The organism is Bacillus sp. AFS017336 (genome assembly GCF_002555445.1).
Classification (GTDB): Bacteria; Bacillota; Bacilli; order Bacillales; family Bacillaceae_G; genus Gottfriedia.
The window spans coordinates 279,184-394,526 of record NZ_NUCO01000021.1 but is presented as its reverse complement, the minus strand read 5'-3'; the positions used below and the strand labels follow the sequence as shown (position 1 = coordinate 394,526).

At 34.0% G+C, this 115,343-nt stretch carries 102 protein-coding genes and 2 pseudogenes (2 of these 104 only partly in view); 8 read left to right on the top strand and 96 right to left on the bottom strand.

Going from position 1 to position 115,343, the window contains the following annotated elements:
* Positions 1-399 carry the 3' end of a multicopper oxidase family protein gene (locus CN601_RS13695; RefSeq protein ID WP_098171350.1) on the top strand. The gene continues 1,134 nt to the left of window position 1, outside the view, so 399 of the gene's 1,533 nt are visible here — the last part of the coding sequence; its start codon lies beyond the left edge, outside the window; the stop codon is at positions 397-399.
* Positions 400-459: 60 nt separating this feature from the next.
* Here the strand turns inward: CN601_RS13695 and dapA are convergent, their stop codons facing one another.
* The 7 genes and pseudogenes from dapA to CN601_RS13670 form a co-directional block, all read right to left on the bottom strand.
* Entirely contained in the window at positions 460-1,353 is an 894-nt protein-coding gene (gene dapA, locus CN601_RS13690; RefSeq protein WP_098171330.1) for a 4-hydroxy-tetrahydrodipicolinate synthase, read from the bottom strand.
* A gap of 20 nt (positions 1,354-1,373) precedes the next feature.
* Positions 1,374-2,603, bottom strand: a complete 1,230-nt coding sequence (gene dapG, locus CN601_RS13685) for an aspartate kinase (protein WP_098171329.1) — start codon at positions 2,601-2,603, stop codon at positions 1,374-1,376.
* Positions 2,604-2,628: 25 nt separating this feature from the next.
* Entirely contained in the window at positions 2,629-3,672 is a 1,044-nt protein-coding gene (gene asd / locus CN601_RS13680) for an aspartate-semialdehyde dehydrogenase (RefSeq protein WP_098171328.1), read from the bottom strand.
* 183 nt (positions 3,673-3,855) lie between these two features.
* Positions 3,856-4,038 (bottom strand): annotated as a pseudogene (gene spoVFB, locus CN601_RS26960) (dipicolinate synthase subunit B); the annotation flags it as partial.
* Between the two features lie 144 nt (positions 4,039-4,182).
* Positions 4,183-4,716, bottom strand: a complete 534-nt coding sequence (locus CN601_RS13675; protein ID WP_098117461.1) for a hypothetical protein — start codon at positions 4,714-4,716, stop codon at positions 4,183-4,185.
* Positions 4,717-5,312: 596 nt separating this feature from the next.
* A complete protein-coding gene (locus CN601_RS26955) occupies positions 5,313-5,471 on the bottom strand; it encodes a hypothetical protein (protein ID WP_179865551.1) in 159 nt (52 codons plus the stop codon).
* Positions 5,472-5,709: 238 nt separating this feature from the next.
* On the bottom strand, positions 5,710-5,886 hold the full coding sequence (locus tag CN601_RS13670; RefSeq protein ID WP_098171327.1) for a cell division protein FtsZ: 177 nt from the start codon (positions 5,884-5,886) through the stop codon (positions 5,710-5,712).
* Positions 5,887-6,015: 129 nt separating this feature from the next.
* Here CN601_RS13670 and CN601_RS13665 point away from each other — a divergent pair, with 129 nt between their 5' ends.
* Positions 6,016-7,512 (top strand): recombinase family protein, encoded by a 1,497-nt coding sequence (locus CN601_RS13665; RefSeq protein ID WP_098171326.1) that lies wholly within the window; start codon positions 6,016-6,018, stop codon positions 7,510-7,512.
* Between the two features lie 30 nt (positions 7,513-7,542).
* Here CN601_RS13665 and dpaB read toward each other — a convergent pair.
* The 57 genes and pseudogenes from dpaB to CN601_RS13375 form a co-directional block, all read right to left on the bottom strand.
* A pseudogene (gene dpaB / locus CN601_RS13660) lies at positions 7,543-7,968 on the bottom strand (dipicolinate synthase subunit B); the annotation flags it as partial.
* The gene (dpaA, locus tag CN601_RS13655; protein WP_098117466.1) at positions 7,968-8,867 is read right to left on the bottom strand and encodes a dipicolinic acid synthetase subunit A; all 900 of its coding nucleotides are present in this window, start codon (positions 8,865-8,867) and stop codon (positions 7,968-7,970) included. The gene dpaA and the pseudogene dpaB, both read right to left, overlap by 1 nt.
* A gap of 216 nt (positions 8,868-9,083) precedes the next feature.
* The gene (locus CN601_RS13650; RefSeq protein ID WP_098171325.1) at positions 9,084-10,325 is read right to left on the bottom strand and encodes a M16 family metallopeptidase; all 1,242 of its coding nucleotides are present in this window, start codon (positions 10,323-10,325) and stop codon (positions 9,084-9,086) included.
* A 99-nt stretch (positions 10,326-10,424) separates the two neighbouring features.
* Positions 10,425-11,405 carry a polysaccharide deacetylase family protein gene (locus CN601_RS13645; RefSeq protein ID WP_098171324.1) on the bottom strand — a complete coding sequence of 327 codons (981 nt, stop codon included), beginning with the start codon at positions 11,403-11,405 and terminating at the stop codon, positions 10,425-10,427.
* A gap of 286 nt (positions 11,406-11,691) precedes the next feature.
* Positions 11,692-13,806 (bottom strand): polyribonucleotide nucleotidyltransferase, encoded by a 2,115-nt coding sequence (gene pnp / locus CN601_RS13640; RefSeq protein ID WP_098117469.1) that lies wholly within the window; start codon positions 13,804-13,806, stop codon positions 11,692-11,694.
* A gap of 231 nt (positions 13,807-14,037) precedes the next feature.
* A complete protein-coding gene (rpsO, locus tag CN601_RS13635) occupies positions 14,038-14,307 on the bottom strand; it encodes a 30S ribosomal protein S15 (RefSeq protein WP_025568545.1) in 270 nt (89 codons plus the stop codon).
* A 135-nt stretch (positions 14,308-14,442) separates the two neighbouring features.
* Positions 14,443-15,387, bottom strand: coding sequence for a bifunctional riboflavin kinase/FAD synthetase (gene ribF, locus CN601_RS13630; RefSeq protein WP_098171323.1), 945 nt, complete (start codon positions 15,385-15,387; stop codon positions 14,443-14,445).
* A 72-nt stretch (positions 15,388-15,459) separates the two neighbouring features.
* Positions 15,460-16,371 (bottom strand): tRNA pseudouridine(55) synthase TruB, encoded by a 912-nt coding sequence (gene truB / locus CN601_RS13625; RefSeq protein WP_098117471.1) that lies wholly within the window; start codon positions 16,369-16,371, stop codon positions 15,460-15,462.
* Between the two features lie 71 nt (positions 16,372-16,442).
* Positions 16,443-16,790: a 30S ribosome-binding factor RbfA gene (gene rbfA, locus CN601_RS13620; RefSeq protein WP_025568543.1), complete on the bottom strand. Its 348-nt coding sequence runs from the start codon at positions 16,788-16,790 to the stop codon at positions 16,443-16,445.
* Positions 16,791-16,976: 186 nt separating this feature from the next.
* Positions 16,977-19,151: a translation initiation factor IF-2 gene (gene infB, locus CN601_RS13615; protein ID WP_098117472.1), complete on the bottom strand. Its 2,175-nt coding sequence runs from the start codon at positions 19,149-19,151 to the stop codon at positions 16,977-16,979.
* Positions 19,152-19,174: 23 nt separating this feature from the next.
* A complete protein-coding gene (locus tag CN601_RS13610; protein WP_098117473.1) occupies positions 19,175-19,474 on the bottom strand; it encodes a YlxQ family RNA-binding protein in 300 nt (99 codons plus the stop codon).
* Positions 19,471-19,740, bottom strand: a complete 270-nt coding sequence (gene rnpM, locus CN601_RS13605; RefSeq protein WP_098117474.1) for an RNase P modulator RnpM — start codon at positions 19,738-19,740, stop codon at positions 19,471-19,473. The genes CN601_RS13610 and rnpM overlap by 4 nt, the downstream gene beginning before the upstream one ends.
* Positions 19,741-19,748: 8 nt before the next feature.
* Complete coding sequence (gene nusA / locus CN601_RS13600; protein WP_098117475.1) at positions 19,749-20,873, bottom strand: transcription termination factor NusA; 1,125 nt, start codon at positions 20,871-20,873, stop codon at positions 19,749-19,751.
* A 16-nt stretch (positions 20,874-20,889) separates the two neighbouring features.
* Entirely contained in the window at positions 20,890-21,363 is a 474-nt protein-coding gene (rimP, locus tag CN601_RS13595) for a ribosome maturation factor RimP (protein ID WP_098117476.1), read from the bottom strand.
* A 233-nt stretch (positions 21,364-21,596) separates the two neighbouring features.
* Positions 21,597-25,904, bottom strand: a complete 4,308-nt coding sequence (locus CN601_RS13590; protein ID WP_098117477.1) for a PolC-type DNA polymerase III — start codon at positions 25,902-25,904, stop codon at positions 21,597-21,599.
* A gap of 161 nt (positions 25,905-26,065) precedes the next feature.
* Positions 26,066-27,763 carry a proline--tRNA ligase gene (locus CN601_RS13585; protein ID WP_098171322.1) on the bottom strand — a complete coding sequence of 566 codons (1,698 nt, stop codon included), beginning with the start codon at positions 27,761-27,763 and terminating at the stop codon, positions 26,066-26,068.
* A gap of 155 nt (positions 27,764-27,918) precedes the next feature.
* Positions 27,919-29,175 (bottom strand): RIP metalloprotease RseP, encoded by a 1,257-nt coding sequence (rseP, locus tag CN601_RS13580; protein WP_098171321.1) that lies wholly within the window; start codon positions 29,173-29,175, stop codon positions 27,919-27,921.
* Positions 29,176-29,188: 13 nt separating this feature from the next.
* Positions 29,189-30,340, bottom strand: a complete 1,152-nt coding sequence (gene dxr, locus CN601_RS13575; RefSeq protein ID WP_098171320.1) for a 1-deoxy-D-xylulose-5-phosphate reductoisomerase — start codon at positions 30,338-30,340, stop codon at positions 29,189-29,191.
* Positions 30,341-30,373: 33 nt separating this feature from the next.
* Complete coding sequence (locus CN601_RS13570; protein ID WP_098117481.1) at positions 30,374-31,162, bottom strand: phosphatidate cytidylyltransferase; 789 nt, start codon at positions 31,160-31,162, stop codon at positions 30,374-30,376.
* 17 nt (positions 31,163-31,179) lie between these two features.
* Positions 31,180-31,959 (bottom strand): undecaprenyl pyrophosphate synthase, encoded by a 780-nt coding sequence (locus CN601_RS13565; RefSeq protein WP_098117482.1) that lies wholly within the window; start codon positions 31,957-31,959, stop codon positions 31,180-31,182.
* A 188-nt stretch (positions 31,960-32,147) separates the two neighbouring features.
* On the bottom strand, positions 32,148-32,705 hold the full coding sequence (frr, locus tag CN601_RS13560) for a ribosome recycling factor (RefSeq protein WP_098117483.1): 558 nt from the start codon (positions 32,703-32,705) through the stop codon (positions 32,148-32,150).
* A gap of 2 nt (positions 32,706-32,707) precedes the next feature.
* Positions 32,708-33,430, bottom strand: a complete 723-nt coding sequence (gene pyrH, locus CN601_RS13555; protein ID WP_098117484.1) for a UMP kinase — start codon at positions 33,428-33,430, stop codon at positions 32,708-32,710.
* A gap of 91 nt (positions 33,431-33,521) precedes the next feature.
* On the bottom strand, positions 33,522-34,406 hold the full coding sequence (tsf, locus tag CN601_RS13550) for a translation elongation factor Ts (RefSeq protein ID WP_098117485.1): 885 nt from the start codon (positions 34,404-34,406) through the stop codon (positions 33,522-33,524).
* Positions 34,407-34,533: 127 nt separating this feature from the next.
* On the bottom strand, positions 34,534-35,232 hold the full coding sequence (gene rpsB, locus CN601_RS13545) for a 30S ribosomal protein S2 (RefSeq protein WP_056470859.1): 699 nt from the start codon (positions 35,230-35,232) through the stop codon (positions 34,534-34,536).
* 599 nt (positions 35,233-35,831) lie between these two features.
* Entirely contained in the window at positions 35,832-36,596 is a 765-nt protein-coding gene (locus CN601_RS13540) for a FliA/WhiG family RNA polymerase sigma factor (protein ID WP_098171319.1), read from the bottom strand.
* A 1,037-nt stretch (positions 36,597-37,633) separates the two neighbouring features.
* On the bottom strand, positions 37,634-38,413 hold the full coding sequence (gene codY, locus CN601_RS13535) for a GTP-sensing pleiotropic transcriptional regulator CodY (protein WP_098117487.1): 780 nt from the start codon (positions 38,411-38,413) through the stop codon (positions 37,634-37,636).
* Positions 38,414-38,447: 34 nt separating this feature from the next.
* A complete protein-coding gene (hslU, locus tag CN601_RS13530) occupies positions 38,448-39,839 on the bottom strand; it encodes an ATP-dependent protease ATPase subunit HslU (protein WP_098117488.1) in 1,392 nt (463 codons plus the stop codon).
* A gap of 11 nt (positions 39,840-39,850) precedes the next feature.
* Positions 39,851-40,396, bottom strand: a complete 546-nt coding sequence (gene hslV, locus CN601_RS13525; RefSeq protein ID WP_098117489.1) for an ATP-dependent protease subunit HslV — start codon at positions 40,394-40,396, stop codon at positions 39,851-39,853.
* Between the two features lie 47 nt (positions 40,397-40,443).
* Positions 40,444-41,343, bottom strand: coding sequence for a tyrosine recombinase XerC (gene xerC / locus CN601_RS13520; RefSeq protein ID WP_098171318.1), 900 nt, complete (start codon positions 41,341-41,343; stop codon positions 40,444-40,446).
* A gap of 64 nt (positions 41,344-41,407) precedes the next feature.
* On the bottom strand, positions 41,408-42,712 hold the full coding sequence (trmFO, locus tag CN601_RS13515; protein ID WP_098117491.1) for an FADH(2)-oxidizing methylenetetrahydrofolate--tRNA-(uracil(54)-C(5))-methyltransferase TrmFO: 1,305 nt from the start codon (positions 42,710-42,712) through the stop codon (positions 41,408-41,410).
* Positions 42,713-42,835: 123 nt separating this feature from the next.
* Positions 42,836-44,911 carry a type I DNA topoisomerase gene (topA, locus tag CN601_RS13510; RefSeq protein ID WP_098171317.1) on the bottom strand — a complete coding sequence of 692 codons (2,076 nt, stop codon included), beginning with the start codon at positions 44,909-44,911 and terminating at the stop codon, positions 42,836-42,838.
* A 239-nt stretch (positions 44,912-45,150) separates the two neighbouring features.
* On the bottom strand, positions 45,151-46,035 hold the full coding sequence (dprA, locus tag CN601_RS13505; RefSeq protein ID WP_098117493.1) for a DNA-processing protein DprA: 885 nt from the start codon (positions 46,033-46,035) through the stop codon (positions 45,151-45,153).
* 58 nt (positions 46,036-46,093) lie between these two features.
* Positions 46,094-47,008: a succinate--CoA ligase subunit alpha gene (gene sucD, locus CN601_RS13500; RefSeq protein WP_098117494.1), complete on the bottom strand. Its 915-nt coding sequence runs from the start codon at positions 47,006-47,008 to the stop codon at positions 46,094-46,096.
* A gap of 16 nt (positions 47,009-47,024) precedes the next feature.
* Positions 47,025-48,185, bottom strand: coding sequence for an ADP-forming succinate--CoA ligase subunit beta (gene sucC / locus CN601_RS13495; protein WP_098117495.1), 1,161 nt, complete (start codon positions 48,183-48,185; stop codon positions 47,025-47,027).
* Between the two features lie 1,419 nt (positions 48,186-49,604).
* Entirely contained in the window at positions 49,605-50,381 is a 777-nt protein-coding gene (locus CN601_RS13485; RefSeq protein WP_098117496.1) for a ribonuclease HII, read from the bottom strand.
* A gap of 57 nt (positions 50,382-50,438) precedes the next feature.
* Positions 50,439-51,338, bottom strand: coding sequence for a ribosome biogenesis GTPase YlqF (gene ylqF / locus CN601_RS13480; protein ID WP_098171315.1), 900 nt, complete (start codon positions 51,336-51,338; stop codon positions 50,439-50,441).
* 46 nt (positions 51,339-51,384) lie between these two features.
* Positions 51,385-51,939 (bottom strand): signal peptidase I, encoded by a 555-nt coding sequence (gene lepB, locus CN601_RS13475; protein ID WP_098117498.1) that lies wholly within the window; start codon positions 51,937-51,939, stop codon positions 51,385-51,387.
* A gap of 156 nt (positions 51,940-52,095) precedes the next feature.
* The gene (gene rplS / locus CN601_RS13470; protein WP_025569026.1) at positions 52,096-52,440 is read right to left on the bottom strand and encodes a 50S ribosomal protein L19; all 345 of its coding nucleotides are present in this window, start codon (positions 52,438-52,440) and stop codon (positions 52,096-52,098) included.
* A gap of 129 nt (positions 52,441-52,569) precedes the next feature.
* Complete coding sequence (gene trmD, locus CN601_RS13465; RefSeq protein WP_098171349.1) at positions 52,570-53,316, bottom strand: tRNA (guanosine(37)-N1)-methyltransferase TrmD; 747 nt, start codon at positions 53,314-53,316, stop codon at positions 52,570-52,572.
* Positions 53,316-53,831, bottom strand: coding sequence for a ribosome maturation factor RimM (gene rimM / locus CN601_RS13460; protein WP_098171314.1), 516 nt, complete (start codon positions 53,829-53,831; stop codon positions 53,316-53,318). Before rimM ends, trmD begins: the two co-directional genes overlap by 1 nt.
* 117 nt (positions 53,832-53,948) lie before the next feature.
* Positions 53,949-54,176 carry a KH domain-containing protein gene (locus CN601_RS13455; RefSeq protein WP_098171348.1) on the bottom strand — a complete coding sequence of 76 codons (228 nt, stop codon included), beginning with the start codon at positions 54,174-54,176 and terminating at the stop codon, positions 53,949-53,951.
* Between the two features lie 14 nt (positions 54,177-54,190).
* Entirely contained in the window at positions 54,191-54,463 is a 273-nt protein-coding gene (gene rpsP / locus CN601_RS13450; protein ID WP_025569022.1) for a 30S ribosomal protein S16, read from the bottom strand.
* A gap of 135 nt (positions 54,464-54,598) precedes the next feature.
* Positions 54,599-55,942: a signal recognition particle protein gene (ffh, locus tag CN601_RS13445; RefSeq protein WP_098117500.1), complete on the bottom strand. Its 1,344-nt coding sequence runs from the start codon at positions 55,940-55,942 to the stop codon at positions 54,599-54,601.
* 16 nt (positions 55,943-55,958) lie between these two features.
* Positions 55,959-56,291, bottom strand: a complete 333-nt coding sequence (locus CN601_RS13440; RefSeq protein ID WP_098117769.1) for a putative DNA-binding protein — start codon at positions 56,289-56,291, stop codon at positions 55,959-55,961.
* Between the two features lie 182 nt (positions 56,292-56,473).
* Positions 56,474-57,469 carry a signal recognition particle-docking protein FtsY gene (gene ftsY, locus CN601_RS13435; protein WP_098117501.1) on the bottom strand — a complete coding sequence of 332 codons (996 nt, stop codon included), beginning with the start codon at positions 57,467-57,469 and terminating at the stop codon, positions 56,474-56,476.
* A gap of 14 nt (positions 57,470-57,483) precedes the next feature.
* Entirely contained in the window at positions 57,484-61,056 is a 3,573-nt protein-coding gene (smc, locus tag CN601_RS13430) for a chromosome segregation protein SMC (RefSeq protein ID WP_098171313.1), read from the bottom strand.
* Between the two features lie 240 nt (positions 61,057-61,296).
* Positions 61,297-62,040, bottom strand: a complete 744-nt coding sequence (gene rnc / locus CN601_RS13425) for a ribonuclease III (RefSeq protein ID WP_098171312.1) — start codon at positions 62,038-62,040, stop codon at positions 61,297-61,299.
* A 95-nt stretch (positions 62,041-62,135) separates the two neighbouring features.
* The gene (acpP, locus tag CN601_RS13420) at positions 62,136-62,369 is read right to left on the bottom strand and encodes an acyl carrier protein (protein ID WP_025568936.1); all 234 of its coding nucleotides are present in this window, start codon (positions 62,367-62,369) and stop codon (positions 62,136-62,138) included.
* 67 nt (positions 62,370-62,436) lie between these two features.
* A complete protein-coding gene (fabG, locus tag CN601_RS13415) occupies positions 62,437-63,180 on the bottom strand; it encodes a 3-oxoacyl-[acyl-carrier-protein] reductase (protein ID WP_098117506.1) in 744 nt (247 codons plus the stop codon).
* On the bottom strand, positions 63,174-64,124 hold the full coding sequence (fabD, locus tag CN601_RS13410; protein ID WP_098171311.1) for an ACP S-malonyltransferase: 951 nt from the start codon (positions 64,122-64,124) through the stop codon (positions 63,174-63,176). The genes fabG and fabD overlap by 7 nt, the downstream gene beginning before the upstream one ends.
* 13 nt (positions 64,125-64,137) lie before the next feature.
* Positions 64,138-65,133 carry a phosphate acyltransferase PlsX gene (plsX, locus tag CN601_RS13405; RefSeq protein WP_098117509.1) on the bottom strand — a complete coding sequence of 332 codons (996 nt, stop codon included), beginning with the start codon at positions 65,131-65,133 and terminating at the stop codon, positions 64,138-64,140.
* Between the two features lie 13 nt (positions 65,134-65,146).
* Positions 65,147-65,713: a transcription factor FapR gene (gene fapR / locus CN601_RS13400; RefSeq protein WP_098117511.1), complete on the bottom strand. Its 567-nt coding sequence runs from the start codon at positions 65,711-65,713 to the stop codon at positions 65,147-65,149.
* 103 nt (positions 65,714-65,816) lie between these two features.
* On the bottom strand, positions 65,817-67,865 hold the full coding sequence (recG, locus tag CN601_RS13395; RefSeq protein ID WP_098171310.1) for an ATP-dependent DNA helicase RecG: 2,049 nt from the start codon (positions 67,863-67,865) through the stop codon (positions 65,817-65,819).
* Positions 67,865-68,746 (bottom strand): L-serine ammonia-lyase, iron-sulfur-dependent, subunit alpha, encoded by an 882-nt coding sequence (gene sdaAA, locus CN601_RS13390; protein WP_098117515.1) that lies wholly within the window; start codon positions 68,744-68,746, stop codon positions 67,865-67,867. The genes recG and sdaAA overlap by 1 nt, the downstream gene beginning before the upstream one ends.
* A 16-nt stretch (positions 68,747-68,762) precedes the next feature.
* Complete coding sequence (gene sdaAB, locus CN601_RS13385) at positions 68,763-69,425, bottom strand: L-serine ammonia-lyase, iron-sulfur-dependent subunit beta (protein ID WP_098117517.1); 663 nt, start codon at positions 69,423-69,425, stop codon at positions 68,763-68,765.
* A gap of 298 nt (positions 69,426-69,723) precedes the next feature.
* Positions 69,724-71,412: a DAK2 domain-containing protein gene (locus CN601_RS13380; RefSeq protein WP_098171309.1), complete on the bottom strand. Its 1,689-nt coding sequence runs from the start codon at positions 71,410-71,412 to the stop codon at positions 69,724-69,726.
* A gap of 22 nt (positions 71,413-71,434) precedes the next feature.
* Complete coding sequence (locus CN601_RS13375) at positions 71,435-71,797, bottom strand: Asp23/Gls24 family envelope stress response protein (protein WP_088069388.1); 363 nt, start codon at positions 71,795-71,797, stop codon at positions 71,435-71,437.
* A 338-nt stretch (positions 71,798-72,135) separates the two neighbouring features.
* On the opposite strand from CN601_RS13375, the gene rpmB reads away from it, so the two are divergent.
* Positions 72,136-72,324 carry a 50S ribosomal protein L28 gene (gene rpmB, locus CN601_RS13370; RefSeq protein WP_025568947.1) on the top strand — a complete coding sequence of 63 codons (189 nt, stop codon included), beginning with the start codon at positions 72,136-72,138 and terminating at the stop codon, positions 72,322-72,324.
* 91 nt (positions 72,325-72,415) lie between these two features.
* On the opposite strand, the gene spoVM is transcribed toward rpmB, so the two are convergent.
* The 16 genes from spoVM to CN601_RS13290 form a co-directional block, all read right to left on the bottom strand.
* Positions 72,416-72,499, bottom strand: coding sequence for a stage V sporulation protein SpoVM (spoVM, locus tag CN601_RS13365; RefSeq protein ID WP_098117521.1), 84 nt, complete (start codon positions 72,497-72,499; stop codon positions 72,416-72,418).
* 95 nt (positions 72,500-72,594) lie between these two features.
* The gene (locus CN601_RS13360) at positions 72,595-73,236 is read right to left on the bottom strand and encodes a thiamine diphosphokinase (protein WP_179865550.1); all 642 of its coding nucleotides are present in this window, start codon (positions 73,234-73,236) and stop codon (positions 72,595-72,597) included.
* Between the two features lie 73 nt (positions 73,237-73,309).
* The gene (rpe, locus tag CN601_RS13355; RefSeq protein WP_098117525.1) at positions 73,310-73,954 is read right to left on the bottom strand and encodes a ribulose-phosphate 3-epimerase; all 645 of its coding nucleotides are present in this window, start codon (positions 73,952-73,954) and stop codon (positions 73,310-73,312) included.
* Positions 73,955-73,956: 2 nt separating this feature from the next.
* Positions 73,957-74,838, bottom strand: a complete 882-nt coding sequence (gene rsgA / locus CN601_RS13350; protein ID WP_098171307.1) for a ribosome small subunit-dependent GTPase A — start codon at positions 74,836-74,838, stop codon at positions 73,957-73,959.
* A gap of 20 nt (positions 74,839-74,858) precedes the next feature.
* Positions 74,859-76,844, bottom strand: coding sequence for a Stk1 family PASTA domain-containing Ser/Thr kinase (gene pknB / locus CN601_RS13345; RefSeq protein WP_098117770.1), 1,986 nt, complete (start codon positions 76,842-76,844; stop codon positions 74,859-74,861).
* Positions 76,845-76,852: 8 nt separating this feature from the next.
* On the bottom strand, positions 76,853-77,605 hold the full coding sequence (locus tag CN601_RS13340) for a Stp1/IreP family PP2C-type Ser/Thr phosphatase (protein WP_098171306.1): 753 nt from the start codon (positions 77,603-77,605) through the stop codon (positions 76,853-76,855).
* Positions 77,606-77,609: 4 nt separating this feature from the next.
* Positions 77,610-78,701, bottom strand: coding sequence for a dual-specificity RNA methyltransferase RlmN (rlmN, locus tag CN601_RS13335; RefSeq protein ID WP_172445262.1), 1,092 nt, complete (start codon positions 78,699-78,701; stop codon positions 77,610-77,612).
* 2 nt (positions 78,702-78,703) lie between these two features.
* Positions 78,704-80,050: a 16S rRNA (cytosine(967)-C(5))-methyltransferase RsmB gene (gene rsmB, locus CN601_RS13330; protein WP_098171305.1), complete on the bottom strand. Its 1,347-nt coding sequence runs from the start codon at positions 80,048-80,050 to the stop codon at positions 78,704-78,706.
* A gap of 1 nt (position 80,051) precedes the next feature.
* Positions 80,052-80,996 (bottom strand): methionyl-tRNA formyltransferase, encoded by a 945-nt coding sequence (gene fmt / locus CN601_RS13325; RefSeq protein ID WP_098171304.1) that lies wholly within the window; start codon positions 80,994-80,996, stop codon positions 80,052-80,054.
* Positions 80,997-81,004: 8 nt separating this feature from the next.
* On the bottom strand, positions 81,005-81,478 hold the full coding sequence (gene def, locus CN601_RS13320) for a peptide deformylase (protein WP_098117537.1): 474 nt from the start codon (positions 81,476-81,478) through the stop codon (positions 81,005-81,007).
* A 610-nt stretch (positions 81,479-82,088) separates the two neighbouring features.
* Entirely contained in the window at positions 82,089-84,488 is a 2,400-nt protein-coding gene (priA, locus tag CN601_RS13315) for a primosomal protein N' (protein ID WP_098171303.1), read from the bottom strand.
* Positions 84,485-85,690, bottom strand: coding sequence for a bifunctional phosphopantothenoylcysteine decarboxylase/phosphopantothenate--cysteine ligase CoaBC (gene coaBC / locus CN601_RS13310; RefSeq protein WP_098171302.1), 1,206 nt, complete (start codon positions 85,688-85,690; stop codon positions 84,485-84,487). Before coaBC ends, priA begins: the two co-directional genes overlap by 4 nt.
* 374 nt (positions 85,691-86,064) lie before the next feature.
* A complete protein-coding gene (rpoZ, locus tag CN601_RS13305) occupies positions 86,065-86,277 on the bottom strand; it encodes a DNA-directed RNA polymerase subunit omega (RefSeq protein ID WP_098117543.1) in 213 nt (70 codons plus the stop codon).
* Between the two features lie 3 nt (positions 86,278-86,280).
* Positions 86,281-86,898, bottom strand: coding sequence for a guanylate kinase (gene gmk, locus CN601_RS13300; protein ID WP_098117545.1), 618 nt, complete (start codon positions 86,896-86,898; stop codon positions 86,281-86,283).
* A 151-nt stretch (positions 86,899-87,049) separates the two neighbouring features.
* The gene (locus CN601_RS13295) at positions 87,050-87,919 is read right to left on the bottom strand and encodes a YicC/YloC family endoribonuclease (protein WP_098171301.1); all 870 of its coding nucleotides are present in this window, start codon (positions 87,917-87,919) and stop codon (positions 87,050-87,052) included.
* 147 nt (positions 87,920-88,066) lie between these two features.
* Entirely contained in the window at positions 88,067-90,736 is a 2,670-nt protein-coding gene (locus tag CN601_RS13290) for a calcium-translocating P-type ATPase, SERCA-type (protein ID WP_098171300.1), read from the bottom strand.
* A 438-nt stretch (positions 90,737-91,174) separates the two neighbouring features.
* Here CN601_RS13290 and CN601_RS13285 point away from each other — a divergent pair, with 438 nt between their 5' ends.
* Both CN601_RS13285 and CN601_RS13280 read left to right on the top strand, forming a co-directional pair.
* Complete coding sequence (locus CN601_RS13285; protein WP_098171299.1) at positions 91,175-92,875, top strand: Rqc2 family fibronectin-binding protein; 1,701 nt, start codon at positions 91,175-91,177, stop codon at positions 92,873-92,875.
* Positions 92,876-93,603: 728 nt separating this feature from the next.
* Entirely contained in the window at positions 93,604-93,819 is a 216-nt protein-coding gene (locus CN601_RS13280; RefSeq protein WP_098171298.1) for a hypothetical protein, read from the top strand.
* 21 nt (positions 93,820-93,840) lie between these two features.
* Here CN601_RS13280 and CN601_RS13275 read toward each other — a convergent pair whose 3' ends face one another.
* Positions 93,841-94,035: a hypothetical protein gene (locus CN601_RS13275; protein ID WP_098171297.1), complete on the bottom strand. Its 195-nt coding sequence runs from the start codon at positions 94,033-94,035 to the stop codon at positions 93,841-93,843.
* A gap of 122 nt (positions 94,036-94,157) precedes the next feature.
* A complete protein-coding gene (murI, locus tag CN601_RS13270) occupies positions 94,158-94,931 on the bottom strand; it encodes a glutamate racemase (protein ID WP_098117556.1) in 774 nt (257 codons plus the stop codon).
* Between the two features lie 316 nt (positions 94,932-95,247).
* Between murI and CN601_RS13265 the strand changes: the two genes are divergently transcribed.
* Positions 95,248-95,877, top strand: coding sequence for an NUDIX hydrolase (locus CN601_RS13265; protein ID WP_098117558.1), 630 nt, complete (start codon positions 95,248-95,250; stop codon positions 95,875-95,877).
* 170 nt (positions 95,878-96,047) lie between these two features.
* Here the strand turns inward: CN601_RS13265 and CN601_RS13260 are convergent, their stop codons facing one another.
* The 4 genes from CN601_RS13260 to CN601_RS13245 form a co-directional block, all read right to left on the bottom strand.
* Entirely contained in the window at positions 96,048-97,820 is a 1,773-nt protein-coding gene (locus CN601_RS13260; protein ID WP_098171296.1) for an ABC transporter ATP-binding protein, read from the bottom strand.
* Positions 97,817-99,556 (bottom strand): ABC transporter ATP-binding protein, encoded by a 1,740-nt coding sequence (locus tag CN601_RS13255; RefSeq protein ID WP_098171295.1) that lies wholly within the window; start codon positions 99,554-99,556, stop codon positions 97,817-97,819. The genes CN601_RS13260 and CN601_RS13255 overlap by 4 nt, the downstream gene beginning before the upstream one ends.
* Before the next feature lie 284 nt (positions 99,557-99,840).
* Positions 99,841-100,386: a DUF1572 family protein gene (locus tag CN601_RS13250; RefSeq protein ID WP_098171294.1), complete on the bottom strand. Its 546-nt coding sequence runs from the start codon at positions 100,384-100,386 to the stop codon at positions 99,841-99,843.
* A 42-nt stretch (positions 100,387-100,428) separates the two neighbouring features.
* Complete coding sequence (locus tag CN601_RS13245) at positions 100,429-101,211, bottom strand: class I SAM-dependent methyltransferase (RefSeq protein WP_098171293.1); 783 nt, start codon at positions 101,209-101,211, stop codon at positions 100,429-100,431.
* Between the two features lie 379 nt (positions 101,212-101,590).
* Between CN601_RS13245 and CN601_RS13240 the strand changes: the two genes are divergently transcribed.
* Together CN601_RS13240 and CN601_RS13235 are read left to right on the top strand one after the other, a co-directional pair.
* Complete coding sequence (locus tag CN601_RS13240; RefSeq protein WP_098117573.1) at positions 101,591-101,953, top strand: Clp protease ClpB; 363 nt, start codon at positions 101,591-101,593, stop codon at positions 101,951-101,953.
* Positions 101,954-102,221: 268 nt separating this feature from the next.
* Positions 102,222-102,701 (top strand): PaaI family thioesterase, encoded by a 480-nt coding sequence (locus tag CN601_RS13235; RefSeq protein WP_098171292.1) that lies wholly within the window; start codon positions 102,222-102,224, stop codon positions 102,699-102,701.
* 221 nt (positions 102,702-102,922) lie between these two features.
* On the opposite strand, the gene CN601_RS13230 is transcribed toward CN601_RS13235, so the two are convergent.
* The 10 genes from CN601_RS13230 to CN601_RS13185 all read right to left on the bottom strand — a co-directional run.
* Positions 102,923-103,759, bottom strand: a complete 837-nt coding sequence (locus CN601_RS13230) for a protein-glutamine gamma-glutamyltransferase (RefSeq protein ID WP_098171291.1) — start codon at positions 103,757-103,759, stop codon at positions 102,923-102,925.
* Between the two features lie 798 nt (positions 103,760-104,557).
* Entirely contained in the window at positions 104,558-105,196 is a 639-nt protein-coding gene (pyrE, locus tag CN601_RS13225) for an orotate phosphoribosyltransferase (RefSeq protein WP_098117581.1), read from the bottom strand.
* Positions 105,193-105,906: an orotidine-5'-phosphate decarboxylase gene (gene pyrF, locus CN601_RS13220; RefSeq protein ID WP_098171290.1), complete on the bottom strand. Its 714-nt coding sequence runs from the start codon at positions 105,904-105,906 to the stop codon at positions 105,193-105,195. The genes pyrE and pyrF overlap by 4 nt, the downstream gene beginning before the upstream one ends.
* Positions 105,878-106,819, bottom strand: coding sequence for a dihydroorotate dehydrogenase (locus CN601_RS13215; protein WP_098171289.1), 942 nt, complete (start codon positions 106,817-106,819; stop codon positions 105,878-105,880). The genes pyrF and CN601_RS13215 overlap by 29 nt, the downstream gene beginning before the upstream one ends.
* The gene (locus CN601_RS13210) at positions 106,816-107,586 is read right to left on the bottom strand and encodes a dihydroorotate dehydrogenase electron transfer subunit (protein ID WP_098171288.1); all 771 of its coding nucleotides are present in this window, start codon (positions 107,584-107,586) and stop codon (positions 106,816-106,818) included. The genes CN601_RS13215 and CN601_RS13210 overlap by 4 nt, the downstream gene beginning before the upstream one ends.
* Entirely contained in the window at positions 107,583-110,795 is a 3,213-nt protein-coding gene (carB, locus tag CN601_RS13205) for a carbamoyl-phosphate synthase large subunit (RefSeq protein ID WP_098171287.1), read from the bottom strand. The genes CN601_RS13210 and carB overlap by 4 nt, the downstream gene beginning before the upstream one ends.
* A complete protein-coding gene (locus CN601_RS13200; protein WP_098117591.1) occupies positions 110,780-111,880 on the bottom strand; it encodes a carbamoyl phosphate synthase small subunit in 1,101 nt (366 codons plus the stop codon). Before CN601_RS13200 ends, carB begins: the two co-directional genes overlap by 16 nt.
* Positions 111,877-113,163 carry a dihydroorotase gene (locus CN601_RS13195; RefSeq protein WP_098171286.1) on the bottom strand — a complete coding sequence of 429 codons (1,287 nt, stop codon included), beginning with the start codon at positions 113,161-113,163 and terminating at the stop codon, positions 111,877-111,879. Before CN601_RS13195 ends, CN601_RS13200 begins: the two co-directional genes overlap by 4 nt.
* Positions 113,147-114,058: an aspartate carbamoyltransferase catalytic subunit gene (locus CN601_RS13190; RefSeq protein WP_098171285.1), complete on the bottom strand. Its 912-nt coding sequence runs from the start codon at positions 114,056-114,058 to the stop codon at positions 113,147-113,149. Before CN601_RS13190 ends, CN601_RS13195 begins: the two co-directional genes overlap by 17 nt.
* Positions 114,059-114,140: 82 nt before the next feature.
* On the bottom strand, positions 114,141-115,343 hold the 3' portion of the coding sequence (locus CN601_RS13185) for a solute carrier family 23 protein (protein ID WP_142317350.1). The gene runs 102 nt beyond the window's last position; only the last 1,203 of its 1,305 coding nucleotides appear in the window; the start codon falls outside the window, past its right edge; the stop codon is at positions 114,141-114,143.

The following is a 115,343-nucleotide window of genomic DNA, read 5'->3' as shown; positions in this document are numbered from 1 at the left end:
GATCAATACGGACGAGAAATTATGTTATTGGATAACAAACACTGGGATGCGCCGATTTCTGAAAACCCGAAGTTAGGCTCGACCGAAATATGGTATTTAATTAACTTAACGCCTGATGCTCATCCAATCCATCTTCACTTAATTGATTTCCAAATAGTAGACCGAAGAAATTTTGATGTAGAAAAATATAAGAAAGAAAGGATCATTCATTACACAGGACCAGCTATCCCACCAAAACCACAAGAAAATGGATTGAAGGACACTGTTCAGTCTAATCCAAACCAAGTAACTAGAATCATAATGAAGTTTGGACCTTTCACAGGATTATATGTTTGGCACTGTCATATGTTAGAGCATGAGGACTATGAAATGATGAGGCCATATATTGTTATTCAATAGTGACACAACAAAAAACCACTTACGTCCATCCAAATAATTGGATTGTAAGTGGTTTTAGTATTAATTATTTTGTAATGCTTCGTCTAATTTGTTAATTAGATTACTTAATGTTGCTCGCTCAGCTTCTGAAAGTGGTACAAGTGGTAAACGAACTCCACCAACATCTAAACCTTTCATTTGTAAAGCTGTTTTAATTGGACTTGGGCTTGGAGCCATGAAGAATCCATCAAATAATGGCAATAGCTTACGGTGTAAGAATTGTGCTTTAGCCATATCTCCTGTGAAGAAGCTTTCAGCTAATTGCTGCATTTCATTTCCTAATACGTGAGATGCTACTGAAACAGTTCCTTTTGAACCAATTGCAAATGCTGGTAACGTTAAACCGTCATCGCCACAATATAATTCAAAATCTTCAGGAGTACGATCAATAATTTCTGTCATGATACTTAAGTTACCAGTCGCATCTTTAATTGCAACTACGTTTTCGATTTCTGCCAGTCTTACAACTGTGTCTACAGAAAGGCTAGCTACTGTTCTTCCTGGTACATTATATAACATTACAGGTAGTTCAGTACTTTCTGCTGCAGCTTTAAAATGTTGATATAGACCTTCTTGGTTTGGCTTATTGTAATAAGGTACAACAACCATGATTGCGTCTACCCCTAAAGCTGAAACCTTTTTAGTTAATTCTACTGTTTCACGTGTATTATTACTTCCAGTACCCGCTACTACTGGTACTCTACCATTTGCAGCTGAGACAACGTGACTTATTAACGCTAATTTCTCTTCAGTCGTTAAAGTTGGTGATTCGCCAGTTGTACCGCATACTACGATTGAATCAGTCCCATTTTCTATTAAGTAGTTCACAAGCTTTGTTGTTTTTGCGAAATCAATGTTACCTTTTGAATCAAAAGGAGTAACCATTGCTGTTGAAATTTTACCAAATCTACTCATTGTTCCACTCCGATCAAATATTAATCCACTTTAACTGAACTAAGTTCAAATGCATCATGAAGTGCCGTAACCGCTTCGACCATATCTTCATTTTTTACAAGTACCCAAATTGTCGTATGGCTGTCTGCTGATTGTAAAATTTGAATTCCTCTTTCAGCAAGTGCTGTTACAATTTTTGAAGTTACTCCAGGTACTCCAGCAATTGCAGCTCCAACGATTGATACTTTCGCGCAACCTACAGTGTATGAAGGCTCATAGCCAATTCCTTTTAGTACATCAATTGCTTTTGTAGAAACCTCATCACTCACTGTGTATACAACACCATTTGGAGAAATATTAATAAAGTCTACACTTATTCCTTTATTCGCCATCGCTTTAAATACTTGAGAATGTAAATCAAATGTATGTTCCTTTGATGTTACTCTTATTTGAGTAACATTAGGTACATGTGCGATTCCTGTAATTAATCGATCATGAATACCTTCACCAATGATTCGCTGTGTTGGATTCGATGTTACTAGTGTACCTAAACTAGTTGAATACGTTGAACGAATTCGAATAGGTACTTTTCCTTGCATTGCAATTTCGACAGCTCGAGGATGAATTACTTTTGCTCCTTGATATGCCATATTACAAATTTCTGCATACGTAACAACAGATAATGGTCTAGCTTCTTTTACAATTCTTGGGTCGGCTGTCATTACGCCTTCAACATCGGTAAAAATTTCGATTGTTTCTGCGCCTACTGCAACACCAAGAGCAGAAGCAGATGTATCACTTCCACCTCTACCTAAAGTCGTGGTATCACCATTAGATGTTGATCCTTGGAAACCTGCCACTACTACTACATCGTAGTTTTCTAATTCTTTCAATAATCGGCCACACTTCATATCTAGAATTTTCGCATTACCAAATTCATCATTTGTTCTGAAGCCAGCCGATGCTCCTGTCATTGCCATTGCGTGAATACCATTTTCATTTAATAAATTTGAAAAGACAATTGATGAAATTGTTTCTCCGCATGACATTAATAAATCAAGTTCTCGTTGAGTAACTTTACTTTTTTTGGCACCAACTAAATTTAATAGTGTATCCGTTGCATAAGGCTCACCTTTTCGTCCCATCGCAGATACAACTACTACTAGTTTATAACCATTTTCTAACGCTTTTTTTATATGCTTAAGTGCGTGCTTTCTACCATTTTCATCACGTACTGAAGTCCCACCAAATTTTTGGACTAATATTTTCATTCTTGCACCTCTCTAGCAGTTTTCACTAAATGATGCTTAACTCAATTAATCTTTCAGCAATTTGCACTGAATTCCAAGCAGCACCTTTTAATAGATTATCTGATACAATCCATAAATGGAATCCTAATGGATTATCTAAGTCTTTACGTATACGTCCTACAAATACTTCATTACTTCCAATACTGTAAAATGGCATTGGATATAGTTGTTGTTCTGGATCATCTTGTAAAACGATTCCAGGTGCATCACTTAATAGTGATTTTAATTCTTCTACTGATACTGCTTTATCAACTTCAATATATACTGACTCTGAATGACCAGAAATTACAGGTAGTCTTACGCATGTTGCACTAATTTGTAATTCAGGTAAATGCATGATTTTTTTAGTTTCATTTATCATTTTCATTTCTTCATAAGTATATCCATTTTCAGTAAATACGTCGATTTGTGGAATTGCATTAAAAGCAATTTGATAATGTTTTTCACCACTTTTTACCGGTAATACTGATGGAGTAGCTTCTTCGCCATTTAAGAAAGCTTGAGCTTGATCCTTTAACGCTTCAATCGCTGTAACTCCAGCACCTGAAACAGCTTGGTAAGTAGAAACTACTACTTTATTTAAACCAATTGTTTGACGAATTGGCTCAAGTGCAACAACCATTTGAATTGTTGAACAGTTAGGGTTTGCAATAATACCTTTATGATTAAATAAATCTTTGTCATTTACTTCAGGTACAACTAATGGCACATCTTCAGCCATTCTAAAAGCACTAGTGTTATCTACTACAACTGCTCCTCTTTTTACTGCTTCTGGCGCTAGTTCTTTCGATACAGATCCCCCAGCACTAAATAGAGCAATATCTACACCTTCGAATGCTTCAGGAGTAGCTTCTTGTACGATAACTTCTTGCCCATTGAATGATAACTTTGTTCCTGCAGAACGTTTTGATGATAAGTATTTAATTTCTTTAATTGGAAAATTTCTATTTTCTAATGTTGCAATCATTTGTTGTCCAACTGCACCAGTCGCACCTACGACAGCTACTACATAACTTTGTTTATTCCCCACTTTTTTTGCACCATCCCTGTTTTCACTTTTATTAAATAGTTTACGTCAAATGAAGTTGATATTCAAAGGTTTTCGCTTGAATAATTCTTTTCATAGTAACGAGTATGTATCCTAATGACACATACTCAATTTTCTTCATTCTAACATAGAAAAAATAATTCAGTATTATTTTTTCTAAAATAATTATTGTAGGTCACGATATTTTTCAACTAGAACTGGTTGAAGTTGTTTTCCTTCTATAGAAGATTTAACTGTATCAAGTAACGCTTCCATTCTTGCTACTAATGAATTGGGTTTTTTTACTGGATCGTCTTGCCCAAAGGGAATAAAATATATATTTTTTGTACTCATTAAACGCATTAAATTATGGCTTAGAGGATAATACCTATTTAATCAGTTTATCGTTTTTTATGGGACATATAAATTGACTTAAAAGGAAGTATCATAAAGGATTTAATTGGGGGCTGAAACAAGAAAGCAGTTAAAAATTATGAATAATACAATTTCATCCTATTGATTATTGTTAACATAATAGTAGGTGTATATATAATCCAATTGTTTTTTAATGCATGTATTATAAAATGTTTGTTTGTAATCATTATAGAGTACTCTTAAAAAGCTATCTCTGATCGATTTAATTGTTAAATTATGAAACCTCAAATAACATTCAGTCCAAAAAAACATATTATTTGAAAAAGTTTCATCGTCAATTTCAAAGAATGATCGTACAGCTTTCACTCCCATATTTCCTAACAATACGGAAACATCCTCCACGTCAACATTTGCATCGAGTTCAAAAATGATAATCTGAGAATCACTTCTATGATGTTTTTGTGTACTACTTACTGAATATCCTATTAATTCACCATTTGTTAGATTTAAGGCAACGACCGCCTTGGCATAATCTAATGTCCAATTTTTATAGGCTAGCTCCAACACATCTCTAATTCTGACATTTGAAATCAAATGCTCAGCATGTTTTTGTTCAATCAGTTTTTCCACTTTATTTAGTTGTTTTTTGAATTGATATTCGATAATAACCAACATTCCTCTCTATGATGAATATTTAGACTCACTATCACCATAAATACGTTCGTTTTGTAAAAAAAATGACAGATTTTTGAATAATCTGTCCTAGACTGTTCGCCAAACGCTCGCTTCTTTCGTAATTGGTCTATCTTCGGTGCTCATTTTTCCTGTAACAAACTAGCAATACTATTCAACTACTTGTATCGTCATATTAATGTCATGGCCTTTATTATATCTTCAGAAAAAATGATTGCATATTTAGTTTTTTACCGTTGTAAAAGGATAAAAAATATATTCTAATAAGGACCATTTTTCTGGGGGCATCGTATCTAAAGGTTTGTTAAATTTAAGAGGCCGTCCAAAAATCGTAACTGACACATTAGCGATCTAGGCTGTCCTGTTCTAAAGGAAAATGGGAGGGTATCTAAGTGGTGTTTATCAATAAGAGTTGATTATACGAGCTCCATTTATGGATATTTAATGAGATTGCTTGATTTTTTTAGTTGGATTATGAAAATGAGAGCAAAATTTGTTCGTTTTTCATTCTTTACTTTCACTTTTGAACCATTAGAAAGCTCAGATCACCCTTACTGGTATGGGTAATATCTTGTTTATTCTCTGATTCTAGGTAATTTATTTGCAGTTTTGCTATTTTTATTTGCAGTTTGATTAATTTTTATTGCAGTTTTACTAATTTTATTTGCACTCCAACCTTTATTTGCAGGCTCACATTCTTTATTTGCACTCTTCACGGTTTTATTTGCAGTCAATCATTCCTTATTTGCACTCTTCACGGTTTTATTTGCACTTCGACCTTTATTTCCAGACTCTGGATTCTTATTTGCAGACTCTCTTTCCTTAATTGTACCCTTCACGGTTTTATTTGCACTCCAACCTTTATCGGCAGGCTCTGATCCCTTATTAGCACTTACATTTAACTTTTTTTAAAATTTCCTATAAACATAAAAAAGAGGATATCCCTATCACACTTTCGGGACACCCTCTAGATTAATAATCTTCCTTATTCTCCAACTCTTGTTTAATAATTTTCCAGCCAATTAGGTGGATTTCTTCGAGGATTTTTATTTTATTTTCTTCCGATACATCAATAGGTGCAATGATATTAACTTTTGTTTTTCCAAATTGATAGGTAGCAGTAAATTCTGTTTGTTTGCTCAGTATCACCACCCCCGTAATTTATTATATGATTCGTTTTGATACGGACTAACCAATCTTTTATAAAGGTTATGAGAGCTTCGCAAATTAATTAATTCCTTAATTAGACATATACATAGTCTAAGAGGTGAAAAATAAATGGAACGTGTTGCTTTGTACTTACGGAAAAGTCGTGCGGATCTTGATGCTGAAGCCCGTGGTGAAGGTGAAACTTTATCAAAACATAAAGAACAGCTTTTAAAATTCGCACAAGATAGTCAGTTAAATATAATTTGTATTCGGCAGGAAATTGCTTCTGGTGAATCACTTGTTTATCGGCCGGAAATGCTTAAGCTCTTACAGGAGGTCGAGGAATTTAAATATGATGGTGTACTTGTAATGGATATGGATCGGCTTGGACGCGGTAATATGAAGGAACAAGGAATAATATTAGAAACCTTTAAATCTTCAAAAACAAAAATTATTACGCCTAGAAAGACTTATGATCTCCATGATGAATTCGATGAAGAATATAGTGAATTTGAAGCTTTTATGGCTCGAAAAGAGTTGAAAATTATTACTCGTAGACTTCAACGTGGTCGTATTTTATCGGTTCAAAGAGGCAATTACATCGGAACTTTTGCTCCTTATGGCTATGATTTATATGAAACAAAAGAATTTCGCTCTTTAAGTATTAATCTTGAACAGGCAAAAGTAGTAAAAAGTATTTTCGAATGGTATACAAAAGAATTGATTGGTGCAACTGAGATTGCGAACCGTTTAAATCAAATGAATATACCTTCTTTTTCGGGTAAGAAGTGGAGCTATCATTCTATTCTTGAAATGATAAAAAATCCTACTTACATTGGTAAAGTAACCTGGAATAAAAAAAATGGCAAAGGTGTAAGAAAGCCTAAATCTGAGTGGCTTATAGTTGATGGAAAACATGATGCAATTATCGATAACGAAGTATTTAATTCGGCGCAAGAAATTTTAAGTAGTCGTTATCATGCTCCTTATAATAGTAAGTTAAGCAATCAGCTAGCTGGATTAATTTTTTGTAGTAAATGTAGTTCAAAATTACAGCAGCGCTATCCGAAAGGAAAACCTAGACAAATTGTTTGTACAAATAACCGCTGTAATACTCGGTCCTCATATACTCATTTAGTTGAAGAGAGGATATTACAAGGTTTAGAAATTTGGTTAAAAGAATATAAATTAAGTTTTAAAAATCTTTCAGAGATCAACGACTTTGAAGTTATTAATTTAAAAAAACAAGCACTTAAGCAAATCGAAAATGATTTAAAGGAAGTTGAAAAACAAAAAAATAACTTATTTAATTTTTTAGAACGAGGGGTTTATGATGAATCCATTTATATTGAACGCTCTGAGATACTCTCTAATCGTTTTAAAGAGCTCTCAAATAGTAAGACCTTAATAGTAGAAGAATTGTCAAAATATCAACAAAGAGAACAGTTTAAAGAGCAAGTGATTCCAACAGTTGAAAACGTGCTAGATTTATATTTCAAAACAACTGATATAGAGCTTAAAAATCGTCTACTAAAATCAATCCTAATTAAGGTTGAATATCAAAAAGAACCACATCAAAAATTAGATGATTTTAGTATTATTCTTTATCCGAAGCTACCAAAATAATTTTGGTGTTTGGTATTATCATCTAAGTCACATTAAATTAGTTCCATTTAAACCTAAAGCATCATTTGTAGAAATACCTAGAACAACAGGTTTTCCATTTCTCAAAGTAGCTTTAGCTGCCATTAATACAGGGCTATCAGTTTGAGCATTAGCAAACTTACTCATTGAATTACCCGTTAAAGGTGCAATGACCATACAATCTAGTTGTACTTTTGGTCCAAATGGTTCTGCTCCTACAATTGAATCAACTGTTTTACGCCCTGTTATTTCTTCAATTTTTTTGATCCAGTCTTCTCCTACACCAAATCTAGTTGTTGTACTTTTAACTGTAAATGTAACTACAGGATATACGTCAGCTCCATCATCGACTAATTTTTGAATTTGGGGTACGACCTCTTCATAAGTACAATGAGAACCTGTAATTCCGAATCCTATTTTCTTACCTTTTAAACTCATTACGATTGCTCCTTCCTTTTCTCTAAATCTTCTTTTAATAGCTGTGTTAGTACGTTTGCGATTATTTGCCCTGCTGTTTTAGGAGCAACGATTCCTGGTAAACCTGGTGCTAATAATGCTTTAATACCTCTTTTTTCAGCATAACGAAAATCTGTTCCTCCAGGTTTTGAAGCTAAATCAATAATTAGCGCATGTGGCTGTAATTTTGAAATGACCCCTGCAGTGACAATTAAAGTAGGAACTGTATTAATAACAATATCAACATCCTTTAAGGCTTCTTCAATGTTCTTGAATTCAAATGCTTCTAAGCCCATTTCAACGATTCTTGCAATATGTTCAGATTTACGAGCGCCTACTTTTACTTTAGCACCTAAATTATGAAAGGTCCTTCCGACACTCATTCCTGTGCGACCTAAACCTAATACGGCTACTTTTGAATTATGAATCGTGTATTCAGTGTGTTGAATTACCATCATAATTGTTCCTTCAACAGTTGGAATACTATTATAAATTGCTACATCATCACGTTCAAATAATTTTACTAATTTTCGATTTGAAGCTGCAACTATACTATCTAAGTAAGAGTTACTTATTCCGGAGTAAATCGTACAATGAGCTGGAGTACTATCTAATATTTCTTTCGTCAACACAACTTTTTCATTTGAAAAAATTGTATCAACAACTCCTTCAATATTCGTACCTGGTACTGGTAGAAGAATTGCATCTAGATCTTCAAAATTAGCATCTGCCATTAATTCTTTTGATGCACTTGTAAAACCACTATCTAATTGTTCGAAACCTATTAATGTTACTTTTGCGTCTAACTCTGTTAACTTCCGAATAACTTCTAACTGTCTGGCGTCCCCGCCAATAACAGCAATGTGCAAGCCAGTTAACATGCAGCATTCACCTTCTTTACTTCACTATGGTAAATGGAAATTAATAATTTGTAAGCAGGACTACCGCCTAACATCTTTCTCCTAAATATCTTATGAATCTTCCTTTGCATTGGTGAAGATTCTTTCTAAAATTAAGGCCCAGTAATCAAAAAGTATTTAACAGAAAAAATAAAAGAAGGTCCTTAATCATTGTTAAGGACCCTCTCATTCATCGTCTTAATGTTTTAAATTAGATGGAATTACCCCATCTGGACTAACTAATGCAACTGCATAATCGTCTGTAAAGACAAAGTTTGCAATATCATTTACATTTTCAATCGTAACATCATCAATTAATTTGATTATTTCATCTAATGAACGATGATGACCAATCATTAATTCATTTTTACCATTACGACTCATTCTGCTATTTGTACTTTCTAAGCCTAACATTAAATTACCTTTTAATTGTTCTTTACAATTAATTAATTCTTTTTCTGATATGCCATCTGCTTTTAAAATTTTTAAAGTTTCTTGGATTGTTTCAAATAATTGGTTTACTTGGCTTTTACCAGTACCACCATATATTGCCACCATACCACTGTCTTGATATGCAGAATGATATGAGAAAACTGAGTAAGCAAGTCCTTTTTGTTCACGAACATCTTGGAATAATCGACTACTCATACTACCGCCAAGAATATTATTTAAGGCGATTAATGGATATAAATCCTTATGTCCTAGTTCAAGACCTCTATATCCGATACAAAGATGTGCTTGTTCTGTTTCTTTTTTACGAGAAATTTCTCCATAATGAATTGTAGGAATCCCAAAGCTAACGTCTTTCTTTTTCCCTTCATAATTTCCAAATAAATCTTCAACTCGTTTAATAAAAGATTCATCAATATTACCAGCAATCGAAATAACGACTTGATCTGGTGTATAAAAATCATTCATATATTGGCGTAGTGTATCGCCATTAAAAGTTTTTAAAGTTTCTTCAGTACCTAATATTGGATACCCTAGTGGATTAGTTTCATACATAACCTTGCTTAGTAAGTCATGTACTAAGTCATCTGGTGTATCATCATACATTTTAATTTCTTCGAGTACTACATTTTTTTCTTTTTCTAATTCACCCTCGTCAAAAGTTGAATTAAAGAACATATCCCCTAGTACTTCTAATGCGTAATCTGCATGTGTATCTAAAACTTTAGCGTAATAACAAGTATATTCTTTTGAAGTAAAAGCATTTACTTGTCCACCAATTGAATCAAAACTTTCCGCAATTTCTTTAGCATTGCGCGTTTTAGTACCTTTAAAGAACATATGCTCTAGAAAATGCGAAACGCCATTTAATTCTTTTGTTTCATTGTATGAACCAGTTTTAATCCATACACCTAGTGCAACGGAACGAACCGTTGAAATATTTTCAATAACTACTCTTACTCCATTTTTACAAGTATGTCGTACAATCATGTAATGCCTCCTATGTATACACCATCTATTTACAATTGTAATAAGATTGAAAAATTTAACTATATTTTACAATCATCTTAACAAAGCTGAATTCAATTGTCATTTGTTTTCAACTTTTTTAATTGTATCGAACCGTTTTTCATCTAATAAAGTTGAGATATTTACAACTTTCCTTCCTGATGCCTCAATTCTTGTAATCAATTCATCAAGCGCATCAGCTGTCGGTTTGGTTGGATGCATAAGAACGATCGTACCATTTTCTGCTTTCTTCATGACACGATTAATAATGACCTCTCTTGGTGGCTTTTGCCAATCAATCGTATCTGCTGTCCACATAATTGTTTTTAACCCTAAACTTGAAGCAATTTTTACCACTTCATCACGATAGCTACCGCTTGGAGGAGCAAACCATTCAACTTTATGATCGGTTGTAGCTAAAATTACAGAATTTGTTTCCACTATTTCATTTCTTATTTGTTGACTGCCTAATCTTGCCATATCAGGATGTGTATACGAATGATTACCAACCTCTTGGTCCGCAGCAGTAATTAATTGAGCAACAGTTGGGTTATTTTTTACCCATCTACCTTCTAGAAAGAAAGTTGCTTTTGCATTGTGCTTCTTTAACACTTCCAACATTCTTGGAATGTATTCATTTCCCCAAGCCACATTAATCGTAAACGCTACCATTGGTTTTTCCGGATTACCTTTATACACTGGTGATGGAGGTAAATCTTTTAAGTGAATTTTAGGAGAAACTTCTTTAAAAACTAACTTACTCTTATCGAATTTGCCTTTTGCCTTCATTTTCCTATACGATGCATCTACATCAACCGCTAATCCGTTATACCCGGGAATGGCCTTCCAAACCGAATCCAAATAAGCATCTTTAGGAGGTTTTTCATATGATGGTGCGTTTGTTTTAATTTCAGCTAGTAAATCATTTGTTTTTGCTGTTACTAGTGACGATTTTGCATTTAAGTTCCTTACGTAATGATTAGTGTAATGATTTCTAACTACTAGAGTTGCTAGAAATAATGCCACAACTAATGCTAAGACTTTTAACCTACCTCTACTCATTTCCTAAACGCCCTCCTACTAGAAGGAATATGTTATTTTTGAATAAAATAGAACAAGCTCCCTACAAAATTATGTACTTATATGGTAATTTCTAGTTCTACTTTTTTATTGTAACCAAAAAAAAATATGAAACACAAAAAAATGCAGGAAAAAATAGGAAATGCGGAATTAAGAAAGGAAGAGTCTAGAAAGAGAGGGTAAAACAAAAAAATTAAAAAAAACAACAGGTTCACCTTAAGTGCCTGTTGTTCTTTATTGGTAAGGAACGCTAAACGCCTTCCTCTTTTTAGTTTTGTTCAGCTTTTTCTTTTTGCTCTTTTAATACTGCTTTGCGAGATAAGTTAACTCGGCCTTGTTTGTCGATTTCAGTTACTTTTACAAGGATTTCGTCCCCAAGTGAAAGTACATCTTCAACTTTTGCAATACGTTCTTCTGCTATTTCAGAAATGTGTACTAAGCCGTCTTTACCTGCAAAAATTTCAACGAATGCGCCGAATTTTTCAATTCGTTTAACTTTACCCATGTATAGTTGACCTACTTCTACTTCACGAACAAGGTCTTCAATAATTTGTTTTGCACGATCGTTCATAGGTTGGTCTACAGATGAGATAAATACAGTACCATCTTGTTCAATGTCAATTTTCACGCCAGTTTCTTCAATAATTTTATTGATTTGTTTTCCACCTGGTCCGATAACATCTTTAATTTTATCTGGATTAATTGTCATCATTAAGATTTTTGGAGCAAACTCAGATAATGCTGTTCTTGGTTCACTAATTGTTGCCAACATTGAATCAAGGATTTGCATACGTCCAATTTTCGCTTGTTCTAAAGCTTCTTTTAAAATTTGTTCTGATAATCCATCGATCTTAATGTCCATTTGAAGTGCAGTAACACCTTTTGCAGTACCTGCAACTTTAAAGTCCATATCTCCTAAGTGATCTTCCATACCTTGAATATCTGTAAGTACAGAATAATGTTCACCAGATTTAATTAATCCCATTGCAATACCTGCAACTGGCGCTTTAATTGGTACACCTGCATCCATCATTGCTAATGTACTTGCACAAATACTAGCTTGTGAAGTTGATCCATTTGATTCAAGAACTTCTGAAACAAGACGGATTGTGTATGGGAAGTCTTTTTGGTCCGGAATACTTGGCTCAAGAGCTCTTTCACCTAGTGCTCCGTGACCAATTTCACGACGACCTGGTCCACGAATTGGTCCTGTTTCCCCAACGCTAAATTGTGGGAAATTATAATGGTGCATAAATCGTTTTGATTCTTCTATACCTAATCCATCAAGGATTTGTACGTCACCTAGAGCACCAAGTGTACAAATACTTAACGCTTGAGTTTGTCCACGAGTGAATAAACCAGAACCATGCGTACGTGGTAGTAAACCAACTTGTGATGATAATGGACGGATTTCATCTAATTTTCTTCCATCTGGACGTACTTTTTCAACTGTAATTAATCGGCGAACTTCTTCTTTTACAAGCATTGAAAGAATTTCTTTAACATGTCCAATTGTTTCGTCGTCCGCTTCATTTTCTTCAAACTGAAGAACAACGCGTTCTTTTACTACATTGATCGCATCTTCACGAGCATGTTTTTCATGAACTTGGATTGCTGCGTTTAATTCTTCTTCACAAATTTCACGAATTTGTTTTTCTAAATCCGCATTAATTTCATGAAGTTTAATTTCCAATTTTTCTTTACCAATTTGAGCTACTATATCTTCTTGGAAAGCAATTAATTTTTTAATTTCTTCATGACCAAACATGATTGCTTCAAGCATTACTTCTTCTGGTACTTCGTCAGCTCCAGCTTCAACCATGTTAATTGCATCTTTTGTTCCAGCTACGGTTAAATTAATGTCACTGTTTTCAGCTTGTTCAACAGTTGGATTAATAATAAATTCGCCGTTTATACGACCGACTACTACTCCAGCAATTGGTCCATTAAAAGGAATGTCAGATACGCATAGAGCTAATGAACTACCAAACATAGCAGCCATTTCTGATGAGCAGTCTTGATCTACACTCATAACCATACTGATTACTTGTACTTCATTACGGAATCCATCTGCGAATAATGGTCGAATTGGACGGTCAATTAATCGACTCGCTAAAATTGCTTTTTCACTTGGTCTACCTTCACGTTTAATAAATCCACCAGGAATTTTACCTACTGCATATAAACGCTCTTCATAGTTTACTGTTAATGGGAAAAAGCTAACTTTTTTAGGTTCTTTTGATGCAGTTGCTGATGATAATACGACAGTATCTTCGTATCTTACTAAAACTGCTCCATTTGCTTGCTTAGCTAATTGTCCTACTTCAACTGTAAGAGTTTTACCAGCAAGCTCCGTGGAAAAAACGTGCTTTTGTTGTTCCATATGGTATAAATACCCCTCTCTAATTTACAATTCAATGTTTAGATTAAATTATGTAAAAAATCGTATATTCTCTATTATCTCCTATGTTTAGTAAAGAAATCAACTAACGAGAAAAAGAGATTAAATATTTATAAATTTAACATCGAATGAACACTTAATTTAAGTCGATATGTATAAGAAAAAGCGGGAAGAATCCCGCTTTTTCTAAAAGTATCAAATTAATACTCGAAATTAACGACGTAAACCTAATTTGTTAATTAATTCACGGTAACGAGTAATGTCTTTGTTACGTAAGTAGTTAAGTAAGTTACGACGCTTACCAACCATTTTTAATAAACCACGACGAGAGTGGTGATCTTTTTTGTGAGTACGTAAGTGCCCATTTAAAGAGTTAATGTTTTCAGTTAAAACTGCAATTTGAACTTCTGGAGAACCAGTATCGTTTGCATGAGTTTTGTAAGTGCTGATAATTTCGTTTTTACGTTCTTGAGTTAATGCCATGTTAATTCACCTCATAATATTATTGTTGAACACCTATCACCTAGCAGTCGTCGGTGAATCGAACAGCCAAGCAACGGTTTTTCAAATACTTTATTAAGTTTACATTGTTTTAACTATAAAAGCAAGTCTTGTAAATTAGTTATTTCGAAAATAACTTTTTACAGTTTCTCGATCTTTTTGTAATTGATCAATCAGTTCATTTATTCCATTAAATTTCTTTTCATCACGGATTCTTGTGTACCAGAATAATTCTACTTCATTTCCATAAATATCATCGCTAAAATCAAATATATTTACTTCAATTGTTTGTTTTTGGAATTCATGATAAAAAGTTGGTTTGTATCCTATATTACACATACCTTCATACAGTTGTCCGTTAACGATACATTTTACTGCATAAACACCAACTGAAGGTAATGCATACGGTATTGAAACAGAAATATTAGCTGTTGGAAATCCAATTGTTCTACCACGTTTGTCCCCGTCTACAACTATTCCCTTTATTTGATACTGTCTACCAAGTAAATGAGTAGCATCTTCCATTTCACCGGCTTTTATTGCTTCTCTAATGCGAGTCGAACTAACTTTTTCTTCATCTAAAACAAATTTCGTTACGGTTGATTGAGTAAATTCACCTCGAGAATGGAATGGTAATGATTCCATATTCCCTTTACCATATTTTCCAAATGAAAAATCAAATCCAGCTACAACATGTTTTGCATTTAAAGAAATAATATATTGATCGACAAATTCTTGTGGTTGGAGATTTGCAAATTCCTCTGAAAATTCAACTACAAATAATTGGTCTACACAAAGTTTCTCCATCCACTTCACTTTTAGTGCCAAAGGCGTCAAATAAGAAATCGCATCATCACGATTTCCAAGTATAGCAGATGGATGAGGATCAAATGTCATTACTGATAATAATAATCCTTTTTCATCCGCAATCTCTTTGGCTGTTTTTATGACTTGTTGATGACCTATATGTACTCCATCAAAAAAGCCAAGTGCTAAGACCGTTTCTTTACAATCTTCTTTTGTTATTGAATGAGGATGGGTGATTTTTATTACTTTTGTCATTTATATCACCTTTTCTATAATCAAGTCTCTTTTCCCATTATAGAACAATGATTAAAATTTATATAGTTTTTTCTATTGGTTATGAAATACTCTTGTTGGTTTAATGACTTGATTATTTTTAGGATTTGGAGTATACATTGCAATAATTTTGTTATTTTCGTTATAGACTGCAATATATTCTTCTTCTTTACAATTCATTGTGTTAGGAAAAAATCCACCATTAAATACTCTTACTTCTTCTTCGGCAGTCACATTTAAACGAGGATACTCATTTAGTGCTTGCTCCATCGTTAGCATCACACGATCAAGAGTTGCTGCTTCAGTAGCTTCTTCTAGTTCCTCTAATGTTACACAATCATCTATTGTAAATGCACCAGCTTTTGTTCTAGTTAAATAAGACATATGTGCAGGATACCCTAACAGTTCACCCATTTGAACAGCTAACGTCCTAATATATGTACCTTTACTACAGAACACTTCAAATTTAAATGAAATTGTATCTCCTTCAAATACTTCTCGATTATCAAGTAACATCATTTCAAAAATCGTAATCGTTCTAGTTGGACGTTCAACTTCGATTCCTGCTCGCGCATATTCATATAACTTTTTACCATTTACTTTAACTGCTGAATACATTGGAGGTGTTTGCTGAATATCACCTGTTAATTGATTTAAAACAGTTAAAATTTCTTCACGAGTAATAACTCGATCAACATTCTTTTGCTCAACTATTTCACCATGTGCATCCTCAGTTGTTGTAGAAAAACCTAAAGTAATTTCACCAATATATTTTTTACGATCATCAGTTAAATATGGTATCAGCTTTGTTGCTTCACCAATACATATTGGCAAAACACCTGTTACTTCGGGATCAAGTGTACCTGTATGACCAACCTTTTTTGTCTTTAAAATTTTTCTAATTTTAAAGACACAGTCATGTGAGGTAAGACCTGCTGGTTTATTCAGTGCGATTACGCCATTCATCTTATCACCTATAATTTATTTTTTGCATGATGAAAAATGGATAGACGAATCACTCGCCTATCCATTCATTATCAGTTATTTTCTTTATTAATTTGAGTTAGCAATGTTTCAATTCGATTACCATAATCGACTGACTCATCAAATTCAAAAATTAATTCTGGAGTCTTACGTAAACGAATACGTTGACCAATTTCAGAACGAATAAATCCTTTTGCTTTCGCTAAACCAATTAATGTATTCTGACGTTGTTCATCGTCACCTAATACTGAAATATAGACTTTAGCTTGTTGAAGGTCACCAGTTACTTGAACGTCAGTAACTGTTACGAAGCCGATTCTTGGATCTTTAATTTTTCTACCAATAATTTCACCAAGCTCTTTCTTCATTTGTTCCCCAACTCGATGTGCTCTTACTTTCATACTTTCACCTCTATCTTACAAAGCAAAACATTTCGTGCTTTCATACGATTAGTTTAACTAATTGTATAAATAATTATTTATGTTGCTTACCTAATCATTTGTGACCGGTTCACTTTTTCTTACATATAGCGACTTGCCCCTCTAATTAGCTTACTACGGGGGCAATGTGAGTCGCTTCATTTTTCGTTATTTACGTTTAATTTCTTCCATTACATAAGCTTCGATTACGTCGCCTTCTTTAATATCATTGTATTTCTCGATTGTAATACCACATTCGTAGTTTGTAGCTACTTCTTTAACGTCATCTTTGAAACGTTTTAAAGTATCTAATTGACCTTCAAATACAACAATACCGTCACGAATTAAGCGAACACCGCTATCACGAGTGATTTTACCATCAGTTACATAACATCCAGCAATTGTTCCAACTTTTGATACTTTGAATACTTGGCGTACTTCCGCTTGACCAATTACTTTTTCTTCAAATTCAGGGTCTAGCATACCTTTCATCGCAGATTCAATTTCTTCGATTGCTTTGTAAATAATACGGTGTAATCGAATATCAACATTTTCTAAATCAGCAGTACGTTTTGCATTTACATCAGGACGTACATTGAAACCAATAATGATTGCATTAGATGCTGAAGCTAAGATTACATCAGACTCAGTAATTGCACCTGCGCCAGTATGGATAATTTTAACTTTTACGCCTTCAACTTCAATTTTTTGTAATGAACCTGCCATCGCTTCAACAGAACCTTGAACGTCTGCTTTTACAATTAAGTTGATTTCTTTTACATTACCTTCTTGAATTTGAGCAAATAAATCTTCAAGAGATAATTTTGAGCTTTCGCTACGTTGTTGAAGAACTGCTTTTGAAGCACGAGCTTCACCAACTTGACGTGCACGTTTCTCATCTGCAAATACCATAAAGCGGTCGCCAGCTTGAGGAACTTCATTTAAACCAGTAATTTCCACTGGAGTTGATGGGCCAGCTTCTTTAATTCGACGACCTAAGTCATTTACCATCGCACGAACACGACCAAATGAAGTACCAACTACAATTGGATCTCCTACTTTTAATGTACCATTTTGAACTAATAATGTTGCAACTGAACCTTTACCTTTATCTAATTCAGCTTCAATTACAGTTCCTAGTGCTTTACGAGTAGGATTTGCTTTATATTCTTCTACTTCACTAACTAAAAGAATCATTTCAAGTAACTGATCTACACCCTCACCATTTAATGCTGAAATTGGAACAAAGATTGTGTCTCCACCCCATGCCTCTGATACAATACCGTGTTCAGTTAATTCCTGCATTACACGATCTGGGTTTGCAGCTTCTTTATCCATTTTATTCACAGCGATGATAATAGGTACTTCTGCTGCTTTAGCGTGGTTGATTGCTTCTACTGTTTGAGGCATAACACCGTCATCAGCTGCTACAACGATAATTGTAATATCAGTAACTTGTGCTCCACGTGCACGCATTGTAGTAAATGCGGCGTGACCAGGAGTATCTAGGAATGTAATTTTCTTTCCTTCGATGTCAACTTGGTAAGCACCGATATGTTGAGTGATACCACCTGCTTCTCCAGCAGTTACTTTTGATTTACGAATATAGTCAAGTAAAGTTGTTTTACCATGGTCAACGTGACCCATAATTGTTACAACTGGTGGACGTTCTTCTAAAGAAGCTTCATCATCAGCTTCATCAATAAAGCCTTCGAATTCTGTTTCATCAACAATTACTTCTTCTTCTACTTCAACACCATAGTCACTTGCTAATAATTCTATTGTGTCTTTATCAAGGTCTTGGTTAATTGTTGCCATAATACCAAGCATGAATAATTTTTTAATTAATTCTGATGGTTCTTTACCTAATTTTTTTGCAAGCTCAGATACTTTTAAAGAACCTGAGAAAATTATTTTATTTGATGTATTATCGGTCGAGTTATTTTTATGATTCATATTTTGAATGCCTTTCTTTATCCCTGTCGTTTGTCGATCTTCATTTTGACTGCTTTGCTTTTGGCTATCAGTCTTTTTCTTTTTATTACTGTTCTTTTTTGACTTTACTTCCGTTTCTTCTAGTTGATAATCTTCTTTGAAATCAAGCTCTTCACTAACTTCTACATTAAATGCAGGAATTACCTTAAAAGAAGGTTTAGCTTTTTGGGGTTGTTTTATCTCAACAGTTTTAGGTTGAAAACTCACATTTAACTTTTCAACAATATCTTCTGCAATTGTGGCCATATGATTCTTTACTTCGATTTTTAAATCCTTGAGTCTTTCAATAATTTCCTTACTTGAAACATTTTGCTTTTTAGCATACTCATAAATTCTAATTTTCGTCATACGTTCACCCCCAGATTAGTCCATTAATTTAATAATGTCTGAAGTTTTGTTGCAAATCCTTGATCAGTAATTGCAACGACCACGCGAGCATCTTTCCCAATTGCGTGCCCTAATTCATATCGATTTTCAACATAGCAAAGCGGTGTATTGTAATAAGTTGTTTTGTCTTTTATTTTCTTCGCGGTTAAATCGGAAGCATCCTTTGACAAAATCACTAGCTTTGCTCTTTTTTGCTGGACCTCTTTTACAACTAACTCCTCGCCTGAAACCACTTTTCGAGCTCTAGCTGCAAGTCCTAATAATGACAATCCTTTATCTATCATGTAGGATCCTTTTCAATAAAAGCAATAAGTTCATCATATAAGCTAGTATCAATTTTAGCGTTTAATTGCTGTTCTAAAGTATTTTTTTGTTGAGCTAGTTTCACAACTTCAACAGATTTTGTTAAGTACGCGCCACGACCCGATTTTTTACCACTTGGATCAATTGACACTTCTCCTTCTTTAGAACGCACAATTCTTATTAATTCTTTTTTTGGTTTCATTTCTTGTGTTACAACACACTTACGTAATGGGATTTTTCGATTCATGAGTTTACTCACTCCTCATTAAAGTCGTCAGCGTAAGCTTCAAAACCATCATTAGAAACTGTTACTTCTTGTGCTGGTGATGTATAGTCAATCCCAATTTTATCTGCATCTGACTGTGATTTAATATCAATTTTCCATCCAGTTAAACGCGCAGCTAATCTTGCATTTTGACCTCTTTTTCCAATTGCAAGAGACAATTGGTGATCCGGCACAACTACAGTAGTTGCTTTATCATCTTCATTAACTAAAACTCTAATGACTTGTGATGGACTTAATGCATTTGCTACAAATTCTACTGGATCTGAAGACCAACGTACGATGTCAATCTTTTCACCTTTTAATTCATTCACGATTGATTGAACACGTTGCCCTTTTTGACCTACACAAGCACCCACTGGATCTAAATCTGGATTTGATGTATAGACTGAAATTTTAGAGCGGTCTCCAGCTTCCCGAGCTACAGAACGGATTTCTACAACTCCATCATATATTTCAGGTACTTCAGTTTCAAATAAACGTTTTAGTAATCCAGGGTGTGTACGTGATACAAAAATTTGTGGTCCTTTAGACGTTTTTTCAACTTTTGTAACAAATACTTTAATGCGGTCATGGATTTTGTATTTCTCAGTTGGAATTTGTTCTGTTACAGGAAGCACTGCTTCTATTTTACCTAAGTTAACATAGATTGCTCGAGAGTCGATACGTTGTACTGTACCTGTCATCATATCTTCTTGACGATCAATGTATTCAGAGTAAATTACACCGCGTTCTGCTTCACGAACTCTTTGTGTTACTACTTGTTTAGCAGTAGTTGCAGCAACTCGTCCAAAGTCTTTTGGAGTCACTTCTAACTCAATGACATCTCCAACCATAAAGTTTGGATTATGCGTTTGAGCTTCTTCAACAGTAATTTCTAAACGAGTATCAAACACATTGCTTACAACTTCTTTTCTTGCAAATACACGAATTGAACCATTATGTAGGTTAAAATCAACTCGAACATTTTGTGCTTGATTAAAATTACGTTTATAAGCAGAAATTAAAGCCGCTTCAATCGCTTCAATTACCACATCTTTGCTAATTCCTTTTTCTCTTTCAATTATTTCTAATGCTGTTAATAACTCCGAACTCATTAAAAGTACCCCCTACTTAGAAAAACGTAACAGCAAGTCTTGCACTTGCGATTTTTGGTGTTGGAATTGTAATCATTTTTTTTCTCGTTTTAATCGTTAATTCTAACTGAACTTCCTCTGACGTATAGGATATTAATTTTCCTTCGAATTTCTTTTCGTCAAGGATTGGCTCGTAAGTTTTGATGAAAACTTGTTTTCCAATCGCTTTGATAAAGTCCTGTTCTTTTTTTAATGGACGCTCAGCACCTGGTGATGAAACATCTAAGAAGTAAAGATTTTCAATTGGATCTTTTTCATCTAATACTTCACTAAGTTTTTCACTTACTCCGGCACATTGTTCCAAATCAATTCCATTCTCACTATCTATAAATACTCGAAGGAACCAGTCTTTTCCTTCTTTTACGTATTCTACATCAACTAATTCTAATCCTAGTTGTTCAATTATTGGTTGCGCTAATTCCGTTACAACCTCTGTGACCTTCTTACTCAAGAAGTATCCTCCTTCCAAACATAACAAGATGAAAATTCCCTGCTATTTAGCAGGGAAATTATCTTTAGTATTTCCAATTTACACAATAATCGTAACCTAAAATTAAGGTAAAAATCATCGGTAAAAGATGAATTGGGTAATAAGAAAGAGCAGGTTCCCCTGCTCTCCAAAAAAAATCCCGTGCTAAATCACATCTGTATTTACTATACCATAATTCCCAAGTTTTGCAAACTTTAAAAGCCATCGAATAGTGATAATTGATTTTGATCTGGTAAATTTTGTAAACATCCTTGTTTATCTAGATATTCTAATACTGTTTTAGAAATTTTACTTCTTTGTTGTAAATCTTCTTTTGAAAGGAATTCACCGTCTTCTCTTGATGATACAATATTTTTAGCAGCATTCGTCCCTAATCCCGGTATCGAATTGAATGGAGGTAATAACTTATTACCATTTACTAAAAATTCATCGGCACTTGATCGATATAAATCCATTTTTTCAAATGAAAAGCCTCTTTCACACATTTCTAACGCTAACTCAAGTACAGTCATTAAACTTCTTTCTTTAACTGATGCATCTAATCCCTTTATGGCAATTTCTTCAATTTTTACTTTGATCGTACTTGGACCTGCGATCATTGCTTCAATATCAAAATCTTCTGCACGTACTGTAAAATAAGCAGCATAATAAAGAATTGGATGATGTACTTTGAAATAAGCAATTCGTACTGCCATCAAAACGTATGCAGCAGCATGCGCTTTCGGGAACATGTACTTAATTTTTTTACAAGAATCAATATACCATGCAGGAACTTTATTATTTCTCATTTCCTCTTCCCACTCTGGTGGTACACCTTTACCTTTACGAACAGATTCCATTATTTTAAATGCTAATGATGGATCTAATCCTTGATAAATTAAATAAACCATAATGTCATCACGACAACCAATTACTTCAGATAGAGAGCATGTTCCGCTGTTTATTAACTCAGACGCATTTCCTAACCATACATCGGTACCATGTGATAAACCTGATATTTGAACTAGTTCAGAAAATGTAGATGGCTTCGTATCTTCTAACATTTGACGAACGAATTTTGTTCCAAATTCAGGAATTCCATAAGTACCTGTTTTACAGCCAATCTGTTCTTCTGAAACACCTAATGGCTCAGGTCCCGCAAATATTTTCATTACTTCAGGATCATCAGTAGGAATTGTTTTTGGATCAATTCCACTTAAGTCTTGAAGCATACGGATAACGGTTGGATCATCGTGTCCAAGAATATCAAGTTTTAATAAATTATCATGGATTGAGTGGAAATCAAAATGAGTCGTTTTCCATTCAGACTTTACATCATCTGCTGGGAACTGAATTGGAGAAAAATCATAAATGTCCATATAATCTGGTACAACGATAATCCCCCCTGGATGTTGACCAGTTGTTCTTTTAACACCCGTACATCCCATCGCTAAGCGATCGTATTCAGCCCCTCGTAAAGTCAGATTATGATCATTTGCATAGCCTCTTACATAACCGTAAGCTGTCTTATCTGCTACGGTACCAATTGTACCAGCACGATACACGTAGTCCTCACCAAATAGTACTTTTGTGTAGTTGTGAGCAGTTGGTTGATATTCACCGCTGAAATTCAAGTCGATATCAGGAACCTTATCCCCTTTAAATCCAAGGAAGGTTTCGAAAGGAATATCATGTCCATCTTTTTTAAATGCTGTTCCACATTCTGGACAATCTTTATTAGGTAAATCAAATCCCGATCCTACAGATCCATCATTGAAGAACTCTGAGAGTTTACAATTTGGACAGACATAATGTGGTGGAAGTGGATTTACTTCCGTTATTTCTGTCATCGTTGCAACTAGTGATGATCCTACAGATCCCCTTGAACCTACTAAGTAGCCATCATCTAATGATTTTTTTACAAGTTTATGTGAAATCAAGTAAATTACGGCGAATCCATGCCCAATGATACTTTTCAATTCTTTTTCAAGACGCGCTTCTACAATTTCAGGTAATTGTTCCCCATAAATCGACCTTGCCATTTGATAGCTCATATCACGAACTTCATCTTCAGCGCCTTCAATTTTTGGAGTATATAAGTCATCTTTAATTGGTTTAATATCTTCAATTAAACTAGAAATTTTTTGAGTATTTGTAACAACAATCTCTTTTGCTTTTTCTTCTCCTAAAAATGCGAAAGAAGCTAACATTTCATCAGTTGTTCTAAAATGAACATCTGGTAAGCGATGTCGATTTAATGGATTTGCTCCGCCTTGAGAACCAACTAAGATTTTGCGATAAATCTGGTCTTCTTTTTGTAAATGATGTACGTTACCAGTACCAACAACAATTTTTTCTACTTTTTCGGCCATTTTCACTAGCTTTGAGATTACTTCTCTTAAATGTTGTTCATTTCGAACAATTTCTAATTCTATTAAATGTAATAATGTTTCTGGTGGCAATACTTCGATATAATCATAAAACTCCATTAGCTTTTCTGCTTCTTCAGGAGATTTTTGAACACTTGCCTCAAAAACTTCACCTTTATCACAAGCAGATCCAACTAGTATTCCTTCACGATGTTTTACTAATAATGATCTAGGTACCCTTGCAACTCGATGATGATAATGAAGATGGGAATATGAAACAATTTTAAACAAGTTTTTTAGACCTATCTCATTCGTTGCAAGTAAAGTCGCATGTGATGGTCTTGCTCTTTTATACGCATCGCCTTTCCCCATATTATTATTTAGCTCGTCATGATAATTCATATCCTGCTCTGCTGCATCTTTAAGCATCTTTAGAAGCAAGAAACCAGTTGCTTCAGCATCATAAATCGCTCTATGATGTTGTGTTAAGTTAATATCGAATTTTTTACATAGTGTATTTAAGCGGAAGTTTTTAAAATCTGGATACAAGTTTCTAGCTAACTCAAGCGTATCAATTACACCGTTATTCGTAATACCAATATCAAACTTTTTAAAGCCCATTTGAATAAAGCCCATGTCAAATGATGCATTATGTGCGACAAGTATATCGTCACCCATCCACTCTTTAAATTCCCGAAGAATAACGTCTACATTTGGAGCATCTTTAACCATTTCGTCTGTAATTCCGGTTAATTCGATTGTAGTTGCGCTTAAAGGGTGATGTGGATTTGCGAATCGTTCAAATCGATCAATAATTTCACCTTTATGAATCTTAACAGCAGCTAATTCGATAATCGTATCGTAAACCGCTGATAGTCCAGTTGTCTCTACGTCAAATACAACATAGGTTGCTTCCTCTAATGAGACATGAGATGGATTATATGCTGTTGGAACACCATCATTTACTAGATTTATTTCAACACCATATAATATTTTCACACCAAGTTTTTTACCTGTTCCAAATGCTTCTGGGAAGGACTGTACAACTGCATGATCCGTGATCGCAATCGCCTCATGTCCAAACTTACTTGCTTGCTTAACTAAGTCTCCTGCTGAAACTACAGAATCCATTTGGCTCATATGAGTGTGTGCATGTAACTCGATTCTGCGCTCACCTTCTGGGGCCTTATCCTTCCGTTCTTCAGGAGTAATCTCATTAATATCATTTGCCATCATCACTAAATCACGTACAAATGTATCATTTTGTACTGATCCTCTAACTTTTAACCACATACCCTTTTTGATTCTATTTAACATCGGGATATCTTCTTTGTCTCTAGAGAACATTTTCACTAGTATTGAGCTAGTGTAATCTGTCATTTTAAACGTAATTAAGACCCTGCCACTTTTAAGTTCACGTACTTCTGAATCAAATACATAACCTTGGACTACAACACGTTTTTCTTCTTCAATGATTGATGAGATTGTATTAATTTCTGTTTCCTTAATATAATAACCGACAACTAGAGGACCTTGTGGTTCATCTCCCTCAGCCTCTTCTGCCTCTCTCTTATCTAATTCAACAAGTACTTCCATCGCTCTTTTGCGATCTTCCTCAGCCTTTTTCTCAAGAAACTCGGCTTTTTCTTCTACATTTTCAAGTATCGTATTCTCAAAAAATAATTTTGGAAAACCTACTTTTTGGTATAAGTCTTGAAGCTGAGGTACATATCTACTTGTAAATGTATTTTCTTCAATTAGACTATTTAAATTAATCGTTACTTTATTATTTTCAACTGAAGGTATTGCTCCTTCTATATGTTGTAAAATTGGAGATTTTGATTCAACTGATTGAATCATAAATGACCAATAATCGATTACTTTTTGTTCTTCAATAGTTAAGTTATCTGTTTTAATAACTACTGAAACATCTGCTATATGTTTAAACGTCCTTAATAAACTTGTAACAAAAACTTGAAACGTTGCAAAAGGTAAAACATTTTCTATTTTAAAAGTAAACTGCCATTTTTTTTCAGTTTTATTTACTTCAAGATTTACGATTTCTCCGTTTTTAAAATACAGTTCTCGCATTTCTTGAGGAAATTGAAGTTGATCTAATAATAGCTGAAAACGTTCCTCTCGAGTTTGTCCCATTCTTTCACCAACCTTTTAAAAAATTGCAATGAAAAATGCAATACATTTTTGAAATTATAAAAGTCTAGATTTTGACTAAAAATTGAAAGTACCTCTCAAAAAAGAGGTACTTTCATTATTTGTGTGCTCGTCACCCTTTAAGAGGTCGACCCACTTTTATTTTATTTTAACATATTTATTTCATTCACAAGGTTAGAAATTTCTACTTCTTTACTAACTTGTCCATCTCTAGTTTTTAATTCTACAATTCCTTCTGCAGCTTTCTTACCAACTACTACACGAACAGGAATACCGAAAAGATCTGCATCTGCGAACTTAACGCCTACGCGTTCATTTCGATCATCTAGTAATACATCTTGTCCAATTTCTTTTAATGTTTTATAGATATCATCCGCTAGAGTAACTTGCTCTTCATTCTTTGTATTTACAGTAATAACATGTACATCGAATGGTGCTAGATTTTTAGGCCATACAATACCTTTTTCATCATTATATTGCTCTACAATTGCAGCTAATGTACGAGATACACCGATTCCGTAGCATCCCATAATAATTGGATTTGATTTACCATTTTCATCAAGGAATGTTGCATTCATCGATTCAGAGTATTTTGTACCAAGCTTGAATACATGTCCTACTTCGATTCCTTTAGCAAATGAGATTGTACCATTACCGTCTGGTGATAGGTCACCTTCTTGAATAAATCTTAAATCTACAAAGTCTTTAACATTATAGTCGCGATTTACAGTAACATTAATGTAGTGGTAACCTTCTTCATTTGCTCCACAGCAACCATTTACAATTCCTTTAATTGCTTGATCAGCTAAAACTAATAAATCAGATTTCACGCCGATAGGACCTAATGATCCGATTTCACAGTTCATTAGCTCTTTTACTTCTTCTTTAGAAGCAAGCTCTACCGAATGTGCACCTAAATAATTTTTCAATTTAATATCGTTGATTTCGTGATCACCACGAGCAAGAACTAAAACAAAATTTTCGTCTGCTTTAAAAATAATTGATTTAATACTTTTTTCAATCGGTAAATTTAAGAATTCAATAACTTCATCGATTGTTTTTTGATTTGGCGTTTCTACTTTTTGAACTTCTTCTAGCGGCTCGTCTGATGGTTCATAATTTGTAATAATTGGAGCCATTTCAATATTTGCTGCATAGTTAGATTCATTCGAAAACGCAATCGTATCTTCACCGATGTCAGATAACACCATAAACTCATGTGTATCTTTACCACCCATTGCACCTGAATCTGCTACAACCGCTCTGAAATTCAGACCACAGCGAGTAAATACATTACTATAAGCAGTAAATAGTCGATCATACACTTCATCTAAACTCTCTTGAGTCGCATGGAATGAATAAGCATCTTTCATTAAGAACTCACGACCACGTAGTAATCCAAATCGAGGACGTTTTTCATCTCGGAATTTAGATTGAACTTGATAAAGTGTAATCGGTAACTTTTTATACGATTTTAATTCATCGCGAATAATTGAAGTAACAACTTCTTCATGAGTTGCACCTAGAGCAAATCCTCTACCATGACGATCTCTTAATCGCATTAATTCTGGACCGAAATTTTCCCAACGACCTGATTCTTCCCATAATTCTTGTGCTTGCATTGATGGCATTAACATTTCCATCGCACCCGCATTGTTCATTTCTTCTCGAACGATATTCGCTACTTTTTGAAGAACTTTATTCCCAAGTGGTAAAAAACTATATATACCAGATGCATTCTGTCTAATAAAGCCTGCTCTTAATAATAACTGATGGCTTTTAATATCTGCATCTGATGGTACTTCGCGAAGGGTTGGACTATATACGATACTTTGTTTCAAAAGGATTCACCTCATATTTTTTCTTTTATTCTCAAATTCTTTTTTTACTAATAATGATAAGAATCCGCTCCCACTAAAAAAACGGGCTCACTAAGTCCGTTTTTTTAGCAAGTAAGACGCGATTCTCATTACACGTTTAAATTAAACAGAGCTTCTTATAAGAATAATCTTTTAATATCGTTCCAAGTTACGATAATCATTAATAACATTAATAACGCAAAACCGATAAAGTGAACAACACCTTCTTTTTGGCGATCAATCGGTCTTCCTCTTAATGCTTCAATAGCAAAAAATGTCAGTCTACCACCATCAAGAGCTGGTAGTGGTAATAAATTCATAATACCAAGGTTGATACTTAAGAATGCTGCCCATTTCATTAAATAGAATATACCTGAATGTGCAGCTTGATCTGTCACTTGATAAATACCAACAGGACCAGAAAGATTATTAATAGAGAATTGACCAGTAACTAAATGGCCAACTGCTAAAACTATTTCTTTTGTCCAACCATACGTTTCAGTTATTCCGTATTTAATCGAAGAAAAAACATTTTTCTCAACTGGCGCATATACACCAATTAAGCCATTTACTTTATGATCAATTTCTTCTGATTTTGGCGTAACTGGAAGCGAAATCGTTTTGTTATCGCGTTTAACTTTAAATAATAATTCTTTTCCCGGGCTTTCTCTTACAACCTTAACTACTTCTGCCCATTTCGAAACTGAATGATTATCAATTGATAAAACTGCATCTCCTTCTTTTAGACCAGCCGTTTGCGCTGCACCTTTTGGAAGTAGCTTACCGATTTTTGCATCGTTAACAGGTGTTCCTTGAAGTAAACCTAGTAAGATGAAAATGACTAAAGCTAAAATAAAGTTCATCATCGGACCAGCAAAAATTGCAATCGCTCTTTTACCAACAGATTTACTATTAAATTGTCTGTTATACGGTGCAATTTGATGACCTTGTCCTTCACTATAAACGAACGCTTTTTCATTTACATTGAATTTAGAAACTTCTTCAGAACCTTCTTCTATTCCAATAATTTCAAGCTTATGCTCTAAATCAATCGAATCTACTTCAACAAAACGAAGGTCTTGGAAACGATCAAATTGATCAACAACAAGCTTTGTTACTTCATTATTTGCATTAAATTGTAATCCGATATGTGAGCCAGGCTTAACTTGTACCATTTCCGGATCTTCTCCAGCATATCGAACATAGCCACCAAGTGGTAATAATCTTATTGTATATGTAGTTTCATTTCGATAAAACGAGAAAACCTTTGGACCAAATCCAATTGCAAATTCTCTACATAATATACCAGCACGTTTTGCAAAATATAGATGACCTAGTTCATGAAAAAATACAAGTGCGCCAAAAATTACGATAAACGCGATTACTGTATTCATGTAATTACCACCCTTACTTTATTAGTGATGAAACGAATTGTCTTGTTTGATCATCAATGCTACGAATTTCTTCCAATGAAGGATTACTTATTACATTGTGTTTTTCAAGAGCATTTTCTATAAAATTCTCAATTTGTAAGAATGATATTTTCCCTTGAAGAAAAGCAGCTACTGCTTCTTCATTTGCCGCATTTAACACTGTTGGTAAACTACCACCTATTTTTCCAGCATGATAAGCAAAATCCAAACATTTAAACCTGTTAAAATCCATTTTTTCAAAATGAAGTGTCCCAAATTTAATTAAATCTAATGGTTTGTGATTTGCTACTGGTTTTCTTTCAGGATAGTTTAGTGCATATGCGATAGGGACTCTCATATCAGGTGTTCCTAATTGTGCCATTACACTACCGTCTTTAAATTCAATCATAGAGTGAATAACACTTTCTCTATGTAATACTACATCAATTTGTTCATATGGCATATTAAATAACCAATGCGCTTCAATGACTTCTAAACCTTTATTCATCATTGTAGCTGAGTCAATCGTAATTTTAGCACCCATTGACCAATTTGGATGATTTAGGGCATCTTCAATAGTAACATCTTTTAATTGATCTCTTGTCTTGTCTCTAAAACTACCACCGGAAGCTGTGATAATTAATTTATGTATTTCATTTGGGTTTTCACCATTTAAACATTGGAAGATCGCTGAATGCTCACTATCAACTGGTAAGATTGAAACACCATATTTTGCTGCTTCTGCCATTACAATATGACCAGCCGTTACTAAAGTCTCTTTATTCGCTAGAGCGATTGTTTTACCACTTTGGATTGCATTCATTGTAGGCACTAAGCCAACACTTCCAACGACTGCATTTACTAGAATTGTACTGTCTTCGTGGACTGCAACTTCGATTAGACCTTCTTCGCCATATAAAATTTTCGTCTTAGAAGGGATATCTAGCCCCGCTAGTCTTCTTGCTTCTTCTTTACTTGCAACTGAAACTAGTTTTGGATTAAATTCTAAAATTATCTTATATAATTCGTCAATATTTCTACCGGCAGAACATGCGACTAATTCAAAATCATTCGATTGATTTCTAATTATATCAAGTGTTTGAATACCGATTGAACCAGTTGCTCCGAGTAAGCTGATTTTCTTCATTCTCATATGTCTCCTTAAATACAAAAACTAATACTATAACGTAAATAATAAATAGACGATTGGCAATGTGAAAATGATACTATCAAATCTGTCTAAAATTCCACCATGACCAGGTAACAGGTTTCCTGAGTCCTTTACACCGTAATGTCTTTTATATGCAGATTGAACAAGATCACCTAATTGACCAAAAATAGATACTAAAACGGCTATTAGTACTAAATATAGTATATTATGATTTAAAGTTAACATAATCGATAAAATTACTGCAACAACTATGGCACAAATAATTCCACCTATTGAACCTTCAATCGTTTTATTTGGACTAATATCTGGCCAAAGTTTTGTTTTACCCATTGCTTTACCAATAAAATATGCACCCGAATCAGTTGCCCATATAACGAATAATGGGAAGAAAAAGTAAGCAATCCCCATATTTCTCATTTCGTACATATAGTGAAAACCAAAGCCTACATATAAACTACTTAATACTATGAAAGAAGCATCTTCAAAAGTAAATGTATTCTTTGTAATTACCGTATATGATAAAAGTAAGAGGATTAATACAATAGAAATTTCAGTTTTACCAATTTGATCTGGAAATACCTTATTTGACAGTTCATTAGGTATGATAGAAACCAATGTTAAAATTAATCCTAGTACCGTTTGTGCACTAGATAAATTAAACTTTTTCATTTTTATTAATTCAAAATAGCCGATTGTGCCTAAAGCAAATACAAGTATCCCAAACGGCCATTTACCAAATATTACTAATCCTAAAAATAATGCTCCAGCTATAACTCCTGTTATAATACGCTGTTTCAAATTCGTTCACCGCTTTCTTAAATACCACCATATCTTCTTGCACGATTTTGATATTCTTTCACTGCTTCAATTAAAGATTCTTCAGTGAAATCTGGCCATAATACATCAGTAAAATATAGTTCAGAATAAGCAATTTGCCAAAGCATAAAATTACTAATTCTTAATTCCCCACTAGTTCTAATTAACAAATCTGGATCTTTAAAATCACTTGTCATTAAATACGAATTAAACAATTCATCATTAATTTCTTCTTTATTTATTTTATTATCCGATACATCTGAAGAAATCTTTTTAACTGCATTTATTATTTCATCTCTAGATCCATAATTTAGGGCAAAGTTTAATACCATGCCTGTATTATTCTTTGTTTCCTCAACGGCCTTTAATATTGCTTCGGTTGTATAGCTTGGTAATTGCTCTTTATTTCCAGTTAGTCTTACTTGTACATTTTCCTCGATTAATTCAGGTAAAAATGTACCTAGAAATTCTTGTGGCAACTTCATTAAGAATTCTACTTCAGTTTTTGGTCTTTTCCAGTTTTCAGTTGAAAAAGCATATAGAGTTAAAGTCTTAATTCCTAAATTACTTGCAGTTCTTGCGATTTTTCGAACTACTTTCATTCCTTCGTAGTGACCCTTTACTCTTGGTAAACTTCTCTTTTGTGCCCATCTACCATTACCATCCATTATTATAGCAACATGCTCAGGAATTACTCCATCGACCCCATTTAATTGCGAACTTGGAGGTACATTTTTCTCTACCTTATTTCTTTTAAAAAAAGAAATTAATTTAAACATCTTTAATCCTCCGTTTAAGTATATCTAATTAAAGCATTGAGTAAAAAAACCCCCTTAAACAGAGGGTCTTTTTACTCAAAGCGCTTAGTTTATTTAATTATAATGCAATAATGAAATTATGTAATACCATAAAATGAAAAATTCATTATTTTTCTAAGCGCTAGTAAGATATACCTTGCAATGCAGTATTAAACTTCCATTATCTCTTTTTCTTTATCTTTTGAGATTCCATCGATTTTTTCGATATGTGAATCTGTTTGTTTTTGAATGTCTTCTACAAGACCACGTAATTCATCTTCAGTAATATCGCCATTTTTTTCTGCTTTCTTTAAATCATCATTTGCATCACGGCGAATGTTACGAACTGCAACTTTAGCATCTTCTGCTAATTTCTTTACACTTTTAACTAAATCGCGGCGACGCTCTTCAGTTAATGGTGGGAATGTTATTCTGATTACATTCCCGTCATTTGAAGGGTTTAAACCTAAGTCAGCTTTTTGAATTGCTTTATCCATATCGTTAATTACAGTTTTATCATAAGGAGTAATTAATAATAATCTTGCCTCTGGCACTGAAATATTTGCCATTTGGTTAAGTGGTGTTGGAGCACCATAGTATTCAACTAAAACTCTATCTAAAATAGCTGGATTTGCACGACCAGCACGAACAGTCGCTAATTCTCTTGTGTAAGCTGAAACAGCTTTAGTCATTTTTTCTTTTGCTAAAGAGATGATTTGATTAGACATTTTTATTTCCCCCTTACGATTGTTCCAATATTTTCGCCAAGAACGGCACGTTTAATATTACCTTCTTCCATAATTGAGAATACAATTAGTGGAATGTCATTGTCCATACATAATGAAGATGCTGTTGAATCCATTACACCTAAACCTTCTTTTAATACGTCTAAGTATGTTAGTGTTTCGTATTTTACAGCAGTTTTATCGATTGATGGGTCAGCAGTGTACACTCCATCAACATTATTTTTTGCCATTAAAATAACATCTGCTTCGATTTCAGCAGCACGTAATGCAGCAGTAGTATCAGTTGAGAAATAAGGATTTCCTGTACCAGCAGCAAAAATGACAACACGTTTTTTCTCTAAATGACGAATTGCTTTACGACGGATATATGGCTCTGCAACTTGACGCATTTCAATTGATGATTGTACACGAGATTGTACACCAAGTGTTTCAAGACTATCTTGAAGTGCTAACGAGTTCATTACTGTACCTAACATACCCATGTAGTCTGCAGTAGCACGGTCCATGCCCATTTCGCTACCTGTTTTACCGCGCCAAATATTACCAGCACCAACAACAACTGCAACTTCAACATCTAGTTCTGCGATTTCTTTAACTTGCTCAGCAATTGATTTAATAACTGATGGATTAATTCCAAATCCTTGTCCACCAGCTAATGCTTCTCCACTAAGTTTTAATACTACGCGATTATACTTTGCTTTACTCATAATACCCTCCATTTAAGTACCTCTATGTATTTACGTTCTTTAAAAAATAGGGAACACATAGTGTCCCCTATTTTCATTCATAGTAACTAAATTAGTTACCTTTAACTTGATTCATTACTTCTTCAGCAAAGTTATCTTCACGTTTTTCTAAGCCTTCTCCAACTTCATAACGAACGAAAGATGTAACAGTTCCGTTAGCAGCTTTAACGAATTGACCTACTTTAACGTCTGGGTTTTTAACGAAAGATTGATCTAATAAGCAGATTTCTTCGAAGTATTTACCAATACGTCCTTCTACCATTTTAGCAACGATGTTTTCTGGTTTACCTTCGTTTAATGCTTGTTGAGTTAAAATTCCACGCTCATGCTCAACTTCTTCTTGAGAAACAGCATCACGAGAGATATATTTAGGGTTGATTGCAGCGATATGCATAGAAACGTCTTTAGCAACGTCTTCTTTAGTAGTTCCTTCTACAACTGAAAGAACACCGATACGTCCACCACTGTGTAAGTATGCACCAAATGCGTCAGCATCTGTTTTAGAAACTAGTTCAAAACGACGTAAAGAGATTTTCTCTCCGATTTTAGCGATTGAATGGTTGATGAAAGTTTCAACAGTTTCACCGTTTTCCATTGTTTGAGTTAAAGCTTCTTCAACTGTTGCAGGTTTGTTAGCAACAATGTGTTTAGCTAAAATAGAACCTAATTCTTTGAAACCTTCGTTTTTAGCAACGAAATCAGTTTCAGAGTTTACTTCGATTAGTACTGCATCGTTTCCAGAAACTTCAACGAAAGTTAAACCTTCAGCAGCGATACGGTCACCTTTTTTAGCAGCTTTTGCGATCCCTTTTTCACGAAGGTAGTCGATTGCTTTTTCCATGTTACCTTCAGTTTCAGTTAATGCTTTTTTACAATCCATCATACCAGCGCCAGTTTTTTCACGTAATTCTTTTACCATTTGTGCAGTGATTGCCATAGTATTCATCTCCTATATGTAAGCTTATTTTATTTAATCGTTTTATAAGGTAAACATTTTTTGATTATTTTAACCTTAAAAAAAGGTGATAAAAGGCTAAACCCTCTTATCACCTTTCAATTTCTCATTAAGCAGTTGTTTCTTCGCCTTGTTTCGCTTCAAGAATCGCATCTGCCATTTTTGATGTAAGAAGTTTTACAGCTCTAATAGCATCGTCGTTTGCTGGGATAACGTGATCGATTTCATCTGGATCACAGTTAGTGTCAACAATACCGATGATAGGAATGTTTAACTTACGAGCTTCAGCAACAGCGATACGCTCTTTACGAGGATCAACAACGAATAATGCATCAGGAAGTTGCTTCATGTCTTTGATTCCGCCTAGGAATTTTTCAAGACGTTCTAATTCTTTTTTAAGTTGAATAACTTCTTTCTTAGGTAACACTTCAAAAGTGCCATCTTCTTGCATTCTTTCGATATCTTTTAAACGTTTAACACGTTTTTGGATTGTTTGGAAGTTTGTTAATGTTCCACCTAACCAACGTTGGTTGATGAAGTACATTCCAGAACGAATTGCTTCGTCTTTAATAGCTTCTTGAGCTTGTTTTTTAGTACCAACGAAAAGGATGTTTCCACCTTCAGCAGCGATACCTTTCATTACGTTGTAACATTCTTCAACCTTTTTAACTGTTTTTTGTAGGTCGATGATGTAGATACCGTTACGCTCAGTGAAGATGTAACGTTTCATTTTTGGGTTCCAACGGCGAGTTTGGTGACCGAAGTGAACACCAGCTTCTAATAATTGCTTCATAGAAATTACTGACATTATATTTCCTCCTAATGGTTCTTTTTCCTCCGCTCGCGTCATCTTCTCCTATCACTCCCATACTGGGTAGCACCAATAAGAAAATCGGCAAGCGTGTGTATTAACACCATGGACTACTATATCATATGAAGAATTATTTATCAAGAGAAAACGAGAAATTATTGTCGAAGTTTCTACTCTCTTATTTTTGAGTTGATTAAAATTTTACGTTTCTTGACTAATTTCAAGTATAGAAAAGCCCAAGATTTTCTACAAATTATTTAATTGCTTCTATTAAAATAAATTTTTCTTTGTCACTTGAATTATTTTTTGATTGAATAAAATAACGATCAATCAAAATAGTGCAACCAACCCAATGAATGACATATTTATTTGATTCTAAAAGCAATATTATCAGTATAGGAATTTTTTGTTAATTTATTCAAAATTTATCTTCTATATTTTTTTCTTCAAAGAAAAAGCAAGAAACTTTGTCTGCTTCTCGCAAAATAGTAAAGATTACATTCTTTCATTAAAGCAAAATAATTAAATAACAATATAATAATGCCAACTACTTATTAAGAAAAAATTTAATCCATATGAAATTAAATTGAATAATACTAGTTATTACTAAAAAAATCCCTAAGTTTAAAAATTGCTTTTGCATGGATTTGAGAAACTCTAGATGTAGACAAGCTAATAATTGACCCTATTTCGGTAAATGTTAATTCTTCATGATAAAACAAGCTAATAACTATTTGTTCTTTCTCATTTAATTCAGCAACAATTGTCTCGGCTAACTGTTTAATTTGTTCGTCCTTCAGTACTTCCTCTTCTGGTGTTAATGTTTCGTTATTTCTAATCGTCTGGATAAAATTTACTTGTCCATCTCCATCATCTTTTATTTGGTCATCAAATGATAACATATTTGAAAAAAATACATCATTAATGACATTTACAACTTCTTTTGAGGAAAATCCAGTATATTGTGCAATTTCTTCTGGGGTGACTTTACGCTGAAGCGTTGGTTCTAGCTTTTCAATCGCATAATCAATTTTCTTAGCTTTATCTCTCGTAGTTCTAGGTAGCCAATCTTCTTTACGAAGACCATCCATTATATTTCCACTTATTCTAATTGAAGCATAGGTTTCAAACTTTAAATCCCTATTTGGATCGAACTTCTCTAATGCGTCATATAAGCCCATCATTGCAAAACTTCTTAAATCATCTCTACTGACATTTGAAGGTAATCTATGAGCTATACGATTAACTTGAAAATGAACTAATGGCATATAAATGCGAATTAACGCATCTCCTGCATTTACATCGCGATCCTCTATCCACGTTTTCCAATAACTTTGTGAAACATTTTTTTGAACTTGCAACACGTCTTTCACCTCAGCGAATTACCATATTATGTTGATAACTTGATTCCAATTCAACTCTTCATAGTTGAGTTTACTTACGATAATTAATTAGGTCATCAATGCATTAATAGAATTGAATCGTTGTGTTCTCACACGCCTTTTTTGTAGTCCTCTCTAAATTTATGATTAATTTTAAAGAGATTTTTTTATGTATTATAAATGCATTGCAACAATATACTGATGTCTTGTTTCATTTGTTCCATCACTTAAAATGTTATGCTAATTAAACCTTAATAAAGCGAAAAAATTATATGGTTATATCAATAACTAAATAATTTAGGTAATGAATATGAATCTATTAAAAAATTTTCGGCTTTCTTTAATAAGAATCAACTAAACCTTCAAGCTCAAACAGTATTTTAAATGCACACTACTTCTTTTAAAAAGCGATTATGTTTTCGCGTAAGTACATTACGAACTACACTTAATGTTTCACTTTTCTACTACCTTAAAAAAATTATAATATTAAATCCACCAAATTTATCCTCATAATCTTTAAGATAATGTGAAAATTTTTCTAATTTTTTTAAAACATTTCATTAAAATGAATGATACGTGTTAATTTTTTTAAAATAATTATTAAATTTTAGATTTCTATTTTAAGCACATAAAAATAATAAAATACTTAATAAAGAACTTTTTTAATCTAAATTGATTTTTCTCTTTTTTATATTTTGATTAAATTTAAATTCTAGAATGGCTTTTTCTAAAAATTGTATACGTTCAAAAGGCTAAATATTCTTTCATTATAACGTTACAATCGTGCCAATGTTTTTTCATAATAAAATAAACCGTCACAGTTTTGTATTTAATTTTTACACAATATAAAAAATGATTTTGAAGAACTTATGTAGCTTCCAATTTTAATGAATTAGAGAATGCGATCGTATTTCCTAGATTCGTGTTCAAAGTTTTCATCTAACAATAGTTGAGTAAAAAATAAAAAACCTTTCCTCTAATGTTCCATAAGAGAAAAGGTTTTTATTTATTATTAATTAGTTAGATTTTAATTTTTCTAATTCTAATAAGAATTTATCATTTAGTACTTTAATATAAGTACCTTTCATTCCTAGTGATCTAGATTCGATAACACCAGCACTTTCTAATTTACGTAGTGCGTTTACGATCACAGATCTTGTAATTCCAACACGGTCAGCAATTTTACTTGCTACTAATAAACCTTCATAACCATTTAATTCTTCAAAAATATGCTCAATTGCTTCTAATTCGCTATAAGAAAGAGATGAAATAGCCATTTGTACAACAGCTTTACTTCTTGCTTCTTCTTCAATTTCTTCAGCTTTTTCACGTAGAATTTCCATACCTACTACTGTTGCGCCATATTCAGCTAAGATTAAATCGTCATTTTCAAAATCTTGATTAATTCGCGCTAGTACTAGAGTACCTAAACGCTCACCACCACCGATAATTGGAACAATCGTTGTTAAACCACCAGAAAATAAATCTTTATTTTCAACTGGGAAAGCAGTGTATTCACTGTTAATATCTATATTTGAAGAAGTTTCATTAATATTAAATAGGGTTTGAGTGTACTCTTCAGGGAATTGGCGATCACTGAACATTTTTTGCATACGCTCATTTTCGATTTTTTGGTGAAGACCATAACCTAATAACTTCCCTTTACGGCTTAAAATAAATACGTTTGATTCAATTACTTCTTCTAATGTATCAGCCATTTCTTTAAAGTTTACTGGTTTTCCTGCAGATTGTTGTAATAACTTATTAATCTTTCTTGTTTTTTCTAATAATTGCATCTTTCTAAATGCCTCCTATTTAATTGTACGTTTCCTATAAAATGAATTGACTTATGTCTTTATCTTTTGCAATATTTGCGAGTTTTTCATTTACGTATTGTGGTGTAATCATGATTGTTCCCATTTGAATCTCAGAAGCTTCAAACGATAAATCCTCAAGAAGTCTTTCCATAATCGTATGCAATCTTCTCGCACCAATATTGTCAGTAGTCTGATTAACATCAAATGCTATTTCTGCTATTCTACGTATAGCATCGTCAGAAAATTCGATTTGTATACCTTCTGTAGACAATAATGCTTTATATTGTTTAATAATTGAAAAATCTGGTTCAACTAAAATTCGAACAAAGTCATCAACAGATAGCTTTCCTAATTCTACACGAATTGGGAAGCGCCCTTGTAATTCAGGTATTAGATCAGAAGGTTTTGAAATATGAAATGCTCCCGCTGCAATAAATAGAATATGATCCGTTTTGATTGGTCCATACTTTGTTACAACTGTACTACCTTCAACAATTGGTAAGATATCTCTTTGTACTCCTTCTCTAGAAACATCTTGAGTAGAGTTTTGTTTACTTGCAATCTTATCAATTTCATCTATGAAAATAATACCTAATTGTTCAGCCCTATAAACTGCTTCCTGGGTTACTTCATCCATATCAATTAATTTCTGAGCTTCTTCATTTGTTAAAATTTTACGAGCTTCTTTAACGGAAAGCTTTCTTTTTTTAGTTTTCTTTGGAAATAAACTACCCAATGACTCTTGAAAGTTCATCCCCATTTGTTCCATTCCAGTTCCTTGCATGAAATCTAGCATTGGAGCTTGCTGTTGTTCTACTTCAACAGAAACAAGTTCATCTTCTAGTTTTCCAGATAAAAGTTGAAATTCTATATTTCTTCTTTTAGACGTTAATTCTGTATCATTCTCTTCTTGCTCAGCATTCGAGTTTTGTGCATCTTGATTAAAAAGCATCTCAAGTGGGTTTTTAAATGAAGCTTGTTTTTTCATACTCGGTACAAGAAGTTTTACTAATCTAGTATTAGCATTTTTTTCAGCTTGTTCTTTCACCTTATTCATACGCTCTTCTTTTACTATTCGAATGGCAGTTTGGGTTAAATCACGAATCATTGATTCAACATCTCTACCAACATAACCAACCTCAGTAAATTTAGTAGCTTCAACTTTAATGAAAGGAGCTCCAACTAATTTTGCCATCCTTCTAGCAATTTCAGTTTTACCTACACCAGTTGGGCCAATCATTAATATATTTTTTGGTGAAATCTCTTCTCGGAATGACTCTTCAAGTAAACTTCTACGATATCGATTTCTGAGTGCAATTGCTACTGCTTTTTTCGCTTGTTGCTGTCCAACAATATATTGATCTAGTTTTTCAACAATTTGACGAGGCGTGAAAGAAGTACTCATAATACACTCTCCTATTCTAATTCTTCTAATATTATATTTCCGTTCGTATAAACACAAATATCACTAGCAGTCTTTAAACTTGCATAAGCAATTTGTTTTGCTGAAAGATTGTCACCTGCGTTTTCCTTTAATGCACGGCCTGCTGCAAGGGCGTAATTCCCTCCAGAACCAATTGCAAGAATTCCATCATCAGGTTCAATTACTTCACCAGTACCAGAAATTAATAATAATGAATTATGATCCATTACAATCAGTAAGGCTTCAAGTTTATGTAATACTCGATCTGTTCTCCATTTTTTTGCTAATTCAACAGCAGCTCGTTGAATATTACCATTATATTCAACTAACTTGCCCTCAAAAAGTTCGAATAAAGTAAATGCATCTGCAACTGACCCTGCAAATCCAGCTAAAACTTTTCCATTAAAAAGCTTTCTAACCTTTCTTGCAGTGTGCTTCATTACTACTGCATTTCCAAAAGTTACTTGACCATCACCTGCCATGGCACTTTTTCCATTGTGGCTAATTGCGAAAATCGTTGTAGCATGAAAATTGGACATTTGAATCCTCCTTAGAAATGTCGATTAATTTCTAAAATTGAGCTCGTCTATGCTCTAGGATGATGTAAATTGTATACTTTTTGTAATCTTTCCTTCGTTACATGTGTATAGATTTGAGTAGATGATAAGTTCTCATGTCCAAGTAATTCTTGAACACTACGAATATCAGCACCGTTATCAAGCATATGCGTAGCAAAGGTATGCCTTAACATATGTGGATAGATTTTATTAGTCAACGAAGTATCATTGATCATTTTTTCTAAAATACCACGGACGCCCCTTGCTGTAAGCCTTGTACCACGGTGATTCAAAAAAAGATCATCATTTATTTGCTTGTTAGCTACTATCAGTCTATTTCGGCCATCTTCTATATATGTATGAAGAGCTTTTTCTGCATAACTACCAAAGGGAATATACCGCTGCTTATTCCCTTTTCCTGTTACCAAAATAGTCCCAATTTGAAAATCTATGTCTTTTAATTTCAAACTACAGCATTCACTTACTCGCATACCTGTAGCATATAGCAATTCTAAAATGGCTTGATTTCTTTGTCCAAGTTCCGTATCTAAATCGCTAACCTTAAATAGTTTTTCAAGTTCTTCCTTGTATAAAAATCTTGGTATCATAGTTTCTTTTTTAGGAAGTGACGCTAGCACAAAAGGATTCTCTTTTGCCTCATTTTCTCTCATAAGAAAACGATAGAAACTTCTTAAACAAGAAATATGTTTTGAGACTGTACGTCTTGATAGCTGTTTGTCATGCAAAGTTGTTAAATAGAGACGAACATCAGAATAAGTAACTGAAGAAAATGAAATAATGCATTGTTGTTCCATAAAAACTAGAAATTGTTCAACAATTTTTTTATAACTATTTAATGTGTATTGTGAAGAGTTTTTCTCTAATTGTAAATACTGAATGAACAATTGACACAATATTTTAATATTCAAGGTATTTTCTCCTCACAAGCCACTACATACTAACATATTAAGTAGCTATTTGCAATTTATTTTCTTAACATTCTACAAAATTCATAATTGATTCTAATGCTCTATTTGCATAAGCTTCGTAACGTTCTTGTTTTCGCTTAATTTTCATTTCAAGTCTTGGGAATAGTCCGAAATTTGCATTCATTGGCTGGAAATGTTTCTCGCTAGTAGTCGTAATATAATTTGCCATACTTCCGATTGCAGTTTCTGCTGGGAATACTACTAATTCTTTTTCCATTACATGTCTAGCTGCATTAATTCCAGCTACTAAACCAGATGCTGCAGATTCTACATAACCTTCTACTCCAGTCATTTGGCCAGCGAAAAATAAATCATTACGTCCTTTAAATTTATAAGTTGGTTCTAATAGTTTAGGTGAATTAATAAACGTATTTCGATGCATTACTCCATAACGTACAATTTCAGCATTTTCAAGACCAGGAATTAACTGTAGTACCTCTTTTTGAGGACCCCATTTTAAATGTGTTTGGAACCCAACAATATTATATAAAGTTCCAGCACTGTCATCTTGACGTAGCTGTACGACTGCGTGTGGTATCTTTCCTGTTTTTGGGTCTTCTAACCCTACTGGTTTCATTGGACCAAACAGTAACGTCTGTTTTCCACGTTTAGCCATTACTTCAACTGGCATACATCCTTCAAAGAATATTTCCTTTTCAAACTCTTTTAAAGGTACTGTTTCTGAAGTTGTTAATGCTTCATAAAAGCGATCGAATTCTTCTTCATTCATTGGACAGTTTAAATAAGCCGCTTCGCCTTTATCGTATCTCGATTTTAAATATACTTTATTTAAATCAATACTTTCTTTTTCTACAATTGGAGCAGCTGCATCATAGAAATAAAAATAATCTTCTCCAGTCAATTCTTTTAATTGCTGTGAAAGTTCTGGTGAAGTTAAAGGTCCTGTTGCGATAACAGTTGGTCCTTCAGGTATTTTTGTCATTTCTTCGTTATGCACGGTTACATTAGGATGATTTTTTACATATTCCGTAACACGACTTGCAAATTCATGACGGTCTACAGCAAGAGCACCACCTGCAGGAACAGCACATTCATCAGCAGATCGAATAATAACCGAATCAAGTCTTCTCATTTCTTCTTTCAAAACACCTACAGCGTTTGTTAATGTATTTGCTCTTAGTGAATTACTACAAACTAACTCAGCAAACTTATCAGTATGATGTGCAGGAGTTTGTCTTACTGGTCTCATTTCGTATAAGTGTACTTTTATTCCTCTTTTTGCAATTTGATAAGCAGCCTCACTTCCTGCTAAACCTGCTCCGATTACATTAATAAATTGTTCGTTCATTGATAACTCCTTCTACGCTGTTTAAATAAAAATTACGTAATATTATTTTATATTTTTTTTCTTAAAGTTTTCTTAATTAATAGTCGATATGAAAAGTAAAAGTGAGCAAATTAATTGCTCACATCACACTTGCTGATCCTCTTTGTAATCACAAGATACACATTGAACTTGAATTCCTTTTTTCATTTTCTTTTCAACTAATAAGTTGTCACATTTCGGACAAGGTCTTCCAATTGGCTTATCCCATGATAAGAATTCACATTCAGGATAATTCGTGCATCCATAGAAAATTCGATTCTTTTTCGATTTACGTTCAATAATATTGCCGTCTTTACATGTAGGACATTTAACGCCAATATCTTTTACGATTGCTTTTGTATTTCGACAATCTGGGAAGTTTGAACATGCCATAAACTTACCGTATCGACCCATTTTAAATACCATAGGGCTTCCACATTGTTCACAATCTTCACCAGCAGGTTCATCTCTGATTTCAACTTTTTGCATTTCTTTTTCTGCTATTTCTAAGTGTTTTTCAAAGCCTTTATAAAATTGATCAATGATTTGAATCCAATTCACATTACCGTCTTCAATTTTATCAAGGTCACCTTCCATTTGAACTGTAAATTCAATATTAATGACTTCTGGGAAAAATTCAACGACTAAATCAAACACTATTTGACCAAGTTCAGTTGGTACAAATCGTTTATTATCTAAGGAAACATATCCACGCTTTTGAATAGTTTCTAATGTTGGTACGTAAGTTGATGGTCGACCAATTCCTACCTCTTCAAGCGTTTTTACTAGCCTTGCCTCTGTATAACGTGGTGGTGGCTGTGTGAAATGTTGTTCAGGTAAAATATCTTCCATTTTAACCTTTTCACCTTCAGCTAGTGGTGGAAGTAAGCGATCTTTTTCCTCAGTACCATCATCATTACTTTCAATATAAACCTTCATAAAGCCGGGAAATTTAACGACAGAACCATTTGCTCTAAATATTACATTATTATTAGTTAGATCAACTTTAACCGTATCAAGCACTGCTGATGACATCTGACTAGCAACAAATCGTTCCCATATTAATTTATATAGTCGATATTGATCACGGCTTACATGTGCTTTAATCGTATCTGGTGAACGCAATGTAGATGTTGGCCTAATTGCTTCGTGTGCATCTTGTACTTTATCTGATTTTTTTTCACTTTTTTTATTAGTAGCAACAAAATCAGCTCCGTATGTTTCAACAATATAAGATTTTGCTTCTTCAATTGCAACATCTGAAATACGTGTCGAGTCAGTTCTCATGTAAGTGATTAATCCGACTTGCCCTCCACTACCTAAAGAGATTCCTTCATATAATTGCTGGGCAATCATCATCGTTTTCTTAGCGCGCATATTCAATTTTCTAGCCGCTTCTTGTTGAAGTAAAGAAGTAGTAAATGCGGTTGCTGGATTACGCTTACGTTCTTTTCTAGTGACACTTTGAACTTCGAAGCTATCACCTTCTATTTGTGATAAAACTTTTTCTACTTCAGCTTCTGAGCCTAATTCTAATTTTTTTCCATCAACACCGTAAAAAAAAGTATCAAATGCTTCTTTCTTTGTAATTCCCTTACTCTTAATTGTCCAATACTCTTCTGGTTGGAAAATTTCAATTTCTTTTTCTCGTTCAATAATCAGTCTTAATGCGACAGATTGAACTCGACCTGCACTTAACCCTTTTTTTACTTTCTTCCATAGTAATGGACTAATGTTATATCCTACTAAACGATCTAATACGCGTCGAGCTTGTTGTGCGTCCACTAAATTCATATTGATTGGTCTAGGTTTTTTAAAAGATTCTTTAATAGCGTCTTTAGTAATTTCATTAAACACTACACGACAATCTGAACTTGTATCGATATTAAGTGTATTAGCAATGTGCCAGGCAATTGCTTCTCCTTCACGATCTGGATCGGCCGCTAGATATATTTTCTTTGCTTTTTTGGCAGCTGATCTTAAATCCTTTAAAACTGGCCCTTTTCCGCGAATTGTTATGTATTTTGGGTTGTAATCGTTTTCTATTTCAATCCCCATCTGGCTCTTAGGTAAATCTCGAACATGTCCCATCGATGCAATTACTTTAAATTTTTTACCTAAGTACTTTTCAATTGTTTTAGCCTTTGAAGGGGACTCCACTATCACTAAATTTTCTGCCATCTTTTAAGCCTCCTGAGAGTTTACTATTCATTACTCTCTGTATTCCTTGTTTCTTTCATTAATTCTTATTTATTCTCAAATAGTTTCATAATAAGAAGAGTTCAATTATATTTTTAATTTTCCTTCATACAATTTCAAATTGTATAGTTTATTCTATACATTAGTCAAATTTTATTTAGATATAAAATAACACAAGTTGCAATAGTATTGTCAATTTTTTGTAATATAAACATATTTTTTTATTTTTTAGTATATTCCTTAAATTCCTCTAAAATATCATTTGTACAAGTAATTAACTTCGCTCCATCCTGAATTAAACGATGATTTCCTTTATATTCTTCCATTATAATCGGACCTGGCACAGCAAATACCTCTCGATTATATTGAATTGCAAAATTTGCTGTGATCATCGTGCCACTTTTCTCATTTGCCTCTAATACGATTAAACCTTTTGATAATCCTGCAATAATTCTATTTCTTCTAGGAAAATACCTTTTTTCTGGTTTAATATAATAGGGATATTCACTAATAATTAAATGCTTATTAGCTATTTCATCAAATAAGTTACGATTTTCCTTCGGATAAATATAGTCTAACCCACATCCTACAACTGCAACCGTCGTTCCATTATGGAAAATAGTTGATTTATGCGCAATAGAATCGCAACCAGCTGCCATTCCACTTACAATTACACAATTTTCTTTCATTAAGTCTTTTATTAATGAATGACAAATTATATTCGCAAATAATGATGGTTTTCTAGCACCTATTATACTGATCATAAATTTTTTATGTAAGATATTTTGATTACCTATTAAATATAAAACATATGGAGGGTCACAAATTTCTTTTAGCAAATCAGGATACAAATCATCATAAATTGTAATAATTTTAATATTTTTTTTATAGTTTTCTTTTAAAATATCAAGAATGGAAGATGAATGAAGTTGACTATATAATTTTTCCGCAGCTTTTGAAGACATTTGAAAAGTAGTTTGAAAAATTGAAGGTGAATAATGATAGAGGTTTTCCAAGTTTGGATCATAGTGAAGAATTTTCTTGATCGCTTGATAATTTTCAAATAAAAAGTGATGCAAATGAATCAGTCGAATTTTCTTTCCCATAAACTCTCCTTCCTTTTAAGAAAAGTAGCCTCCAGATGGAGGCTACTTATTTAACATTTTATACTAAAGCTTCGTGTGTCTTACATTGTTCATATAAGCCACGCTCTTTTAATACACTAATTAAAGTTTCGCCCATTACTGCTGGAGTAAGAGCTACTTTAATGCCACAGCTTTCCATTGTAGCCATTTTTTCTTTAGCAGTACCTTTACCGCCTGCGATAATTGCACCAGCATGGCCCATACGTTTACCTTCTGGAGCTGTTTGACCGCCAATGAATCCTACTACTGGTTTCGCCATATTAGCTTGTACCCACTCAGCAGCTTCTTCTTCTGCAGTTCCACCGATTTCACCAATCATAATAACTGCATAAGTTTCTGGATCTTCATTGAATGCTTTTAAAACATCGATGAAGTTTGTTCCATTAACTGGGTCTCCACCAATACCTACAGCTGTAGATTGACCTACACCTGCTTGTGATAATTGATGTACAGCCTCATAAGTTAACGTACCAGAACGAGATACGATACCTACGTGACCTTTGTTATGGATGTAACCAGGCATGATTCCAATTTTGCACTCATCAGGAGTAATAACACCTGGGCAGTTTGGACCAACTAGTCTAGTTTTTTTGCCTTCCATATACTTTTTAACTTTTACCATGTCAAGTACAGGAATTCCTTCAGTAATACAAATAGCGATATCTAATTCAGCATCAACAGCTTCCATGATCGCATCTGCAGCAAATGCAGGTGGTACATAGATAACAGATGCGTTAGCACCAGTTGTAGCTACTGCTTCTGAAACAGTATTAAATACAGGTACGCCAGCGATGTCAGTACCACCTTTACCAGGAGTTACACCGCCAACAATTTTAGTGCCATACTCAAGCATTTGTGTAGTATGGAATAAGCCTTGAGAACCAGTAATACCTTGTACAATGACTTTAGTATCTTTATTAATAAATACGCTCATTTTTATCCTCCCTTTCTTAGCCTACAAGTGCAACGATTTTTTCAGCGCCATCAGCCATTGAATCCGCTGCAACAATGTTTAAGCCAGATTCATTAAGAATCTTCTTACCTAATTCAACATTCGTTCCTTCTAAACGAACAACTAATGGTAAGTGTAAACCAACTTGTTTTGTAGCTTCGATTACACCTTCTGCAATAACATCACATTTCATGATGCCACCGAAGATGTTAACAAAAATACCTTTAACATTTTGGTCAGAAAGGATGATTTTAAACGCTTCTGTAACTTTCTCTGCAGTAGCACCGCCCCCCACATCAAGGAAGTTAGCCGGGTCTCCGCCGTAATGTTTAATGATGTCCATTGTAGCCATTGCAAGACCTGCACCATTAACCATACAACCAATATTTCCGTATAAAGAAATATAGTTTAAGTCGTACTTAGAAGCTTCGATTTCTTTTGGATCTTCTTCTTCTAAGTCACGGTAAGCTAAAATATCAGCATGACGATATAAAGCATTTGAGTCAAAGTTTAACTTTGCATCTAATGCCATTACTTCGCCATCACCCGTTACTACTAGAGGGTTAATTTCAGCGATAGAGCAATCTTTTTCAACAAACGCACTGTATAAGCCCATCATGAACTTTACAGCTTTGTTAACTAAGTTGCTAGGGATGTTGATATTGAACGCAATACGACGAGCTTGGAAGCCTTGTAGACCTACTGCAGGATCAATATACTCTTTAAAGATTTTTTCAGGTGTTTTTTCAGCTACTTCTTCAATTTCAGTTCCACCTTCTTCAGAAGCCATTAATACAACTTGTGAAGTAGCGCGGTCTAAAACTAAACCAACATAATATTCTTTTTTAATATCGCAGCCTTCTTCGATAAGTAAGCGCTTAACTTCCTTACCTTCTGGTCCAGTTTGATGAGTAACTAATACTTTACCTAGAATCTCACTAGCATATGTATTTACTTCATCTAAATTTTTTGCTACTTTTACGCCGCCCGCTTTACCGCGACCACCAGCGTGAATTTGAGCTTTTACTACGCATACAGCTGTACCTAATTCTTTTGCTGCTTCTACTGCTTCTTCAACTGTGAATGCAACTTTACCATTTGGTACTTTTACGCCATAGCTTCGTAGGATTTCTTTCCCTTGATACTCATGGATATTCATGATCCATCCTCCCCTTTTAGAACAAGACAAATTAAAACACATCCCTATTGTATCTCTTACAGAATATACTGTAAATACTTTAGTAGAAAAGAATTAAATATTATATGTTTTTATATAGAAAACCCTTTCAGAAACAATAGATGATTCAGTTTATCATATTACAATATTAATTTTTATTTTGTTTTTTGTAAATATTAAGAAAATTCGTTCTTAATATTAAAGAAAAAACGTCGATTTGCGAACACATTTGAGTAGCTACCCTAATACTTATAGATGCCAATTTATATGTGTTATTATGTAAGAAAAACCGGACAAAAAACGCCTGGTCATTTTTTGCTTAGAGTACAGCAGCAAAAATACCACAGTTTTTAGAACTGTGGCACACCTCAAAATTTATACTTTCTTATCTTTTGTAAAAAAACGAACCAAGTTACGGTTCGTTTTCATTCTGTTATACATATTCTTGTCGATTAATAATCAAACTTTTGGCAAAGTTTCTCCTGGGATTGATTTCTACTTCAGGGTGACCCCTTTATGAGTCAGATATTTGCTTCTTTTTGCTGTTTTAGTTACTCATGAGCCTTTTATGAGTAACATATTTACCTCTTTTTGCTATTTTACTTACTCATGAAACTTCTATGAGTAACACTTTTGCTTCTTTTTGCTATTTTACTTACTCATGGGCCCTTTATGAGTAACATATTTGCCTCTTCTCCCCTTTTGTCTCTTATAAAAAGAGGTTGTCCTAAGGGTTTTGAAAAGGGCGGTTTCTTTTTTTATATTTTTTCAGGATGTACCTGTATACGGAAAAATGGAGGGTATCTTAGAGCTGTTTCTTACTTATCGTTGATTTTAAATCTATATTTTAAATTGATCGCAGATTTCCTAAATTTTTTAGTCGGTTTAGGAAGAAATAGAGCAAATATAACATTTTCCATTTATAAATAGCTATTTTTGACCAATAATTACGTTGAAACCTTCTCAATACCCCCAACCCGTATAGGTAATATCATATTTAAGTTAGGACTCACACAAATTTAATTGCAGTTTCGCTAATTTTATTTGCAGTTTGATCGCTTTTATTTGCAGATTCCCTATTTTTATTTGCACTTCCACTTTTATTTGCAGTTTCTATTCTCTTATTTGCACGTTCGAAATGTTTGTTTGCATGTTTCACATTTTTATTTGTACTTTCTTTAAATACTACTAATAAAAACCAGGCAAAAATAAACCTCTGTCTTTTTTTGCTTAAAGTGCAGCAGCAAAAATACCACAGTTTTTAGAACTGTGGTACACCTCAAAATTTATACTTTGTTATCTTTTTGAAAAAATCCTTCGCTGGTACTTGTTTAATTTAAAAAAGCAAAATACTTCAATTGACTAAGGATTTGCAATCGTAATTTTACTTATTCTATACTCTTATGTATTAGAATTAACTTGTTCTTTTATAGGCGCAAATGATCTCCTATGTTCATTGATTATTCCATGCTTTTCAATTGCTTGGAGATGTTCTTTCGTTCCATATCCCATATGCTTTTCAAAGCCGTAGTTTGGATGCTTTAAACTTAGTTCGCACATTAAAGAATCCCTTGTTTCTTTTGCAAGGACAGATGCTGCTGCAATACTTATGCTTGTTGCATCACCTTTAATGATTGATGTTTGAGAAATTTCCATTGGTAGTTTCATTGCATCAATTAATAAATGTTCAGGCGAATGTTTAAGTTGCTCTATTGCACGTCTCATTGCTAATTTTGTTGCTTCATAAATATTGATTTCATCTATTTCGCTTGAGCTAGCCATACCAATTCCATATGAAATTGCTTCTTCCTTAATTCGTTTAACGAAATATTGTCTTTTCTCTTTTGATAATTTTTTTGAGTCATCAAGGCCGATCAGTTCTGTATCTTCTGCTAAAATTACTGCAGCTGCTACTACTGGTCCTGCTAATGGCCCTCTTCCAACCTCATCTACACCTGCAATTAATTTTACATTTTGCATATATAGATTCTTTTCATATTCCATCATTTTTAAAAATTTCAAGCGAGCTTGCTCTTTTTTTTCTTGTTCTCTATACCATTTTGCAACTAGCTTTTGCACACCAATTCGCTGATCACTTTCAAATTCTTTTAAGAGTTCACTACTTGGGTCAATTAGTTCATTTAATTTATTTTTTATTTCGTCTATTTTCAGTGACATAAATTTTGTACTCCTTTTTTAACTTTATCCATTTCATTAAAAAAGAAGAAAGTACGCTTACTCATGCGTACTTTCTTCTAGTATTTCATCAGTCACTTCAAGCATCGAAGGATTCTCAAATGTTAATCTGCCTAATTTCCCAGCTCTTAGCTCACGTAAAAATAAATCAGATGTTTTATCATAATCTATAATTCCGCCTGACATTAAAAATCCACGTTTCTTCCCAATATGATCAAAAACATCTACTACATTTTCAGAAAATAAAATTTCATCATTCATGTCGTATCGATCTTTTAATACATTTGGATAATATTCTCTTAAGAATTTAATAGCATAGATCATTACTTCTTGTAAATTAATGATACTGTCTTTTATTGCCCCTGTAGTTGCTAAGCGTAGACCAACAATTTGGTCTTCAAACTTTGGCCATAATATACCTGGTGTATCAAGCAATTCAATTTCTTTTCCTACTTTTATCCATTGTTGTGCTTGTGTTACGCCGGGACGGTCACCAGTTTTAGCAATATTTTTGCGTGCTAGCTTATTAATTAAAGTCGATTTACCTACGTTAGGTATCCCTACGATTAAAGCTCGAATAGCGCGAGGTTTAATCCCTCTCGATCTCATTTTATCGAATTTCTCTTTAACTAAAATTTCACACGAACTAATAATTGCTTTTAATCCTTGTCCAGATGCTGCATCAATTGCAATAGCCATTACTCCTTGCTTTTCATAATATGCTAACCATTGCTGCGTATTTCTTGGATCTGCTAAATCTGCTTTATTTAATAAAAGCAATCTAGGCTTATTTGAAATAATTTCATCGATCATTGGATTTCTTGAAGCTGCTGGTACTCTAGCATCCGCTAATTCAATTACAACATCAATTAATGAAAGCTTTTCAGTAACCTGCCTTCTAGCTTTTGCCATATGACCTGGAAACCATTGAATCGTCATGTTGCCACCTTCTTTATGCAATAAATATTCAAGTTTAATATGGCACTTATTTTGCCATTTTAACCTCAGAGATCGGCCAGAATACAATGCTCGCTCGACCTAAAATTTCTTTTTGACTAACCGTTCCGATAATACGACTATCTTTACTTAATCGACGATTATCCCCTAAAACGAATACTTGTCCTTTTGGTACAGTCTTTTTGCCAGTAATCTCTTCTAGCGTAAAGTCTTCCGTTAGAGGACCATCTTTCGTTTCTTTTTTATATTCATTCAAATATGGTTCTTTATACGGTTTACCGTTAACATATAGAACATCATTTCTATATTCAACTGTGTCACCTGGTAAGCCGATTACACGTTTAATATAATCTTTTTCCTTAGTAGCATGGAAGACTACAATATCAAAACGTTTTGGTTCATGAATCTTGTAAACAATTTTATTTACAATCATTCTACTTTGATCTTGTAATGTTGGCATCATTGAGATACCGTCAACTAAAACCGGTGTAAAAAGGAATGTTCGAATACCAAGTGCAAGTACAAGCGCAATAAAGATTGTTTTAACTAATTCCCAAATTCCACCACTATTGCTTTCTTTCAACCTAAATCCCTCCAATTATAACCATACGTTTTGAAGTATTAACCTTACAAAAGTTAAAACCTTTATTTATGTATTCTATTTTACTTTTTATTATATCCATAATCTACATTTATTGGAAAAAAAGGAGCTTGTTTTATACAAGCTCCTTTCAAAAGACTATCGAAGTTCTTTAATTCTTGCTTTTTTACCAGTAAGTGCACGTAGGTAGTAAAGTTTAGCACGACGTACTTTACCGCGACGAACAACGTCTAATTTAGCAATTTTTGGAGTGTGAATTGGGAACGTACGTTCAACACCAACTCCGTAAGAAATTTTACGAACTGTGAAAGTTTCGCTAATTCCGCCACCACGACGTTTAATAACTACACCTTCGAATAATTGGATACGCTCACGAGTACCCTCAACAACTTTAACGTGAACTCGTACAGTATCACCAGGACGGAATGCTGGTAAGTCAGTTCTTAGTTGTTCTTTTGTAATTTCGTTGATTAAATTTTGCATAGTTTATGCGCTCCTTTTCCAACCGATGCTCTTACAAGATACATTGCTCGCAGCGGAACACCGAGAATAAAGGCTTAAGTATTAACTTAAGCCACAAGTTATATTAACATATTCTTTTAGTGCGTGCAACTAGTTTTCTTGTTTTAATTCTTCTTTAACTTGCTCAATCCATCTAGACTCTTTTTCAGATAAAGTGTAGTCCTTAAGTAGATCTGGACGACGTGTTAAAGTTCGTTTAAAAGATTGTTTTGTACGCCATTCCTCAATAAGAGCATGATTTCCAGATAATAATACGTCCGGCACTTTATGTCCTCTAAAATCAGCAGGTCTTGTATAATGTGGATGTTCTAATAATCCTGTACTAAATGAATCTTCTATTTTTGAAGTTGTATTTCCTAGTACACCAGGCAATAAACGAACAACGCTATCAGCAATTACCATAGCCCCAAGTTCACCACCAGTTAGTACATAATCACCGATTGAGATTTCATCTGTTACGACATGCTCACGAATTCGCTCATCATAGCCTTCATAATGACCACAAATAAAGATTAAATGATCTTCTTTCGAAAGCTCTTCAGCTTTACGTTGATTAAATCTCTCTCCTTGAGGGCATAAAAGGACGACTCTAGGCTTATTTTCACTTTTAGATACTAATTCATCCACAGCGTCAAAAATCGGCTGAGGAGCAAGTACCATACCTGCGCCCCCGCCATAAGGATAATCATCAACATTTGAATGTTTATTAGTCGAAAAATCTCTAAAATTAACGCAACGGAATTGGACTGCTTCTTTTTCTTGCGCTTTTTTTAATATTGAGGAGTTTAATACTCCCTCAAACATTTCCGGAAAAAGTGTTAAAAAGTCTAATTTCATCATAATAGACCTTCCATTAATTCGATTTTAACTTTTTTATTCGTTACATCTACTTCTTTGACAATTTGTTCAATATATGGAATAAGCGCATCCTTTTGGCCTTTCCTTTGAATAACCCAAACATCATTCGCTCCTGGAGATAGTATTTCTTTTATCTTACCTATTTCTTCTCCATCAATTGTTTCAACTACACAACCAATAATCTCGTGGTAATAGTATTCATTTTTATCTAAATCATGTAGTTGGTCTTCAGTTATCTTTAATACTCCATTTTTCAGTGGCTCAACTGAGTTTAATGACTCATACCCTTCAAATGTAAGTAAATCAAAGTTTTTATGTACACGGTGACTCGTTACGATTAATTTAATTGGTGTAGTTTCATTTTCTTTAAATAAATAAAGTGAATTTCCTTTTTTGTAACGTTTCTCAGGAAAATCAGTTCTTGAAATAACGCGAACCTCTCCACGAATTCCATGAGTATTTACAATTTTTCCGACATTTAAATATTTTTCCATTCGATTACCTCTATATATAAAATTTCTTAAGTTTATAGTTAGTTTTACCATTCAGGTTGCATATATGTCTACTAATGTTGAAAACGGCCCTTAGCTATAGCCAAGGACCGTCTTACATTACTGAATATCTAAGTGAATACGTTTTGCGTGTTCATTACTTGCTGCGTAAACAACCGTACGAATCGCTTTAGCAATTTTACCATGTTTGCCAATCACTCTACCAGCATCTTCAGGGCTTACCTGTAAATGAAAGAATAGATTGTTCTCATCTTCTTTTACTTGAAGTGAAATATCCTCTGGATGATCTACAAGACTTGAAACAATTGCATTGATGAGTGTATTCATCTTTTTTTCCATAATTACTTGCCGTTGCGAGCGTTGTGGAATTTCTCTAAGATACCAGCTTTAGAGAATAAGTTACGAACTGTATCAGATGGTTTAGCACCTGTTCCTAACCATTTTAATGCTGCTTCTTCATTGATTTTGATTTCAGCTGGTTGAGCAACTGGATTGTAAGTTCCAATTTCCTCGATGAAGCGTCCGTCACGAGGAGAACGAGCATCTGCTACTACTACACGATAAAAAGGAGATTTTTTTGCTCCCATACGTTTTAAACGAATTTTAACTGCCATTTTTAAAGCACCTCCGAAAATATTTACAACGTTTTATATATTATCAAAAACCAATACTGTTTGTAAAGTAAAATTTCTTAACAGCATAATTTTTTATTAAATGATGTTTAAATGTTGGAAAATTATACAAAAAGATTAGAATAAGCCCGGAAATTTGAAACCCTTCTTCTTCCCTTTTTGCATACCGCCCATCATTTTCATCATTTTTTTCATCTCTTCAAACTGTTTTAATAAACGGTTTATTTCTTGAACAGGACGCCCAGATCCTTTAGCTATTCGCTTTCTGCGACTAGAGTTAATGATATCTGGTGTAAGCTTTTCCTGTTTTGTCATCGATTGAATAATTGCCTCTACATGAGCGATTTGTTTATCGTCAATTTGCAGATCATTCAACCCTTTTATTTTGTTTGCACCTGGCATCATTTTTAAAATATCGCCAAGTGGACCCATTTTTTTAACTTGGGAAAGTTGGTCTAAGAAATCATCCAAAGTAAAAGATGCATTTCTTAATTTTTGTTCCATTTCTTTTGCTTTTTCTTGGTCTACGTTTTCTTGTGCTTTTTCAATTAGAGTAAGCACATCACCCATACCTAGAATACGTGATGCCATTCGTTCTGGATGGAACGGCTCAATTGCATCTAGTTTCTCACCAAGTCCAACAAATTTAATTGGAGTATTTGTAACTGCACGAATTGATAAAGCAGCACCACCACGAGTGTCGCCGTCAAGCTTTGTTAGAACAACTCCAGTTAAACCTAATTGTTCATTAAAACTTTGTGCCACATTGACTGCATCTTGTCCTGTCATTGCATCAACAACTAGGAAGATTTCTTCAGGTTTAGAAAGTTCTTTAATTTGTGCAAGTTCTTCCATTAAACCTTCGTCAATATGTAAACGACCGGCAGTATCAATTAGAACATAATCAAGATGTTCATCCTTTGCATGTTGAATTGCTTGTTTCGCAATTTCAACTGGACTTACTTGATCGCCTAATGAAAACACTGGCATATCTAACTGTTTACCTAAAGTTTGTAGCTGTTTAATCGCTGCAGGACGATAAATATCTGCTGCAACTAAAAGCGGATTACGATTATACTTTTTGCGAAGTAAATTAGCTAATTTACCAGTCGTAGTTGTTTTACCAGCACCTTGTAAACCAACCATCATAATAACAGTCGGCGGGCGATTTGCAACAGCAATTTTGCTTTGTTCTCCACCCATTAATGCAGTTAGTTCTTCTTGAACTACTTTAACAACATGTTGACCAGGCGTTAAGCTTTGTAATACTTCTTGTCCAACAGCTCGTTCAGAAACACGTTTCACAAAATCTTTAACAACTTTAAAGTTAACATCCGCCTCTAGTAACGCAAGACGAACTTCTCTCATCATTTCCTTGACATCAGATTCAGATACTTTACCTTTGCCTCGAACCTTTTGTAATGTCTTTTGAAGTCGGTCGGCTAATCCTTCAAATGCCATAAAACCGTCCTCCTTATTATTCTAATTTCTCTAACGCATCGATTAATCGAAGAAAATCGTTATCTACAACTTTACTCTTTTCAGCGTAAGTTTTCAATTGATTTAATATTTCATTTCGTTGTTGAAATTTTTTTAGAAGTAATAATTTCTCTTCATACTCTTCTAGCATTGCTTCAGTTCGCTTTATATTATCATAAACCGCCTGTCTACTAATGCTAAACTCTTCTGCAATCTCACCTAAAGAATAGTCATCTAAATAATATAGTGACATATAGTTTTGTTGTTTTGGAGTTAAAAGAGATTGATAAAAATCATATAGATAATTTATTCTCATCGTCTTATCTAACATGGTATGATCTGCCAAAACTATCACTCCTTTGTTAAGTGAATTGCCTTTACATATGCTAGTTTACCTAAAAGCTAAACTTCTGTCAAGTTTTTTACTTGACGTTACTTCAAGTTTTAGGAAGCGCGGGATCAAGAAAAGATAACCTCGTTTTACCGCCCTTCCAATTTGTACCTAATTTAGCATTATGCTTGTTCCTTACTAATTAAATCACCAAATAGTCCATATACGAATTGTTCTGCTTGGAATGGTTGTAGATCGTCCATTTGTTCTCCTAGCCCAACGAATTTCACTGGTACTTTTAGTTCGTTTCGGATTGCTAATACAATACCGCCTTTTGCAGTTCCGTCTAGTTTCGTTAAGACAATTCCCGTTACATTTGTTGCTTCGGAGAATGTTTTTGCTTGAACAAGGCCATTTTGACCAGTTGTTGCATCAATAACAAGTAAAACTTCATGAGGTGCTCCTGGTACTTCCCTAGCAATAACGTTACGTACTTTTTCTAGTTCTTTCATTAAGTTTACTTTGTTTTGCAATCGCCCAGCTGTATCGCAAAGTAATACATCTACTTTACGAGCTTTTGCAGCTTGTACCGCGTCGAACATTACCGCTGCAGGGTCTGAACCTTCACCTTGTTTAATTGTTTCAACACCGACACGATTTCCCCAAACTTCTAATTGATCAATTGCACCAGCTCTAAATGTGTCACCTGCTGCAAGCAATACTTTTTTGCCATCAGATTTCAGTTTATGTGCGATTTTTCCAATCGAAGTTGTTTTACCTACACCGTTAACACCAACGAATAAAACAACTGTTAAACCATCTGGATTCATGTTGATTTCAAATGAATCCTCAGTTAAATCGTCACCTTTATACAATTCAACTAATTTTTCAGAAATTACTTCTTGAACAGCTTTTGGATCTTGAATATTTTTTCGCTTTACTTCATATTTTAATTCTTCGACTAATTCCATTACTGTGTTTACGCCAACATCAGCCATAATTAAAATTTCTTCAAGCTCTTCAAAAAAATCTTCGTCTACTTTACGGTATCTAGCAAATAAATCATTTAAACCATCTGTAAGATTATTTCTAGACTTCTCTAATCCAGATTTAAATTTTTGAGTCACTGACTCAGTTTGCTTTGAGATTGTTTCTTTTAATTTCTTAAAAAAGCTCATAATTTCAATCCTTTCTAATTACCATTCGATAGCAATGCTTCACCTTCATCTAAACGGACAGATACAAGAGTTGAAACACCGTATTCTTGCATTGTTACTCCGTATAGCACATCACATTCTTCCATCGTTCCTTTACGGTGTGTTATGACAATAAACTGCGTTTGTTCACTAAAGTATTTTAGGAATTTTGCAAATCGAGCTACATTGGCTTCGTCTAGTGCAGCTTCAACCTCATCAAGTACACAGAAAGGTACTGGACGAACTTGTAAAATGGCAAACAATAATGCGATTGCCGTAAGTGCTCTCTCACCGCCAGATAAAAGACTTAAATTTTGAAGTTTTTTACCTGGTGGCTGCGCGACTATATCAACACCTGTTAATAATAAGTTTTCTGCATCCGTCAGTATTAAATCCGCTCGGCCTCCACCAAACAGTTGTGTAAAGACGACTTGGAATTTTTCACGAATTGCGGAAAAACTTGATTCAAAGCGCTTCGTCATTTCTTCATCCATTTCACTGATTACATTGTAAAGTGTAGTTTTAGCTTCGTTTAAATCAGTTCTTTGTTCCTGTAGAAAATCATGACGCTCAGAAACTCGTTCATACTCATCAATTGCACCGATATTAACAGTACCTAGTTCTTCGATTGAACGTTTTAAAAGTTTTACTCGCTTACTTGCCTCATCAACTGTCATTTCTAATGTATATTTTACTTTTGCCGCTTCATAAGTCGTCATATACGTAACATTCAGTTGTTGTAGGCGGTTTTCTAATTCAACATCAAGTCGATTACTATTTACTTCTTGTTGCTTTAACAAATCAGAAAGTGATTTATATTGACGTTGCTTTTCACGTAAAGACTGAACATAATCTTCTAACTCAGTTTGGTAAGCAATTCGTTGCTCTCGACGTTTCGAAATGATTTCAGTTGTTTTTGAAAATTCATTTCGAGTTTCAGAAATTATTTTCTCCAATTCTTCCTTACCATTTTCATTTGTCATAAGTTCGCTTGATAAGAAAATAATTTTGTCCCTTGTTTCTTCAAGAACCTGCTTTTGTTTTAACTCATTTTCTTCAAATTGACGAATTCGTTCGATACTATAACTTAATTTTTGTTCTTCCTGTGCGAGCGAAATTTTAAAACTTGTTAACTTTGATTGTAATTCATCTTTTATTTCTTTTTGATTTAGTTTACGTTCAGTTAATTCATTAATCTTCTGCTCTTTGGTAATAATCTCTTGTTTTATATTAGCTTCTAATGTTGCTAATTCCCCTAGACGGTCTTTTACCTTTATTAAATCACTTGCTGAGCTACCCATTTCTAAATCATAGATTGCTAAAGCATCATTGATATTTTTTTCTTGAAATTCGATACTTCTTAATTGTTCCATAATCGAATCAATTACTTGCTTAACCGAATGCATTTCACCATTTAAGCTTTGGGCTTCAGTAGTTTTTTCTTGATACAACGCTTTAAGTGTTTGGACTTCACGTTCTACTGAAGTAGTCTTTTCCTGCATATCATCAAGCTTAATCGTTATTTCCTCTAACTCTCTTTGTCTCCCAATAAGTGAGGCATTTGTTGTTCGTACTGCACCACCGGTCATAGCACCACCCGGATTGACAACATCACCTTCAAGCGTGACAAAGCGATAACGATGACCAACGAGCTTAGCAAGTTCATTGGCACTCTTTAAATCTTGAGCTATTAAAACAGTCCCAAGTAAATTTTGAACTACTTGTTCATATTCATTTGAATAACTAACTAGCGATGAAGCAACGCCGATGAAAGAAGGATTTCTTTTTAAGCTATCAATTAGATTTGATGGCACAGAACGAGCTTTCACAATATTCATTGGTAAGAATGTAGCTCGACCAAGTCGTTGCTGCTTTAAAAATTGAATTGCTCTTCTAGCATGCTCATCATTTTGTACAACAATTTGTTGTGTAGCCGCACCTAGCGCAATTTCAATCGCAGTTTCATATTGTTTATTCGTTGAAATAAGTTCAGCAATTGCACCTTTAATACCTTCTAATCTCGTGCCTCTTGCTTTTAAAATTTCTTTAACGCCTTGATTAAACCCAGCAAAGTCTTCTTGAAGTTCTTCAAGAGTTTCTTTACGTGATTTTGTTTGTTGAATAAATTGATAAGCTTTAGATAATAATTCTTCTTTTTCCTTTAATACATCTGTAGTTTCCTGAAGTTGAATAGTTGAAGATTCAAATTTTTCATTTAATGCTTGAAAATTAAGATCAACTTGTTGTTTCTCATTAAGCAATTCTGTTTTTCTATGTTGTAATTCTTCTCTTTGACGAATGTATTTTTCATTTTCTACATCTAATCGACTCGATTTTATAGAGAATTGTTGACTTTGTTTTTCGAGCATTGTTTTTTCATTTTTAATCGATGCTTGATTATTTAAGAGTTCGATATAATCTGATTTAATCAATTCGATTTGTTCTTCAATATCTCCCTCATAGGAAGTAATTTCATTTTGAATGTCAACAATACTCGTTTTAGTTTTATTTACATTTTGACGAGATAATTTTTCTTGTGCTTTTTCAGTTTCGATTAATATTTTAGTCACGTTAATTTGTTCAGTAACTTCATCTACTTGTTTTCTTAATTGTTCAGATTGAGTCGAAGTATTTCTTTTTCGTTCCTTCATTAACTCTTTCTGACCTTCATATTTTTCCAAGTTTTTCGTTACGGTTAATAAGACTTGTTGCAATTGATCAATCGACTCATCTAATGCAGTTAATTTGTCTTGTAATTCATGTTGCTTTGATTCATCTATTGAAATCTCCGTCGATAATGAGATTTCGATATCAGAATTTTGTGCAATTTCTTTTTTTAACTCTTCCCATTTTTGATGGAGCGATTCAATTTCGTATACTAATAGAGCAGCTTCAACCTTCTCTAACTCATCTCTATGTTCTATGTATTCTTTTGCAATTGAAGCCTGCATACGCAGTGGTTCTATTTGAGAACCTAATTCAAATAAAATATCATCCACACGATTTAAATTTTCTTGTGTTTCAAATAATTTCGCTTCAGCTTTTTTCTTTCGAGTTTTATACTTTAAAACTCCAGCCGCTTCTTCAAAAATCCCTCTTCGATCTTCCGGCTTACTACTTAAAATTTCTTCGACCTTTCCTTGAGAGATAATAGAGAACGCTTCTCTCCCTAGTCCAGAATCCATAAATAAATCAATAATATCTTTTAATCGACATGATTGTTTATTAATATAAAAATCACTATCACCCGAACGGTAAACTCGTCTTGTTACACTTACTTCACTATATTCAAGTGGTAATTGCTGATCTTCATTATCTAATGTGAGCGTAACCTCTGCATAATTTAAAGGCTTTCTTCCTTCACTGCCGGCAAAAATAATATCTTCCATTTTTGCTCCACGCAATGATTTAACAGACTGCTCACCTAGAACCCATCTGATTGCATCTGTAATATTACTTTTACCACTTCCGTTTGGTCCTACTACTGCAGTAACACCTTTTACAAAATCTATCGTAACTCGCTGAGCGAATGATTTAAATCCAATTATATCTAGTCGTTTGAGGAACAACTGAATTCCCCCTTTTTGATTTAATTATATACACAAAAACTCCCCCATAAAAGGGGGAGCAGATTGCCCGCCAAACGCTCACTTTCAATGCTTCGCCGTCTTTTGCGGTGCGCGATTACCATTAAAGATAACTTTCGCTCCTCGAAAGTATTCATGCATTTATATGTCAAGCGCTTGCAATCAATCTGAAAATCAAGTTTTATCGTTTATTTGGCAAGCTTCTACTAGATTTTAAGAAATCTATTTACTTGACTCTTTTAGTTTTATTAACGCTTCTTTAGCTGCCTGTTGCTCAGCTTCTTTTTTAGATCTTCCACTACCAATTCCTAATGTTTCTCCATTTAATAACACTTTAGAAACAAATTCGCGGTTATGAGCAGGTCCTTTTTCTTGTAGTATTTTATACTCTATTGAACCTGTAGAATCTCTTTGAACAAACTCTTGTAATTGACTTTTAAAATCCATCACATGCGAAAAAGCACCATCGTTTATTTTTGGGAATATATGAAGTGATAAGAAGTTAATAACTGTTTGTAGTCCTTGATCTAAATATAATGATCCAATGAATGCTTCAAAAACATCTGCTAAAAGTGCCGGACGTGTCCGACCACCTGTCATTTCTTCACCGCGACCAAGTAAAATAAATCGACCAAAATCTAATTCGTTCGCAAATTTTACTAACGATGGTTCACAAACGATTGCGGCACGTAACTTAGTTAACTCGCCTTCACTCATTGTGTCATATTTTTGGAATAAATATTGTGAAACTGTAAGTTCTAAAACAGCATCCCCTAAATATTCTAATCTCTCATTATCTTCATATGGTTTTTTACGATGCTCATTCACATAGGATGAATGTGTAAACGCTTGAATAAGCAAGCCTTCATTATTAAACATAATGTTAATTTGCTTTTGGAATTTTACAAAATTCTCTTTTTCATGATCAGATAGTTTAAATTCTCTTACTCTTCTTGAATGCGGCATATTTACCTCCAACTAAAAAACAGTTTGATATGCTGCTAAACCTACTAGTTAAGAAAATGATGAGAAGTCCCGCATAAAATACGGGACTTTTCTCATTACATGTTGCTCTCTATGTAGTTCACAACATCACCAACTGTGACGATTTTTTCAGCATCTTCGTCTGAAATTTCTAATTCAAACTCATCTTCTAATTGCATTACTAATTCAACAACATCTAATGAGTCTGCGTCTAAGTCTTCTTTGAAACGACTTGTAATTTGGATCTCAGATTCTTCTACACCTAAACGGTCAACAATAATCTTTGATACACGCTCTAATACGTCTTGCATTATTATTCACCTCCCCCCAAAGATTGTCTACTTAAGCATTATACATAAAATTTAGGCAAACGCCAAACTAAATCATTACAAGTCCGCCATCAACATTAATTGTTTGTCCTGTAATGTATCTACTAGCATCCATTGCTAAGAATACTACTGCATGTGCGATATCTTCTGGTTGTCCAAATGATTGCAATGGAATATTAGATAACATTTGTGTTCTAACTTGCTCATTTAATTCATTTGTCATATCAGTTTCAATAAAACCAGGTGCAATTGCATTAACTGTAATATTTCTTGAAGCTAATTCTTTTGCAGCCGTTTTTGTTAAGCCTAATACACCAGCTTTAGCTGCTACATAGTTCATTTGTCCAGGATTACCAATTTGTCCTACAACTGAACTAATATTAATGATACGGCCATTACGTTGACGAGTCATAAACTTCGCTGCTGCTTTAATACAGTTGAATACACCTTTTAGGTTCGTGTCAATTACATCGTCCCAATCAGCATCTTTCATACGTAATAAAAGACCGTCTCTAGTAATACCTGCATTGTTTACTAGTATATCAATACTTCCGAATTCATCAACAGTATTTTTTACTAATGCTGCAACTTCTTCACTATTTGATACGTTTGCTTTATATGCAATCGCTTTTACTCCAAGAGCTGTAATTTCCTCTACAACTTTAAGAGCAGCAGCCTCATTACCAGAATAGTTAACAACTACATTTGCACCATTTTTTGCTAAAGATAAGGCGATTGCTCGTCCAATACCTCTAGATCCACCAGTTACTAAAGCAACTTTACCATTTAGCATGATTTCATTTCCTCCCACTCATTTAAAAACTGGTTTAATGTTTCAACATCATAAACATTTACTAATTTAGATGATGGAGAGATTGCTTTTACTAATCCAGTTAAAACCTTACCAGGACCAATCTCAACAAATGTATCAACACCTTGGTTAACTAATTCTTGAATTGATTGATTCCATTTAACTGGTGAGTATAATTGATTAACTAATAATTCTTTAATTTCGTTTGCATCTGTCACAACGTTCGCAGTAACATTTGAAATTAATGGAGTTACACAGTCATTAACATTTATTTTACCAAGTTCATTTTGGAAATCTTCACTTGCAGGTTTCATTAATGATGAATGGAAAGGTCCACTTACCTTTAATGGTAGTACACGTTTTGCTCCAGCTTCTTTAAGTAAGCCAGAAGCGATTTGAACGCCTTCTGCATCTCCTGTAATAACAACTTGTGTAGGAGAGTTATAATTCGCAATTCCTACAGAGTGACCATTTTTATTTACTTCAGAAACAACTTCTTCAATTTTTTCTGGAGCTAAAAATAATACCGCTGCCATAGCACCTTGACCTACTGGTACAGCTTTCTCCATTAATTGACCACGCTTATGAACTAATTTAACACCATCTTCAAAAGAGATCGCATCTGCCGCTACAAGTGCAGTAAATTCACCTAAACTATGTCCAGCAACGAAGTCTGGTTTAATGCCAACTTCTTTTATTTTCTCAAGCATTGCAATTGAAGTAGTTAAAATTGCAGGTTGTGCATGATATGTAGCAGTTAACTCTTCATCTGTCCCATTGAAAATAATATTAGAAAGGCTGAACCCTAAGTGTTCATTAGCAGATTCAAATATTGCCCCACACTCATTATAGCTTTCAGCTAGATCTTTACCCATTCCTACTTTTTGTGATCCTTGTCCAGGAAAAATAAACGCCACTTTACCCAATGGAGTGACCCCCTTATGCTTTTGATTCGATTTTCTCCATGTGATCACTTACTTGTTTTATCACATCATGTTCAACCATCGTTTTAGTTTGCTTAATTGCACTAAAAATACCTAAAGCATCAGAACTACCATGCGCTTTAATAACAGGTGATTTTAAGCCAAATAATGCTGCTCCACCATATTCAGCGTAATCCATTTTCTTTTTTACGCCTTTTAAGTTTGGTTTTAATACAGCTGCTGCAAGCTTTGATGTGAAATTAGTAAGCATCGCATCTTTTATTAACGAAAACATTGCAAGCGCGGTACCTTCAATCGCTTTTAAGGCTATATTTCCAGTATACCCATCAGTAACAACAACATCTGCAACTGAGTTCATCAAGTCCCTTGCTTCAACATTTCCGATAAAATTCAAATTAGATTCTTTTAGTAACTGAAATGTTTGTTTAGTCAGTTCATTTCCTTTTTTATCTTCAGTACCGACATTTAATAAGCCAACAGTTGGATTATTAATTCCTCTTACTTTTTGGGCATAGATAGACCCCATTATCGCATATTGAAGTAAGTGATTTGCTTTTGCATCGACATTTGCTCCAACATCAAGGAAAACAAAGCCTTTGCCGTCTAAAGTAGGCATTGTAGGTGAAAGGGCAGGTCTTTCTACACCTTCCATTCGACCAACAACTAAAAGTCCTGCAGTCATTAAAGCTCCAGTATTTCCCGCGGAAATACATGCATCAGCATTACCTTCTTTTACTTGATTTGCCATTAAAACCATTGAAGCATTTTTCTTTCTTCTAACTGCTCTAACTGGCTCCTCAGTACCTTCAATCACTTCATCTGTATGGATAATTGTTATATTTTTATTATTGGTTAAGAATGGTTTTATTTTTGATTCATCACCAATCAAAGTTATATGTATATCATTTAATTTTTCAACTGCAAGCATCGCACCTTCAACGATTGCTTTTGGGGCATGATCGCCACCCATTGCATCGATTGCTAACTTCATCCTAATTCACTTCCTATTCTTCAATACTTCGGTGATACATTTCAAATAAGCCTTGGAATACATGCTCTTTTTCAACGTATCCATTGATATCAACTGTTGTACGCCTCGGATCTCCTGTTTGCGGTAAAACCTTCGCCTTAGCAATTACTCGATCATTTGTTCTTACTGGTTTAATAAAAACAAAATTTGACTTAGCAGTTAATGCTAAATCATCATGAATAACTGCAACAGCTAAAGAATTAGCTTGTGCAAATAGGTGATGACCACGTGCAATACCATTCCTACTAAAAGTATGCTCTTCCTTCACATCAAATATCGAAATCGCACTTTCGTTTAAATGGATATCAATCACTTCACCGATTATTTCATCTACAGGTAGTGATTTTACATCTTCCAATTGCTGAGTTGCAACATTTTTGATACGTTCTCTTAGCTCAGGAATTGATAATTCAAGACGATCAAGACGAATAGTTTGTATGCTCACAGATAATTGACTAGCTAAATCTTCATCTGTAATAAACGGATTTTCTTTTATAATTTTTTTTAACAATTCATGACGATCTTTTTTATTTCTTCTCATATTACATACCTCTACTACCAATTTGTGACCAGGTATTAAATATAGTTTATATTAAAAATCCATGTATTACAATAGTTTTTTGACAAACTTTTAATACCTAGTACTAATCTAATTTTTCTGAATCAAATATTCCCGTTCGTTCTAAGTACGTTCTTAACACTTGATATTTATTAGCTTTCCAAAAAACATCTGAATTAACTAATAATGTAGCATCATTTCTTGCAACCTCTAGAGCACGATAATCATGTACCATATCAGCCATTTTAAATTCAGGTACTCCACTTTGTTGTTTCCCAAAGAAATCTCCTGGTCCTCTAAGCTCTAAATCCTTTTCGCTTAGCTCAAAACCATCATTTGTTTCCGTCATGATTGTTAGTCTTTCTTTCCCTACTTCACTTTTTGGATCTCCTACTAAAACACAATACGACTGCTCAGAACCACGTCCAACTCGCCCTCTTAACTGATGTAATTGTGAAAGTCCAAATCGATCAGCGTCATAAATAACCATTACAGTTGCATTAGGAACATTTACACCTACTTCTACAACCGTAGTTGATACTAAAATTTGAACTTCATTTGCTGCAAAGTCCTTCATTACTTCATCTTTTTCAGAAGAGGAGAGCTTCCCATGCATTAATCCTACCTTTGCCATATTTTTATAATGGAATGATAGTACACTATGCAAATCTAATGCATTTTGAAGATCTAGTTTTTCAGATTCTTCAATAAGGGGGCAAATCAAATATGCTTGTCTCCCGTTTTTGATCTCTTTACCTATAAAATCTAAAACACGATCAAACATTTCTTGTTTAACCCAATACGTTTCTATTTTCTTACGTCCAGCCGGATATTCGTCAATAATCGAAACATCCATTTCTCCAAAAGCAGTGATCGCTAACGTTCTAGGGATCGGAGTCGCTGTCATAAATAAAACATCAGGGAAATAACCTTTTTCTCTTAACACTCTTCGTTGACCAACACCAAATCGATGTTGCTCATCTGTTATGACAATCCCTAATTTATTAAATTGAACCTCATCTTGAATTAAAGCATGCGTACCGACTAATATATGAACGTCTCCGTTTTTTAATCTTTCGAGAATCTCACGACGCTTTTTTCCTTTTACTGAACTAGTAAGAAGTTCAACTTTCATATCTGTATGCTGTAGCATTTTTGATAACGATTCAAAATGTTGTTCAGCTAAAATTTCTGTAGGTACCATTAATGCCCCTTGATAGCCATCAAGTGTACATGCATATAAAGCAATGGTAGCGACAACAGTTTTTCCGGAACCAACATCACCTTGTAATAAGCGATTCATGCGATACGGACTTTCTAAATCGTTGAATATTTCTTGTACAACTCTCTTTTGAGCTGATGTCAGAGGAAATGGTAGGGATTGGATTAGTTGTTGAATTTTATCATTTTTTAATACTTTTGAAATGCCTTTAGACTGATTGCGTTGAATTTTTCGAAGGGCTTGCATTTTCAACTGAAATAGAAAAAACTCTTCATAAACAAAACTTCTTCTAGCTTGTTTTAAACTATTTGCATCGATCGGATGGTGAAGCAATCTCATCGTTTCTGAACGATTCAATAGTTTATAATTATGAATTAATTCTGTTGGTATTAAATCATTTATTAAATGTCCAAACTTTTTAAATGACTGGTCAACAAATTTCCTCATAGTTTTGACAGACATTTTCCCTTTAATTGAATAGACAGGTTCAATTTCATGGCTATTCGTACGAGCACCAAAAACAAGCTCAGATAAAGTAATAGATTGTTTATGTTGATCCCATTTACCAGTAATCGTTACGTGTTCATTTAAATTTAATTTCGTTTTAAAATAAGGTCGATTAAAACAAATAACAGTAATTAAGTAACGATCTACTAAGACTCTAAATGTTAAACGTGATTTGTTCTTACCAAAATATTGAAGAAGAGGAGCGCTATGAACAATCCCTTCAACTGTCACGCGCTCTTCATGTTTTACTTCTGATAACTCTTTATTTCGATAATCCTCATATCGATATGGTAAATACTCGATTAAGTCATTTATTGTAAAAATACCCATATCGTTTAGCTGTATTTCCGTTTCCTCACCAACACCACTTAATATAGATACTTTTTGTTCTAATTCAATACTCACTATTTTTTTAGCGAAACACCAAATATCTTTGCTTCTAATTCTCGTCCTGTTGGCGTTGCCGCTAGTCCTCCTTCTGCAGTTTCTCTTAGAGCAGATGGCATTGTTTGTCCAATTCGATACATAGCATCAATTACTTCATCGCATGGAATACGACTTGTAATACCAGCTAAAGCCATATCTGCAGCTACCATTGCATTTGCAGCACCCATTGCATTTCGCTTAACGCAAGGAACCTCTACTAACCCTGCAACTGGGTCACAAACTAAACCAAGCATATTCTTTAATGTAATAGCAAATGCTTGAGCACTTTGACTTGGAGAGCCTCCAGCCATTTCTACAATCGCTGCTGCAGCCATACCACTAGCAGAGCCCACTTCGGCTTGACAACCACCTGCAGCACCTGAAATAGACGCATTATTAGCTACAACAAAACCGAATGCCCCAGAAGCAAATAAGAATTCGATCATTTGCATTCGAGTAGGATTTAATTTATTTTTAACTGCAAAAAGTGTACCTGGCACTACCCCAGCAGACCCTGCTGTAGGAGTCGCACAAATTGTACCCATTGCAGCATTTACTTCATTTGTCGCAACTGCTTTACTTACGGCATCTAAAAGTAGAGTACCCGAAAGAGAATTTCCTTTGGCAATATAATTTTGAAGTAATACAGCATCTCCACCAGTTAATCCTGTTGGCGAATGCACACCTGCTAACCCTCTTTCAACTGCCTTTTCCATAACTACAAGATTTTGATCCATTTTCGCGATAATTTCTTCACGACTTCTCCCAGTAAATTGCATCTCTTGTTGGATCATTATTTCTGAAACTTTTACATTTTTAGATTCAGCTAATTCTACTAATTCTGCAACATTTTTAAACATTATTATCCCCCTCTCCTTAATCAACCATTTTCGTAACGCGAATGATATGTGGTAAAGATTCTATTTCTTGTATTACTTTTTCATCTAAGTCTTGGTCAACTTCGATTGCCATTAATGCTATTTGTCCTACTTCTTTACGTGAAACTTCCATATGACCAATATTCACAGCATACTTCATCAGTACATTTGTTACACCTGCAATTGAACCGAAGCGATCATTATGCACGACAAGTATTGCAGGGTAATTACCCGAAAGCTTAAGTTCAAATCCATTCAACTCAATAATTTCAATTTTTCCACCACCAATTGAAATTCCTACTAATTCAAATGGTTGATCGTCATCTAGTATTGTAATTTTTACTGTATTTGGATGTTCAGTAACTGCATCTTCCTCAACGAAATCAACAGACATTCCATTTCCAGTAGCAATTTTTAATGACTCTGGAATACGCTCATCAAATGTATCAAAGTCTAATAATCCACCGACTAGTGCTACATCTGTACCATGTCCTCGATAAGTTTTAGCAAAAGAACCATATAATGAAATTAAAACCTTCTTTGGTTCTTTTCCATAAAGATTTCTCGCTACACGGCCAATTTTAGCCGCTCCAGCTGTATGTGAACTTGATGGACCAATCATAATTGGACCAATAATGTCAAAAACACTTTTATATTTCATCACGTTTCCCCCATTACGTTAATTAAAAGCGTGTTAATTTAGTTTTTCTTACGTATTAACAATTCATTTATATAAAATATTGGTATTAAAGACAAAACAATGTCCACCTTATAGTGTAATACGAATTTCTACAGAGTTCTACGTTATTTTACATTAGTCGTTAAATAATGTGCAAAAAAAAAGAAGCATCTCTTCATTTCTTCCTTAGGTGATTATAAAATTTGCCATTTTATACTTCTCTTTACAAAAAAAGTGTAGAGAAATTTTACAGATTTCACTACACTTTTCTTACTTTATTTTATTCGATTGAAAAAATATACGAATACAATGGTTGATTTCCATTATGAACTTCGATTTCTAAATGATCAAAGCTTTCTTCAGCAAATTCAACTAATTTTGAAATTTCTTCGTCAGATACATCTTGACCGTATAAAATCGTTAAAATTTCAGACTCTTCATCAATCATATCTTGCAATAATTTCTTTGCAGCCTCAAATTGATTCGCATCTGTTGTTACAATCTTACTTTCAAGAATCCCCATGAAATGATCCTTCGTTATTTCCACACCATCAATTTCAGTATCTCTAACAGCATATGTTATTTGACCTGTTTTAACTGTTTTTAATGCTTCTTGCATCCCTACTTTATTTTCATCTAATGACGCCGTTGGATTAAATGATAATAATGCAGTCATTCCTTGAGGCACTGATTTACTCGTCACAACAGCTACATTACATTCTGCGACTGACGCAGCTTGTTCAGCAGCCATCACTATATTCCCGTTATTAGGAAGGACAATGACGTTTTTGGCGTTACACTGTTCGATCGCTTTTACAATGTCTTCTGTACTTGGGTTCATTGTTTGACCGCCCTCGATCACAACAGTTGCTCCAATGCTTTCAAATAATGCTTTAATGCCTGAACCCATTGCTACAGTTACAACCCCAAATTCTTGTTGCTCAGTAGTTTGGATAGACTCATTTTTAGAAGGAGACTCATTTGAAACCTCTTCATGTAGTAAGCTAGTATGTTGTTCGCGCATATTCTCTGCTTTTAATTTTAAAAAGCTTCCAAATCGTTGACCTAAATTAAAAACTTCACCAGGGTATTCAGCGTGAATATGAACTTTTACAATTTCATCATCCGCAACAACTAATAGTGAATCACCCCAAGCACTTAACTCTTTACGGAAAGTATCAATGTCAAACGGTTGTTTTTTTAATTTATCTTTTTCAAAACGCACCATAAATTCAGTACAGTAGCCATAGACAATGTCCTCAGTATTTAACATACTTTGTACATTACGATGTTCTGCTTCCACAAGCTCCTCTAGTGAAAGTGTCGCTTCAGCACCTTCTAAAGAAATTTCTTCACCTTTTAAAGATGCTAAGAATCCTTCATATACAAGGACTAAACCTTGACCACCACTATCAACTACACCAACTTGTTTTAATACAGGTAATAAATCTGGAGTACGATTTAATGATGCTTTTGCTTCAACAATTGTTTCCTCAAGAAATGGAATAAACTCTTCATGTGTTTTAGCAATTACAACCGCTTTTTTAGCCGTTTCTCTTGCAACTGTTAAGATTGTACCTTCAATAGGCTTCATAACAGCCTTATAAGCAGTCTCTACACCCGCTTCTAAAGCTTGCGCAAAATCAGCTGTTGAAATTGTATCCTTAGCTTCGATTGATTTAGAAAAACCTCTAAATAATTGAGACAGGATAACACCAGAATTTCCACGCGCTCCCATTAGTAAGCCTTTTGCAAAGCTTTGTCCAACTTTTCCTACATGATGATTCGGTTTTTCTTTTACTTCTTTTGAACCAGAAGTAATCGAAAGATTCATATTTGTACCAGTGTCACCATCAGGTACAGGAAATACATTTAATGAATCTACAAATTTTACATTTTTCGTTAAGTTATTTGCACCTTGAATCACCATATCTGCAAATAATTTACCGTCAATACGTTTTATCGACACAAATTCTCCTCCTTAATGCGTCTTACAGGTTTGCTACTTTTACACCTTGAACAAAAATATTGACTGAGTCAACAGACAAGCCTAATGTTTGATCAAGTGTATACTTCACTTTATTTTGTACGTTATTAGCAACTTCTGAAATCTTTGTACCATAGCTTACAATTATGTACATATCGATATTAACGTCTTCACCAATTTGGCGAACAATAACACCTTTTGTAAAGTTTTCTTTTTTTAGGATTTCAGTAAGACCATCCTTAATTTGTTTCTTAGAAGCCATTCCAACAATACCGTAACAATCAATGGCAGCTCCACCAGCAATTGTAGCGATTACATCTGTACCAATCTCGATTGTTCCATATTGCGTTTTCATTTCTAATGACATAATTTGGTCCCCCTTATTTGGATAATCCATGTATAGTTAGTTATACTACTTACTTATTATTGTATACCTTTTTCCTAAATAATTCTATTGACTCACTTTTATTATTAGCTTTTTAATAATAATCATGGTTAATTATAGAAAATACAATTTTTTATGAATTTCTTTTAAGGTCCCTCTTAATATTTAGTATACCATACAATTCAATGTCAAGGTTTTTTTCTTGAACAACTTACCAATAACTGTTGCATTAAGCTAAACGGTGTGATAAATTATAGTAGTATTTCTTAATGAAAATAATCATTGAAATGTTATTCCGGTTTTTGTAAGGAGGGAAATAGATGGCTCGTGTTTGTGTAATCACAGGAAGAAAATCTCGTTCTGGTAACAGTCGCTCTCACGCTATGAATGCTTCAAAACGTACTTGGGGTGCTAACCTTCAAAAAGTTCGTATTTTAGTAAACGGTAAACCAAAGCGTGTTTACGTTTCAGCGAGAGCATTAAAATCAGGTAAAATTGAGCGCGTTTAATTTATTAACGTACTAAAAAGCATAGCGAACCGCTATGCTTTTTTACTTTTTTATGATTCCTATTGCAATTAACCAAAAACCCCTACTTCAACTATCCTTCTTTTTTAAATGTACTCAGCATGGCGCGAACAAGTCCGCCAAGAAATTTAGGTAATTTAATCGTATAAAATCTCATGCTTTCCCTCCTACAAGCTTTCTAGCATTTTTAAGGAAAAGATTAATCCTATTACATTCTACTTGCAATTAGCAAAAACTATGACATGAAAATTTTTAATCTTTGCTCCTCACTACTAAAGCTATGCCTTTTGTAAAGGAAATAGACCCTACTCCCTCCACTAACTCATTGCTCACACATAACGATGAACCAATTTCCAATAAATGATTTGTAAGGGGGTATTTAAAGCCTTTTAGCGTTAAATTTTCTACTGAAGTACCTAATGAAAAAAATGATACATATTTAAACTGTTTCTGTTTATTAATCAGATGCGTCCCTTCATTTATCACATATATCTCGTTATATTCATCAACAATCATAATGGGAACTTCCGAATTCATAAACTTTATTAATAAAGTTATACTTCCAAATTCGTGATCTAAACGTTTACCGGTTACACAATGAATGATTATTTTTTCAGGATTTTGCTTAATCGCCCATTGAATGGCAAGTTCTAGATCTGTTTCATCTTTTTCAGGAGGGTAAATAAATACATTTGGTACAAGCCTTTTTATCTTTTCTAAATTTTCATCAACCAAAGAATCGAAATCACCAAATATTGCTTCTGGAATCAGCCCTTCTTCAATTATATAATGGGCTCCATTATCCACTCCAATTACCATTGAATTCTCGTCATTTTGCGGTAGGTTTGTAATTGTATTCGTTTTTGGTCCTGCACCTACTATATGTATTATCAACTTCATTTCCACCTTTAAAAAAAATGCAATCGAATCGATTGCATTTTTTGTTTCATATTTAGATTATTTAATATTAACCTCTAATTTTTTCTATTGCTTCTTTTCTGTTTTCTTTATTATATACGGCTGAGCCAGCAACTAAAACTGTAGCACCTGCTTCTTTGCACAGAATAGCTGTATGCTCATCTACACCACCGTCTATTTCAATATCAACAGATAAATTACGCTCTTTAATCAAATTAGCAACTTGCTTGATTTTAGGAACAACTGAGTGAATAAATTTCTGTCCACCAAAACCAGGATTAACCGTCATTAAAAGGACCATATCGATATCATCAATAATATGTTCAATTGTTGAAACAGGCGTAGCTGGATTAAGAACAACTCCTGCTTTTATACCGAATGATTTAATATTTTGAATCGTACGGTGTAAATGAGTACATGCCTCAACATGAACAGTAATAATATCCGCTCCTGCTTTTACAAATTGCTCTATGTATTGATCAGGTTTTTCGATCATTAAGTGTACATCAAGTGGAAGCTTCGTTATTGGTCTAATTGCTTCTACAATTAGTGGCCCAATCGTAATATTAGGTACAAAATGACCATCCATCACGTCGACGTGAATTAAATCTGCTCCTCCACGTTCTACATCTAAGATTTCGTCTCCTAATTTAGCAAAATTTGCTGATAGAATTGACGGTGCAATTTTAACCATGACTAATACCTCGGCTTTCTGTCTCTTATTTCTTCCATGAATGACACGTAATGGTCATATCGCTTAGAAGAAATTTTCCCACTTTCAACTGCAGCTTTTACAGCACATTTAGGTTCTTTTAAGTGGGTACAACCTCTAAATTTACATTCTTGACTTTTTTCTCGCATTTCAACAAAGCAATAAGATAAATCTTCAGCTTCAATTCCTAGAAAGTCTAATGAACTAAAACCAGGTGTATCGGCAACTAATCCTTCACCGATTTTAATTAATTCAACATGTCTAGTAGTATGTTTACCACGTCCTAAATGCGTCGAGATTATGCCTGTTTTTAGATCTAATTCTGGATTAATCGCATTTAGTAAAGTTGACTTACCAACGCCTGATTGACCTGCAAAGACCGAAATTTTATTTGACATATGAGGTAGTACTTTTTCTAAACCTTCCTCAGTTTTTGAAGAAGTTAAACATACTTCATATCCAATTTGGCGATAATAAGAAACATATTCATAGACTAATTTTAATTGCGTTTCTGAACATAAATCGATTTTCGTTATAACAATTAACGGTTTGATTTCATTAAATTCAATTAAAACGAGAAATCGATCTAATAATATTGGAGAAAAATCGGGCTCTACCGCTGAAAAGACTAAAATGGCTTGATCGACATTTGCAATCGGAGGTCGAACAAGTTCATTTTTTCTCTCTTTTATTTCTAATAGATAGCCTTCTCCACTCTTTTCTAAATGGTATTCTACTTCATCTCCAACTAATGGTGTGATTTTCTTATTGCGAAAATTCCCTCTACCACGACATTGAATGATCGTTTCATTTGTTTCGACATAATAGAACCCACTCAATGCTTTTACGATTTTGCCTTCTGGCATATACTCACTCCTACAGCTATTTAATTCGATGGATAAGATACATCTCTTTCTGCAATAACTTGACCATCTTTAACAATTTTATAGGAAGCTTTTTGTCCAGGATCAATTGTCACTTCTACAGGAATTGTAGTTGTTTCTGTGATCGATTTTGATATTGCAGGTTTATCACCATTATTATTTTTATCTGTAATAAATACCTCAATTAACTGAGGGGTACTAGGATTAGTCGGTGTATATGGTACTTGTACATTAATGGTTACTTTTTTCGTCTTTTCTTTAGGTTTCCCAGAAGAAATAACTACTCTAAGTTTTCCGCCTTCCTTTATAGCAGCAGTAGCAGCTGGGCTTTGGGAAATAACATGGTCTTCAGCAATTGTTTCTGATTCTGCTTTCGTAACACTAAGAACTAAATTATTGTCACCTGCATAGTCTTCAACATCATTTCTAGACCATCCAGTAAGGTCACGAATGATTACTGTAGCTGTACCTTTACTAATCCATACGTTTAAATCTGTTTCTGAAGGGACAACTTCGGCTCCCATATTTGGAGATTGATCAATTACTTCACCTTCAGTTTCATCACTTTCGATAAAGTGTGTCGTAACCGAACGATAATCATCTTGTAATCGAGACTTTATTGTGCTGTATTGAAAACCTTTTAAATCTTCCATCTCACTACTTTTTTTTCCCTTAGATTTATAAATTGTAACTGATGAATTTTCTTTAACAGTTTCCCCAATATTAGGCGATGTTTGTACTACTTTTCCTTCATCAATTTCATTATCATAAATTTCTTTTGGATCGCTTATTTTCAATCCTTTTGAGGCAAGCAAAGTAACAGCACTTTCATATGTCATATTCTTCACATCAGGAATTTCTACATCTTCTGGTAAGAACAAAGCAGGTATTAACGTAATAGCTAATAAACCACTAATTAAAAGTGCTATAAAAGTCCCAATAATAAATTTTGCGAAGGAATTTTTCTTCTTTCGTTTTAAATTTTTATCTGGAGCTTTTTTTACATTGTCTTTCGGTTGATTTGATTGATTTGATTGATTTGATTTCATCTTTATTGGAACTACTACAGTATCATCATTTATCGATCCAGGAATATCTTTAAGGATTGGAATAATCTTCGTTTCGTCATCATTTGTAGGGATAACAAAAGGTTTTTCATTCAATCGATCGGTGTCTAAAGCTGTTTGTAAATCGAGCTTCATTTCATCCGCTGAATCATATCGATAGAAAATATCTTTCGCAGTTGCTTTTAAAACTATATTTTCAACACTTTGCGGTATTTCTGGATTATATTTTGTCGGTGGTGGAACTTCACTTTGTAAATGTTTTAATGCAACCGCAACAGCACTTTCACCCGAAAATGGTAGTTTTCCAGTTAACAGTTCAAACATTACAATACCTAAAGAATAAATGTCTGACTTTTTATTAGCTACTCCACCTCTTGCTTGTTCAGGAGAAAGATAGTGAACAGACCCAAGAACTGAATTTGTTTGAGTAATTGTAGCAGCTGTCGAAGCTGTTGCAATTCCAAAATCAGTGACTTTTACGTTACCATCTTTATTTATTAAAATGTTTTGCGGTTTTACATCTCTATGAACAATTTGAAAATGATGAGCGTGTGCTAACGCTGAAGCTAATTGCTCCATTATTCGTATCACTTCTTTTGGTCTAATAGGAGTATGGTGCTGAATATACTCCTTTAAAGTCTCACCTTCAACATATTCCATTACGATATATTGTAAACCATCCTCTTCCCCAACGTCATACGAGCTTACGATATTAGGATGAGAAAGTGATGTTACAGAATATGCTTCACGTTGAAATCTTCTTAAGAATTCAGGATCGTTTGAGAAATCAGCTTTTAGCATTTTAACTGCTACATCGCGATCTAATATCATATCACGGGCTAAATAAACGTTTGCCATACCGCCAGTACCAATTAATTTTAAAATTTTATATCGGTCGTTTAGGCGTCTACCAATCATCACGTTCATCATCACCCCTTCTCATTATTTCTAGACTCGTACTTAATAATGGCAAGTGTGATGTTATCTTCTCCACCGAGATCATTTGCTTGTGAAATCAACTGGTTTCCGATCATTTCAATTGGAAGATTTTCATTTAATTTTTCATTTAATTGTTCATTAGTAATTTTATTAGATAAACCATCTGAACATAAAAGGATTAAATCATCTTCTTCCCAAGTTAAAGTTTTAATATCAACATCAACTGTTTCCTCTGTACCAAGTGCTCGTGTAATTACATTTTTACGAGGATGTATTTCTGCATCCTCTCTAGAAATTTGTCCAAATTTAACGAGTTCGGCAACAAATGTATGATCTTCTGTTATTTGTTTAAAACCTTCGTCGTTCAATAAATAACTTCTACTATCCCCTACATGTGCTAGCGTGAAAAACAGAGGAGTACAAATGATTGCCTCAAGAGTTGTACCCATCCCATTGCACTCTTCATTTTGTTCTGAATGAACTAATAAGTTTGTATTTAATTGTCCTACAATGTTTTTTAGCCATGCTTCGGCTTCGATTGGTGTATCAAATTTACTAGTATTTTTCCATTCTGCTTCGAGGAAATTGATCGCCATCATACTGGCAACTTCGCCTGCTAAATGACCACCCATTCCATCAGCAACTACAGCTAATACGATTCCTGCATCGTTCGAAAATATGCCTACGCTATCTTCATTATGCCCACGAACTTTCCCCGTATCAGTTTGAAAAAAAGTTTGCATTGTTTCACCTCGTCTCCTCTTTACGCTCCTTTGCACGCAACTGTCCACAAGCTGCATCTATATCATGACCTTGTTCACGACGAATTGTAACATTGATATTATTATTTTTTAATACTTTTTCGAATGCAAAGATTTGTTCCTTAGGTGTTCTTACGTAATTTCTTTCTGGTACATAGTTTACTGGAATTAAATTCACATGACATTTAACTCCTTTTAGTAGTTTTGAAAGTTCTTCTGCATGCTCAACTTGATCATTCTCTCCACCGAATAGACCATATTCGAACGTAACACGTCTACCAGTCTTTTCAACATAGTAACGAACAGCGTCCATTAAATCCGGTAATTTATATGCTCTATTAATTGGCATTAATTTAGAACGTAACTCACTATTAGGAGCGTGTAATGAGATTGCAAAATTAATTTGAAGTCCTTCATCAGCAAAGTTATAGATTTTTGGAATGATTCCACTTGTTGAAACAGTAATATGTCTTGCACCAATGTTTAGACCTTTTTCACTATTTACAATTCTTAAGAAATCCATTAAACCATCGTAGTTATCAAACGGTTCACCAATACCCATAACAACAATTGAGCTTACTCTTTCTTCGACTTCATCGATTGCACGTTGTACTTCTAAAACTTGTGCAACAATTTCGCCAGCTTCTAGATTTCGTTTTAAACCGCCAAGAGTTGATGCACAAAATGTACATCCAATTCGACAACCTACTTGTGTCGTTACACATACAGAATTGCCATAATTATGTCTCATTAAAACAGTTTCAATCGAATATCCATCATGTAATTCAAATAAAAATTTCATTGTACCGTCTGAAGAGGTTTGTTTTACTAACGTTTTTAATGTAGTAATCGTAAAATTTTCTTCAAGTAAAACACGTAATTCTTTTGGAATATTTTGCATTTCTTCAAAGCTTTCAACTCGTTGCACATATAGCCAATTATAAATTTGTTTCGCGCGGAAAACCTGCTGCTTTTGAGCCTTTATCCAATCCTCTAAATCACTCACCTTTAACGAGTAAATTGAGGGTTTATGTTCCTTTTTTATTTTGACTGAATTTGTAGTATTTTCTAAATTCAACGTTACACCTTCTTCCTTAATCTTGCAATAAAAAATCCATCCGTTCCAAAATAATGTGGTAAAAGTTGTACATACCCATTTTGAACCGATTTATTTTCATTTAATTTCTCTGGTAAATGATCAACCAACGAATGATCTAACTCATATTCTTGATGTTCATCTAAAAAAGCATTTATTACATCTATATTTTCTTCATGCCCCACTGTACAAGTACTATATACTAATGATCCACCAGGTTTAACTAGTTTTGAAGCTTCATCCAAAATAGACTTTTGAACTTTTTGTAAATTTGTCACATCTGTGGCATTCTTTTTCAATAAAATATCTGGTTTACGACGAATAACCCCTAAACCTGAACAAGGAGCATCAACTAATACTTTGTCGAATAGTCTTCCTTCAAACTCAAGCGGCGCATTTCTAGCATCAAGAGCTTTTGTTTCGATATTATTTAAGCCTAAACGATTCGCTTGTTCTTTAATAAGCTTCACTTTATGCTTGTGTAAATCTAATGAGGTCACAGATCCAGAACCGCCTAACAGTTCAGCAATATGAGTTGACTTACCTCCAGGTGCTGCACAAGTATCTAATATATCGTCACCTTTTGTTACACCTAGTGCTTGGGCGACTAACATCGAACTCTCATCTTGAATTGACAGATAGCCTTCTTTAAATGCATTCGTATAAGCAACATTGCCTTTTTGTATTTCAATTGCAAATGGAGACAGTTTCCCTACATTAGCCTGTACTCCCTCATCTTCTAACATTTTAAGAACTTCTTCTCTTGACGCCTTCATCGTATTAACTCTTGCAGTTTGAAATGGTGGTAGTATATTCTCTTCACAGATTTTTCTAGTTTCTTCTAGACCGAATTCATCTGCCCACTGTTCAATTAACCACTCCGGGTGATTCGTTTCAATTGAAAGCTTCTCAATTGGATCTTTTATTTCATCTATAGATTTCAAGCCATTTCTTTGAATATTTCTTAAAACGCCATTAACTAAAGAAGCGATTCCTTTATGGCCACGTTTTTTAGCAATTTCAACCGCTTCATTTAAAACTGCATGAGGAGGTATTCGATCTAAAAAATGCATTTGATATAAAGAAAGCTTGATTAATAAATAAACCCATTCTTCTAATTTCTTCTGATTTTTAATAAATGGTTCTAAATAAAAATCTAATAATTTATCTCTTTGGATTGTTCCATAGATAATTTCCGTTAATAGTCCCGAATCAGCAGAAGATAAATCATTCTTTTGAATATAGTTATTTACTAACAAATTACTATACGATTGATTTTTATAAACTGAAAGAAGTGCCTCTAAGGCAATCTCTCTTACATTTTTACTCATGTTATTCTCCTAACTTCATTCCACGTTCAATAAAAGAACCTGCACCGTTAATATATTGTTTTGCTTCCATTCGCTTTTTACCAGCAGGCTGTAAATCTGTAATCTTTATGGCAGTAGTATTTCCAGTTGATACTAAAATGCCATCATTTAGAACTTCAATTATTTCACCTGGAGTAACAGTTTTATTCGTAGTAGCTTTCTCTCCCCACCAAACTTTTAAAACTTCTCCGTTTAATGTAGTATAAGCTACTGGCCAAGGGTGTAAACCTCTTATATGATTATAAATCTCCTCGCCAGTTTTCGACCAATTAATTAGCTCTTCTTCACGCTTAATATTTCTTGCGAAGCTCACATTACTATCATCTTGTTTTTTAGCAGTAATTTCACCTTTTAATAAAGGTGGAATAGTTTCAGAAAGCAAGTTAGCACCTGCAATACTTAATTTATCGTGTAGCGTCCCAACATGATCACTTTCTTCAATAGGAACAACGACTCTAGATAACATATCACCAGCATCTAATTTTTCTACCATATACATGATTGTTACACCAGTTTCACTTTTACCTTGAATGATTGAATAGTGAATTGGTGCACCACCTCTTAGCTCTGGAAGTAAAGAAGCATGTACATTTATACAACCAAATTGAGGCGCCTCTAAAATATCATTTGGGAGAATTTGTCCAAATGCTGCTGTTACGATTAAATCTGGTTTTAATGCCAATACTTTTTCTGTTTCTTCTGGTAGACGTATTTTTTCAGGTTGTAATACAGGAATATTATGCTTTAGAGCCTCAACTTTAACAGGAGGTGGCGTTAAAACTCTTTTTCGACCAACAGGACGATCCGGCTGCGTCACTACCCCTATAACATCATATCCATCTTCAATTAATCTTCTTAAAACGGGAACTGAAAAATCAGGAGTTCCCATAAAAACGATTTTTGTCATTCTTTTGCCTACCCTTCTAATTCACTTTCCTCATAGTATTTTGATACTTTAGAAGTGAATAAAACTCCATTTAAATGATCAATTTCATGTAAAAGTGCACGAGCTAAAAACCCACGAGCCTCAATAATAAAATATTTCCCACGTTTATTTTGCGCTTTTATTTTTGCATAGCTAGGTCTTGTAACATCCCCATAAAGGTTTGGAAAACTTAAACAACCTTCTACATCGGTTTGCTCACCCTTGGTTTCCATGACGATTGGATTAATTAAATCAATTCTTCCATTCTCATCTTCAACGTCTACTACAGCTACTTGTTGCAGAATTCCAACTTGTGGTGCTGCTAATCCAACACCATCAGCTGCAAGCATCGTCTCATACATATTATTTAAAAGTTTTACTAAATTTTTATCAAATGTCGTCACTTTTTCACAAGGTGTTTCAAGCACTTCATTTGGGTGTTCAATAATTGTTAATAAAGCCAATTTCACAACTCCTATCATGATTGTTTGTAAATTTGTGTATGTTTAATTTCTTATTTTCATCTTTATTATTTGAAGAACTGACTAAAGATTTACCCTAAAGAGCTGGGCAAACTTGCTCCACTTTTCGTATTGTCCAGTTCCGCCTCCTAGCCCGCCTGAGGACATAAGTCAAAGTCCAACAAAGGTTAAAACCCAACCTTTATCTTATGCTTTAAGAAGTTTCGATGTAAATATGTTTATTGTGGTGTCTAGTTCCGCAAGTTAGCTCTTCGGTAATATTCCATCCATCTTCGAAGTGAAAAAACCGCCACTTCTTCAGCTGTATGGAGATATTCCTTTCAGAGCTGGGCAAACTTGCTCCACTTTTCGCATTGTCCAGTTCCGGCTCCTAGCCCCTCGAGGTCATAAGTCAAAGTCCAACAAAGGTTAAAACCCAACCTTTATCTTATGCTTTAAGAAGTTTCGATGTAAATATGTTTATTGTGGTGTCTAGTTCCGCAAGTTAGCTCTTCGGTAATATTCCATCCATCTTTGAAGTGGAAAAACCGCCACTTCTTCAGCTGTATGGAGATATTCCTTTCAGAGCTGAACAAACTTGCTCCACTTTTCGTTACATAAACATAGTAGGTTGGAAGTCGATTGTCAGTTGTAGTTTTGATTTGTCTGTTTCATCTTGGTAATATTGTTGGATTCGGTTTAGTACGTCGTATAGTGCAGGCTCAGATTTGTATTTTATCATACATTGATAACGAAAATGGTCTTTTATTTTTGCGATTGGCGACGCGACTGGTCCAAGTATAATAGAACATTCCGATAAATGTTCTCTTAAATAGCTTGCGATTTGTTCACTAACTTTTACTGTTTTTATTAAATCATTATGTGCTATTGAGATTAAAACTAAATAATAAAACGGTGGATATCTAAACGAGCGTCTAATTTTCATTTCTTCTTCATAAAACGCAACATAGTTTTGAGTTTGCGCTAATTCAATACTATAATGCTCTGGAGAATATGTTTGTATGACTACTTCACCAGGTTTTTCATGTCGACCAGCTCTTCCACTTACTTGTGTTAATAAGCTAAAAGTACGTTCACTTGCTCTGAAATCTGGTAAATGAAGTGAACTATCTGCTGCTAAAACACCTACCAATGTTACATTAGGAAAATCAAGTCCTTTGGCAATCATTTGGGTTCCTAATAATATGTCTGCCTCACCATTTCCGAATTGCTTAAGCATTTTTTCGTGTGCACCTTTACGGCTAGTTGTATCATTATCCATCCTGATTACTCTTGCTTCTGGATAAGCTTTTGTAATGGCTTCTTCTACTTTTTGTGTTCCTGTTCCAAAAAAACGTATATGCTCACTTTGGCAAGAAGGGCATTGCTTTGGCATATAAGTTTCATATCCGCAATAATGACATTTCAAATGATGATTATGTTTATGATAAGTTAAGGAAACCTCGCAATGGGGGCATTGAATTGTGTAACCACAATCTCTACACATTACAAATGAAGAATAGCCTCGACGGTTTAAAAATAAGATGATTTGTTCCTTTTTTTCTAATCGATCAATTATTTTTTCATGTAAAGCGGTAGAAAACATCGTACGATTACCAATTCTTAGTTGTTCTCTCATATCGACGATTTCGACTTCAGGTAAAGGACCTTGATTGACCCTTTTTGACATTATATTTAGTTCGTAAACTCCCTTGCTTGCTCTAGCAAATGATTCAAGCGTAGGGGTTGCACTTCCTAATACTACTGGACAATGGTGGTATTCACCTCTCCAAATAGCAATATCTCTAGCGTGATATCTTGGATGTTCATCCTGTTTATATGTCGTTTCATGTTCTTCATCAATGATGATTATTCCAATATTTTCAAATGGAGCAAAAATAGCTGAACGGGCACCAACTACTACTTTCACTTCTTTTCTTTGAATTTTTCTCCATTCATCATATTTCTCACCAATTGATAGTCCGCTGTGTAATACTGCCACATCATTACCAAATCTGCTTTTAAAGCGACCTACAATTTGTGGGGTAAGTGAAATTTCTGGTACTAATACAATTGCTTCCTTCCCCTGCAATAGTACTTCTTGGATCGATTGCAAATAAACTTCTGTTTTTCCACTACCCGTTACACCATTTAAAAGATGGATCTTATTTTCTTTATGATTAAAGGAAGAAACAATTTGCTCAAATGCCACTTGTTGTTCTGCAAGCAGTGGTAACGGCTGAGACTTCACAATTTCTCTTCCTACATAAGGATCTCGATAAACTTCAACCGTTTTAATTGAAATAACATTGTTTTTCTCCAAAGTCTTAATCGGAGAGTCAGTGATGCCAAGACATTCTTTTAACTCTTTAACACTTGTTTCGCCATTCATACGTAAATATTCAATAATGTCCATTTGCTGTGGAGAAATTTTGTTTGGAAGTTCCTCATCTAACACTTTTAAAAGTGAAGCAACACGTTCCGTTTTTTTATTTGCTTTATTTTTTACTTCATATTCAATTTCAAGCAAACCATCTTTAACAGCACGTTGAACTAAAGAAATATTACTTACAAGACTTTCTACTTCAGGCCATTCTCTTCTTTTTACTACGGAGAATAGATTTGCTAATTCAGGAACTAGCTGCTCATAAGCTTCTTCTGTACTTACCTGAACATGTTTTTTATATACAGCTTTTATTGCTGTAGGTAGCATTGCTTGATAAGCAGAAATTAAAAAGCAAAGTGTTTTTTCAGAAATATACGAACCTAAAAGAAGAAGCTCTTCAGTTAAAACTGGCACTACATCAAGAACTTCTTCAATTTCTTTCACCTTTTCTAAACTAGTTGTTTCCTTTATGGACAAAACAAAGCCTTGAACCTTTCTTGGACCAAATGGAACAATTACTCTCATTCCCGGCTGAATTGCATCCGCCCAACTAGTTGGAACTTTATAATCAAAAGGACGGTCAGTTTGTCTGACTGATACATCAACTAAAACTGATGCGTATGTCATCTCTCTACCTCATTTAGTAAGTGATGCACTTCATGTAATATTTCTTTAGCTACTTCTTTTTTACTCATTTTAGGTAACGGTTTACTTTCACCATTTCGCTTAAAAATTGTTACAATATTCGTATCAGACCCAAAACCCGCCCCAGCTTTTGTTACATCATTAGCAACAATCATATCAGCATTTTTCTTTATCAGTTTACTTTTTGCATACTCATCTATTTGGCTTGTTTCTGCAGCAAACCCTACTAAAATTTGATGTGTTTTATTTTGGCCTAAAGTTAAAAGTATATCTTTCGTCCGTTTAAACGAAATAGAAAGATCACCTTCAACCTTTTTTACTTTTTGGTCATACGAAATTAAAGGCGTATAATCAGCTACTGCTGCTGTTTTTATGACAACATCAGCCTCATCATACTGTGACCAGATCGCTTCAAACATTTGTTCAGCAGACTCAATTTGGATAAATGTACAACCTTCAGGTGGAGTTAAGTTAGATGGACCTGATACTAAAGTTACTTCTGCACCTAATGAGACTGCAACTTCTGCAATACTATAACCCATTTTACCTGTTGAGTGATTTGAAACAAATCGAACTGGATCAATTTTTTCTACTGTCGGTCCAGCGGAGATGATTATTTTTTTTCCTTTTAATAACCCAACATCTCTTTGGAAATATTCATTTACAAATTGAACAATTTCCTCAGGCTCTGCTAATCTACCTTTCCCCACATAACCACATGCTAAATATCCTTCATTAGGTTCGATAAATCGATGTCCGATTTCTTTCAAAGTGTTCATATTTTTTTGAACAATTGGATGATTATACATATTAACATTCATAGCTGGCGCGACCCAAACTGGCTTTGTTGCAGCAAGTAAAGTTGCTTGAATCATTTCATCACCAAGACCGTTTGCAAGTTTTCCAATTGTATTAGCAGTTGCAGGAGCAACAATAATTAAATCTGGCCAGTCCCCTAAATCAATATGTGCAATTTTAGAACTATCCTTTTCATCAAACGTATCTATATATACATCATTTCTTGATAAAGCTTGAAACGTTAAAGGTGTCACAAATTCAGTTGCAGATGGGCTCATCATTACTTTAACGTCATATCCTGCTTGTACTAGTTTACTTGTAAGTGCCGCTGCCTTGTAGACCGCAATCCCACCTGTAACACATAGGAGAATCTTTTTCTGTACCACTCACCTTCACCCTTTCAAATCTTATACTTTCTATGTAATGTCAAAAAATAGTTCTTTTTGATGTTCTATGTCTAAGATACCACAAATATGTTTTAAATAAATCTTAAAGGCTTATATAAAGAAAACCCGCCAACTGGCGAGCCTTATCGTCGAAATCAAAGGCAAGTTGCCTTTATCTTAATTCCTTGAATGAGGAACCTTCGTCGAGAATGATCCTTGCTGCCACTTTATACTTTAAAACGTAAAAATAAGACTGTCCCCATCTGACTAGTCACCACGAAACTTTTTAAGGAAGTGTTAAAACACCACGTTGTCCTTTCAGTCATATGGATATTAGCAAATGTTTTGGGACAGCCTCATCACACAGTTAAATATTAGTCTTCTTTATATTCTTCAAGTTTTCTATAAGATAATAGTCCAGCATTAATTTCTTCCAATGCTTTTCCTACAAATTTGTCAGATACAGGTTTTTCAACACGAGTATCTTTAGTTACTTGCATTTCACGAGCACGCTTTGATGCAACTGTTACTAGTGTGTATTTTGAGTCTAATTTTGTTAATAAACGGTCAATCGAAGGATATAACATAGTTTATTCGGCCTCCATCATTCTTTTATAATAATTTGCAACTCGTTCACGTTTTAAATGTTCACTTAAAATAATTGCTTTAATACGCTCACAAGCTAATTCAACTTGGTCATTTTCAACTACATAATCGTATGCATCCATCATTTCAATTTCTTCTTTTGCTGCATTCATACGATTCATGATGATTTCTTCAGTTTCAGTACCTCTTGTTACAATTCTATTTTGTAATTCGCTCATACTTGGAGGGGCTAAGAAAATAAAGATTCCTTCTGGAAATGCTTTTTTAACTTGCAGTGCACCTTGAACTTCAATTTCTAGGAAAATGTCTTTTCCTTCTGTTAATGTTTTTTCAACATAATCAATTGGAGTTCCGTAATAATTACCTACAAATTCTGCCCACTCAAGGAATTTATTATCATTAATTTTTTGTTTAAAATCTTCTTTTGTTGTAAAGAAATAATCTACTCCATTTACTTCGCCTTCACGAGGATTTCTCGTAGTCATTGAAATACTATATTGTAGATCTAAATCCTTATTTTCAAAAATAGCTTTACGCACCGTACCTTTTCCTACTCCAGATGGACCAGAAAGTACGATTAATAAACCTCTTTCATGCCTCATTTATGACCCTACCCTTCTAATTCTTAAACAGTTTAAATAATTAAAGGTCAATCTACATCTCTATCTTGTGTTAGAGTCAATTAATAAAATTAATTAGTCTTCTAATTCACATTGTTACCGGACCTTTGCAACTATAAACAAATCTTTTACATTATTCAATATTTTGAACTTGCTCTCTAATTTTTTCAAGATTATTTTTCATTTCAACTACTTGTTTTGAAATATCCAATGAATTTGCTTTTGAACCAATCGTATTAACTTCTCGATTCATTTCTTGTACGATGAAATCTAGTTTACGACCAATTGATTCTTTTAATTGCAAAGTTTCTTTAAATAAGTCTAAATGACTAGTTAGTCGAACTAATTCTTCAGAAATATCGCAGCGATCTGCAAATAGCATGATTTCTGTTAATAATCTTTGCTCATCTACAGTAGTTAATTCAACTTCTGCCAATTTAGATTGAAGTTTTTCTCGATATGATTTCACTACTTGAGGAGAATACTCAGCAATCTGTTTTTTACATTCTTCAATCGCTGATAATCTTTCTATTAAATCTTTTTCTAGTTGGCTACCTTCTTTACACTTAACATCAAAAAATTGTTTACATGCGTTTTCGGTAGTCGTTAATAATAATTCTTCAAAATTATCATTTATTTGTTCTACTTCACTAACTGTAGTTACTTCAGGTAACTTTAATAAATCAATTGGATTATAAATAGATTCATTTTGTTTTTCACCTGAAAGATTTTCAATCGCTTTTTTATATTGTTGAATTAAGCCTTCATCTATTTGTAATGTACGTTGTAACAAACCTTCAATTGTAACAAAAACCTCAACTCGACCTCGACTAGTATATTCAGCTACAATTTTCTTAATTGCATCTTCATATGCTAATAATTGTCTAGGCATTCGAACGATTGTCTCTAAATATCGATGATTTACTGCCTTCATTTCAATATGTATTTTGTACTGTTCATTTGACAAAATGGCTTTACCATACCCTGTCATACTTACAACCATTGTTCCACTTCCAATACACTAATTTTCTCTCTAATTTAATTACCAAATTTTATTCAATATGTAAAAGAGAAAAGGTAATAGAGCGTACCTCTACTACCTTTAGGAATTATAACATATTTTAAATTGGTTATCCATTTTGTTCTTAAATTATTTTTTCTTTGTAAATAAAGCTCCAGCAAGCATAAAAGTTGGGATTGATGAAAGTCCGCCTATTAGGAACCAATCTCTACCCACAATTGGAATCGTTTTGAAAATAGGTTGTAATGGAGGATAATAGATTACGACTAACATTAATAACATCGAAATAATAACAGCACCAATTAAATATAAATTTCCAAATACGTTTCGATGGAAAATAGAACGCTCACTTCTACAATCAAATACATGAATTAATTGTGCTAAAACTAAAGTTGAAAATGCTACTGTTTGAGCGTATTCTAATTGATTCGGATGCTGATTATAGGAGATAATGAATGCCAATAGCGTGACAAATCCAATTAAAAATCCTCTCGAAATGATTTTCCAACCTAACCCTCTTGCAAAAATCCCTTCTGATAATGAGCGAGGACTTCTTTTCATCACATCGTCTTCAGCAGAATCTACACCTAATGCCATTGCCGGTAAACCATCCGTTACTAAATTTACCCATAAAATTTGTACTGGTACTAGTGGTAATGGTAAAGCTAATAACATCGCAAACAACATTACTAAAATTTCACCGACATTCGAAGCTAATAAGTACCGTATGAATTTTCGAATATTACTATAAATATTACGTCCTTCTGTAATAGCCGATTTGATTGTCGCAAAATTATCATCGAGTAAAACTAATGACGAAGCTTCTTTGGCTACATCTGTTCCTGTAATCCCCATAGATATTCCAATATCTGCTGCCTTGATTGCTGGTGCATCATTTACACCATCGCCAGTCATTGCTACGATATGTCCATTTGCTTGAAGCGCTTTAACAATTTTTAATTTATGCTCAGGAGAAACTCGGGCAAACACCGAAGCATCTTCAACGAATTCCTGAATTTGCTCGATTGATAATGCATCTAATTCTTTTCCTTCTACTACTCTACCATTATCTCTTAATATCCCTAGTTTTCTAGCGATACTTGAAGCAGTTAATTTATGATCACCAGTAATCATAATCGTTTTAATTCCTGCTTCTTTACATTCTTGTACAGCTTGTGCAACTTCTGCTTTTGGAGGGTCAATCATCCCTTGCAAACCAATAAAAGTTAAATTATTTTCGAGCTCCCTTTCATCAATAATTGTTGCTTTTAATGGTTTAAAAGCAATCGCAATCGTACGGAGAGCATTATTTGCATAGGCTTCAATTGTACTTTCTACAGCGTTTTGTCTAAACGTATTTAATTGCTCTTCTCTTTCATGCCATAAAATTGTATTACATTTAGAAAGTAATACGTCAGGAGCACCCTTCGTAATAACAAACTGCTCGCCAGAACGATTTTTCACAACTACCGTCATCATTTTCCGTGTACTATCAAATGGGACCTCATGTACTCTAGTGAAATTCGAGTTTACATATTCTCGGTCAATCCCCGCTTTATAACCTGCAACAACAAGCGCACCTTCAGTTGGGTCCCCATCTAATACGATTTCTTTTTTCTTTTGAATTAACTCAGCGTCACTACAAATTGATCCGAATACAAGTGTTTGAAATAATTGTTTATTTAATGTCGGATTGATTGTTCGTTCTTTACTAGTAAATTCTCCATTAATTGCATATCCATTTCCAGTTACTTCATAACTCGATCCACCCGACCAAATATTTGTAACAGTCATTTTATTTTCTGTCATAGTTCCCGTTTTATCTGAACAAATGACAGAAGCACAACCTAATGTTTCAACCGCTTGAAGCTTTCGAACAATCGCTTTCTTTTTAATCATCCGTTGCACACCGAGTGATAACGCAACTGTTACAATCGCCGGTAAGCCTTCTGGAATTGCAGCAACCGCTAAAGACACACCCGCTAAAAACATATGATATAATTCATTACCTTGATAAACTCCTATAAATACGACTAAAGCTGTTAAGAACAATGCAAGTACAATTAATATTTTCCCTAATTGTTCTAGTCGTCTTTGTAACGGTGTCACAATCGTTTCTGTATTTTGAAGTAAATTCGCAATTTGACCCATTGCCGTTTTCATTCCAGTTGAAACAACAACACCTTTACCATTTCCACGCGTAACGAGCGTTCCCATAAAGCCCATATTATCTTGATCACCAATACCAATATCATCTAACTGAATTGACTCAAATCTTTTCTGAACTGGAACCGACTCACCTGTAAGCGCTGATTCTTCTATGTATAAACTTGATGCTTCGATTATGCGAATATCAGCACCAATCCGATCGCCACTTGAAAACTTAATAATATCCCCTACAACTAAATCTCTTGAAGGTAGCTTGACAAATTGCCCATTTCTCAAGACATTTACTTGTGGAGCGGCCAATTCCTTTAGCGCTTCTAATGATCTCTCTGCCTTAGCTTCCTGAAAATAACCTAAAATCCCATTAATTAACACAATCGCCAAAATTGCGACTGCATCTACAACTTCTTTCAAAAAGATTGATATAATCGTTGCGCCTAATAGTACAAATACCATAAAATCATTAAACTGATTTAAAAATAAAACGAGTTTGGAAGTTTTCTCCGATTCCTTTAATTCATTTGTACCAAAAGTTGCTCGCCTTTGCCTTACCTCCTCATCAGTTAAACCGGAGGAAACATTTGTATTTGTTACTTCTACGACTTCTTCCGCTCTCATCCGATAAAAATTCATACTATAGTTCACCCCTAATTAAACATTAGGTAAGTTGTCCCCCTTACCTCTCATAAAAGCATATTCAGACTCGTCCTAATAAATGATATAATGATGAAAATAAATCTATCTTTTAACCTTTTAAAACTGTGACAATACTAAATAAAATATTGTATGATTAATTTCTTGATAAATTTTATGATTACATAGTTTTGGGTTATGACTCTGTTAATGAATAAAGTTGAAGTGTGAACTGAAATGAATGTTGCTAATATTTTGAGGAGTACTTTTAGGGTGGTAACGTTAGGAAAAGTGAAATAAGTCCCTTGCTATATCCTAATCTTAAGTAGTTTGCACTTTCAAAAATAGAAATCAACATTCTTCTTTCATTGATATTTAGTCACATTATTTAATCAATAAAAATAAAATTAGTGTTTATAAGAGTAGGACGTGATACATATGTCTTTTGACGGACTTTTTACAGGAGCTATGACCAATGAAGTAGCTTCTAAACTAACAACTGGTAGAATATCAAAAATAGTACAACCAAGTAACTATGAAGTACTTCTAACCGTGAGAGCAAACGGGGCAAATTACAAACTTTTATTAAGTGCTCATCCTAGCTACGCAAGATTCCATTTTACAAATCATAACTACGATACACCTTCAGAACCATCAATGTTTACAATGCTTTTAAGAAAGCATTTAAATGGTGGATTCATTGAAAGTATTACGCAATTAGAGCGCGAGCGAATTGTTAACATAAAAGTTCGTAGTAGAAATGAAATTGGTGATGAACAATACAGAACTTTAATCATTGAATTAATGGGTAGACATAGTAATATCATTTTAATTGATGAAGAAAGACAAATGATTTTGGATAGTATTAAGCATGTACCGATGGCTGTTAACCGTCATCGAATTGTACAACCAGGAGCAACTTATATTTCTCCACCTCAACAAGAAAAACTAGATCCATTCCAAGTCATATCTGAAGATGAATTTAATAAACTAATCAATCAAAATGATGAGACACCCGCACAAGCAATCGTTCAAAATTTCTCTGGAATCTCACCATTACTTGCAAATGAAATTGTTTTTTTAGGAACTACAAATGTCTATGATTCATTTAAAACAATCATGAATGAAATCCAAATGGAAAAGTTTACGCCTTCACTTTTTCGCTTAGAAACAAAAGAACTTTTTTATTTCATAAATTTATCTCACTTAAAAGCTGAGCAAACTGTTTTCCCATCTTTAAGTGAGCTCTTAGATGTTTATTACTTCGGTAAGGCTGAACGTGACCGAGTGAAACAGCAAAGCGGAGATTTAGAAAAATTATTACAAAATGAACTAACAAAAAACAAGAAAAAAATTAAAAAGCTACGTAATAGTCTTGAAGATACGGATAAAGCAGATAAAATTCAATTACAAGGCGAATTACTCACAGCAAATATGTACGCAATGCAAAAAGGCATGAAAGAAATCGAAGTAGTTAATTACTATGACGAAAACGGTGGCACAATGGTCATACCTTTATCACCATTAAAAACACCATCTGAAAATGCACAAGCTTATTTCACAAAATACACTAAGCTTAAAAATTCAGTAACACATATTGAAGAACAAATTAAACTAACAACAGAAGAAAATGACTATTTAGAAACAGTTATTCAACAAATCGAGTCTGCCTCCCCACGTGATTTGGAAGAAATACGAGAAGAACTAGTGGAGACAGGTTATATAAGAAAGAAAAAATCGAAAAAAGCACAAAAGTCGAATAAACAGAAAGTTACGTTAGATGAATACATCTCTTCTACTGGTGAACAACTATTAGTAGGGAAAAACAATAAACAAAATGAATATTTAACGAATAAACTTGCAAGTAGAGACGAACTTTGGTTTCACACAAAAGATATCCCTGGCTCACATGTAGTCATTCGTGCTAAGGATCCAAGTGAAAATGCCATAAAGGAAGCTGCTATTATCGCTGCATATTTTAGCAAAGCTCGCCAATCAAGCTCGGTACCAGTTGACTACACTGAAATTCGCCACGTAAAAAAACCAAGTGGCTCAAAACCAGGTTTTGTTATATACGAACAAAACAATACTGTGTATGTGACTCCTGATGAGGAACTCGTTTTAAAATTGAAGAAATAAAAAGTTTATACTTCTTGGGTAGAGAAAAATCGAACTTAATTAGTCAAATGACAGACCAGATAGTAAACTATAGGTCTGTCATTTTTATTGTCAAATAAATTAGGTACCGATTTATATTGAATTCGGATGATAATACCTATGCAATTTTCTTAGTAAATTCTAAAATTAAGATAACTAACAACTATTTAAAGTATAAAAACATGGTCCACAAAAGTTTTTAAACTAAATGTTTTTGTTTTTAAGATACAGTAAATCGGAGGCAAGATATGGATATTTCCGAGTATTTGGAGGAATTACAAACAGATTTAATAAAGAAATATAAAAATATCGAGAATAATAATCGCATGATGAAAAAATTCAAATGATTTGTATATAAGAAGCGATCTACCAAAATTGTCATAGATAAGAGATTTAATTTCGAATTTCGCTAAGTAAAGGTTAATTGTTAAGTTCTAAATTGTATACTTTTTTATAAAAGAAGTTGATTGGAACGAAAGGATGCTCGACTCCTATGGGAAATGCGGGAAGGCTGAGACCCCGCAGGCTCGCCGAGGAGGCTCAGGTCTCACCCCATGGAAAGCGAGAATCCTGTAGTGGAAATCAACCTCATTTAACTTCATTTACATTGACAGGTTCTTTTTAACAGCATGCAAAGCCAAAGTCACAATGTAATATTTTTTTAAAGCTTTTAATAAAGTAAAAATAAAATTACTTTTGGAGTCTACATTATGAAATATAATAAAGATCAAATTCACTTATTAGTAGTAATTGGATTCACGATTTTGCAATTTTTCTTGCAGCTGTCAGAAAATATGTTCTTCGCTTTGATTTGCATTTATACATTAGTAGCATTAATTTTCATAGAAAAAAATTCTGTTCAATCAATTTATAAATATATTATTTTTATTATGCTTCTCTTTTTAATTCATATATTACTTTCATAATCTAACGAAATTTAAACATATTTACTTATTTATTTGCATTTTATTATTTTTTCTAAAGAGTAATGATCCTAAAAATAGGACAAATCCAACACAAAAACCAACAATTAAGTTTGTAAAAATTTCATCTTCTCTTATATATTTAATGATTAAATATACAGCAAAAAACAGCATCGTAATGACACCGAAATACATTAATACATCTTTTACTTTAACCATTTATTCATAGTCACTCCTTTCCAATTAGTAAAAAGATAGACAATAACAATTATTCGTTAAGTATCAACAGTAGTCCTATATTTAAAAATAGTCATTCAAAAAAAAGATAAGCTAACTAAAGCTTATCTTTCATTTTGTAAATAGTTTAACGCCTTTTGTGTCTTTTCAATATAGTCTTGATCATTGTTTGAACACATAAATTTTATATTTTTTTGACCAGATTCAGATAACTGGTCTTTTTCACCAAGTAATTGGATTAATCTTTTTACTGTACCATTACTTCCATCAACGATTTGAATATCTTCAGGTAAAATCTTTTTTAATATGTTTTTATAAAACGGATAATGGGTACAGCCTAGAACGATCGTTCCATACTGCTCAATCTTAAATAATGAAAGTTTACTTTTAAAATAATCAATCATTAGATCTTCATCAAAGTTTAATTCCTCACAATAATGAACAAGCTCTGGTAATGGAAGTGAGTCTACAATACTAAGGTCGTCCACTCTTGAAATAAGCTCATTATATTTTGTTTGCTTTAACGTTAGTGGCGTAGCAAACACTAATACTCGCTTTCCAGTTGTTCTGTTCATTTCAACGGCTGGTTTTACAGCCGGCTCCATACCGATAATTGGAAAGTCATACAATTCTCTTAATTCATTTACTGCAATACTTGTCGCCGTATTACAAGCAATCACTAGTGCTTTCACATCTTCTTTAATAATCATTTCAACTGATTTTTTTACAAATGCACTTACCTCTTCTTTAGACTTAGTCCCATATGGAACGTGAAGCGTATCTGCAAAATATAAAAATTCTTCATTTGGTAATTTTTTTAGTGCCTCATTTAAGACAGTTAACCCACCAATTCCTGAGTCAAAAAAAGCTATTCTCATTTTAATTCACCTAATAATTTTAATTTAATGAAGTCTTTTGTGAATATGTCTACAAATCATAACATTCCCTTATAAGGACAAAATTCACAAATATCTAATACTAAATTAACCTAATTATGGTAGAATGTAAACTTTTCAGAAAATAATTAACTCGACTCAATAGCACGTTTACTCGTACTGGTTGATTTTCTGTTCTTATCGTAATCAATTAAATTTCTCCCTTCAAACTATTTTTAATTAAATTATTTCAATCCTACCAAAATTATCTTTATAATAAAGTACATGGTTCAAGATCAAATACAAGGTGGTAAATTAAATGCAAGATGAATTACTTAAAATTTTTGATGAATCTGGTAAACATATAGGAGTAGCACCTCGAAGTGAAGTACATAAAAAAGGATTATGGCACGAAACTTTTCATTGTTGGTTACTTAGTGTAGAAAATGAACAAGCTTCAATCTATTTTCAAATTCGTAGCCACAACAAAAAGGATTATCCGAACTTATTTGATATTACGGCTGCTGGTCACTTATTATTTACTGAAACAGTTGAAGATGGTTTAAGAGAAGTTAAAGAGGAACTTGGAATAGAAGTAAAAATGGATGATGTGATCTCTCTTGGCATTATAAAAAATTCAATCATTTTAGAAACAATTATCGATCATGAATTAAGTCATGTATTTTTACTAAAAAGCGATAAACCTTTTACTAATTTCAACCTTCAAAAAGAAGAAGTCTCTGGGATCGTGAAAGCTGACTTTAATCATTTTTATCAGTTCGCCCATGGTTTAAGAGATACAATTTTAGTTGAAGGATTTCAAATAACTGAAGCTGATGAAAAAATTTCGATTCAAAAAGCTGTAGATAAAAATCAGTTTGTTTCCCACGAAAATAATTATCTTATTGATGTAGTTGAATTAATTAATAAACAACTTAAAAATTATTAAGTAAAAAAAGCAGTCTTAGGAAGTCTAATATAGACGATAGAGACTGCTTTTTTCATATTTTTACTAAATGTTTATAAAACGTATAAACGATAAGCATCCATTTCTTTTACAAAACAGAAATTAAGTCTACTAATTTTTTCGGTAACCTCTTGAGTTTGCTTTCATTTGTTTTAAACACTTATTACATTTTCTCCAGTTTCAGCTTCTCTTTTAAATAGTCTTGAATATACACCTTCAATTTCTAATAACGAGTGATGCGTACCTTCTTCAACTACTTTTCCGTTCTCTAGTACAACAATTCGATCCGCTGTTAATACTGTAGATAATCGATGTGAAATAACGATTACAGATTGTTTAGATTTTCGCTTTTGAATTGCTTCATTTATTTGTAATTCAGTAATTGGGTCTAAAGCTGAACTTGCTTCATCTAAAATTAGAATTGGAGAGTTTTTAACTAATGCTCTTGCTAAAGATAATCTTTGTTTTTGACCACCAGATAAAAGTGCACCACGTTCACCAATTGACGATTCTAATCCATTTGGTAAGGAATTAAGATAGTCAGATAATCCACTATCGTTTAAAGCCTGAATCATCGCTTCATTTGTCACTAAATCATTTCCTATTCGAATATTATCAGCTAAGCTTCCATTACGAAGCTGTACATCCTGGGAAACAAATGCAATCGATTCACGTAACCACTTAGCATTTGCTTTATCGATTGGTAATCCATCTACTTCGATTGTTCCATCATTTAAAGGATAGAAACCTAATAACAAGTCTACTATTGTTGATTTTCCAGCACCACTAGGTCCTACTACAGCAACTGCTTCTCCTGGTTTCACATGGAATGACAACCCATTTAACACAAATTCTTCCTTCGTAGGATAAGCAAACTTTACATCTTTAAATTCGATTAATCCATTAACAGAATTTAGACGTTCCCCTTCTTGTACTTCAAATTGAGAAACTGCCTCTGCTAATAATTTTTCAGATCGATCTAATGCTGGTCCGGTTCTTCTGACAGATAACCAGTTTCTTAACATTCTTTGAATTTCGTTAGCTGCAATTGTTACAAGTCCCCCCGCAGTGTACATTTGACCAGTTGTTATTTGATCATTTGAAATGAGTAGTACACTTATGAAATAGACAGCCGCTAAAGCAAAGCCATTATAACTACCAATTACAACGATTGATTGCATTCTTGCTTTTAATTCAATTATCGATTCCTTTATAAAGGATTTACGAATTTCAGTCACACTTTCAATCTCATAATCTGTTGCCCCTAGAATTCTTGAAAGCTGAATACCTGTTACTGATTCACGTAATCTTTCTAAATAACGTGAAGCCTCTGTTCTTGCTTTAGCGGATGCAATTCTAGTACGTGCTCCGACTTTGTTTGAAGTCCAGTAAAATAATACACCTAGTACAACACTAGTAATCATTAAATAAGGATTAATCCAAAGTAATACAATACTATAAATAAAAACGCCTTGCACGGAAGCCATAAAAGTAGAGCCTTCCCACGCTAAAAAGTTATGAAGTGTATCTGGATCGTCTGAAACTCGAGCTAATAATTCTCCAGATTTTGATTGATGAAAATATGAATAAGGCAATATTTGCAAATGTTTAAATAAGCGTAACTTTTGCCAATTCGTAACGGATTTAGCAATATGATGACAAAAGTACTCGTCAATGACCATTAAAATTAAATCAAGTATCGCCGCAATAACAAGTAACCACATTAATCCCCATAGCAGTGCATTATCGTGATTAGGAAGAATATGATCTATTAACCAGCCTGTTCCTAATGTTGGAATTAATGCCGCACAAATTTGACTTAAAGCAATGACAAACGAATCTGCAAATACCCATTTTTTATGAGGTTTTAAAAAGTTAATGACTCGTTTTCCATCGCCTATTTTTTTTGAATTATTTTGCATCATACAGCACTCTCCTTTTCAAGTTCACTGTATTGTGCCATATATAATTGATAGTACTGACCTTTTAGTGATAGTAATTCTTCATGAGTACCTTGTTCAGCAATACAACCTCGGTCTAATAACAAAATACAATCTGTCTCTTTTACTGTCACAAGTCGATGTGCGATTGTAATTGTTGTTCGACCTGGAATCAATTTTTCAAGTGATGATTGAACCTTCTCTTCCGTTTCTCCATCTAATGATGAAGTAGCCTCATCGAAAATTAAGACTGGTGGATGACGAAGAATTGCTCTAGCAAGTGCAACGCGTTGTCTCTGACCACCTGATAATTTTAACCCTCTTTCACCAACAATCGTTTCAAAACCATCCTGTAATGATTCAACTAAATCAGATAAATCTGCTGCTTCAACAGCTAAACTCAGTTCTTCATCTGTTGCATTTGGTTTCGCGTATAATAAATTTTGTTTTAAAGTATTATTTAATAGGAAAGTTTCCTGTGATACGACGCCGATATTTTTGCGTAATGATTGATAATCATGAGTAGATAAATCTTTGTTATCAACTGTAATAGTTCCTGAAGAAGGCTGATATAAACCAAGTAATAACTGAATTAACGTGCTTTTTCCCCCTCCACTAGTACCAACAATTCCAATATGTTGACCAGCTTTAATCGAGAAAGAAATATCTTTTAATACTTCATCTGTTGAGTTAGGATAAGTAAATCGAACATTTTCCACTTCGATATCCCCATTTACTTCACCAAATTTCGGTAAATCGTCAGGCTGTTCTGCAGGTAAATCAAAATACTCATAAATTCTTTGTAGTGCAGGAATAGCTTGTTGAATCGTTAATGCATTTTCTGCTAATGAGCGAACTGGCATAAACATTGTTGGTATAAATCCTAGTACAGCAATTAATGTACCAACTGTAATTTCGTGCTGCCAGATCGAATAGCCACCCATTAACATAATGACTCCTGGCGCACCGTTATTAAACACATTTCCTAAACGCCAATTTACTTTCCCTATTAAGGCCAAACGAATCGCAAACCTTTTCCAAACAGTCAGCTTATCTTCTATTTTTTTATTTTCTTTATCCTGCGTTTGGAATGTACGTACTAGACGGACAGATTCAATACTTTCCTGTGTATGATTATATAAATCAGCACTCATATCACGAGCAATAGCACCCATTTTCCGAACCTTTTTACCAATCATAAAAGAAGGAACTAAATAAATTGCAAAAACGATCAACATGACAACAGCAGCTGGCCAATACAATGGAAAAACCGCTATAAATGCTGCAATCGCCGCAATTACTTGTTGTATAAAACGAGGAATAACTGTATTATTTAAGTTCTGCACCGACTCAACATCGTGCGTCAAGCGATATAACATATCACCTCGAGGTATAGTCGAAAAAAAAGCCATCGGAGCTTTTTGAAGCTTCGTAAATGCACGTAATTGCATATCTGTTATTACGTCTAAACCAATCTTTACTTGAATGAATTCTTGTAAAGATTCAAACCCAACTTTAAATAAGAATGAGAACATGATCCCAAGAATTAAATATAATATAACTTTAGAATCTGGACCGCCTACAATTTCATCGACTATTTTACCAGTCAAAATCGGCGGAATAATTGCAAACGCCCCAGCAATTAATGAACAAACAAATGCAACCAATAAAACTTTCCAATATGGTTTAAAATGATTAACTGTTTCGATTAATATCTTCATCTATTGCATCCCCCTAACCTGTAACATTTTACAATATTTTCGAACTATTTTCACTATTAAAATTTTTACCAGTATTAAGGTAACTTATTTTTAAAAGTAAAGGATGAGATTTTTATCGATTAGTAAGAAATCCCAGGACAATTTCCCTACTATCCTAGTGCCCCATACTTTTATTTTTAACTGACCCTACATTCATTCTAATCTTTCAATCCATCAATTTCTTCATTAAATAGACTGAATCTTCATACTCGATTAAGCTTATAAACATTAAAAAAATCTACAACTTAAGTCGTAGATTTATTCGCTTCATTTAATTTGATTTCTAAAAACTGTTGAGATTTTCCTTTTGGAATACTTAAACTAGTAAATTTCTCATTTTTTATTTGCTTAGAAATATAAACAATTTGACCAATATGGTATCCGTAATGACTGATTTGTCTATGTATTGCCTGTAATACGGTATGTTCTTCACCACGTATTTTAACCGTTTTTAGTACATCCTCTTCTTTTAAACTCTCAATTGTGTTAAAAACAACATTCCAACCTTTATTCCAATCAGTTAATAGGTCATCTTTAGATTTGTAATTGCCCTCAAATTCAACATCTCGATTTCTCCATGGTTTTTCACCATCTGTCGTCAGAAAATCTGTAAATCTCGAGATCATATTACCACTTAAATGCTTAACAATAATGGAAATACTATTCGATTCACTAGTTGGATGCCAATGAAGCTCCTCATTATCCAACTGATCTATAGAACGATCACCTAGCTTTTTTATTCCTTGGAATTCTTTTAAACTATTTGAAAGAAATTGTTTTGCGATTGACATACATGACCCTCCCATATTATAGTTTCAATTTAACAAGATTAATTAAACAGTTGCTCTTACGATATACCGAGAAAAAGTAATTGGTAACCCATCTTTAGTAACATTTTGTTCAAATATTTGTTTTACTTTCGAATAATTTTCTTCAATTAAACTCTTATATATTATTGGTTTTTGTCCAAAACAGCGTAGTTTAAAAACATCATTAGGTGTGTGCAAAAATTCAATACTTTTCACAATTTGAATCTCGAAATAAGCATATCTGCCAAGATTAAGTTTTTCCTTTAAATTATCTAAAATTGGTGTTCCTTCAGAATTTGATTCAAATAGATTAGGAAATAACAAGGGTAATTCAGATCCTAAATCATCACCAGGGTGAAGCCCAAGAATTTTCCCACCATTTTTTACTACACGATTCAGTTCGAGATATGCAGTTGTAGGTCCTTTTCGATTGTATGCACAATCAAATTCACCCGATTCAAAAGGCAGGCCATCTTTAATATTACCAACCACAAAAAATACGTTTTGTTTTTTGTTCTTATTTCCATTTTTAATGAAATCCTCTGTTACATCAAAACCCACAATTTCTTTAGCAATTGAACTACAAATAAGAGTGAATTCCCCGTGTCCGCATCCGACATCTAACACCCTTTTATTAACGATCATTTGTGTAACTTCTTCTATAAAATTAGTCTCTCCGTTTGGCTCCGTTAGTTTGGAATCCCAAGTATAGGAGTATTCTCCATATAAGTTAGCCAGTTGCTTATACCACTCAATAGAATGTGGTGCTACCCAATCCATATGAGTTGTAGGATCAATTAGTTTCATAAAAAGTAGACCTCCTTTATACATATACCGAATTAGATAATATTCCTTACTGTAATAGAAATACCTTCTTTTATTAAGTAATCTTTGTTGAACTAAAATGCTATATAGTGAATAGAGGGTGAGCAATTAACGTTTTTCATAGTATAAGGAATTAAATGTTTTATGCTACTATTCGGCCATTTAATTAAAGAGAACCTAGTTTTATTTAATAGTTCAACACGGGAGCAGGGCGGTTTATTTAATGCGATTATGTACGTGTTTTTAAATTGCTAAGAATTTATATTTATTATCAAGCAGGAATTTAGATTAAAAAAATCTAAGAATTATACTAAATAAACTAACAATTATTGGATATTTTTACTAGAAAAGGAGCGTTTATATGAAACAATCGACTTATATTTTTACTGCATTAATCCTTGGAATATCAATAGTATCTGCTGCAATCCTGTTTAATCATACTGTAACAACTACTGTAAAAGATATTACGTTGTTACAACAAAAAGTAATTTCACCTAATACCTTAATGACAAAAAAGGACCTATCTAAATATTTAAATATTAGTGTGGATTCAATTGACAAAATAATTGAAGAAGATGTCATTTCGAAAGCAAGAGCATCAGAAAGTGGTGCCTATGACAGGTATCAGTTTATACCTTATTTAAAAATCGATGACCAAGAAAGATTTATTAAAAGTGAGATAGACAAATGGTTAAGGTATAAGACTAATGGAAGTGAATCATAAAATTGAGGGGCTAATTAAAAAGAAAAAACTTAAATGTGTGTAAAAGACTGTTGCGTTTTTAAATACGCAAAAAAGTAAATAAAGTAAGCTATTAATCTTTATTTCTCTGAAAGCAAAAATTAAAGTTCTAATCTTTTCATTTATTAGCAGAATTATCAGTAAACCGTTGTGTATTAGAAAGACCTTATATATATTTAAAGTACAACATGACAATACCCACGCTCATATTTCGTTGGATTTACTTATGCATTATTAAGGAGGATAAATGATGGAAGAAATAATTGAAAAAGCAATACAAGATGTTTACCCAGATGATTTCGCTTGGTGTTATGGATGCGGTCGATTAAATAAAGATGGTCACCATCTTCGAACTGGTTGGCAAGGTGATAAAACGGTTACGATCTTTACACCTGAATCAAAATACATAGGAATTCCTGGTTTTATTTATGGTGGGCTAATTGCCTCATTAATTGATTGCCACGGGTCAGGGTCTGCCGCACTTGCTTTACACCGTAAGAATGGGAATGAAATTGGTGATGGATCAATTCCACCTAGATTTGTTACTGCGAACCTCAATGTGGAATTTGTAGCTCCAACTCCACAAGATGTGCCACTAAAAGCAATTGGAACTGTCGAAGAAATCCATCCTAAAAGATGGAAAGTTCATACAGAACTATTTGCAAACGATATTCTTTGTGCTCGCGGAGAGGTTGTTCTCGTTATAATGCCTAGTACATTTATCAAATAAAAAAACTACATCTTTTCAAACCACAAATATGATCAAGCTAAGAGAAGGCCTCTTAGCTTTTTTTAATTTAGGAAAGTGGCTTGTTAAACTAATTTACTTAAATAACTCCTAATAAAGATCATTGTCACAGACGAATAGATGCTTATGACTATTTTTCATTTGTCCTCTCAGTTCCATAAAAAAAGACCACCGAAGTAGTCGATTCATAGAGAAAATTATTATTAAATATTTGTAAACAAATTTAACAAGTACTTATAATATTCAAATGATATCGAACTTTCATTGTGATGGATGACTATGCTTCTTTTTTTGTTAAATGTATTGTCTCGTTGCCAATTCGATAATTGGGCCAAATGATTAATATTAGGTCTTGTTACTGAATTTGTCAGGTATGCTGAGCGGAATGCTCCTGGTCTTCTCATTCTATTTAGGGTAAAAATTATTTGCTCAGCGGGCATGATCCCTAATCCGTGTCCGAAAAACGTACCATCTCCTAAAACAACGGCATTTTCTCCTCTCCACTCAGGGGTTAAAGGAGAAACATCTGGATTATTAAAATATACGACATCTCCAGGAATAATAGGGGCATATTGTGCATTTATTCCTAAGTCAGGATCAGCGTGCCAGCCATATAAATAGATGTTTTGAAAAATTTTATTAAATTGGTTTTCACCAATAAGATTTAGGACCGCATTGTAAAAGATAATGACCATTGCCGTTGCGCATTCAAAAGCATAATAAGGACTGTTAATGAAAATATCTTTAATTGCGTCAGAGGGTTTCACACCTTGCCTTAATAGAAATCCTCCGGTACCCATTAATTGCCAGTACATTGGATTACATCGAGATTTTGCAAATACTGCAAAATTTATCCTACTTTGATACATAGCTCTTGCACTTAAAATGATATTATTTCGCAAAATACTTTCAAACTCATTAATCGATCGATATTCATGTTCCGTTTGATCTTCATTTATCCGTTGCATTAACATTTTAACAACACTGTCTGATGGTCCTGTGTCAGTTTGTTGAATGGACGTCCCCGAAAAATGATCCATATTATACCTCTTTTCAACATCAAGTATTAATTTCCATATATACCCATCATATTCAAACAACGCTTAGAAGTGTATATTCGCCGAGGACCGTCCCAGTGGTACTTTTTTGTTTAGCACAAATTTAAATAGTAACTGAAGCTTCAATGAAAAGTTAGTCATGAATAACGTCACAGTTGCTCCTTATCATCTTGTTTAACAAGCACATTCTGTTCACATAATAAGATTATTTTATTTATAACTACCGTTCAACCGACACCAGCTGCTTTTTCTCCTAAGATTGTAATTTCAAATCCAAAATTATTATAAAAATGGAGCCATTTTGTGTGAGATTGTACAATATTAATTACTTTTCCTACTGTTTATTTGTTTTCCACACATTGTTAATCAACATTTTCATATTTCTTCGAGCTTTTCTAGAACTTATTTGCACTTTTGAACTTTTTGTTTGCAGTTTTTACGATTTTAATTGCACTTTTGATATTTTTATTTGCACTTTCGCCTTTTTTATTTGCAGTCCATTTAATTTATTTGCACTTTGACCATTTTTAATTGCAGTTTTCACTTTTTTATTTGCACTTTCACCTTTTTTATTTGCACCTCTTTTTTATTTGCATTCCTCTCTCATTTAATTGCAGCCCCCATCATTTTATTTGCACTTTCACCTTTTTTATTTGCATCCCTCTCTCATTTATTAGTAGCTCCCATCATTTTATTTGCACTTTCTTCCTATCTAAAATTCCAGCAAAAAACAAACAAAAAAAGATGACTTCAAAAAAGTCATCTTTCCTACTCTAAGTATTAAACTTCTACAGTCATCCAACTAGCATCTTGTGGATTTTTTCTCCATGCTGTTAGTTTTGCTACGTGTTCTTCTTCGATTGAGCCTTGTTCTTTTGCTACTTCAACTAAAGTGTCATAGTCAGTTAGTGAGTCATATGTTACGTCATTTGCAGTGAATTTTTCAACCGCTGCAGGTAGGTTGTAAGTAAAGATTGATACTACTCCTAAAACTTCGCAACCTGCTTCGCGAAGAGCATCAACGCATGTAATTACGCTGCCGCCAGTTGAGATTAAGTCTTCTACTACAACTACTTTTTGTCCAGTTTGGATTGGGCCTTCGATTTGATTTCCTTTGCCGTGTCCTTTTGCTGAGCTACGTACATATACCATTGGTAATTCCATTAAATCACTTGTCCATGCTGCGTGAGGAATACCTGCAGTTGCAGTTCCTGCGATTACATCTACGTTACCAAATTTAGTTTGAATTAATTCTACTAAGCCTTTTGCAATGTTTTTGCGAATTTCTGGATAGCCAAGAGTTAGGCGATTATCACAATAGATTGGAGATTTGATTCCTGATGCCCAAGTAAATGGATTTTCAGGTTGAAGGCTAACTGCCCCAATGCTTAGTAAGTTTGCTGCGATATTTTTTTTCATATTGTTACGCCCCCCCATTGTGCTACTATTTCTTCATATGCTTCTACTGGATTTTCGCTTTTTGTAATACTGCGTCCTACTACAATATAGCTACTTCCTAATTGTCTAGCTTTCGCCGGTGTTGTTACACGTACTTGATCGTCTACACTATTGTCTGCTAGACGAATGCCAGGTGTTACAGTGATAAAGTTATCGCCTTCTACTGCTGCTTTTACTAACTCTACATCTAGTGGAGAGCAGACTACACCATCTAGTCCACTTTCTTCTGTAATAGCAGCATAAAGCTTAATTGAATCCTTTAATGATGAAAGTCCTTGTTCGTGAATTACTTGCTCTTCTGACGTGCTTGTAAGTTGTGTTACAGCAATTAGTAGCGGTCTTTTTTTACCGGCAGGCGTACCTTCTTCTAGTCCTTCCAATGCTGCTTTCATCATTTTCGTTCCACCAGCTGCATGGACATTCGTCATATCTACTTCTAAAGATGCGATATTTTTCATTGCATGTTTTACTGTATTTGGAATATCATGAAGTTTCAAATCTAAGAAGATTTGATGGCCTAATTCTTTTAATTCCGTAATGATCGCTGGACCCTCTTTGTAAAATAACTCCATCCCTACCTTTACATATAGAGACTGTTGAAATTTTTTTACAAAATTCATAACTTCATCTTTTGATGAAAAATCAAGCGCGATGACCACTTGTGCTGACATGTTGTTTCCAGCTCCTTCCAATACATTCTTCAATCGACTGATATCCATATTTGTGTAGTACTTCTGGTAGTTCTTCAATGATAGTTGGACAAGCGAATGGATCAACAAAGTTTGCCGTTCCTACACCGATTGCACTTGCTCCTGCTAGGAAAAATTCTAGTGCATCTTCTGCGTTCATTACGCCACCCATTCCGATAATCGGGATGTTTACTACTTGACTTACATCATGAATCATTCGAATTGCTACTGGTTTAATTGCAGGACCAGATAATCCACCAGTTTTATTTGCAAGAATCGGTTTTCCCGTTCTTAAATCTAGTCTCATTCCTAGTAATGTATTGATCATTGTTAAACCATCTGCACCTGCATTTTCAATTGCTTTTGCGATCTCAACAATGTTCGTTACATTAGGTGATAATTTTACGTAAAGCGGAACTTCGCTTACTTCTTTAACTTTCTTTGTCACTTCTGCCGCTGTTGCTGCATCAGTTCCAAATGCAATCCCACCACATTTTACATTTGGACAAGAAATGTTTAATTCTAATGCTTTTACATTACTTACTTTTGATATTTCTTTAGCAACTTTTACATAGTCTTCAATTGTAGATCCAGCAATATTTGCAACGATCGGTACATCATAGTTAGATAACCATTTTAATTCTTCGTTAATTACTTTTTCTAAGCCAGGATTTTGAAGTCCAATCGCATTTAACATCCCCGCTTGCGTTTCAGCTACACGAGGTGTTTCATTTCCGTATCTTGTTTCAACTGTTGTTGCTTTTATCATAATCGCTCCAAGAATGCTTAGATCGTATAGATTTGCAAACTCTCTACCAAATCCGAAGCAACCAGAAGCTGGCATAATGGGATTTTTTAAATCTAAGCCAGGAAGTTTTGTTTGTAATGAAATCATAGTACTACCTCCTCAGCCCGGAATACTGGCCCATCGCTACAAATTTTACGATATGAACCGTCTTCAGTATGGCATACACATGCAAAACAAGCTCCAATTCCACAGCCCATGCGTTCTTCAAGTGATATAAAGCCATCTTTCATACCTTTATACTGCTGTTGTAATGCTTTTAACATTACTGTTGGACCACATGCAAAGTATTGATCAAATTGAAGTCCTTTTTCACGAATAACATCTGTTACGAATCCTTTCGTACCTAAAGTTCCATCTACTGTTGCCATGTAAGTTGGACCTAATTCTGAGAACTCTTTTTCATAAAAAGCTACATTGCTTGATGCAAATCCTAGTACATGAATGACATTTACACCACGTGCTTTAAATTGCTTAGAAAGTTCATACATTGGAGGTACTCCAATTCCACCACCAACAAGTAGAGCTGTATCTCCTTCTGAAAGAGTTTCAACATCATACCCTTGACCTAGAGGACCTAATACATCAACCTGTTGTCCAACGCTTGCTTCTTTTAAAAGTTTTGTTCCTTCACCTTCTGCGCGGAATATCATCGTGAACTCACTTTTCTCTTTGTCGATCGAACATATACTGATTGGTCTTCTTAATAGTGGTGTCAGTCCACCAGTCACTTTTATATGGACGAACTGCCCAGGAGAGTGCATCTCCTGAACAAGTTCACCTTTTAATGTCATTTCGACAATTTGATGGGCAATTTCTCTGTTTGAGACAATTGTCATGAGTTCTTTTTTTATCATACTAATACGCCAGCCTTCATTTCTTTGTTTGTTAGAGCAGCAGTTGAGAATGTTAAGCTTTCAATTACTGATAGAATCGCAGTTGCTGTATCTAGTGAAGTTAAGCAAACAACTCCATTTTCAACTGATTCACGGCGAATTCTGAAACCATCACGAGCTGGTTTTTTACCTTTTGTTAAAGTGTTGATAACAAACTGTGCATCCCCGCGCTTAATCATGTCTAGCATATTGTCTTCATGCTCATTAATTTTATTTACTGCTTTAACTGGTACACCGTGGTTTTCTAAATGATTTTTAGTTCCTTCTGTACCGAATACTGTAAATCCAATTTCATGGAAGCGTTTTGCGATATCTACTACTTCTTCTTTATCTTTATCAGCTACTGTAATGATAACTGATCCGTGAGTTGGGATTTGCATTCCAGCAGCTACTAATGCTTTGTATAATGCTTTTTGAAGACTTACATCTTTACCCATTACTTCTCCAGTTGATTTCATTTCAGGGCCTAATGTTATATCTACTGAGCGTAGTTTAGCGAAAGAGAACACTGGTGCTTTTACATAAACTTCATTTCCTTCTGGGTGATAGCCTGTTGCATATCCGAATGATGCTAATGTTTGACCAAGAATTACTTTCGTTGCAATATTCGCCATTGGTACATTTGTAATTTTACTTAAGAATGGTACTGTACGGCTTGATCTTGGGTTTACTTCTAGTACGAATACTTCATCTTTATCTGTTACAACAAATTGGATGTTTAGTAACCCTTTGATATTTAAGCCTTTTGCTAGTTTAATTGTGTATTCGATTAATTTTTGTTTCGCAGCATCTGATACATTTTGTGTTGGATATACTGCGATTGAATCTCCAGAGTGAACTCCAGCTCGTTCGATATGCTCCATAATACCTGGGATGTATACATCGATTCCATCTGAAATTGCATCTACTTCAATTTCTTTACCAGTTAGGTAACGGTCAACTAGTACTGGGTGTTCTGGATTAATTTTTACTGCATTTTGCATGTAGTGAAGAATTTCTTCACGGTGATATACAATCTCCATTGCACGTCCACCTAGTACATACGATGGTCTTACTAATACTGGGTAACCAATTTCATCAGCGATTGCCGCTGCTTCTTCAGGTGTCATTGCTGTTTTACCTAGAGGTTGTGGTACACCTAATTGTTGAAGTGCCTCTTCAAACTTGTCACGGTCTTCTGCACGATCTAAATCTTCTAGTGAAGTTCCAAGAATTTTTACACCACGTTCTACTAATTTAGCTGCTAGGTTAATTGCTGTTTGACCACCGAATTGTACGACTACACCCATTGGTTTTTCTAAATCGATAATGTGCATTACGTCTTCAATCGTTAAAGGCTCGAAATAAAGTTTGTCTGAGATACTGAAGTCAGTTGAAACTGTTTCTGGGTTGTTGTTGATGATGATTGCTTCGTATCCAGCTTCTTTAATTGCTCTTACACAATGTACTGTTGCATAGTCAAATTCAATACCTTGACCGATTCGAATTGGACCAGATCCTAGTACTACTACACTTGTTTTATCAGTTACGATTGATTCGTTTTCGATTTCATATGTTCCGTAGAAGTATGGAGTTGTAGATTCAAACTCAGCAGAACATGTATCAACCATTTTATATACTGGAACGATTTGATTTTGTTTTCTAAAGTCGTAAATTTCTCTATTTGATGCATTCCATTTCGCTGCGATGTAATCATCACTGAAGCTCATTTTCTTAGCTTTTAAAAGTACATCTAGTTCAAAATGGTTTTCTTCAATTTGTTTTTCCATTTTAATGATATTTTCAATTTTGTGTAGGAAGAAGAAATCAATTTTTGTAATTGAGTGTATTTCTTCTAATGTCATACCAGTTCTCATTGCTTCAGCAACAATGTATAATCTTTCATCGTCAGCTTTTGCCATGCGAGCAATCTTTTCTTCTTTAGACAGTTCTTTTACTGCGTTAAGTTCGATGTGACTTACACCTAATTCTAGTGAGCGAACCGCTTTTAATAATGACTCTTCAAGTGTTCTACCGATCGCCATTACTTCTCCAGTTGCTTTCATTTGTGTTCCTAACTGACGGTTTGCAGTTTCGAACTTATCAAATGGCCAACGTGGAATTTTTGATACAATATAGTCTAATGCTGGCTCGAAGCAAGCATAAGTTTTCTTTGTAACTGGGTTAATCATTTCATCTAGTGTTAAGCCTACTGCGATTTTCGCTGCTAATTTTGCAATCGGGTAACCTGTTGCTTTTGAAGCTAGTGCACTTGAACGTGATACACGTGGGTTTACTTCGATTACATAGTATTGGAAGCTATCCGCATCTAGTGCAAGCTGTACGTTACATCCACCTTCGATTCCTAGTGCACGAATGATTTTTAATGATACATTTCGTAGCATTTGATATTCGCGGTCACTTAATGTTTGAGATGGAGCTACTACGATTGAATCTCCTGTATGAACACCAACTGGGTCGATGTTTTCCATGTTACATACTACAATCGCATGGTCATTTGCATCGCGCATTACTTCATACTCAATTTCTTTGAAACCAGCGATACTTTTTTCTAATAAACATTGTGTTACTGGGCTATTTTTTAATCCACTTGCTACGATTTCTTTTAAATCTTCTTCATCATTACAAATTCCTCCACCTGTTCCTCCAAGAGTAAAGGCAGGTCTTACGATAACTGGGTAGCCAATTTCTGCTACGAAGTCATATGCTTCTTCTAAAGTATGGATGATTACACTTTCTGGTACTGGCTCGTTTAAGTCGTTCATTAACGTTCTAAATAGATCGCGGTCTTCTGCACGGTTAATCGCTTCTAGAGTTGTTCCTAATATTTTTACTCCACACTCTTTTAATACGCCAGATTTATCTAATTCTACCGCTAGATTAAGTCCTGTTTGACCACCTAATGTCGGTAAAAGTGCATCTGGGCGTTCTTTACGAATGATTCGACTAACAAAATCTACTGTTAGTGGCTCGATGTATACTTTATCTGCTGTTTGTACATCTGTCATAATTGTTGCAGGGTTTGAGTTTACAAGAATTACTTTGTATCCTTCTTCTTTCAATGCCTGACAAGCCTGAGTTCCAGCATAGTCAAATTCTGCTGCTTGACCGATTATGATTGGTCCTGATCCGATTACTAAGATTGTTTTTATGTCTACGCGTTTTGGCATTGTAAGTTCCCCTCTCTCTTCTGTGCTTCCATCATGCTAATAAATTCGTCAAATAAGTAGTTTGCATCTTCAGGTCCTGGTGATGCTTCTGGGTGATATTGTACTGTGAAAGCTGGGTATTTCTTGTGTTTAAGTCCTTCTACTGTTCCATCATTTAATGCAACATGTGTTACTTCTAAGTCAGTTCCTTCAATTGACTCTGTTTCTACAGCATAACCGTGGTTTTGTGAAGTGATTGCTACTTTTCCTGTTTCTAAATGCTTAACTGGATGGTTCGCTCCACGGTGTCCGAATTTAAGTTTTGAAGTATTTCCTCCATTTGCTAGAGCGAATAATTGGTGACCTAAGCAAATTCCGAATAATGGTACTTTACCAACTACTTCTTTAATCATTTCGATTGCTACTTGAACATCTTTTGGATCTCCAGGTCCATTACTTAGCATAATTCCATCTGGAGCTAGTAAGAATATTTCTTTTGCCGATACATTATAAGGCACAACTGTAACGTCACATTTACGATTTGTTAATTCTCTTAAGATACCGTGTTTCATACCGAAATCTACTAAAACCACTCGGTGTCCTCTACCTGGACTTCTATATGGTTTGTGAGTAGAAACTCGCTCTACATGATTTGTGAATAACGGTGTGTTTGCTAATTCTGCAACTACTTCATCAACATTTGCTTCCATGCTGCAGAACTTTCCTTTCATCGTTCCAACTTCACGTAACTTTTTCGTTAACATACGTGTATCGATTCCTGCTAGACCCGGGATTCCTTTGTCTTTACAGTATTGATCTAAGCTCATTTTGTTTCGGAAATTTGATGGGTGCTCAGCATATTCCTTTACAATTAAGCCGTGAACTGCTGGTACAATACTTTCAAAATCCTCTAAATTGATTCCGTAGTTACCTACTAATGGGTAAGTGAATGTTACGATTTGTCCACAGTAAGATGGGTCAGTTAATACTTCTTGATATCCTGTCATACCTGTTGTAAATACTATTTCTCCTGTTGTTTCAACTTCGCTACCAAATCCTTCTCCTACAAAAACTGTACCGTCTTCTAATATTAATTGACGCATCATACTGTTAATTCCTCTCTTTCATATACTAATTTGCCATTTACCATTGTCATTACCGGCCAACCCTTACATTTCCAGCCATCAAATGGTGTGTTTTTACCTTTTGAAAGGAATGTTGTTGAATCGATTTCCTCTTCTAACTCTAAGTCGATTACAGTTAAGTCTGCCACCGCTCCAACTTCAATTTTTCCTCTGTTTAAGTTAAAAACTTCAGCAGGTTTAGTTGTTAAAAAGTTGATTAATTGCTGTAATGTCATTTTCCCTGTTTCAACAAAGTGTGTGTTTAATAATGGAAATGCTGTTTCTAATCCTACAATTCCAAATGGTGCTAATTGCATTCCTTGTGCTTTTTCCTCAGCTGTATGAGGTGCATGATCTGTTGCAATCATGTCGATTGTTCCATCCATTAATCCTTCAATTAATGCGTCTCTGTCGATTGCACTTCTTAAAGGTGGATTCATTTTGAAATTTGTATCTAAGCCTGGGATATCATCTTCACAAAGAATTAAATGGTGTGGAGAAACCTCAGCAGTTACATTTATACCAGCTCGTTTAGCATCGCGTACTACTCTTACTGATTCTTTTGTACTGATATGGCAAACATGATAATGACATCCTGTAGCTTCAGCTAGTAAAACATCTCGAGCAATTTGAACACTTTCACAAATTGAAGGGATTCCATTTAAGCCATTTTCTTTTGAAAACTTGCCTTCGTGAACACAACCTTTTTGAATTAGTGTGTTTTCTTCACAGTGTGCAACGATTGATACGTTTAGCTCTGCAGCTTTTTGCATTGCTTTGTACATCATTTCAGCAGATTGAACTCCTACACCATCATCTGTGAAAGCAAATGCTCCATTTTCTTTTAAGCCTTCAAAGTCTGTTTGCTCTTCACCAGCTTGTCGTATTGTAATTGATGCATATGGTAATACGTTTACAACTGCTGTTTCTTCTATTTTCTTATTTAAAGCTGTTAAGTGTTCGATTGTATCTGGTACTGGACGAGTATTTGGCATTGCTGCAATTGATGTAAATCCACCTCTTGCTGCTGCTTTTGTACCTGTTTCGATTGTCTCCTTATGTTCACCACCTGGCTCGCGAAGATGAACATGAACATCTATTAAACCGGCTGAAAGTAATTTGCCGTTTAACTCAATTTGTACTGCATCTTCATCAACGATTGTTTCAGCGATCACTGAAATTTTTCCATTAACGACTAATACGTCTCTATTTAGAAGTTCACCATTTTCTTGTAAGATGACACCGTTTTTAAACAAGTACTTCATTTTTCATCTCTCCCCATACTGTTGGTAAGGCTCTTTTTAAAACAGCCATTCGTACATATACACCATTTTCCATTTGCTTAAAGATTCTTGATCGCTCGCACTCTACTAATTCACTCGCAATTTCTACATCTCGATTAAATGGAGCTGGATGCATGATGATACTACTAGGTTTCATTTTTGCTTCTCTTTCAATTGTTAGTCCATGGTTTTGTAAGTAATTTTCCATTATGTGATTAGTTTTTCCGTCATGCCTTTCATGCTGTACTCTCAGTAGCATCATCACATCAACTTCTTCAACTAATTCATCTAAATTTTTATATGTTCCATAAGTATTTTTATCGTCTTTCCATTCATCTGGACTTGCGAAGTATACTTTTGCTCCAAGTCTCGTTAGTGCTTCAGCATTAGAGCGAGCAACTCTTGAATGTCTTAAGTCCCCAGCTATTGCTATTTTTAATCCTTCAAAGCTACCAAATTCTTGTTTGATCGTTAGTAAGTCAAGTAAGCATTGTGTTGGGTGATTTCCACATCCATCGCCGGCATTCAGGATTGGCATTCCAGCATCTTTAATTTCTTGAAAATACTCGTCTTCAGTGTGACGTATTACAACTGCTTCAACTCCAATTGCTTGAAGTGTTTTAACTGTGTCATATAAAGTTTCACCTTTTTGAATACTTGAGCTTTCAACAGCTAAGTTAATGACCTCAAGACCAAGTTTCTTCTGTGCTACTTCAAAACTGAAGCGAGTTCTCGTACTATTCTCAAAAAACAAATTTGCAACAAATGTCTGACGTTTCAGGCTACTTATTTCTCCATTTGCAAAGTTTTGAGCTTGGTTTAGCAAATCTTGAATTTCTTCTATTGTTAAATCAGACATGGTTAATAAATGATTCATCCGTCTTCCCCCTAAATGAATTTCATCCGTTTTATTTCTGGAGCACTCTATTCTTTGTAAGAATGCCCCACTTAATTGTCATTTATGAAGCTAAGCTATTATCGTTTTGATCTTTTTCAATTTTACGATCGCCACCAATATTTTCTGGTAGTACTAAATTTAGGACTACTCCGATTAGAGCTGATAATGCCATTCCTTCTAGTGCGAATGTCTTACCAATGTGTATTGCTGCTCCACCAATTCCTAGTACTAAGATTACTGAAGCGATGATTAAGTTACGTTGTTTCGAGAAATCTGTTTTGTTTTCTACAAGTACTCGTAATCCGCTTGAAGCGATGATTCCGAAAAGTAGGATTGAGATACCACCCATTACAGGTGTTGGTATTGAGCTAATCACTGCCGATATTTTTCCGATGAATCCGAATACCATGGCGAAGGTTGCAGCACCTATGAACAGGTATACGCTGTATGCTCTTGTAATTGCTAGAACTCCGATGTTTTCACCGTAAGTTGTTGTTGTAGGTCCACCGATTAGACCTGCAATCATTGTTGAAACTGCATCCCCGAATAATGACTTATCTAATCCAGGATCTTTAATTAAATCTTTATTTACAACACTTCCAAGTACTACTTGGTGTCCTATATGTTCTGAGATTGTCACGATTGCTACTGGTACAAAGATCATTAGTAACTGGAATGTGACATGTGGTGTGTAGTTAACAAACGGTACCGAGAAATCGGGTACTGCTATCCAGTGTGCTTTTTCAATTCCTGTGAAATCTACTACTCCAAAGAAGATTGAAGTAATATATCCACCGATAATTCCTACTAGTATTGGTATGACTGATAAGAAACCCCTTGTGAATAATGCTGTTATGATTGTGATTGCTAGTGTTATTAATGCGATTGAGATTGATGTTGAGCTGTATTTATGATTTGCTCCGTTCATTGCCATTCCAACTGCTACCGATGATAAGCTTAAACCGATTACGATGATTACCGGTCCAACAACGATTGGTGGTAATACTCTGAACAACCATTTCACGCCTACTTTGTTTATGATCAGTGCGATGACTGCGTAAATAATACCTGTAATGAAAACTCCTACGAACGCTGCACCAGGTTCTAAATTTGTTTTCGCATAAATCATTGGAGCTATGAAAGCGAATGATGACCCTAGGTATGATGGCACTTTTCCTCTAGTGATTAGGACGAATACGATTGTTCCAATTCCACTTGATATTAGTGCGATTGAAGGATTAATTCCGATTAAGATTGGCGCTAA

Coding starts and splice junctions, on each gene's coding strand:
- dapA (WP_098171330.1), bottom strand. CDS start 1,353: ATGAGTAGATTTGGTAAAATTTCAACAGCAATGGTTACTCCTTTTGAT.
- dapG (WP_098171329.1), bottom strand. CDS start 2,603: ATGAAAATATTAGTCCAAAAATTTGGTGGGACTTCAGTACGTGATGAA.
- CN601_RS13665 (WP_098171326.1), top strand. CDS start 6,016: ATGGAACGTGTTGCTTTGTACTTACGGAAAAGTCGTGCGGATCTTGAT.
- dpaA (WP_098117466.1), bottom strand. CDS start 8,867: ATGTTAACTGGCTTGCACATTGCTGTTATTGGCGGGGACGCCAGACAG.
- CN601_RS13650 (WP_098171325.1), bottom strand. CDS start 10,325: ATGATTGTACGACATACTTGTAAAAATGGAGTAAGAGTAGTTATTGAA.
- CN601_RS13645 (WP_098171324.1), bottom strand. CDS start 11,405: ATGAGTAGAGGTAGGTTAAAAGTCTTAGCATTAGTTGTGGCATTATTT.
- pnp (WP_098117469.1), bottom strand. CDS start 13,806: ATGGAACAACAAAAGCACGTTTTTTCCACGGAGCTTGCTGGTAAAACT.
- rpsO (WP_025568545.1), bottom strand. CDS start 14,307: ATGGCATTAACTCAAGAACGTAAAAACGAAATTATCAGCACTTACAAA.
- ribF (WP_098171323.1), bottom strand. CDS start 15,387: ATGACAAAAGTAATAAAAATCACCCATCCTCATTCAATAACAAAAGAA.
- truB (WP_098117471.1), bottom strand. CDS start 16,371: ATGAATGGCGTAATCGCACTGAATAAACCAGCAGGTCTTACCTCACAT.
- rbfA (WP_025568543.1), bottom strand. CDS start 16,790: ATGAAAGTAAGAGCACATCGAGTTGGGGAACAAATGAAGAAAGAGCTT.
- infB (WP_098117472.1), bottom strand. CDS start 19,151: ATGACGAAAATTAGAATTTATGAGTATGCTAAAAAGCAAAATGTTTCA.
- CN601_RS13610 (WP_098117473.1), bottom strand. CDS start 19,474: ATGATAGATAAAGGATTGTCATTATTAGGACTTGCAGCTAGAGCTCGA.
- rnpM (WP_098117474.1), bottom strand. CDS start 19,740: ATGAATCGAAAAATCCCATTACGTAAGTGTGTTGTAACACAAGAAATG.
- nusA (WP_098117475.1), bottom strand. CDS start 20,873: ATGAGTTCGGAGTTATTAACAGCATTAGAAATAATTGAAAGAGAAAAA.
- CN601_RS13590 (WP_098117477.1), bottom strand. CDS start 25,904: ATGGGACAAACTCGAGAGGAACGTTTTCAGCTATTATTAGATCAACTT.
- rseP (WP_098171321.1), bottom strand. CDS start 29,175: ATGAATACAGTAATCGCGTTTATCGTAATTTTTGGCGCACTTGTATTT.
- dxr (WP_098171320.1), bottom strand. CDS start 30,340: ATGAAGAAAATCAGCTTACTCGGAGCAACTGGTTCAATCGGTATTCAA.
- CN601_RS13565 (WP_098117482.1), bottom strand. CDS start 31,959: ATGTTTAAATTAATTTCTTTTTTTAAAAGAAATAAGGTAGAGAAAAAT.
- frr (WP_098117483.1), bottom strand. CDS start 32,705: ATGTCTAATCAAATCATCTCTTTAGCAAAAGAAAAAATGACTAAAGCT.
- pyrH (WP_098117484.1), bottom strand. CDS start 33,430: ATGAGTAAAGCAAAGTATAATCGCGTAGTATTAAAACTTAGTGGAGAA.
- tsf (WP_098117485.1), bottom strand. CDS start 34,406: ATGGCAATCACTGCACAAATGGTAAAAGAATTACGTGAAAAAACTGGC.
- rpsB (WP_056470859.1), bottom strand. CDS start 35,232: ATGTCAGTAATTTCTATGAAGCAATTATTAGAAGCTGGTGTTCACTTC.
- codY (WP_098117487.1), bottom strand. CDS start 38,413: ATGCAATTATTAGAAAAAACAAGAAAGATTAATAAGTTATTACAACAA.
- hslU (WP_098117488.1), bottom strand. CDS start 39,839: ATGAGTACTTCTTTCACGCCTCGTCAAATTGTTGAAAAACTAGATCAA.
- hslV (WP_098117489.1), bottom strand. CDS start 40,396: ATGTCCAATTTTCATGCTACAACGATTTTCGCAATTAGCCACAATGGA.
- trmFO (WP_098117491.1), bottom strand. CDS start 42,712: ATGAACGAACAATTTATTAATGTAATCGGAGCAGGTTTAGCAGGAAGT.
- topA (WP_098171317.1), bottom strand. CDS start 44,911: ATGGCAGAAAATTTAGTGATAGTGGAGTCCCCTTCAAAGGCTAAAACA.
- dprA (WP_098117493.1), bottom strand. CDS start 46,035: ATGGGAAAGAAAATTCGACTGATTCATTTGCATCACTTTTTATTTGAA.
- sucD (WP_098117494.1), bottom strand. CDS start 47,008: ATGAGCGTATTTATTAATAAAGATACTAAAGTCATTGTACAAGGTATT.
- sucC (WP_098117495.1), bottom strand. CDS start 48,185: ATGAATATCCATGAGTATCAAGGGAAAGAAATCCTACGAAGCTATGGC.
- CN601_RS13485 (WP_098117496.1), bottom strand. CDS start 50,381: ATGTCACTGAAAATAGACGAAATAAAAAATAAATTAAATGAACTAATT.
- ylqF (WP_098171315.1), bottom strand. CDS start 51,338: ATGACGATTCAATGGTTTCCAGGTCATATGGCAAAAGCTAGAAGGCAG.
- rplS (WP_025569026.1), bottom strand. CDS start 52,440: ATGCAAAATTTAATCAACGAAATTACAAAAGAACAACTAAGAACTGAC.
- trmD (WP_098171349.1), bottom strand. CDS start 53,316: ATGAAATTAGACTTTTTAACACTTTTTCCGGAAATGTTTGAGGGAGTA.
- rimM (WP_098171314.1), bottom strand. CDS start 53,831: ATGGAAAAATATTTAAATGTCGGAAAAATTGTAAATACTCATGGAATT.
- CN601_RS13455 (WP_098171348.1), bottom strand. CDS start 54,176: ATGAATACACTCATCAATGCAATTGTTTCAAGTCTTGTAGATCATCCA.
- rpsP (WP_025569022.1), bottom strand. CDS start 54,463: ATGGCAGTTAAAATTCGTTTAAAACGTATGGGAGCAAAAAAATCTCCT.
- ffh (WP_098117500.1), bottom strand. CDS start 55,942: ATGGCATTTGAAGGATTAGCCGACCGACTTCAAAAGACATTACAAAAG.
- CN601_RS13440 (WP_098117769.1), bottom strand. CDS start 56,291: ATGTTAGATAAGACGATGAGAATAAATTATCTATATGATTTTTATCAA.
- ftsY (WP_098117501.1), bottom strand. CDS start 57,469: ATGAGCTTTTTTAAGAAATTAAAAGAAACAATCTCAAAGCAAACTGAG.
- rnc (WP_098171312.1), bottom strand. CDS start 62,040: ATGCCGCATTCAAGAAGAGTAAGAGAATTTAAACTATCTGATCATGAA.
- acpP (WP_025568936.1), bottom strand. CDS start 62,369: ATGCAAGACGTATTAGAGCGTGTATCAAAGATTATTGTTGACCGTTTA.
- fabG (WP_098117506.1), bottom strand. CDS start 63,180: ATGCTAAATGGTAAAGTTGCTTTAGTAACTGGTGGATCTAGAGGTATT.
- plsX (WP_098117509.1), bottom strand. CDS start 65,133: ATGAAGTTAGCAATCGATGCAATGGGTGGCGATCATGCCCCAAAAGCA.
- fapR (WP_098117511.1), bottom strand. CDS start 65,713: ATGAGAAGAAATAAAAAAGATCGTCATGAATTGTTAAAAAAAATTATA.
- sdaAA (WP_098117515.1), bottom strand. CDS start 68,746: ATGTTTAAAAATGTTGCAGAATTAGTAGAATTAGCTGAATCTAAAAAT.
- sdaAB (WP_098117517.1), bottom strand. CDS start 69,425: ATGAAATATAAAAGTGTTTTTGACATTATTGGTCCAATTATGATTGGT.
- CN601_RS13375 (WP_088069388.1), bottom strand. CDS start 71,797: ATGTCATTAGAAATGAAAACGCAATATGGAACAATCGAGATTGGTACA.
- rpmB (WP_025568947.1), top strand. CDS start 72,136: ATGGCTCGTGTTTGTGTAATCACAGGAAGAAAATCTCGTTCTGGTAAC.
- spoVM (WP_098117521.1), bottom strand. CDS start 72,499: ATGAGATTTTATACGATTAAATTACCTAAATTTCTTGGCGGACTTGTT.
- rpe (WP_098117525.1), bottom strand. CDS start 73,954: ATGGTTAAAATTGCACCGTCAATTCTATCAGCAAATTTTGCTAAATTA.
- rsgA (WP_098171307.1), bottom strand. CDS start 74,838: ATGCCAGAAGGCAAAATCGTAAAAGCATTGAGTGGGTTCTATTATGTC.
- CN601_RS13340 (WP_098171306.1), bottom strand. CDS start 77,605: ATGCAAACTTTTTTTCAAACTGATACGGGGAAAGTTCGTGGGCATAAT.
- rsmB (WP_098171305.1), bottom strand. CDS start 80,050: ATGAGTAAAAATGTAAGAGAGATTGCCTTAGAGGCACTTCTTTCAGTT.
- fmt (WP_098171304.1), bottom strand. CDS start 80,996: ATGACAAAAATCGTTTTTATGGGAACTCCTGATTTTTCAGTTCCCGTT.
- priA (WP_098171303.1), bottom strand. CDS start 84,488: ATGACATACGCATCAGTTTTAGTTGATGTATCAGTCAGACAAACTGAC.
- rpoZ (WP_098117543.1), bottom strand. CDS start 86,277: ATGTTATATCCTTCGATTGACCGTTTATTAACAAAATTAGACTCAAAA.
- gmk (WP_098117545.1), bottom strand. CDS start 86,898: ATGAGGCATGAAAGAGGTTTATTAATCGTACTTTCTGGTCCATCTGGA.
- CN601_RS13295 (WP_098171301.1), bottom strand. CDS start 87,919: ATGGTTGTAAGTATGACAGGGTATGGTAAAGCCATTTTGTCAAATGAA.
- CN601_RS13290 (WP_098171300.1), bottom strand. CDS start 90,736: ATGAATTTTTATCGGATGAGAGCGGAAGAAGTCGTAGAAGTAACAAAT.
- CN601_RS13285 (WP_098171299.1), top strand. CDS start 91,175: ATGTCTTTTGACGGACTTTTTACAGGAGCTATGACCAATGAAGTAGCT.
- CN601_RS13280 (WP_098171298.1), top strand. CDS start 93,604: ATGAAATATAATAAAGATCAAATTCACTTATTAGTAGTAATTGGATTC.
- CN601_RS13275 (WP_098171297.1), bottom strand. CDS start 94,035: ATGGTTAAAGTAAAAGATGTATTAATGTATTTCGGTGTCATTACGATG.
- murI (WP_098117556.1), bottom strand. CDS start 94,931: ATGAGAATAGCTTTTTTTGACTCAGGAATTGGTGGGTTAACTGTCTTA.
- CN601_RS13265 (WP_098117558.1), top strand. CDS start 95,248: ATGCAAGATGAATTACTTAAAATTTTTGATGAATCTGGTAAACATATA.
- CN601_RS13260 (WP_098171296.1), bottom strand. CDS start 97,820: ATGATGCAAAATAATTCAAAAAAAATAGGCGATGGAAAACGAGTCATT.
- CN601_RS13255 (WP_098171295.1), bottom strand. CDS start 99,556: ATGAAGATATTAATCGAAACAGTTAATCATTTTAAACCATATTGGAAA.
- CN601_RS13250 (WP_098171294.1), bottom strand. CDS start 100,386: ATGTCAATCGCAAAACAATTTCTTTCAAATAGTTTAAAAGAATTCCAA.
- CN601_RS13245 (WP_098171293.1), bottom strand. CDS start 101,211: ATGAAACTAATTGATCCTACAACTCATATGGATTGGGTAGCACCACAT.
- CN601_RS13240 (WP_098117573.1), top strand. CDS start 101,591: ATGAAACAATCGACTTATATTTTTACTGCATTAATCCTTGGAATATCA.
- CN601_RS13235 (WP_098171292.1), top strand. CDS start 102,222: ATGGAAGAAATAATTGAAAAAGCAATACAAGATGTTTACCCAGATGAT.
- CN601_RS13230 (WP_098171291.1), bottom strand. CDS start 103,759: ATGGATCATTTTTCGGGGACGTCCATTCAACAAACTGACACAGGACCA.
- pyrE (WP_098117581.1), bottom strand. CDS start 105,196: ATGAAAAAAAATATCGCAGCAAACTTACTAAGCATTGGGGCAGTTAGC.
- pyrF (WP_098171290.1), bottom strand. CDS start 105,906: ATGTCAGCACAAGTGGTCATCGCGCTTGATTTTTCATCAAAAGATGAA.
- CN601_RS13215 (WP_098171289.1), bottom strand. CDS start 106,819: ATGATTTCATTACAAACAAAACTTCCTGGCTTAGATTTAAAAAATCCC.
- CN601_RS13210 (WP_098171288.1), bottom strand. CDS start 107,586: ATGATAAAAAAAGAACTCATGACAATTGTCTCAAACAGAGAAATTGCC.
- carB (WP_098171287.1), bottom strand. CDS start 110,795: ATGCCAAAACGCGTAGACATAAAAACAATCTTAGTAATCGGATCAGGA.
- CN601_RS13200 (WP_098117591.1), bottom strand. CDS start 111,880: ATGATGCGTCAATTAATATTAGAAGACGGTACAGTTTTTGTAGGAGAA.
- CN601_RS13195 (WP_098171286.1), bottom strand. CDS start 113,163: ATGAAGTACTTGTTTAAAAACGGTGTCATCTTACAAGAAAATGGTGAA.
- CN601_RS13190 (WP_098171285.1), bottom strand. CDS start 114,058: ATGAATCATTTATTAACCATGTCTGATTTAACAATAGAAGAAATTCAA.